Raw genomic sequence first — 115,343 nt, 5'->3', positions numbered from 1 at the left:
CCAGCGCGAGCGCTACTGGCTCGACGTTCCCCAAGCGTCCGGTGACGTCCGGGCCGCCGGCCTGGGAGCGGCGGACCATCCGCTGCTCGGTGCCGCGATTGCGACGGCCGACACCGACGGGGTCCTGCTCACCGGGCTGCTCTCCCTCGAAACCCACCCCTGGCTCGCCGACCACGCCGTGAACGGGACCGTTCTGCTGCCCGGCACCGCGTTCGTCGAGTTGGCGATCCGGGCGGGCGACGAGACGGGGTGCGGATGGATCGAAGACCTCATCCTTGAGCTTCCCCTGGTCCTGCCCGAGCGCGGTGGCGTCACCCTTCAGGTGGCTGCCGGCCCGGAGGACGAGTCAGGCCGGCGGCAGCTGAGCGTGCACTCGCGCGTCGACGACGGTTCGTGGCTGCGGCACGCGACGGGTGTGCTGTCCTCGGCAGAGGCACCGCCCGCTGCGGACCTCGGCGCGTGGCCGCCGGCTGGTGGGGAGGCCGTCGACCTCACGGCGTTCTACGACGATATGGCCGCTGCGGGCGTGGACTACGGTCCGGTCTTCCAAGGCCTGCGCTCGGTGTGGCGTGTCGGGGACGACGTCTTCGCCGAGGTCGAGCTGCCGGATGAGTCGGCTGCCGAGGCGGCGGCGTTCGCCCTGCACCCGGCGCTGCTGGACGCCGCCCTGCACGCACTGGCCGCCGGGGGGCTGGTGTCGCTGGACGACGGCCCGGCCCTGCCGTTCGCGTGGTCCGGCGTCTTCGTGCAGGCGGCCCGGGCGGCGATGGTGCGGGTGAAGCTGTCGCGGACGGCCACCGGTTCGGTGACGCTGGCCGTAGTCGATGGCGCCGGTGAGCCGGTGGCCTCGGTCGAGTCGCTGTCGTTGCGGGCTGTCTCGGCACAGCACGTGCGCGGTGCCGGTGGCGGCGATCAGCTGTTCGGGCTGGAGTGGACGCCGTTCACTCTCCCCTCCGCCACCGACGCGCTGATGATCGAGACTGTCGCGGACGTCGACGCGTTGCGGGAGTCGGAAGGGACACCGGACGTCGTCGTCGTTCCGTGCCCGGCGGGGTCCGGTACGGAGACCGCGGACCGCGTGCACGGCATCGCGAGCGAGGTTCTGGCGTTGGTGCAGTGGTGGTTGGCGGAGGAGCGTGCGGGGCGTCTGGTCTTGGTGACGCGTCCGGGCGATCTGGCTCATGCTGCGGTGTGGGGGCTTGTGCGGTCTGCGCAGTCGGAGAACCCGGACCGGATCGTGCTGGTGGAGGCCGAGGACACCGACGAGGCGGTCCGTGTGCTGCCCGCCGCGCTCGCCTCCGGTGAGCCGCAGTTCGCGGTCCGCGACGGGGAGGTGTTCGTGCCGCGCCTGGTGCAGGCCACCGGGACCGCCACCGGCACGCCGGACTTCGGCGCCGGCCCCGTCCTGCTGACCGGTGCGTCCGGTGCGCTGGGCGGGCTCATCGCCCGGCACTTGGTCGCCGAGCACGGCGTGCGCAGCCTGCTGCTGCTCAGCCGGCGCGGCGCGGAGGCCCCCGGCGCGGTCGAGTTGGAGGCCGAACTGGCCGCGTGGGGCGCCGAGGTGCGCTGGGCGGCTTGCGACGCGGCCGACCGGGACGCCCTCGCCGAGGTGCTGTCCGGCACTCCGGTGACGGCCGTGGTGCACACCGCCGGCGTCCTCGACGACGGCGTGATCGCCACGCTCACCCCGGAGCGCATGGAGAAGGTGCTGCGCCCGAAGGTCGACGCCGTGCTCAACCTCCATGAGCTGACGAGCGACCTGTCGGCGTTCGTCGTGTTCTCCTCGGTGTCCGGAATCCTGGGCAGCGCGGGACAGGGCAATTACGCGGCGGCGAACACCTTCCTCGATGCCTTCGCCGAAGCCCGCCGCGCCCAGGGTCTCACCGCCATGTCACTGGCGTGGGGCCTGTGGGAGCAGGGCAGCGGCATGGCCGACCGGCTCGCCCAGGCGGACCTCACCCGGCTCAAGCGGGTGGGCCTCGTCCCGATAGCCGTCGACGAAGGACTGCGGCTGTTCGACGCGGCGCTGGCCCTGGACCGGGCCGCCGTCGCCCCGCTGCGGCTGGACCTGGGCGGGCTGCAGGGCCCGGTGCCGCCGGTCCTGCGCGGGCTGCGCGGTCCCGTACGGGGCACCCCGCGGCGCACGGCGCGGACCGCGCCGAAGGGATCGCTGGGTCAGCGGCTGGCCGGGCTGGCGGAGGCCGAGCGCGAGCAGGTGGTGCTGGACCTGGTGCGTACCGAGGTCGCCGCTGTGCTCGGCCACGCCTCGGCCCGGGCCGTCCAGCCGGAACACGCTTTCCAGGACGCCGGTTTCGACTCGCTCACCTCGGTGGAACTCCGCAACCGGCTGAACGCGGTGACCGGGCTGCGGCTCCCCGCGACCATGGTCTTCGACCACCCCACGCCCGTCGCGCTCTCCCGCTTCCTGCTGGCCGAGACGCTGGGCGTCCAGGAACAGTCGAACGCCCCGGTCGCCGCGGTGCCCGGGACGGACGAGCCGATCGCGATCGTGGGCATGGCCTGCCGGTTCCCCGGTGACGTGCGGTCGCCCGAAGACCTGTGGCGCCTCGTCGCCTCCGGCGGCGACGCGATCTCGGGATTCCCCGAGGACCGCGGCTGGGATGTCGAGAACCTCTACGACCCGGACCCCGAACGCTCCGGCAAGTCCTACGTGCGCCACGGCGGCTTCCTCCACGAGGCTGCCGAGTTCGACCCGGCCTTCTTCGGGATCTCGCCGCGTGAGGCGCTGGCGATGGATCCGCAGCAGCGGTTGCTGCTGGAGACGTCGTGGGAGGCGTTCGAGCGGGCCGGGATCGACCCGGCGACGGTGCGGGGCAGCAGGACCGGTGTCTTCGCCGGCGTGATGTACCACGACTACGGCGGGCGCGTGAAAACGGCTCCGGAGGGCATGGACGCCTACCTGGGCAGCGGCAGCGCGGGCAGCATTGCCTCCGGCCGGGTCTCGTACACGTTCGGGCTCGAGGGGCCGGCGGTCACGGTCGACACGGCGTGTTCGTCCTCGCTGGTGGCGCTGCACCTGGCGACCCAGGCGCTGCGCAGCGGCGAGTGCTCGATGGCGCTGGTCGGCGGCGTCACCGTCATGGCGACTCCCTCGACGTTCGTGGAGTTCAGCCGTCAGCGCGGCTTGTCGGCGGACGGCCGGTGCAAGGCGTTCGCGGCCGGCGCGGATGGTACGGGCTGGGCCGAGGGCGCGGGCATGCTGCTGGTGGAGCGGCTGTCCGACGCCCGGCGCAACGGGCACACGGTGCTGGCGGTGGTCCGCGGCACCGCGGTGAACCAGGACGGCGCGTCGAACGGTCTGACGGCCCCGAACGGGCCCTCGCAGCAGCGGGTGATCCGGCAGGCGCTGGCCAACGCCGGTGTGTCCTCGGATCAGGTCGACGCGGTGGAGGCGCACGGTACGGGGACGAAGCTGGGTGACCCGATCGAGGCGCAGGCGCTGATCGCCACGTATGGTCAGGAGCGGCCTGGGGACCGGCCGTTGTGGCTGGGCTCCCTGAAGTCGAACATCGGCCACGCGCAGGCGGCTGCGGGTGTCGGTGGTGTGATCAAGATGGTCATGGCGATGCGGCACGGTGTGCTGCCGCGGACCCTGCACGTCGACGAGCCGACGCCGCACGTGGACTGGTCGGCCGGTGATGTCCGGCTGCTGACCGAGGCCATGGAGTGGCCGGAGACCGGTCACCCGCGCCGGGCCGCCGTGTCATCCTTCGGCATCAGCGGCACCAACGCCCACGTGATCGTCGAACAGGCTTCCGACACGGCGGAGCCGCCGCCCGTGCCCGACTCCGGCAAGGCCGTGCCGTGGGTGCTGTCGGGCAGGACGGAGGCGGCGCTGCGGGCACAGGCGGAGCGCCTGCTGTCCCTGGTCCCGGAGACGGACCTGCAGCCGGCCGACATCGGCTTCTCGCTCGCCACCACACGCTCGGCCATGGAGCATCGGGCCGCCGTGGTGGGGGAGAGCCGGGACGAACTCCTGGAAGGGCTCCGCGCGCTGGCCGCGGGGTCCCCGTCCACCCGGGTCGTCCTGGGTGATCCGGGCACCGGCGGCAAGTCAGGGTTCTTGTTCTCGGGTCAGGGCTCGCAGAGGATCGGCATGGGGCGCGAACTCTACGATGCTTTCCCGGTGTTCGCTGCGGCGTACGACGAGGTGTGCGCGCTTGTGGACGCGCCCGTCGACGTCGACTCCGAGGAGCTCAACCAGACGGGTTCGACGCAGCCCGCGCTCTTCGCCGTCGAGGTCGCCCTGTTCCGGCTTCTCGAATCGTGGGGCATCCGGCCGGACTACGTGGCCGGTCACTCGGTCGGCGAGATCGCGGCCGCGCACGTGGCGGGGGTGCTGTCGCTCGAGGACGCGGCGAAACTGGTGTCCGCTCGTGCCGCACTGATGCAGGCCCTGCCCGCCGGCGGGGCGATGGTCGCCGTCCAGGCGACCGAGGACGAGGTGCTGCCACATCTCACCGACGGCGTCGGTATCGCGGCGGTCAACGGCCCGCGGTCCGTCGTGGTCTCCGGTGCCGAGGACGTGGTCGTCGCCATCGGCGAGGCCTTCCGGGAGCGGGGTCGTAAGACGTCCCGGCTGAAGGTCAGCCACGCCTTCCACTCGCCGCTGATGGACCCCATGCTGGAGGAGTTCGCTGCGGCTGTTCGCGGTCTGGTCTTCAACGAGCCGCGGATTCCCGTCGTGTCGAACCTCACCGGCCGGCTGGCCGAGCCGTACACCCCCGAGTACTGGGTGCGGCACGTCCGCGAGGCGGTCCGCTTCGCCGACGGCCTGCACACCCTGCACGAGCTGGGCGTGACCACGTTCGTCGAGATCGGCCCCGGCGGCGTGCTCAGCGCCCTCGCCCAGGGCTGCCTCGAGGGCGACATCGTCACCGTCCCCGTCGTACGGACCGACCGCCCCGAGCCGCAGGCCGTCGTCACCGCGCTCGCCGAGCTGCACGCCCATGGCGTCTCCCCCGACTGGCGGGCGCTCTTCCCGGGCGCCCGGCGCGTCGACCTGCCGACCTACGCCTTCCAGTACGAGCGCCTCTGGCTGGAAGCGCCCGAGGAGTACACCGGCACAGCGGCTGCCACCGGGCTCGGACTGGGGGCGGCGGAGCACCCGTTGGCCGGTGCGGCGGTCGCGCTGCCCGGCGCCGGCGGGTACCTGGTCACCGGGCGGCTCTCCCTCAAGACGCACCCCTGGCTCGCCGACCACACGGTCATGGACAGCGTCCTGCTGCCGGGTACCGCGCTCGTGGAGCTGGCGGTGCGTGCGGGCGACGAGGCCGGCTGTGCACAGGTCGAGGACCTGACACTGGAAGAACCGCTGATCGTCCCGGACCGCGGCGGTGTGGCCGTACAGGTGTGGGTCGGGGCCGAGGAGGAGCCGGGCAGGCGCGCGCTGAGCGTGCACTCGCGACGGGAGGACGCCCCGGACGACGCGCCGTGGGTGCGGCACGCGGTCGGCTTCCTGACGGACGCGCTGCCCGAGCCGCCGCACGGCGCGGACCTCGGCGCGTGGCCGCCGGCGGGTGCGGAGGCCGTCGACCTGACCGGGTTCTACGAGGGCCTGGACGGACTCGGCCTGGGCTACGGCCCGGTCTTCCGCGGCCTGCGGTCGGTGTGGCGCAGCGGGGACGATGTCCTCGCCGAGGTGGCCCTGCCCGAGGGCACGGAGGCGGGCGCGTTCGCCGTTCATCCGGCGCTGCTGGACGCGGCGCTCCACGCGATCGGCGCGGGCGGGCTCGTCCCCGTCGTCGACGGGCCGCTGCTGCCCTTCGCCTGGTCCGAAGTGGGTGTGCGGGCCGCGGGGGCGACGGCGCTGCGGGTCAAGGTCTCTCGCACCGGTACGGACGCGGTGTCGCTGACCGTGGCCGACCCCTCGGGTGGTCTGGTGGCCACGGTCGGCTCGCTGTCGCTGCGGCCGGTGTCGCGCGAGCAACTGCTCGCGGCGGGCGGCTCCGGCAGGCGCGCCCACGACTCGCTGTTCGGCCTCGCATGGCAACCCGTGCCCCTTGCGGAGGCTGACACTGCCGCCGGACTCGACGTACGGAGGTACGCGGACCTGGCCGCTCTGTCCGCCGAGCGGGCCCTTCCCGATGTCGCGGTGGTCACGGTCGTTCCGTGCCCGGCGGGGTCCGGTACGGAGACCGCGGACCGCGTGCACGGCATCGCGAGCGAGGTTCTGGCGTTGGTGCAGTGGTGGTTGGCGGAGGAGCGTGCGGGGCGTCTGGTCTTGGTGACGCGTCCGGGCGATCTGGCTCATGCTGCGGTGTGGGGGCTTGTGCGGTCTGCGCAGTCGGAGAACCCGGACCGGATCGTGCTGGTGGAGGCCGAGGACACCGACGAGGCGGTCCGTGTGCTGCCCGCCGCGCTCGCCTCCGGTGAGCCGCAGTTCGCGGTCCGCGACGGGGAGGTGTTCGTGCCGCGCCTGGCGAAGGCCACCGGGACCGCCGACGCCGCCGCCGACCTGCCGGACCTCGCCGACGGCACCGTCCTCGTGACCGGTGCCTCCGGGTCGCTGGGCGCGCTCGTCGCACGGCACCTGGTGTCCGAGCACAAGGTGCGCCGGCTCCTGCTGGCGAGCCGCCGGGGCGCGGAGGCTCCCGGTGCGGCCGAGCTGGAGGCCGAACTGGCCGCAGGGGGAGCCGAGGTCACCTGGGCGGCCTGCGACGTCGCGGACAGGGAGGCCGTCTCCGGAATGCTGGACGGGCTCGGCGAGCATGCGCTGTCGGCCGTCGTGCACACCGCGGGTGTTCTCGACGACGGGATCGTCGCCTCGGTCACACCGGCGAGGATGAGGGAGGTCTTCCGCCCCAAGGTGGACGCCGTGCTGAACCTGCACGAGTGCACCCGGAGAATGGGCCTGGCCGCCTTCGTGATGTTCTCGTCCGTCGCCGGCATGGTCGGCAGCGCCGGTCAGGCGAGTTACGCGGCGGCGAATTCCTTCCTCGACGCCTTCTCGGCGCTCCGGCGCCGAGAAGGGCTGCCCGCCACATCGCTGGCATGGGGTGTGTGGGAGCAGTCCGGTGCGATGACGGACGGCCTCGCCGAGGCCGACCGGGCGCGGATGGCGCGCAGCGGCGTGCTGCCGCTGCCGCCGGAGGAGGGGCTGCGGCTGTTCGACGCGGCACTGGCTTCGCACGAGGCGGTACTCGCCCCGGTCCGCATCGACACCGGCGCGCTGCGCGCCAGTGAGGCACCACCGGTGCTGCGCGCCCTCGTGCCGGCCGCGGCCGCCCGGAGGACCGCGCAGGCCTCCGCCGCTCCCTCCGCGTCCTCGCTGGCCGAGCGCCTGGAGGGGCTGCCGCAGACCGAGCGGGAGAAGACCGTGCTGGACCTGGTCCGGGCCGAGGTGGCCGCGGTCCTGGGGCACGCGTCGGACCGTACGGTCCGGCCGGAACACGCCTTCCAGGACCTGGGGTTCGACTCCCTCACTGCCGTCGAACTGCGCAACCGGCTGAACAAGACCACCGGGCTGCGGTTCCCCGCGACGCTGGTCTTCGACTACCCGACACCCGCTCTCCTGGCCCGGCACGTGCACACGGAGATGGCGGGCGCGGCCGAACCGGCCCTAGTGGATTCCCTACTTGCCGACCTGGACAGGGTTGAACAAGAATTGGTCACGAAGTTGTCGGAGAGTGGAGCTCGCGACCTGATCCTGGCAAAGCTCCAGGCCGTATTGGCGATTGCCGGTGAATCCGGCAAGGCGCTCGCCCAGGAAGGCCCTGGTATGGGCGGCAGCGATCTGGAATCGGCCACGGACGACGAAGTATTCAATCTGCTCGGCAAGGAATTCGGGATTTCCTGACCGCTTCGGCGCGTCCCGGTGACCCCTTGCCGAATTCCGGTAAGTCTTCGCAGGGGTGAGGGACGATTTCGGTGGCGAACGAGGACAAGCTCCGCTATTTCCTGAAGCGAGTCACCGCAGATCTCCAGGAGACCCGGCGGCGCCTTCGTGACTACGAGGACGCCGCCGGCGAACCGGTGGCCATCATCGGCATGAGCTGCCGCTACCCGGGAGGGGTCGACTCGCCCGAGGACCTGTGGGAGTTGGTCGCGGGCGGCCGCGACGCCGTCTCGGAGTTCCCCGCCGACCGCGGCTGGGACCTGGACGCGCTCTACGATCCGGACCCGGAGTCCCGCGGCACCAGCTACGCCCGCGAGGGCGCGTTCCTGGGCGACCTGGCGCGGTTCGACGCCGGCCTCTTCGGGATCTCGCCCCGCGAGGCGCTCGCCATGGACCCCCAGCAGCGGCTGCTTCTGGAAACGTCGTGGGAGCTCTTCGAGCGGGCCGGCATCGATGCCGCCTCGCTGGCGGGGAGCAGGACCGGCGTGTTCGCCGGAGTGATGAACCACGAGTTCCTCGCCGCCCTCCAGAACTCCCCGGAGGACCTGGAGGGTTATCTGGGGACGGGTACCTCGGGCAGTGTCGCCTCGGGCCGGGTGGCCTACACCTTCGGCCTCGAAGGCCCGGCCGTCACGGTCGACACGGCCTGCTCGTCGTCCCTGGTGGCCCTGCACCTGGCCGTCCAGTCGCTGCGCAACGGCGAGTGCTCGCTGGCCGTGGCGGGCGGTGTCACCGCGATGGTCGGCCCCGCCACCTTCGTCGGCTTCAGCCGCCAGCGCGGACTGGCGCCCGACGGCCGCTGCAAGGCGTTCGCGGCCGGCGCCGACGGCACCGGCTGGGGCGAGGGCGCCGGCCTGCTGCTCGTGGAACGCCTCTCGGACGCCCGCCGCAACGGACACGAGGTCCTCGCGGTCGTCCGGGGCTCCGCCGTCAACCAGGACGGCGCGTCCAACGGCCTGACCGCCCCCAACGGCCCGTCCCAGCAGCGAGTGATCCGCCAGGCCCTGGCCGCCGCCCAGCTGACCACCGCACAGGTCGATGCGGTGGAGGCGCACGGCACGGGCACCCGGCTCGGCGACCCGATCGAGGCGCAGGCGCTCCTCGCGACGTACGGACAGGGCCGTCCCGACGACAAGCCACTGCTGCTGGGCTCGATCAAGTCCAACATCGGCCACACCCAGGCCGCGGCCGGTGTGGCGGGCATCATCAAGATGGTCATGGCCATGCGCCACGGCGAACTGCCCCGCACGCTGCACGTCGACGCGCCGTCCCCGCACGTCGACTGGTCGGCGGGCGCCGTACGGCTGCTCACCGAGCGCACGCCCTGGCCGGCGTCGGACCAGCCGCGCCGGGCCGGCATCTCCTCCTTCGGGATCAGCGGCACCAACGCGCACACGATCATCGAGGAAGCCCCGTCGGCCGAAGCGTTCGCACAGGACACCGTGGCCCCGGAAGCGCCGGAGGAAGGCGCGGAGAGCGCCGAGGCCGTCGTCCCGGAGGCCGAGCGCCCGGCCGAGGGCGGACCGGTGCCGTGGGTGCTCTCCGGCAAGACCGAGGAGGCCCTGCGCGCACAGGCCGAACGCCTGCTGTCCCGCACGGACGCCGAAGTCCCCCCGCTCGACGTGGCGTTCTCGCTCGCCACGACGCGCACGGCCTTGGAGCACCGCGCGGTGGTCCAGGGCGAGACGGCGGCAGAACTCGCCGCGGGGCTGCGGGCCGTGGCGTCCGGCTCCCCGGCCCCGGGCGTCGCGCGCGGCCTCGCCGGCGCCGGCGGGCGCGTCGGGTTCCTCTTCTCCGGCCAGGGCTCGCAGCGCCTGGGTATGGGGCGCGAGCTGTACGCGTCCTACCCGGCGTTCGCCGCCGCGTACGACGAGGTCTGCGCGCACCTCGACGCCGCGGTCGACGTCGACTCGGAGGAACTGCACCGCACGGGCGAAGCCCAGCCCGCACTCTTCGCGGTCGAGGTGGCGCTGTTCCGGCTCCTGGAATCGTGGGGCATCCGGCCGGACTACGTGGCCGGTCACTCCGTGGGCGAGATCGCGGCCGCGCACGTGGCCGGGGTGCTGTCGCTCGACGACGCCGCGAAGCTGGTGTCCGCCCGCGCTCGCCTCATGCAGGCGCTGCCCGCCGGCGGTGCAATGATCGCCGTCCAGGCCACCGAGGACGAAATCCTTCCGCACCTCACCGACGGCGTCGGGATCGCGGCGATCAACGGTCCGCGGTCCGTCGTGGTATCCGGAGCCGAGGACGCGGTCGCCGCGATCGCCGAGGTCTTCCGGCAGCAGGGCCGCAAAACCTCCCGGCTGAAGGTCAGCCACGCGTTCCACTCGCCGCTGATGGACCCCATGCTGGAGGAGTTCGCTCAGGTCGTCCGCGGGCTGACCTTCGAGAAGCCGCAGATTCCGGTGGTCTCCCATCTCACCGGCCGCCTGGCCGAGCCGTACACCCCGGAATACTGGGTCCGGCACGTCCGCGAGGCGGTCCGCTTCGCCGACGGCGTCCGGACGCTGAACGACCTGGGTGTGACCACGTTCGTGGAGATCGGCCCGGGCGGCGTGCTGAGCGCCCTCGCCCAGGGCTGCCTGGACGGCGACGTGGTCACCGTGCCCGCCCTGCGCGCCGACCGCCCCGAGCGGGCCGCACTCGTCGCCGCCGTCTCCGAACTGCACGCGCACGGCGTCTCCCCAAACTGGCACGCCTTCTTCCCCGGCGCCCGCCGCGTCGACCTGCCCACCTACGCCTTCCAGTACGCGCGCTACTGGCTCGACACCTCACCGGCCGCTCCTGGTGACGTCCGCGCCGCCGGCCTGGGCTCGGCCGGCCACCCGCTGCTGGGCGCCGCCGTCTCCCTGGCCGGCGGCGACGAGCGGCTGCTGACCGGCCGGCTGTCCCTGCGCACGCACCCGTGGCTGAGCGACCACGCCGTACTCGGAACCGTGCTGCTGCCGGGCACCGCGTTCGTCGAACTGGCCGTGCGCGCCGCCGACGAAGCCGGCTGCGAACTGCTGGAGGACCTCACCCTGGAAGCGCCCCTGGTGGTGTCCGAGCAGGGTGGCGTCGCGGTCCAGGTGTGGGTCGGCGCGGCCGACGGTACCGGCCGCAGGCCGCTGACCGTGCACTCTCGCCCTGAGGACGGTGCCGATCTGCCGTGGGTCCGCCACGCGACCGGCTTCGTCACCGAAGGGACCGAAGAGGCGGGCGCCGCGGCCGCCGACCGGGCGCTCACGGTGTGGCCGCCGACGGGCTCCGAGCCGGTTGACCTCGACGGCTTCTACGACCGGCTGGCCGCCCTCGGCCTGGCCTACGGACCGACGTTCCGTGGACTGCGGCGCGCCTGGCGCGCGGGCGAGGAAGTCTTCGCGGAGGTCGCCCTCCCCGACGGCACGGACACCGGTTCCTTCCTCCTGCACCCGGCGCTGCTGGACGCGGCGCTGCACGCGATCGGCGCGGGCGGCTCCCTCGTCGCCGAGGCGGACGCGCCGCTCCTGCCGTTCGCCTGGTCCGGGGTGTCCGTGCACGCCATGGGCGCGTCCGCCCTACGGGTCAGGGTGGCGCCGGCCGGTACGGACGCGGTGTCCCTGCTGGTGGCCGACGGCGCCGGCGAGCCGGTGGCGTTCGTCGAGTCGCTGACCCTGCGCGCGATGTCGGCCGAGCGGCTCCGCAGGCGCTCCGGTGACGCGATGTTCACCGTCGAGTGGGCGCCGCTGACCCTGCCCTCCGACGACGCGGACGGGACGGCGGTCGCGTACGTCCCGGACATCGCCGCCCTGGCTGACGTCGACGTGGCGTCGCAGCCGGACGTGGTCGTCCTCCCGTGCCCTGACGGCCCGGAAGGGGCGACCCGGGCCGAGCGGGTCCGTGCGGTCATCACCGAGGTGCTTCGGCTGGTTCAGCGCTGGTTCGCCGAGGACCGGACGTCGCGCCTCGTGCTGGTGGCGCGCTGTGACGACCTCGCGCACGCGGCGGCGGGTGGACTGGTGCGCTCGGCCCAGGCGGAGAACCCCGGCCGGATCGTGCTGCTCGAAACCGACCGCCCGGACGAGGCGGCCGCGCTCGTGCCCGGCGTCGTGCTGTCCGGCGAGCCCCACGTCGTCGTCCGCGAAGGGGAGGCCGGCGCACCGCGCCTGGCCCGCGCCGCCTCCCCGGCAAGGGAGGACGCGGCCACCAGCCCCGCGGACGAAGCCGCCTCCGCCCTGGCCGAGGGCACGGCTTCAGCCCTCGCCGAGGGCGCCGCCCCCGGCCTCGGCACCGTGCTGCTCACCGGCGCCTCCGGCGCGCTGGGTGGAACCCTCGCCCGGCACCTGGTGACCGGACACGGCGTGCGCCGGCTGCTGCTCGTCAGCCGCCGCGGCGCGGACGCCCCGGGCGCCGCGGACCTGAAGGCCGAACTCGCGGCGCTCGGCGCCGAAGCGACGTGGGCCGCCTGCGACCTCGCCGACCGTGACGCCCTCGCCCGGCTGCTGGCCGCCACCCCGGTCGACTCCGTCGTGCACACCGCCGGCGTGCTCGACGACGGCGTGGTCGCCGCGCTGACCCCAGAGCGCGTGGACGCCGTCCTCGCGCCCAAGGCCGACGCCGTGCTCAACCTGGACGAGCTCACCGGCCGGAGCACGGCGTTCGTGCTGTTCTCCTCCGCCGCGGGCGTCTTCGGCAACCCCGGTCAGGGCAACTACGCCGCGGCCAACGCCTTCCTCGACGCCTTCGCCCGGCACCGCCGCGCCCAGGGGCGGCCCACCATCTCGCTGGCGTGGGGGCCGTGGGAGCAGGAGGGCGCCATGGCCGACGCCCTCGACGAGGCGGGCAGGTCGCGAATGGCGCGTTCCGGTGTCCTGCCGCTGTCCACCGAGGACGGCCTGCGGCTGTTCGACGCGGCGCTCGCCTCGGACGAGCCGGCGCTCGTGCCGGTCCGCCTCGACACCGCCGCCCTGCGGAACCGGGCGGCAGGAACCGTACCGGCCATGCTGCGCGGACTCGTCCCCGGCTCCATGCGCGGCACCGCCCAGCGCGCCGCCACCGGATCCCTGGCCGAACGCCTCGCCGGGCTGGCCGGTGACGAGCGCGACGAGGCCCTCCTGGAACTGGTCCGGGCCGAGGTCGCCGCGGTGCTCGGGCACTCCTCGCCCCGGGCCGTCCAGCCCGCGCACGCCTTCCAGGACCTGGGCTTCGACTCACTGACGGCCGTGGAGCTGCGCAACCGGCTGTCCACCGCCGCCGGACTGCGCCTGCCCGCCACCCTCGTCTTCGACCACCCCACCCCCGCCGCCCTCGCCCGGCACCTCGGCACCGAACTCCTCGGCGACGCCCCGGCCGCCACGGACGCGACCGCGCGGCGGACCGCGGCCGCCGCCGACGAGCCGATCGCGATCGTCGGCATGAGCTGCCGCCTCCCGGGCGGGGTGCGCTCGCCGGAGGACCTGTGGCGGCTGGTGGCCTCCGGCCGGGACGGCATCTCCCGGTTCCCGGACAACCGCGGCTGGGACGTCGACGGGCTCTACGACCCCGACCCCGAGCACCTCGGCAAGACCTACGCGCGCCACGGCGGGTTCCTGCACGAGGCGGCCGAGTTCGACGCCGGCTTCTTCGGCATCAGCCCCCGCGAGGCGCTGGCGATGGACCCGCAGCAGCGGCTGCTGCTGGAGGCGTCCTGGGAGGCGTTCGAACGCGCCGGGATCGACCCGGCGACCATCCGGGGCAGCCGTACCGGCGTCTTCACCGGCCTGATGTACCACGACTACGGCCAGGGCCCGCGCGAACTGCCCGAGGGCGTCGAGGGCCTGCTCACCACCGGAGGCTCCGGCAGCGTCGCCTCCGGGCGCGTGTCCTACACCTTCGGCCTGGAGGGCCCCGCGGTCACGATCGACACGGCCTGCTCGTCTTCGCTCGTCGCCCTGCACCTGGCCGTCCAGGCACTGCGGAGCGGCGAGTGCACGATGGCGCTGGCCGGCGGCGTCACGGTCATGGCCGGCCCGACGGTCTTCGTGGAGTTCAGCCGGCAGCGCGGGCTGTCGCCCGACGGCCGGTGCAAGGCGTTCGCGGCCGGTGCCGACGGCACGGGCTGGGGCGAGGGTGTCGGTCTGCTGCTGGTGGAACGGTTGTCCGACGCCCGTCGGAACGGGCACCAGGTGCTGGCGTTGGTCCGCGGCAGTGCGGTGAACCAGGACGGTGCGTCCAACGGTCTGACCGCGCCCAACGGCCCCTCGCAGCAGCGGGTGATCCGGCAGGCGCTGGCGTCCGCCGGGCTCACGCCGGCCGACGTGGACGCCGTCGAGGCCCACGGCACGGGCACGCGGCTCGGCGACCCGATCGAGGCGCAGGCGCTCCTCGCCACGTACGGCCAGGAGCGGCCCGAAGGACAGCCGCTGTGGCTGGGCTCGCTGAAGTCCAACATCGGTCACACCCAGGCCGCCGCGGGTGTCGCCGGTGTGATCAAGATGGTCATGGCCATGCGCCACGGCGTCCTCCCGCAGACCCTGCACGTCGACGAACCCACACCGCACGTGGACTGGTCGGCCGGTGACATCCGGCTGCTGACCGAGGCCGTCGACTGGCCCGGGTCGGACCGCCCGCGCCGTGCTGCCGTGTCGTCCTTCGGCGTCAGCGGCACCAACGCCCACACCATCATCGAACAGGCCCCCGCGCCCGAGGCACCGCCGCCGGCCTCCGACTCCGGAGCGGCCGTGCCCTGGGTGCTCTCCGGCAGGACCGAAGCAGCGCTGCGGGCGCAGGCCGCCCGCCTCGCGTCCTTCCTGGACGACAACGACAGTGACAACGACGGCGAGGCCGCCCCGGCGGCCGACGCGGCGTACTCGCTGGCCACGACCAGGGCGGCCTTCGAACACCGCGCCGTGGTGGTCGCGCAGACCCCCGAGGAACTCCGGCAGGGACTGGCCGGTGTCGCCGGCGGCGCCACGCCGCCCGGCGTGCTGACCGGCACCGCACGCGCCGGCGGCAAGACGGTCTTCGTCTTCCCCGGGCAGGGGGCGCAGTGGGTGGGCATGGCCGCCGAACTGCTGGAGACCTCCCCGGCCTTCCGCGACCGGATCGACGCCTGCGAGCGCGCCCTCGCGCCGCACGTGGACTGGTCGCTGACCGCGGTGCTGCGTGGCACGGCCGATGTCGAGCAGGACCGGGTCGACGTGCTGCAGCCCGTGCTGTGGGCGATGACGGTCGCCCTGGCCGAGGTGTGGCGCTCCTTCGGAGTGACCCCCGACGCGGTCGTCGGGCACTCCCAGGGCGAGGTCTCCGCGGCCGTGATCGCCGGAGCGGTCCGTCTGGAGGACGGGGCGCGCATCGTGGCGCAGCGCAGCCTCGCGGTGCGCGAACTGCAGGGCCGCGGCGGTATGGCCTCGGTGACGCTCCCGGACGAGGAGGCGCAGGAACTGATCGGCCGGTGGGCCGGCCGCCTCGGCATCGGCGCGGTGAACGGGCCCGGGACCGTCGTGGTCTCCGGGGACACCGACGCCCTGGAGGAACTCCTCGCACACTGCGAACAGGACGGCGTCCAGGCCCGCAAGGTCGCCGTCGACTACGCCGCGCACTCGCCGCAGATCGAACGCGTCGAAGCGCAGGCGAGTGAGGGGTTCGTCGGTATCAGCCCCCTCCCCGGCTCCGTGCCCTTCTACTCCACGGTGACGGGCGGGAAGCTGGACGCGGACGAGCTCGGCTCCGGCTACTGGTACCGCAACATGCGGCAGACGGTGCGGTTCCACGACGCGATCCGGGCCGCTCTGGCCGACGGGCACGACGTGTTCGTCGAAGTCAGCCCGCACCCCGTGCAGCTGGCGGGCATCCAGGACGCCATCGAGGCCGCCGAGGCGGAGGCCGCGGTCGTACCGACGCTGCGCCGCGGCGACGGCGGACACCACCGGCTGATGCTCTCCCTGGCACAGGCCCACGTGCACGGCGTCGGCATCGACTGGGACGCCGTCCTGCCGGGTGCGCGCCGCGTCGACCTCCCGACCTACGCGTTCCAGCACGAGCGGTACTGGCTGGAGGCGGGCGCTCCGGCCGGTGACGTACGAGCGGCCGGGCTGGAGGCCGCCTGCCACCCGTTCCTGGGCGCGGCGGTGGAGGTGCCGGACGCCGGCGGTCACCTGCTGACCGGGCTGCTGTCCCTGCAGGCCCAGCCCTGGCTGGCCGACCACGCGGTGCTGGGCACGGTGCTGCTGCCGGGCACGGCCTTCGTGGAACTGGCCGCCCACGCCGCGGCCGAGACCGGCTGCGACCTGGTCGAGGAGCTCACCCTGCAGGCACCGCTGGTGCTGCCCGAGCACGGCGGCGTCGCGCTCCAGGTCCTCGTGGGCGCCCAGGACGACTCCGGCCGCCGCCCGCTGAGCGTGCATTCGCGAGCCGGGGACGGCCCCTGGATCCGCAACGCCACCGGCGCCCTCGCCACCGGCGCAGCCCCCTCCGGCACCGACCTGAGCAACTGGCCTCCGGCCGACGCCCAGCCGGTGGACCTGGACGGCTTCTACGACCGCTTGGCGGACCTCGGCCTGAGCTACGGCCCGCTCTTCCAGGGGCTGCGTGCCGCCTGGCGCGGCCACGACGCGGTCTACGCCGAACTCGCCGTCACCGGCGAGGCACGGGCGGACGCGGACGCGTTCGGCGTGCACCCGGCCCTGCTCGACTCCGCGCTGCATGCGCTGGGCGCCGGCGGCCTCGTACCGGCTGCCGACGGGCCCCTGCTGCCCTTCGCGTGGTCCCGTGTCAGGCTGCACGGAACCGGAGCAGCGGGCCTGCGGGTACGGCTCTCCCCGGCCGGCGGGGACACGGTACGGCTGGAGGCCGCCGACGACACGGGCCGTCCCGTCGTATCGGTGGAGTCGCTGACGCTGCGCCCGCTGTCGGCCGAGCAGCTGCGCACGAACTCCCGGGACTCCCTGTTCACCGTGGAGTGGGTACCGCTCACCGCCCCGGCCGACGCGAACGCCCCGGCCGTACGGGTCTACGACGACATCGCCGCTCTCTTCGCCGCCCCCGCGGCGCAGACCGGGGCGCAGGCGGACGCGGACGCCGTCGTCGTCCCCTGCCCGTCCGGGCAGGGCACCGACGCCGGACGGGTCCGGGAAGTCCTCGCCGAGGTGCTCCGGCTGGTGCAGTGGTGGCTGGCCGAGGACCGGACCGCCCGCCTGGTGCTGGTGACCCGGGGCGCGGTCGCCGTCGGGGACGATCCGGCAGAGGGCGACCCGGTGCAGGCGGCCGTGTGGGGCCTGGTCCGGTCGGCACAGTCGGAGAACCCGGACCGCATCGTTCTCCTCGACACCCACGGGCACGCCGACGGGGAGCGGGTCGCGGCGACGGCCGTCCCCCGGCTCGTCGCCTGCGCGGAGCCGCAGGCGGCGCTGCGCGGCGACGCGCTCCTGCTGCCGCGGCTCGCCAGGACCGCCGCCGACGCCCCACAGGCCACCCCGGACTTCGGGACCGGCACAGTGCTCCTGACCGGCGCGTCCGGCGCCCTGGGCGGGCTCGTCGCCCGGCACCTGGTCGCTGGGCACGGCGTGCGCAGACTGCTGCTGATGAGCCGGCGCGGCGCGGACGCCGAGGGTGCGGCGGAGCTCCGGGCGGAATTGACCGCCGCGGGTGCCGAAGTGCGCTGGGCCGCCTGCGACGTGGCCGACCGGGACGCCCTCGCCGAGGTGCTGTCCGGCACTCCGGTGACGGCCGTGGTGCACACGGCCGGCGTCCTCGACGACGGCGTGATCGGTTCGCTCACGCCGGAGCGCCTCGAGACGGTGCTGCGTCCCAAGGTCGACGCGGTGTTGAACCTGCACGAGCTGGCGGGCGACGTGTCGGCGTTCGTCCTCTTCTCCTCGCTCGCGGGTACGCTCGGCACCCCCGGCCAGGCCAACTACGCCGCGGCCAACGCCTTCCTGGACGCCTTCGCCGGGCGCCGCCGGGCCCGGGAGCTGCCCGCGGTGTCGCTGCCGTGGGGCCTGTGGCAGCGCACCGGCACCATGACCGAGGACCTCGGCGGCGCCGACCGGACCCGGCTCGCCCGCGGCGGCGTGCTCCCGCTGTCCGACGAGGACGGCCTGGAACTCCTCGACGCCGCGCTCGCACTGCAGCAGCCCGTGGTGGTGGCGGCACGGCTGGACCTCGCCGCCCTGCGGAACGCGACCGCACCTGTGCCGCCGCTGCTCAGGGCGCTCGTCGGCGGCCGGCCACGGCGTACGGACCGGGCGGCTTCCGTACCGCTGGCGCAGCGGATCGCGGGCCTGCCCGAGAGCGAACGCGAAGAGGCCGTGCTGGACCTCGTCCGGTCCGAGGTCGCCGCCGTCCTCGGACACAGCTCGGCCAAGGCCGTCCAGCCCGACCAGGCCTTCGGCGACCTGGGCTTCGACTCGCTGACCGCGGTGGAGCTCCGCAACCGCATGAACAAGGCCACCGGCCTGCGGCTGCCCGCGACGCTGGTCTTCGACTGTCCGACGCCCGCGGTGCTCGCGCAGCGGGTGCTGAAGGACCTCCCCGGTGGCACGGCCGGTACGGCGCCGGTCTTCGACGAGCTCGACCGCCTCGCCGCCGTCCTCGACGGAGCCGGAGCGGACGGCGTCGACAACGTCACCCGAACCAGGATCAACATGCGTCTCCAGGCGCTGCTCGCCCGCTGGAACGGGAACGAGCCGGCCGATCCGGGAGGCGCCGGCGGAGCCGAGGACGAAGACGACCTCAGCTCGGCGAGCGACGAGGAGCTGTACGAACTCCTCGACGACGAACTCGGCATCTCCTGAACTTGCGCAGGCCAAAGGGGGCGGGCAACACCGATGACGAACGAAGACAGGCTCCGGGAGTACCTCAAGCGGGCCACCACCGACCTGCGCCAGGCCCGGCGGCGCGTGCGCGAGCTGGAGGTCCGCGACCGGGAGCCGATCGCCATTGTGGGCATGGGCTGCCGGTTCCCCGGCGGCGTCGGCTCCCCCGAGGAACTGTGGCGGCTGCTGGCCGAGGGCAAAGACGCCATCTCACAGTTCCCCGAGGACCGTGGCTGGGACGTCGACGCGCTCTACGACCCCGACCCCGAGCAGCCCGGCAAGGTCTACACCCGGCAGGGCGGCTTCCTCCGCGGCGCGGCGGACTTCGACGCGGACTTCTTCGGGATCTCGCCGCGCGAGGCGCTGGCCATGGACCCGCAGCAGCGGCTGCTGCTGGAGACCGCCTGGGAGGCCTTCGAGCATGCGGGCATCGACCCCGCCGGTCTCAAGGGCAGCCGCACCGGCGTCTTCGCCGGCCTGATGTACCACGACTACGGCTTCACGCCCGGCGTCCTCCCCGAAGGGGTCGAGGGGCTGATGAGCACCGGCAACTCCGGCAGCGTCGCCTCCGGGCGCATCGCCTACACCTTCGGTTTCGAGGGCCCCGCGGTCACCGTCGACACCGCCTGCTCGTCCTCGCTCGTCGCCCTGCACCTCGCCGTGCAGGCGCTGCGGGGCGGCGAGTGCTCCATGGCGCTCGCCGGCGGCGTGACGGTGATGGCGGGCCCGAGCGCCTTCGTCGAGTTCAGCCGCCAGCGTGGACTCGCCCCCGACGGCCGCTGCAAGTCCTTCGCGGCGGCGGCGGACGGCGCGTCCTGGTCCGAAGGCGCCGGGCTGTTGCTCGTGGAGCGGCTGCAGGACGCCCGCCGACTCGGCCACAAGGTGCTCGCCGTAGTCCGGAGCAGCGCCGTCAACCAGGACGGCGCGTCCAACGGCCTGACCGCGCCCAACGGCCCCTCGCAGCAGCGCGTGATCCTCGAGGCGCTGGCCGGTGCCGGGCTGTCCGCCGAGGAGGTCGACGCCGTCGAAGCACACGGCACGGGCACGAACCTCGGCGACCCGATCGAGGCGCAGGCGCTGCTCGCGACCTACGGGCAAGGGCGCGAACGGCCGCTCCTGCTCGGCTCGCTGAAGTCCAACCTCGGTCACACGCAGGCCGCGGCGGGCGTTGCCGGCGTGATGAAGATGGTGCTGGCGATGCGGCACGGCGTGCTGCCGAAGACGCTTCACGTGGACCGGCCGACCCCGCAGGTCGACTGGTCGGCCGGCTCGGTCGAGCTGCTGACCGAGGCGATCACGTGGCCGGAGACGGACCACCCCCGCCGAGCCGGGATCTCGTCGTTCGGGATCAGCGGCACCAACGCGCACATCATCCTCGAGCAGGCGCCCGGACCGGAGGTGGAGGACCAGGCCGACGACACGACCGTAGGAGAGGGCGTGCCCGAGGAACTGGCGGGGACCACGGTGGTGCCGTGGGTACTCTCCGCGAAGACCGGGGAGGCGCTGCGGGAGCAGGCACACCGACTGCTGTCGTCCGTGGACCTCGCGGCCGCGTCCCCGGCCGACGTGGGGTTCTCGCTGGCGGTCACCCGCTCGGCGCTCGAGCACCGGGCGGCGGTCGTCGGCGCCGACGGGGAAGAGCTGCGCGCGGGGCTGACCGCCCTCGCAGTGGGCGAGCCCGCAGCACAGGTGGTGACGGGCCGCGCCGAGGCCGACCGGGGCAAGGTCGGGTTCCTGTTCTCGGGTCAGGGGTCGCAGCGGCTGGGAATGGGGCGTGAGCTGTACGAGGCGTACCCGGTGTTCGCTGCGGCGTATGACGAGGTGTGCGCGCTTTTGGACGTGCCGGTCGACGTCGATGCGGAAACGCTTCATCAGACGGGTTGCGCCCAGCCGGCGTTGTTCGCGGTCGAGGTGGCGCTGTTCCGGCTGCTGGAGTCGTGGGGTGTGCGGCCGGATTATGTGGCCGGTCATTCGGTGGGTGAGATTGCGGCCGCTCATGTGGCGGGTGTGTTGTCGCTCGAGGATGCGGCGAAGCTGGTGTCGGCCCGTGCCGCACTGATGCAGGCGCTGCCCGCCGGCGGGGCGATGGTCGCGGTCCAGGCGACGGAGGACGAGGTGCTGCCGCACCTGACCGACGGCGTTGGGATTGCGGCGGTCAACGGTCCTCGGTCAGTTGTGGTTTCCGGCGCTGAGGACGCGGTCACCGCGGTCGGTGAGATCTTCGCCGGTCAGGGTCGTAAGACGTCCCGGCTGAAGGTCAGTCACGCCTTCCACTCGCCGTTGATGGAGCCGATGCTGGGGGAGTTCGCAGAGGTTGTTCGCGGTCTGACGTTCAGTGAGCCGCGGATCCCGGTGGTCTCGAATCTCACCGGCCGGCCGGCCGAGTCGTACACGCCCGAGTACTGGGTGCGGCACGTCCGTGAGGCGGTGCGCTTCGCCGACGGTATCCAGACCCTGCACGGCCTGGGTGTGACCACCTTCGTGGAGATCGGACCCGGTGGCGTGCTGAGCGCTCTCGCACAGGGCTGCGTCGACGACGACGCGGACATCGTCACCGTTCCCGCTCTGCGTACCGACCGCCCCGAACCCCAGGCGCTCACTTGCGCCCTCGGGCAGTTGCACGCGCACGGTGTCTCCCCCGACTGGCAGGCGCTCTTCCCGGGCGCCCGCCGTGTCGACCTGCCCACGTACGCCTTCCAGCGTGAGCGTTACTGGCTCGAAGGCACGCCCGCGCTCGACGTCTCCTCGGCGGGCCTGGACTCCTTTGGCCACGCCCTGCTCGGCGCGGTGGTGGAGACCGCCGGGGCGCAGGACGTGCTGTTCACCGGCCGGCTGTCCCCGGCCGACATGCCCTGGATCGCGGAACACACGGTCGGCGGCGTGCCGGTGCTCCCGGTCGCCGTGTTCGTGGAGCTCGCCCTGTCCGCAGGACGGCAGGCCGGGTTCCCGCACCTGGAACAGCTGGACGTGGACGCCCCGCTGGTTCTCGTCGAACAGGGCGCCGTCCGCATCCAGGTGCAGGTCGGTGCGGGCGACGACCCTGACCGGCGCTCGGTGGGCCTCTTCAGCCGGCCCGCCGCAGGCGACGCCGGAGCGCCGTGGGTCTGCCACGCCACCGGAGAGCTGACCAGGAACGCTCCGGCGTCGGACTTCGACATGATGATCTGGCCGCCGACGGGCGCCGAACCCGTGGACGTCGAGGGCCGTCCGGGCCTGCGCGTCGCCTGGCGCGCCGGGGACGAGCTGTACGCCGAGGCCGCACTGCCTGTGACGGAGCGGGACCGGGCGGACCGCTACGGCCTGCACCCCGTACTGCTGGACGCCGCCCTCGGCATGCTGGCGTCGGACCGCGCCAAAGACCCCGGCGAGGTGCTCATGCCCTACGCCTGGAGCGGCATGTCCGTGCACACTCCGGGGTCCGGGACCGTACGCATACGCATCCGGCCCGCCGGCGACGACGCGGTGGCGGTCGAACTGTCCGACGCCGACGGCTCTCCCGTCGCCTCGGTCGCCTCCGTTCGGACGCGGACGATGTCCCCGCAGCAGGTGCTGGCCGCGCGCGTGGCGCACCAGGACTGGATGTTCGAGGTCGACTGGGTCGAGCACACCGCGGCTTCCGGTCCCGCCACTGCTCCCGAAACCGAGTGGGCGGTCCTCGGCAACGAGGGTCCCTACGCCGACATCGACGCGCTCCGCGAGGCAGTCGACGGCGGTGCGGCCACGCCTGCCCATGTCCTCCTGCCCTGCGCCCCGGGCGAGGGTGATGCCGCCGCAGCGACGCGCGGCCTGCTGGCCGGTGTGCTGTCGGCCGTCCAGGAGTGGGTCGCCGACGAGCGATTCTCCGACGCGCGGCTCGTGGTCATGACGCGCGGTGCCGTCGGCCTGACCGGCGTGGACGGCAAGGCTCCGGACCTCGCGCACGTCGCGGTCTCCGGTCTGGTGAAGTCGGCCCAGATCGAGCACCCGGACCGGCTCCTGCTCCTCGACGCGGACGACTCGGTCACGAACGGCGGCATCGACCCCGGCCTGGCCGCGGCGCTCGCCGCGCTGGACGAGCCGCAGGCCGCGGTGCGCGACGGAAAGCTGTACGTGCCGCGCCTCGCCCGGATCACCCTGCCCGAGGAGCCCACCGGTCACGCGTGGGATCCCGAGGGGACCGTGCTGCTCACCGGCGCGACCGGTGGCCTCGGACTGTCGCTCGCGAGGCACCTCGTCGCCGAACGCGGCGCACGGAGGCTGCTGCTGGCCAGTCGCCGTGGCCCCGCGGCCGAAGGCGTCGGCGAACTCGTCGCCACCCTCTCCGAGCTGGGCGCGCACGTCGACGTGGCCGCCTGTGACATCGCGGACCGGGACGCCCTCGCGGAACTGCTGGCCTCGGTCCCGGCCGAGCACCCGCTCGTGGCCGTGGTGCACGCGGCCGCGGCCCTGGACGACGGCGTGGTCACGACCCTGACCCCGGAGCGCCTGGACACCGTGCTGCGGCCGAAGACCGACGGGGCCCTGCACCTGCACGAGCTGACCCGGGACCTGGACCTCTCCGCGTTCGTGCTCTTCTCCTCCCTGGCCGGAGTCCTGGGCAGCGCCGGCGCGGCGGGCTACGCCGCTGCGAACGCCTTCCTGGACGGGCTGGCGCGGCAGCGCCGGGCCGCGGGCCTGCCCGGCACCTCGCTGGCGTGGGGCCTGTGGACGGACAACGGCGGCATGGGCGACCGGATCGCCGACACCGACCGCAACCGGATGGGGCGGGCCGGAGTGGTGCCGTTCACTCCGGCGGAGGGGCTGGCCCTGTTCGACGCCGCCCTCACCGTGGACCGGCCGGTGATCGTGCCGGTCCGGCTGGACGTTCCGGGACTGCGTGCCATGGCCCGCGCCGGGATGCTGCCCGCCGTCTTCCGCGGCCTCTTGGGCGACACCGGCGCCGCGCCGGGCGAGGCCGCGGCCGCGGGGATCCCCGCCCTGGCCCGCCGCCTCGCCGGGATGCCGGAGGCCGACCAGGAGAAGGTCCTGCTGGATCTGGTGCGCAACCAAGCGGCAGCCGCCCTCGGCCACGCCACCGCCGCCCGCATCGAGCCCACCACGGCCTTCCGGGACATCGGCTTCGACTCCCTGACCGCCGTGGAGCTCCGCAACCGGCTCAAGGCCGCGACCGGGCTCCGGCTCAAGCCCACCCTCGTCTTCGACCACCCCAACCCCGTCGCCATCGCCCGCCTCCTGCACAAGGAGCTCGTGCTCGAGCTGACCGCCGAGGCCCCGCCCGTGCTCGGCGAACTGGACCGGCTGGAGGCGCAGCTGGCCGCGCTGCCACCGCAGGACGCGGTGCGGGACAAGGTCACCGCCCGGCTCAAGGCGCTGCTCTGGAAGTGGACCGACACCCACCAGGACGCCGCGGCGAACCCCGCCGACGCCGGCCCGGGCATCGGCCGCGACGTCCACCTCGACCGGATCGACGCCGCCACCGACGACGAGATGTTCGACCTCATCGACCAAGAGCTCGGGTCTCTCTGACTCTTCTCACGCACTGCTACCGAGGACGTAAAACATGTCGAACGACGACAAGCTCAGGGATTACCTCAAGCGCGTGATGGTGGACCTGCGCCAGACCCGCAGGCAGCTGGGTGAGCTGGAGGCGAAGGACACCGAGCCCATCGCCATCGTCGCAATGGCCTGCCGCTACCCGGGAGGGGTCGACTCGCCCGAGGACCTGTGGCAACTGGTCTCCTCGGGTGGCGACGGCGTGTCCGCGTTTCCCACCGACCGAGGCTGGGACCTGGACACGATCTACGACCCCGAGCCCGGGCGGACGGGCCGCACGTACGTGCGCGAGGGTGGATTCCTCTACGACGCCGGCGGGTTCGACCCCGCGTTCTTCGGGATCTCCCCCCGCGAGGCCCTGGTCATGGACCCGCAGCAGCGGCTGCTGCTGCAGACCTCCTGGGAGGCCTTCGAACGCGCGGGCATCGACCCCGCCACCGCACGCGGCACCCGGGCCGGCGTGTTCGTCGGCACCAACGGCCAGGACCACGCCTACCTCCAGCGGCAGGGCGACAGCGACATCGAGGCCCACCTCGTCACCGCGAACACCGCCGCCGTGGTGTCCGGCCGCATCTCCTACGCCCTCGGCCTCGAGGGCCCGGCGGTCACCGTCGACACGGCCTGCTCGTCCTCGCTCGTGGCACTCCACCTGGCCGCCCAGGCGCTGCGCCGCGGAGAGTGCTCGCTCGCCCTGGCCGGCGGCGTGACCGTGATGGCCACGCCGAACACGTTCATCGCGTTCAGCACGCAGCGCGGTCTGTCGCCCGACGGCCGCTGCCGCGCGTTCTCCTCGACCGCCGACGGCACGGGCATGTCCGAAGGCGTCGGCGTGCTCCTGCTGGAGCGGCTGTCCGACGCCCGCCGGCTCGGCCACGACGTGCTCGCCGTCATCCGCGGCAGCGCCGTCAACCAGGACGGCGCCTCCAACGGCCTCACGGCCCCGAACGGCCCCTCGCAGGAGCGCGTGATCCGGCAGGCGTTGGAGAACGCGCGCCTGACCGCCTCCCAGGTCGACGCGGTCGAGGCACACGGCACGGCCACCACCCTCGGCGACCCGATCGAGGCGGAGGCGCTGCTCGCCACGTACGGCCAGGAGCACTCGGGGGACCGGCCGCTGTGGCTGGGATCCATCAAGTCCAACATCGGTCACACGCAGGCCGCCGCCGGTGTCGCCGGTGTGATCAAGATGGTGATGGCCATCCGCAACGGAGTCCTGCCGCAGACGCTGCACGTGGACGAGCCGACCGCTCAGGTCGACTGGTCGGCGGGCGGCGTCAAGCTGCTGACCGAGGCCGTCCAGTGGCCCGAGTCGGACCACCCCCGCCGCGCCGCGGTCTCGTCCTTCGGCGTCAGCGGCACCAACGCGCACACGATCATCGAGCAGGCCCCGGCCCTCGACGAGGAGCCCGCCGCCGAGCCGGCCGGGGCCCCGGCCGCAGGCGCGCTGCCGTGGGTGCTCTCGGCGAAGAGCGACGCGGCGCTGCGCGCTCAGGCGGAGCGCCTGCTCTCCTTCCTGGAGGAGGGCCGCAGCGGCGGGAGCGGCCCCGGCCGCTCGCCGGCCGACATCGGCTTCTCCCTCGCCACCACGCGCACCGCCTGGGACCGCCGGGCGGCCGTCGTCGGCGAGAGCCTGGAGGAACTCACCGAAGGCGTACGGGCGCTGGCGTCCGGAACCCCGTCCGCGGCCGTCGTCCAGAACACGGCCCGCCTCGGCGACAAGACCGGGTTTCTGTTCTCCGGCCAGGGCTCGCAGCGGGCCGGCATGGGGCGCGAACTCTACGACGCGTTCCCGGCGTTCGCCGCGGCCTATGACGAGATCCGCGCCCACCTCGACGTCACGCTCGACGCGGACGCGGAGCAGCTCAACCGGACCGGTTGCGCCCAGCCGGCGTTGTTCGCCGTCGAGGTGGCGCTGTTCCGGTTGCTGGAGTCGTGGGGTGTGCGGCCGGATTATGTGGCCGGTCATTCGGTGGGTGAGATTGCGGCCGCTCATGTGGCGGGTGTGTTGTCGCTCGAGGATGCGGCGAAGCTGGTGTCGGCCCGTGCCGCACTGATGCAGAAGCTACCCGCGGGTGGGGCGATGGTGGCGGTGCAGGCGACCGAGGACGAGGTGCTGCCGCACCTGACCGACGGCGTCGGTATCGCGGCGGTCAACGGCCCGGCGTCCGTCGTGGTCTCCGGAGCCGAGGATGCCGTGCTGGAGATCGCCGAGGTCTTCGCCCAACGGGGCCGCAAGACCTCCCGGTTGAAGGTCAGTCACGCGTTCCATTCGCCGTTGATGGACCCGATGCTGGAGGAGTTCGCAGAGGTTGTTCGCGGTCTGACGTTCAGTGAGCCGCGGATCCCGGTGGTCTCGAATCTCACCGGCCGCCCGGCCGAGGCGTACACCCCCGAGTACTGGGTGCGGCACGTCCGTGAGGCGGTGCGCTTCGCCGACGGCGTGCGGACCCTGCACGAGCTGGGCGTGACCACGTTCGTGGAGATAGGACCCGGCGGTGTCCTCAGCGGCCTGGCGCAGGGCTGTGTGGACGACATCGTCACCATCCCCGCACTCCGAGCCGACCGCCCCGAGCAGCAGGCCGTCGTCACCGCGCTCGCCCAACTGCACGTGCACGGCGTCTCCCCGGACTGGCGGGCGCTCTTCCCGGGCGCCCGGCGTATCGACCTGCCGACCTACGCCTTTCAGCAGCAGCGCTACTGGCTGGAGGCCCCCGAGGCCGGGACGGCCGCCGTGGACGCGGTCGACGCCGAGTTCTGGGCGAGCGTCGAGCGTGAGGACGCCCAGTCCCTCGCCGGCACGCTGGGGCTGAGCCCCGAGGAACTGGACGTCGTGGTCCCCAAGCTGTCCGCCTGGCGGCGCCAGCGACGCGAGCAGTCCGTCGTGGACGGCTGGCGCTACCAGCTGGCCTGGCAGCCGCTGAACGGCCTGTCCGCCGGCGACCTCTCCGGCAGCACATGGCTGTTCGCCGCACCCGAGGGCGACGAGTGGGCCGGGACGGTCCGCACGGCCCTTGCCGGACGTGGCGCGCACCTGATCCCGCTGACGGTCGGCGCCGACGCCGACCGCGCGTCCCTGGCCGGCGAGCTGACCCGGGCCGCAGCCGACGCCGGATCGCTCCACGGCGTCCTGTCGCTGCTCGCGACCGACGAGACCGCCTCGCCCGAGCACCCCGGGCTCTCTCACGGCCTCGCGCAGACCGTGACCCTGGCCCAGGCGCTGGGCGACGCGGGCGTCGACGCGCCGCTGTGGTGCGCCACCCGCGGCGCGGCCGCCACCGGCCGCTCCGACGACGCACCGCTCAGCGCGGTGCAGAACCAGGTGTGGGGCCTCGGCCGCGCCCTGGCCCTGGAGCACGCCCGGCGCTGGGGCGGCCTGATCGACCTGCCCGCGGTCGTCGACGAGCGCGCCGCGGGCCGTATCGCCGCCGTACTGAGCCAGGGAGCCGGCGCTGCGGACGGCCAGGAGGACCAGGTCGCCGTCCGCGCCTCCGGCGTGTTCACCGCCCGGCTCGCCCACGCCCGAAGCGGCGCCGGCCGGCCGTGGTCGCCGCGCGGCACGGTGCTGATCACCGGTGGTACGGGTGCGCTGGGCGGGCATGTCGCCCGCTGGCTGGCCGGTGCCGGTGCCGAACACCTGGTGCTCACCAGCCGTCGCGGCGCCGACGCGCCCGGCGCGAGCGGGCTCAAGGCCGAACTGGAGGAGCTGGGAGCGCGCGTCAGCCTCGCCGTGTGCGACGTCGCCGACCGCGACGCGGTGGCAGCGCTGCTCGCCGAGCACACCTTCACCTCCGTCTTCCACGCCGCGGGCGTGGAACAGTTCGCCCCTTTCGACGAGATGACGCCGACCGACTTCGCCCGCACGATGGCGGCGAAGGCCCGCGGCGCCGCGCACCTGGACGAACTGCTCGGCGACCGCGAGCTGGACGCCTTCGTCCTCTTCTCCTCGATCGCCGGCGTGTGGGGCAGCGGACTGCAGACCGCCTACGCGGCCGGCAACGCCTTCCTCGACGGGCTCGCCGCCCGGCGCAGGGCCCGGGGCCTGCCCGCCACCGCGATCGCCTGGGGCCCCTGGGCCGACGGCGGCATGGTCACCGACGCCGACGAGGAGCACCTGCGCCGCCGCGGCGTCGTCACCCTGCCCGCCGCACTCGCCGTGACCGCGCTCCAGCGCGCACTGGACTGCGACGACACCGCGGTCGTCGTGGCCGATATCGACTGGGAACGGTTCATCGGACCGTTCACCCTCGGCCGCCCGAGCGCCCTGCTGTCCGAACTGCCCGGGGTGCGCCGCGCCGGCACCGCCGCACCGGCCGGCGCCGCCTCTGGCGCCGCGCCCCTGGCGGCCCGGCTCGCCGGACTGCCGGAGGCCGAGCGCACTCAGACCCTGACGGACCTGGTCCGCGCGCACGTCGCGGCCGCCCTGGGCCACTCCTCGGCGGCGGAGGTCGAGCCCGACCGGGCCTTCAAGGACCTCGGCTTCGACTCCCTGACCGCGCTCGAACTCCGCAACAAGATCAACACGGCGACCGGCCTCGCGCTGCCGCCCACGCTGGTCTTCGACTACCCCAACGCCACGGTGCTCGCCCGCTTCCTGCAGAGCGAGCTGCTCGGATCGCAGGCCGCCGCGCCGCAGGAGCAACACGTTGCCGCCGACGACGAGCCCATCGCCATCGTGGCGATGAGCTGCCACCTGCCCGGCGGCGTCGACTCGCCCGACGCCCTGTGGGACCTGGTGACGTCCGGCGGCGACGCCATTTCCGAGTTCCCGTCGAACCGCGGCTGGGACGTCGAGGCCCTCTACGACCCGGACCCCGATCGCCCCGGCAAGACGTACGCGCGCGACGGCGGATTCCTCTACGGCGCCACCGACTTCGACGCCGGCTTCTTCGGGATCTCGCCGCGCGAGGCCCTGGCGATGGACCCGCAGCAGCGGCTTCTGCTGGAGACCTCGTGGGAGGCCTTCGAACGGGCGGGGATCGCCCCCGCGCAGCTGCGCGGCAGCCGGACCGGCGTCTTCGTCGGCGTGGCCTACCAGGGCTACGGAGCCGATGTGCGCCGTACGCCGGAAGGCGTCGAAGGGCACCGGCTCGTCGGCGGCGCGTCCAGCGTCGTCTCCGGCCGGGTGGCCTACACCTTCGGCCTCGAAGGCCCCGCTGTCACGATCGACACGGCCTGCTCGTCGTCCCTGGTCGCCCTGCACCTGGCCATGCAGTCGCTGCGCAACGGGGAGTGCACGATGGCCCTGGCCGGCGGCGTCACCGTCATGGCCGGCCCGAACGTCTTCGTGGAGTTCAGCCGCCAGCGCGGTCTGTCGCCCGACGGCCGCTGCAGGGCGTTCGGCGCGGACGCGGACGGCACCGGCTGGGCCGAGGGCGTGGGCGTGGTGCTCGTGGAGCGCCTCTCCGACGCCGTGCGCAACGGCCACGAGGTCCTGGCGGTGGTTCGGGGCAGCGCCGTGAACCAGGACGGCGCGTCCAACGGCCTGACCGCGCCCAACGGTCCGGCGCAGCAGCGGGTGATCCGGCAGGCGCTGGCCTCGGCCGGACTCGCTCCGGGCGACGTGGACGCCGTCGAGGCGCACGGTACGGGGACGACGCTGGGCGACCCGATCGAGGCGCAGGCGCTGATCGCCACGTACGGCCAGGAGCGGCCGGAGGACCGGCCGCTGTGGCTGGGCTCGCTGAAGTCCAACATCGGCCACACGCAGGCCGCGGCAGGCGTGGCAGGTTTGATCAAGATGGTCATGGCGATGCGCCACGGCATCCTGCCGCGGACGCTGCACGCGGACGAGCCGACGCCGCACGTGGACTGGTCGGCCGGTGACGTCCGGCTCCTGACCGAGGCTGTCGCATGGCCCGAGTCGGACCGCCCGCGCCGCGCCGCGATCTCGTCCTTCGGGGTCAGCGGCACCAACGCCCACACCATCATCGAGCAGGCCCCAGCCGCGGCGGAGCTGCCCCCCACGCCCGACTCCGGCGGACTCGTGCCGTGGGTGCTGTCGGGCAAGGGCGAGCCGGCGCTGCGCGCACAGGCGGCCCGGCTGGCCGGCCACCTCGACACGAAGGACGGCTGGACGGCTGCCGACATCGGCCTCTCCCTGGCCTCCCGCGAGACGTTCGAGGACCGCGCGGTGCTCCTGGCACAGGGCCCGGACAAGCTCCGGCAAGCCCTCACCGCCCTCGCCGCAGGCGAACCGGCGGCGAACGTGACGCTGGGACGCGCCCGCTCCGGCGGCAAGGTCGGCTTCCTGTTCTCGGGTCAGGGTTCGCAGCGGATCGGCATGGGGCGTGAGCTGTACGAGGTGTTCCCCGTCTTCGCCGATGCGTATGACGAGGTGTGTGCGCGTCTGGACGCGCCGGTCGACGTCGACGCCGAGACCCTGCACCGGACGGGGTGCACTCAGCCCGCGCTGTTCGCGGTCGAGGTGGCGTTGTTCCGGCTGCTGGAGTCGTGGGGTGTGCGGCCGGATTACGTGGCCGGTCACTCGGTGGGGGAGATCGCGGCCGCGCATGTGGCCGGGGTGCTGTCGCTGGACGACGCGGCGAAGCTGGTGTCGGCGCGTGCCGCGTTGATGGAGGCGTTGCCCGCGGGTGGGGCGATGGTCGCGATCCAGGTTACCGAGGCGGAAGTGCTGCCGCACCTGACCGACGAGGTCGGCATCGCGGCGGTCAACGGGCCTGGGTCCGTCGTGCTTTCTGGCTCCGAGGACGCCGTTCTCGACATCGCCGGGGTCTTCGCGCAACAAGGCCGCAAGACGTCCCGGTTGAAGGTCAGTCACGCGTTCCATTCGCCGTTGATGGACCCGATGCTGGAGGAGTTCGCCGAGGTCGTCAGCGGTCTGGTCTTCAACGAGCCGCGGATTCCCGTCGTGTCGAACCTCACCGGCCGGCTGGCCGAGGCGTACACGCCCGAGTACTGGGTGCGGCACGTCCGTGAGGCGGTGCGCTTCGCCGCCGGCCTGCACACCCTGCACGAGCTGGGCGTGACCACGTTCGTGGAGATCGGCCCCGGCGGCGTCCTCAGCGCCCTGGCGCAGGCCTGCGCGGACGACGCGGTTGCGGTACCCGTCCTGCGCGCAGACCGCCCAGAGCAGCAGGCCCTCGGCATGGCGCTCGCCGAACTGCACGTGCACGGCGTCACCCCGGACTGGCAGGCGCTCTTCCCCGGCGCTCACCGGGTCACCCTGCCCACCTACGCCTTCCAGCGCGAGCGCTTCTGGCTGGAAGGGGACGAGGACCTGGCCGCCGTCGGCACCCCGGCCGACGCTGCGGACTCCGGCTTCTGGGACAGCGTGGAGCGCGAGGACGCGGAGTCCCTCGCCGCGACCCTGGGCGTCAGCGCGGACGCCTCGCTCGGCGCGATCCTGCCCCGGCTGTCCGCGTGGCGCCGTCAGCGCCGTGAGCAGTCCGTGGTCGACGGCTGGCGCTACCGCGTCACGTGGAAGCCGCTCGGCGCGCTCCCACCGCCCGACGCCTCCGGGACCTGGCTGCTCGTCGTGGCCGGCGAGAGCGAGTGGACCGCCTCGGTCCGCGCCGCGCTCGGCGAGCGCGGCCTGGAACTGGTGACGCTCGTCGCCGGGCCCGGCACCGATCGTGGGACGCTGGCCCGCGAGCTGGCCGGCGTCGGCCCGGTGAGCGGCGTGCTGTCCCTGCTCGCCGAGGACGAGAGCGCCTCGGCCGGCCACCCCGGCCTGTCGCACGGCCTCGCCGCGACCCTCTGCCTGGTGCAGGCGCTCGGTGACGCGGGCGTCGACGCCCCGATGTGGTGCGCCACGCGCGGCGCGGTGGCCACCGGCCGCTCCGACCGCGTGGACCGCCCGCTGCAGTCGCAGGTGTGGGGCTTCGGCCGGGCGGCGGCACTGGAATACCCGCAGCGCTGGGGCGGACTGCTCGACCTTCCTGATCTGCTGGACGCCCGTACCGCGGCCCGCGTGGCCGCCGTCCTCGGGCAGGCGGCCGAGGACCAGGTTGCGGTCCGCGCCTCGGGTGTCTTCGGGCGCCGGCTCGTCCGGGCCGCCCGCGCCACCGGCCCCGCCCAGGGGTGGTCGCCGCGCGGCACGGTGCTGATCACCGGTGGTACGGGTGCGCTGGGCGGGCACGTCGCCCGCTGGCTCGCCGGTGCGGGTGCGGAGCACCTGGTGCTCACCAGCCGCCGCGGTCTCGACGCCCCCGGCGCCGCGGAGCTCGTCGCGGAACTGGAGGAGCTCGGCGCGGCCGCCACCGTCGTGGCCTGTGACGCGGCCGACCGTGACGCCCTGCGGGCGCTGCTGGCCGAGCACCCCGTCAACGCCGTCGTCCACGCCGCGGGCGTCGGCGACCACGTCATGATCGAGGACTCCGACCCGGCCGCGTTCGCCGGCACGGTGGCGGCCAAGGCCGCAGGTGCCACGCACCTGGACGCATTGCTGGCCGGTCAGGAGCTCGACGCGTTCGTCATGTTCTCCTCCGGCGCCGGCATATGGGGCGGTGCCGGCCAGGGCGCCTACTCGGCGGCCAACGCCTACCTGGACGCCCTCGCCGAGTACCGGCGGGCACGCGGGCGCACCGCGCTCGCCGTCTCCTGGGGCGGCTGGGCCGAGGGCGGCATGGCCGGCGTCGGCGACGGAGAGGAGATGCTGCGCCGCCGCGGCCTGCCCCCCATGCAGCCCGCCCTCGCGATCTCCGCGCTCCGGCAGGCGCTGGCCGACGACGAGACCGCCCTCACCGTCGCGGACTTCGACTGGGAGCGGTTCATCGCCCCGTTCACCGTCACTCGCCCCAGCGCCCTGCTCTCCGACGTGCCCGAGGCGCGCCGCGCCCTGGAGGCCCCGGCCTCCGGCGGCGCCGAAGCCGGCAACGCGCTCGCTGCCAAGCTGACCGCGCTGCCGGCGGGCGAGCAGGATCGCACGCTTGCGGACCTCGTCCGCACGCACGCGGCCGCCGTGCTCGGCCACGACGGTGCCGCGGCGGTGGAGCCCGGCCGGGCGTTCAACGACCTCGGCTTCGATTCGCTCACCGCCGTCGAACTGCGCAACAGGCTCACGGCCGACACCGGCCTGAAACTGCCCACCACGCTGGTCTTCGACTACCCGAACGCCACCGCCCTGGCCCGTTTCCTGCGCGCCGAACTGCTCGGTTCGCAGGGCGCCGCGCAGCAGGAGCAGCGCACGGCCGTCGCCGGCGACGAACCCATCGCGATCGTGGCCATGAGCTGCCGCCTCCCCGGCGGCGTCGGCTCGCCCGAGGACCTGTGGCAGCTCGTGACCTCCGGCGGCGACGCGGTCTCCGGCTTCCCCGAGGACCGCGGCTGGGACATCGGGGACCTCTACGACCCCGACCCGGGCACCCCGGGCAAGACGTACGCGCGCGACGGCGGCTTCCTCTACGACGCGGGCGACTTCGACGCCGCACTGTTCGGGATCTCGCCACGCGAGGCGCTCGCGATGGACCCCCAGCAGCGCCTGCTGCTGGAGGCCTCGTGGGAGGCGTTCGAGCGGGCCGGCATCGACCCGGCCTCGCTGAAGGGCAGCCCCACGGGCGTGTTCGTCGGCATGTCCTACCAGGGCTACGGCGCAGGCCTCCCGCAGGTGCCGGAAGGCGTCGAGGGCCACCTGCTCACCGGCAGCGCCGCGAGCGTCGTCTCCGGGCGCGTGGCCTACTCGTTCGGCCTGGAGGGCCCGGCCGTCACCGTCGACACGGCGTGCTCGTCGTCGCTGGTCGCCCTGCACCTGGCCATCCAGTCGCTGCGCAACGGCGAGAGCACGATGGCCGTCGCGGGCGGTGTGAACGTCATGGCCGTACCCGCCGCGTTCGTGGAGTTCAGCCGGCAGCGCGGGCTGGCCGCCGACGGCCGCTGCAAGGCGTTCGGCGCCGGGGCGGACGGCACCGGCTGGGCGGAGGGCGTGGGCGTGGTGCTCGTGGAGCGTCTCAGCGACGCCGTGCGCAATGGCCACGAGGTCCTCGCGGTCGTGCGGGGCAGTGCCGTCAACCAGGACGGCGCGTCCAACGGCCTGACCGCGCCGAACGGTCCCGCGCAGCAGCGGGTGATCCGGCAGGCGCTGGCCTCCGCCGGGCTCACCGAGGCCGATGTCGACGCGGTGGAGGCGCACGGCACGGGCACTGCTCTGGGTGACCCGATCGAGGCGCAGGCGCTGATCGCCACGTACGGTCAGGAGCGGCCGGAGGACCGGCCGCTGTGGCTGGGCTCGCTGAAGTCCAACATCGGTCACGCCCAGGCCGCGTCCGGCGTGGCAGGTGTGATCAAGATGGTGATGGCGATGCGCCACGGAGTCCTGCCGCGGACCCTGCACGCTGATGAGCCGACGCCGCACGTGGACTGGTCGGCGGGCGCGGTGCGGCTGCTGACGGAGGCCGTCGACTGGCCGGAGACGGACCACCCGCGCCGGGCCGCCGTGTCGTCCTTCGGTGTCAGCGGCACCAACGCCCACACGATCATCGAGCAGGCCCCGGTGGCCGAACCGGCCGCCGTCGCACCGGTCGAGGTCGCCTCGGCGACCGTGCCATGGGTGCTGTCCGGCAAGTCCGAGGCCGCGCTGCGCGCCCAGGCCGAGCGCCTGCTGTCCCTCACGGCCGACGGTGCCGCACCGTCCCTCATCGATGTCGGCTTCTCGCTGGCCACCACCCGGGCCGCCCTGGAGCACCGCGCCGCCGTGGTCGGTGCCGACCGCGGCCGGATCGCCGAGGGCCTGCGCGCCCTGGCCTCGGGGGCTCCCGCTCCCGGCGTCGTCCTCGGCCGCGCCGACGCCGGCCAGGTCGGGTTCCTGTTCTCCGGACAGGGCTCGCAGCGCATCGGCATGGGGCGGGAACTGTACGAGGCGTTCCCGGCCTTCGCGCAGGCGTACGACGAGGCGTGCGCCCACCTCGACCGGCACCTCGACCGGCCGCTGCGGGACGTGGCCTTCGGCGAGAACGGTCACGAGGACGGCGAGGAGCTGAACCGCACCGCCTTCACCCAGCCCGCGCTGTTCGCGCACGAGGTCGCCGTCCACCGGCTGCTGGAGTCGTGGGGCGTGCGGCCGGACTACCTGGCAGGGCACTCCGTGGGCGAGATCGCGGCCGCGCACGTGGCCGGGGCCCTGTCGCTGGAGGACGCGGCCGCACTGGTGACGGCTCGTGCCGCGCTGATGCAGGCCCTGCCCGCCGGCGGTGTCATGATCGCCGTCCAGGCCACCGAGGACGAGGTGCAGCCGCACCTCACCGACGGCGTCGGCATCGCAGCGATCAACGGCCCGGAGTCCGTCGTGGTCTCCGGGGCCGGGGACGCCGTAGCCGCCGTCGCGGACGTCTTCGCCCGGGAGGGCCGCAAGACCTCCCGGCTCACCGTGAGCCACGCGTTCCACTCGCCGTTGATGGACCCCGTGCTGGACGACTTCGCCCGCGTCGTCGGCGGTCTGCGCTTCGAGACGCCCCGGATCCCGGTCGTCTCGAACCTCACCGGTGAACTCATCGACGCGTATACGGCGGACTACTGGGTCCGGCATGTCCGCGAGGCCGTGCGCTTCGCCGACGGCATCCGCACCCTGGGCGAGCTGGGCGTGACCACGTTCGTGGAGACCGGCCCCGGCGCGGTGCTGAGCGCCATGGCCCAGGGCTGCCTGGACGGCGCGGTCGCCGTTGCCGCCGCACGGTCCGGCAGCCCCGAGCCCGAGGCGATCACCGGCGCCGTCGCGCAACTCCACGTGCACGGCGTCCCCGTCGACTGGCGGGCGTTCTTCGCCGGCCGCGGCGCCCGGCGCGCCGACCTGCCCACCTACGCCTTCCAGCACCAGCGGTACTGGCTGGAGACCACCGCGCCCACGGCCGCCGCCGTCGCGGGGACCGACGCCGTGGAGGCCGGGTTCTGGGAGACGGTGGAGCGCGAGGACGCCCAGTCCCTCGCTGCCACCCTCGACCTGCCCGCCGAGCAGCTGGACGCGGTGCTGCCCCGGCTGTCCGCGTGGCGCCGGCAGCAGCGCCGGGAGTCCGCCGTGGAAGGCTGGTCCTATCGCACGGGCTGGAAGCCGCTCAGCGGCCTGCGGGCGCAGGAACTGCCGGGCGACTGGCTGTTCCTGGTCACCGAGGACACCGAGGACACCGAGGACACCGAGGCCGGCGAGTGGACCGCCGCCGTCGCCGAGGGGCTCGCCGCCCGCGGGGCCCGGCTGGTTCGGGTGGCGGTCGACCCGGCCGCCGACCGCGGCGCACTGCTGCGGCAGCTCGGCGACGCCGTCCGCGAGAGCCCGGTCGACGGTGTGATCTCCCTGCTCGGCACCGACGAGCGGCCCCACGCCGGACACCCGGCCCTCTCCGTCGGCACCGCGCTGTCCCTCGCGCTCGTCCAGAGCCTGGGCGACGCGGGCATCGACGCCCCGCTGTGGGCGCTGACCAGGTCCGCCATGTCCACCGGCCGTGCGGACGCGGTGCCGAGCGCCGCCCAGAACGCCGTCTGGGGTCTGGGCCGGGTCGCCGCGCTGGAGCACGCGCCGCGCTGGGGCGGTCTGATCGACCTCCCGGACACGGTCGACGACCAAGTCGCCGGCCGCCTCGCCGCGGTGCTGGGCCAGTCGGCCGAGGACCAGGTCGCGATCCGCGCCCGCGGCGTGTTCGGCCGCAGGTTCTCCCACACCGCCGCCCGCCGGAACACGCGGGCCGGGCAACGGTGGTCGCCGCGCGGCACGGTGCTGATCACCGGTGGTACGGGTGCGCTGGGCGGGCATGTCGCCCGCTGGCTCGCCGGTGCCGGTGCCCAACACCTGGTACTCGCCGGCCGCCGCGGCCTCGACGCGCCGGGTGCGGCGGGTCTTGTCGCAGAGCTGGAGGCGACGGGGGTACGGGTCACCGTCGCCGCGTGCGACGTCGCCGACCGTGAGGCGCTCGCCGCGCTGCTCGCCGAGCATCCGGTGAACGCCGTCGTCCACACGGCGGGCGTGGACCACATGGAGCCGCTGGAGGCCATGACGCCGGGCACCTTCGCTGACGTGCTGTCCGCCAAGGCAGCCGGCGCCCTGCACCTCGACGCGCTCCTCGCCGGCCGGGAAATCGACGCCTTCGTCCTCTTCTCGTCCATCGCCGGCGTGTGGGGCAGCGGCTACCAGGCCGCTTACGCGGCGGCCAACGCCCTGCTCGACGGGCTCGCCGAACGCCGCCGGGCCCAAGGCCTGCCGGCGACCGCCGTGGCCTGGGGCCCGTGGGCCGGCGGCGGCATGGCCGAGGGCGACGGCGCGGACGAACGACTGCGCCGCCGCGGCCTGATCCCGATGCCCGCCGCACTCGCCGTGGCCGGCCTCCGGCAGGCGCTGGAGTCCGGCGAGGCGACCGCCACGGTGGCCGACGTCGACTGGGAGCGGTTCCTGCCCCCGTTCACGGTGGGCCGCCCGAGCGCCCTGCTCGGCGACCTTCCGGAGGCGGAGCGGATCCTCACCGCGGGCAGCACCGCCGGCGGGCCCGGCACGGCCGCCGCCTCGCCCTTGGCCGTCCGCCTCACCGGAATGCCCGAGACCGAGCAGCACGCGCTCCTGGTCGACCTCGTCCGCACGCACGCGGCGGCCGTTCTCGGCCACGGCGGCGCCGGCGAGGTCGAGGCCGACCGGGCCTTCAAGGACCTGGGCTTCGACTCCCTCACCGCCGTCGAACTGCGCAACAAGCTCAACGCCGAGACCGGCCTCGCCCTGCCTCCCACGCTGGTGTTCGACCACCCCAACGCGCAGGCACTCGCCCGGCAGCTGCGCACCGAGCTCACCGGTCTCACCACCGCGGCCGCCCCGGAAGCGGCCATCGCGCCCGCCGAGCACGACGATCCCATCGCGATCGTCGGCATGGCGTGCCGGTATCCGGGCGGGGTGCGCTCGCCCGAGGACCTGTGGCAGTTGGTGGCCGCCGGCGCTGATGCGGTCGGCGAGTTCCCGGCGGACCGGGGCTGGGACGTGGACGGCATCTACGACCCGGACCCGGACGCGTCCGGCAAGACGTACACGCGCAGCGGTGGATTCCTGTACGACGCGGGGGAGTTCGACCCGGGGTTCTTCGGGATCAGCCCGCGTGAGGCCGTGGCGATGGATCCGCAGCAGCGCCTGCTGTTGGAGACCACGTGGGAGACGTTCGAGCGGGCCGGCATCGACGCGGAGTCGGTGCGCGGCAGCCGTACCGGAGTCTTCGTCGGCTCCGGCTACCAGGACTACGCCGCCCAGGCCTTCCACGCGATCGACGACTCCGAGGGCTTCTTCGGTACGGGCAACTCCGCGAGCATCATGTCCGGCCGTATCGCCTACACCCTCGGCCTGGAAGGACCGGCCGTCACCGTCGACACGGCGTGCTCGTCGTCGCTCGTGGCCCTGCACTGGGCGGTCCAGGCCCTCCGCAACGGCGAGTGCTCCATGGCGCTGGCCGGCGGCGTGATGGTCATGTCCACCCCGCGGGCCTTCGTGGAGTTCAGCCGCCAGCGCGGGCTGGCCCCTGACGGCCGGTGCAAGGCGTTCGGCGCCGGCGCCGACGGCACCGGCTGGGCCGAGGGCGTCGGCATGCTCCTGGTGGAGCGGCTGTCCGACGCCCGCCGCAACGGGCACCGGGTGCTGGCCGTCGTCCGCGGCAGCGCCGTCAACCAGGACGGCGCGTCCAACGGCCTGACCGCGCCCAACGGCCCCGCGCAGCAACGGGTCATCCGCCAGGCACTCACCTCCGCGGGCCTCACCGCCGCCGACATCGACGCGGTGGAGGCGCACGGTACGGGGACGACGCTGGGCGACCCGATCGAGGCGCAGGCGCTGATCGCCACGTACGGCCGGGAGCGGCCGGAGGACCGGCCGCTGTGGCTGGGCTCGCTGAAGTCCAACATCGGCCACGCGCAGGCGGCCGCGGGTGTCGGCGGCATCATCAAGATGGTCATGGCCATGCGCCACGGGGTCCTTCCGCGGACCCTGCACGTGGACGAGCCGACGCCGCACGTGGACTGGTCGGCCGGTGACGTCCGCCTGCTGACCGAGGCCGTGGAGTGGCCGCAGACCGGTCACCCGCGCCGGGCCGCCGTGTCGTCCTTCGGTGTCAGCGGCACCAACGCGCACACCATCATCGAACAGGCCCCGCCGGCCCCGGCCGAAGAGGCCACCGCCGCCCCGGCCCCGGCCCTCCTGCCGTGGGTGCTCTCCGCCCGGAGCAGCGCTGCGCTGCGCGACCAGGCACGACGGCTGCTGGCCTGCGTGCAGGACGGCACGTCACCGGCCGACGTCGGCTTCTCGCTGGCCACCACCCGCAGCGCCCTGCGCCACAAGGCGGCCGTCATCGGCGAGAGCTGCGACGACTTCCGCCGCGAACTGGGCTGCCTGGCCGCCGGAACGCCGTCGCCCGGAGTCGTCCAGGGCCGGCCGGGCGGCAAGGTCGGCTTCCTGTTCTCGGGTCAGGGTTCGCAGCGGATCGGCATGGGGTGTGAGCTGTACGAGGTGTTCCCCGTCTTCGCCGATGCGTATGACGAGGTGTGTGCGCGTCTGGACGCGCCGGTCGACGTCGACGCCGAGACCCTGCACCGGACGGGGTGCACTCAGCCCGCGCTGTTCGCGGTCGAGGTGGCGTTGTTCCGGCTGCTGGAGTCGTGGGGTGTGCGGCCGGATTACGTGGCCGGTCACTCGGTGGGGGAGATCGCGGCCGCGCATGTGGCCGGGGTGCTGTCGCTGGACGACGCGGCGAAGCTGGTGTCGGCGCGTGCCGCGTTGATGGAGGCGTTGCCCGCGGGTGGGGCGATGGTCGCGATCCAGGCCACCGAGGCGGAAGTGCTGCCGCACCTGACCGACGAGGTCGGCATCGCGGCGGTCAACGGGCCTGGGTCCGTCGTGCTTTCTGGCTCCGAGGACGCCGTTCTCGACATCGCCGGGGTCTTCGCGCAACAAGGCCGCAAGACGTCCCGGTTGAAGGTCAGTCACGCGTTCCATTCGCCGTTGATGGACCCGATGCTGGAGGAGTTCGCCGAGGTCGTCAGCGGTCTGGTCTTCAACGAGCCGCGGATTCCCGTCGTGTCGAACCTCACCGGCCGGCTGGCCGAGGCGTATACGCCCGAGTACTGGGTGCGGCACGTCCGTGAGGCGGTGCGCTTCGCCGACGGCCTGCACACCCTGCACGAGCTGGGCGTGACCACGTTCGTGGAGATCGGCCCCGGCGGCGTCCTCAGCGCTCTGGCGCAGGCCTGCGCGGACGACGCGGTTGCCGTACCCGTCCTGCGCGCCGACCGCCCCGAACGGCAGGCACTCGTGACGGCCCTGGCCCATCTGCACACGCACGGCGTGTCCGTGGACTGGAATGCGTTCTTCCCCGGTGCGCGGAAGACCGACCTGCCGACCTACGCCTTCCAGCACGAGCGGTACTGGGTCGACGCCCCGGAAACGGCTGCCGCCGCCGCGGTGGCGGACCCGGTGGACGCGGAGTTCTGGGAGACCGTGGAGCGCGAGGACCTGCAGGCCCTCGCGGAGACCCTCGACATCGGGGCGGGGGACGCGTTCAGCGACGTGCTGCCGAGGCTGTCGTCATGGCGGCGGCAGCGCAAGGAGCAGTCCACCGTGGACGGCTGGCGCTACGGCGTCACCTGGAAAGGGATACCCGACCCCGCCCCGGAGGGCCCTGCGCGCAGCGGTATATGGCTGGTCCCGGTCAGCGCCGCGCAACTCGGCGACGACTGGGTCACCGCCTGCCTCCGCGGGCTGACCGAGCAGGGCCTGGCCCCGCTGCCGGTCCCGGTCGAGCCGGCCACCGGCCGTGCGGAGCTGACCGCGCAGCTCGCCCGAGCGGCCGGTGACGAAACCGTGGCGGGCGTCCTGTCGCTGCTCGCCGTCGACGGCGGGGCCGCCCCGGCAGCCGCCGCACTGACCGTCGGCGTCGCGCTGTCCGTCCTGCTCGTCCAGGCCCTCGGCGACGCGGGCATCGGCGCCCCGCTGTGGTGCGCGACCCGGAACGCGGTGGGCGTGAGCACCGCCGACGAGGCGACGGACCCGTACCAGTCCCAGGTCTGGGGTCTGGGCCGGGTGGCGGCGCTGGAGCACGCGCCGCGCTGGGGCGGTCTCGTGGACCTTCCCGGCACGGTCGACGACCGGGTCGCCGGCCGCCTCGTCGCGGTGCTCGGCCAGTCGGCCGAGGACCAGGTCGCGATCCGCGCCCGCGGGGTTTTCGCGCGGCGCCTGTCGCGTCTGCCCGCGGCCAGGAGCGACCGTTCGTGGTCGCCGCGCGGCACGGTGCTGATCACCGGTGGTACGGGTGCGCTGGGCGGGCACGTCGCCCGCTGGCTCGCCGGTGCGGGTGCGGAGCACCTGGTGCTCACCAGCCGCCGCGGTCTCGACGCCCCCGGCGCCGCCGGCCTCAAGGCCGAGCTGGAGGAGGCAGGCGTACGCGTGACCGTCGCCGCCTGTGACGTGGCCGACCGCGAGGCGCTGGCCGCGCTGCTCGCCGAGCACCCGGTGGACGCCGTCGTCCACACGGCCGGCACCGCCGAGGCGGGCATGCTCACCGGGACGAGTCTCGGCGACTTCGCGGCGACGGTCGCCGCGAAGGCCCTCGGGGCCGTACACCTCCACGAACTGCTCGGCGATCAGGAGCTGGACGCCTTCGTCCTCTTCTCCTCCATCTCCGGCGTATGGGGAGGCGGCGGGCAGGCCGCGTACTCGGCCGCGAACGCCTTCCTCGACGGCCTGGCGCAGCACCGGCGGGCCCGGGGCCTCGCCGCGACCGCGATCGCCTGGGGCCCGTGGGGCGAGGGCGGCATGGTCGCCGACGCCGGGGACGAGGAGCGGCTGCGGCAGCGCGGCCTGATCATGCTGCGGCCGGACCGGGCGATCTCCGCGCTGCACGGTGCGCTGAGCGGCAAGGACGGCACGGTCACCGTGGCGGACGTGGACTGGGAGCGGTTCGTCGTCCCGTTCACCGTCAGCAGGCCGAGCGCACTGCTGAGCGACCTGCCCGAGGTCAGGGACGCCCTCGCAGCGGAGCCCGCCGAGCAGGCCGCGGAGCCGTCCGCGCTCAACGCGAAGCTGTCCACGCTGTCCGAAGGCGAACAGCAACGCCTGCTCGTGGACACGGTGTGCGCACACGCGGCGGCCGTACTCGGCCACAGCGGCTCCGCGGCGGTGGAACCGGACCTGGCGTTCCGGGACCTCGGCTTCGACTCCCTGACCGCGGTGGAGCTGCGCAACCTGCTCGCCGCCGACACCGGCCTTACCCTGCCCGCGACGCTGGTCTTCGACCACCCCACGCCCGAGGCGATCGCCCGCTACCTGCGGAGCGAACTCGCCGGCGGGACGGGCCCGGAGGAGGTGTCGGTCTTCAGCGAGCTCGACCGGCTGGAGTCGGTGATCTCGACGGCCGCCTCGGCGGAGGAGACGGTCCGGTCGGGGGTGCGCAGGCGGCTGCAGGAACTGCTGTCCCTGGTCAACTCCGCCGGAGAGCAAGGCGTGGAATCCGCCGATGCGCAGCGACAGCTCCAGGACGCGACGATCGACGACATCTTCGATCTGATCGATCAAGATCTAGAAAATTCCTAGTTCTTGGCGCTCTACCTTTAACGACAGCCGAGGACGGATGAGGCGGATGAGCAGCAACGAAGACAGGCTTCTCGACTATCTCAAGCGCGTCACCGCAGACCTTCGTCAGGTCCGGGAGCGCCTTCGCGAGGTCGAGGAGAAGGACCAGGAACCCATCGCGATCGTCGGCATGGCGTGCCGGTATCCGGGCGGGGTGCGCTCGCCCGAGGACCTGTGGCAGTTGGTGGCCGCCGGCGCTGACGCGGTCGGCGAGTTTCCGGCGGACCGGGGCTGGGACGTGGAGGACATCTACGACGCGGACCCGGAGGCGACGGGGAAGACGTACGCGCGGCACGGCGGATTCCTGTACGACGCGGGGGAGTTCGACCCGGGGTTCTTCGGGATCAGCCCGCGTGAGGCCGTGGCGATGGATCCGCAGCAGCGCCTGCTGTTGGAGACCACGTGGGAGACGTTCGAGCGGGCCGGCATCGACGCGGAGTCGGTGCGCGGCAGCCGTACCGGAGTCTTCGTCGGCTCCGGCTACCAGGACTACGTCAACCTCCTGGTCGGGGTGGGCGGCGAGTCCGACGGTCATCTCGGGACCGGCAACTCCGCCAGTGTGATGTCCGGCCGTATCGCCTACACCTTCGGCCTGGAGGGCCCGGCGGTCACCGTCGACACGGCGTGCTCGTCGTCGCTCGTGGCCCTGCACTGGGCGGTCCAGGCCCTCCGCAACGGCGAGTGCTCCATGGCGCTGGCCGGCGGCGTGCAGGTGATGACCACGCCTACCGCGTTCGTGGAGTTCAGCCGCCAGCGCGGGCTGGCCCCTGACGGCCGGTGCAAGGCGTTCGGCGCCGGCGCCGACGGCACCGGCTGGGCCGAGGGCGTCGGCATGCTCCTGGTGGAGCGGCTGTCCGACGCCCGCCGCAACGGGCACCGGGTGCTGGCCGTCGTCCGCGGAAGCGCCGTCAACCAGGACGGCGCGTCCAACGGCCTGACCGCGCCCAACGGCCCCGCGCAGCAACGGGTCATCCGCCAGGCCCTGGCATCGGCCGGCCTGTCTCCCGCCCAGATCGACGTCGTGGAGGCGCACGGTACGGGGACGACGCTGGGCGACCCGATCGAGGCGCAGGCGCTGATCGCCACGTACGGCCGGGAGCGGCCGGAGGACCGGCCGCTGTGGCTGGGCTCGCTGAAGTCCAACATCGGCCACGCGCAGGCGGCCGCGGGTGTCGGCGGCATCATCAAGATGGTCATGGCCATGCGCCACGGGGTCCTTCCGCGGACCCTGCACGTGGACGAGCCGACGCCGCATGTGGACTGGTCGGCCGGTGACGTCCGCCTGCTGACCGAGGCCGTGGAGTGGCCGCAGACCGGTCACCCGCGCCGGGCCGCCGTGTCCTCCTTCGGTGTCAGCGGCACCAACGCGCACACCATCATCGAACAGGCCCCGCCGGTCCAGGACGAGCAGCCCGCGGGGACCGACCCCGACGGCCCCCTGGCATGGGTGCTCTCCGCCAGGAGCGACGCTGCCCTGCAGGCCCAGGCGGCCCGGCTGCTGCCCTGCGTAAGGGGCGAGGTCCGGCCGCAGGACGTGGGGCTGTCGCTGGCCACGACCCGCGCGGCCATGCGTCACCGGGCCGCGGTCGTGGGGGAGAACCGTGCGGAACTGCTCCTCGGGCTGCAGGACCTGGCCGCCGGGACCCCTTCGGCCCGTGTGCTGCTGGGGCGCCCGGCCGGCGGCAAGACCGGCTTCCTCTTCTCCGGGCAGGGATCGCAGCGCATCGGCATGGGGCGCGAGCTGTACGAGGCGTTCCCCGTCTTCGCCGCCGCCTACGACGAGGTGTGCGCGCGTCTGGACGCCCCGGTCGACGTCGACGCCGAAACGCTTCACCGGACCGGGTGCACCCAACCCGCGCTCTTCGCGGTCGAGGTGGCCCTGTTCCGGCTCCTCGAATCCCTGGGCGTCCGGCCCGACTTCGTCGTGGGCCACTCCGTGGGCGAGATCGCCGCCGCCCACGTGGCCGGTGCGCTGTCCCTCGACGACGCGGCGAAGCTGGTGTCCGCCCGCGCCGCGCTGATGCAGGCTCTGCCCGCGGGCGGCGCGATGGTCGCCGTGCAGGCCACCGAAGAGGAAGTCCTGCCCCACCTCACCGACGGGGTGAGCATCGCCGCGCTCAACGGCCCCGCGTCGGTGGTGGTTTCCGGTGACGAGACGGCGGCCCTGGCGATTGCCGCGGCCTTCGCGGAGCAGGGCCGCAAGACGTCCCGGCTGAAGGTCAGCCACGCCTTCCACTCGCCTCTGATGGACCCGATGCTGAAGGAGTTCGCACACGTCGTCCGTGGCCTGGCCTTCGAGAAGCCGCAGCTCCCCGTCGTCTCCAACCTCACGGGTCAGCTCGTCGAGTCCTACACCCCCGACTACTGGGTCCGGCACGTCCGCGATGCCGTCCGCTTCGCCGACGGCATCGAGACCCTCGGCGACCTGGGTGTGAAGACCTTCATCGAGATCGGCCCCGGTGGCGTCCTCAGCGCCCTGGCGCAGGCCTGCGCGGACGACGCGGTCGCCGTGCCCGTCCTGCGCGCCGACCGCCCCGAACGGCAGGCCCTCGTCACGGCTCTCGCGCACCTGCACACCCACGGCGTCGCGGTGGACTGGAGCGTCTTCTTCGCCGGTGCGCGGAAGACCGACCTGCCGACCTACGCCTTCCAGCACGAGCGGTACTGGGTGCAGACCCCCGAGCCCGCCGCTGCCGCCGCGGCGGTGGACCCGGTGGACGCGGAGTTCTGGGAGACCGTGGAGCGCGAGGACCTGCAGGCCCTCGCGGAGACCCTCGACATCGGGGCGGGAGACGCGTTCAGCGACGTGCTGCCGAGGCTGTCGTTATGGCGGCGGCAGCGCAAGGAGCAGCCCGCCGTGGACGACCGGCGCTACCGCGAGTCGTGGAAGCGGCTGGGCGAGCTCGCTCCGGCCGGCATCGGCGGCACCTGGCTGTGCGTCGTGCCGGAGGAGGAGAACGAGCAGACCGCCGCGGTCCGCACCGCGCTCACCGCCCGCGGCGCCACGCTGAAGACGCTGGTCGTCGGCGCGGCGAACGACCGCGCCGGCCTGGCCGCGGAGCTCGCCGGGATCGGGCCGGTCGACGGCGTGCTGTCCCTGCTCGTCACCGGCGACCCCGTGCTGCCCACCCTGCTGCTCGTCCAGGCCCTGGGCGACGCGGGCGTCGACGCACCGCTGTGGTGCCTCACCTCGGGCGCGGTGGCCGTGAGCGGCTCCGACGCCGTACGCGACGCCCGGCACGCCCAGGTCTGGGGGCTGGGCCGCACCGTGGCCCTGGAGCTGCCCCGGCGCTGGGGCGGCCTGATCGACCTGCCGGAGTCCGTCGACAACCAGGCCGCCGCACGCCTGGCCGGCGTGCTGGGACAGGCACTGACGGGCCCGTGGGAGGAGGACCAGCTCGCCGTCCGCGCCTCCGGCGTCTTCGCCCGGCGGCTCGCCCACGCACCGGCACGGGCGGCCACCCGCCGCTGGCAGCCCCGCGGCACCGTCCTCATCACCGGTGGTACGGGCGCGCTGGGCGGCCACGTCGCCCGCTGGCTGGCGCACGGCGGCGCCGAACACCTCGTCCTCGCCGGCCGCCGGGGCGCGGACGCCCCGGGCGCCGCCGCCCTGCGGGACGAGCTGGAGGCCCTCGGCGCCCACGTCACGCTCGCCGCCTGCGACGTGGCCGACCGCGACGCCGTGGCGGCCCTGCTCGCCGAGCACGCCTTCACCGCCGTCGTGCACGCCGCCGGGATCGCCGGCGCCGGCATGGTGGACGCCACCACGCCGGCCGCCTTCGCCGCCGCGCTCGCCGCCAAGGCCGGCGGCGCGGCGCACCTGGACGAGCTCCTGGGTGACCAGGAGCTCGACGCTTTCGTCCTCTTCTCCTCCATCGCCGGCGTCTGGGGCAGCGGCGGCCAGGCCGCCTACGCCGCCGGCAACGCCTTCCTCGACGGCCTCGCCCGGCAGCGCCGCGACCGCGGCCTCACCGCGACCGCCGTCTCCTGGGGCCCCTGGGCCGACGGCGGCATGGTCGAGGACGGCGACGACGAGGAGCGGCTGCGCCGCCGCGGCCTCCACGCGATGACCCCCGCATCGGCGATCACCTCCCTGCAGCGCGCGCTCGACCGCGACGAGACCCTGCTGACCGTGGCCGACGTGGACTGGTCACGCTTCATCGAGCCGTTCACCCTCGGCCGGCCCAGCCCGCTGCTCGGCGACCTCCCCGAGGTACGCGCGACGCTCGCTCAGGACGCCCCCGAGTCGGGCCACGGCTCCGGGGCGCTCGCCGAGAGCCTGGCCGGGCTGTCGCACGAAGACCGCGCACGCGCCCTCGTGGACCTCGTGCGCACGCACGCCGCCGCCGTCCTCGGCCACCGCCAAGTGGGCGCCGTCGAAGCCGACCGGCCCTTCAGGGACCTCGGCTTCGACTCCCTGACCGCGGTGGAACTCCGCAACCGGATCAACGAGGCCACCGGCCTCGCCCTGCCCACGACGCTGGTCTTCGACCACCCCACGGCCGCGGACCTCGCCGCCCACCTGCTCGCCGAACTCACCGGCGGCCAGGACGCGCAGGCCACGACCGCGGCGGCCGCCGCGGTGCTGGACGAGCCGATCGCCATCATCGGGATGGCCTGCCGCTACCCCGGCGGCGTGCGCTCGCCCGAAGACCTGTGGGAACTGGTCGCCTCCGGCCGCGACGCGATCTCCCGATTCCCCGGCAACCGCGGCTGGGACGTCGAGGCGCTCTACCACCCGGACCCCGACCACCCCGGCACCACGTACACCACCCAAGGCGGATTCCTGCACGACGCGGACGAATTCGACCCCGCCGTCTTCGGAATCAGCCCGCGCGAGGCCGTCGCCATGGACCCGCAGCAGCGCCTGCTGCTGGAGACCACCTGGGAGGCCTTCGAGCGCGCCGGGATCGCCCCCGACGCGATGCGCTCCACCGCCACGGGCGTCTTCGTCGGCTCCGGCTACCAGGACTACACCGGCCGCCCGCTCAAGGTGCCCGACGGCGTCGAGGGCTACCTCCCCAGCGGCAACGCGGCCAGCGTCATCTCCGGCCGGCTCTCCTACACCTTCGGCCTGCAGGGGCCGTCGGTCACCGTCGACACCGCGTGCTCATCGTCGCTGACCGCCCTCCACCTCGCCGTGCAGGCGCTGCGGGGCGGCGAGTGCTCCATGGCACTGGCCGGCGGCGTGATGGTGATGGCCGGGCCGTCCGCGTTCACGATGTCGAGCCGGCAGCGCGCGCTGTCCGCCGACGGCCGTTGCAAGGCGTTCTCCTCGTCCGCCGACGGCACCGGCTTCGCCGAGGGCGTGGGCCTGCTCCTGGTGGAGCGGCTCTCCGACGCCCGCCGCAACGGGCACGAGGTCCTCGCCGTCGTGCGGGGCAGCGCGGTCAACCAGGACGGCGCCTCCAACGGGCTGACCGCGCCCAGCGGCAAGGCCCAGCAGCAGGTCATCCTGCAGGCACTCGCCAACGCCCGGCTCGACCCGGATGGGATCGACGCCGTGGAGGCCCACGGCACCGGAACCCGGCTCGGCGACCCGATCGAGGCGCAGGCGCTGCTGGCCACGTACGGCAAGGAGCGTGCCGAGGGCCGGCCGCTGTGGCTGGGCTCGCTGAAGTCCAACATCGGCCACGCGCAGGCGGCCGCGGGCGTCGGCGGCGTCATCAAGATGGTGATGGCCATCCGCAACGGCATCCTGCCGCAGACGCTGCACGTCGACGAGCCGACCCCGGACGTCGACTGGGCCGGCGGGAACGTACGCCTGCTGACGGAGCCGACCGCCTGGCCCGACCACGCCAGGCCCCGGCGCGCGGCTGTCTCCTCGTTCGGGATGAGCGGCACCAACGTGCACACCATCATCGAGCAGGCCCCGCAGACCAGGGCCGACGAGGACGAGCAGATCCCCGAAACACAGGACGCCACCACCGCCCTGCCCGTGGACGTGTTCCCGTGGGCGCTGTCCGCGAAGACCGCGCGGTCCCTGCGCGAGCAGGCACACCGGCTGCTGGACCACCTCGACCGCACAGAAGGGCTCTCCCTGCCCGACGTCGGCCGCGCTCTCGTCACCACGCGGACGCGGCTGGAGCAGCGGGCCGTGGTCGTCGGCGGTGACCGGCACGAGCTGCGGGCCGGGCTCGCGGCTCTCGCCGCCGGCAAACCCGCGGACACCGTGGTCCAGGGCACCGCCGCAGCCTCCGGCAGGGTCGTCTTCGTCTTCCCCGGTCACGGCTCGCAGTGGACGGAGATGGCCCGCGAACTGCTGGACACTTCCCCGGTCTTCGCCGAGCAGGCGAAGGCCTGCGCCGAGGCGTTCGCCCCCTACGTCGGCCGGCCGCTGCTCGAGGTCCTGCGCGCCGAGCCCGGCGCACCGAGCATGGCCGAGGTGGAGGTCGCCCAACCCGCGCTGTTCACGGTGATGGTGTCGCTGGCCGCCCTGTGGCGCTCCTACGGTGTGACGCCTGCCGCCGTCGTCGGCCACTCGCAGGGCGAGGTCGCGGCCGCGTACGTCGCGGGCGCGCTGACGCTGGACGACGCGGCCCGGATCGTGGCCCTGCGCAGCCGCTCGCTGGCCAAGCTCATGGGCAAGGGCGCGATGCTCGCGGTCGCCATGCCCGCCGACCGGGCCCGCGCGAGACTGGAGAAGTACGGGGACCGGCTGTCGGTTGCCGCCGTAAACGGACCCGCCGCCCTGACCGTCTCCGGAGAGCCCGACGCGGTCGACGAACTCCTGGCGGAACTCGCGGACGAGGGCGTGCGCGTGCGCAAGGTCCGCGGCGCCACCGGCGCCGGGCACTCCGCCCAGGTCGAGAGCCTGCGCCCCGAACTGCTCGAGCTGCTGGCCCCGGTCGTGCCGGGCGCGGCGGACGTCCCCTTCTACTCCACGGTGACCGGCACGGCGCTGGACACCACCGCCCTGGATGCCGAGTACTGGTACCGCAATGCGCGGCACACGGTGGAGTTCGAGCGGACCGTACGGACGCTGCTGGCGGACGGGCACGGGGTGTTCGTCGAGTGCAGCCCGCACCCGCTGCTGGCCGGCGCCGTGCAGGAGATCGCGGAGGAGGCCGGTGCCGACGCCGTGACCGGCGCCTCGCTGCGCAGAGACCAGGGCGGCATGGACCGCTTCCTGCGCTCCGTGTCCGAACTGCACGTGAGCGGCGTACACGTGGACTTGACGGTGCCCTTCGCCGGGCGTCCGGTACGGCGCGTGGACCTGCCGACGTACGCGTTCCAGCGGCAGCGGTACTGGCTGGAGAGCGCCGACCCGGTGCCTGCGGGCGCCGATCCGGCCGAAGCCGGGTTCTGGGAGCTGGTGGAGAACACGGACCTGTCCGGGCTCGCCGCTGAACTGGGGGCGGACGACGCCGCCCTCGTCGGCCCGGCGCTGCCGGTGCTGTCCGCATGGCGTCGGCGCAGCCGCGAGAAGTCCACGGTGGACGGCTGGCGCTACCGCGTCTCCTTCCGGCGGCTGACCGACCACCCGGCCCCCCGCCTGGACGGCCTGTGGCTCGCCGTCCTCCCCGCCGGACTGGCGGACGAGCAGTGGGCGCCCTGCGTGGTCGGCGTGCTCGGTGCCCACGGTGCCAAGGTGCGGGTCGTCGAACTCCCCGTCGACTGCGACCGCGCGCAGGCCGCGAGCCGACTCGCCGAGGAACTCGGCGGCGAACAGCCCACCGGTGTCCTGTCGATGCTCGGCCTCGCCCCCGGCTGCCACCCGGCCCACCCGACGTTGTCCGCGAGCCTCGCCACGACCGTCACCCTGGTCCAGGCGCTGGGCGACGTGGACGTCCAGGCACCGCTGTGGTGCGCCACCCGCGGAGCCGTGTCCACCGGAGCCACCGACCCGCTGCGCGACGCCGGCCAGGCACAGCTCTGGGGCCTGGGCATCGTCGCCGCACTGGAACTGCCCCGGCGCTGGGGCGGTCTCGTCGACCTGCCCGAGAAGCTGGACGAGCACGCACTGCGCCGCCTGGCAGGAGTGCTGGCCCAGCACGACGAGGATCAGCTCGCCGTACGTGTCGACGGCGTGTACGGCCGACGCATGGTCCGGGCGCGGCCCGCCGACGCGGAGCCCGCGACACCGTGGCAGCCTCGTGGCACCGTCCTGGTCACCGGCGGAACCGGCGGCGTGGGCCGGCACCTCGCCCGTTGGCTGGCCGGCGCGGGCGCGCAGCACGTGGTGCTCACCAGCAGGAGCGGGCCCGACGCCCCCGGTGCCCAGGAACTGCACGCGGAGCTGACCGCCCTGGGCGCCGAAGTCACCATCGCCGCCTGCGACATCGCCGACCGCGATGCGGTCGCGCGGCTACTCGCCGGCATCGAGTCCCGGCACCCGCTCACCGCGGTGCTGCACGCCGCGGGCACGGCACGGTCGTCCATGCTGGCCGACGCCGGTCTCGACGAGTTCGCCGAAGCCGCGGCCTCCAAGGTCACCGGCGCCCTTCACCTCGACGAGTTGCTCGACGGCCGTGAGCTGGACGCGTTCGTCCTCTTCGCCTCCGGTGCCGGCGTCTGGGGCAGCGGTGGGCAGGCCTCCTACGCCTCCGCCAACGCCTTCCTCGACGCCCTGGCACTGCGGCGGCGGGCCCGCGGCCTGACCGCGACCTCGATCGCCTGGGGCGGCTGGGCGGGCGGCGGCATGGTCGACGACGCGGTCCAGGAGCGCGGCGAGAGGCGGGGCCTGGGCGCCATGGCTCCCGAGCTCGCGATCTGCGCCCTGCGCCGGGCCGTCGAGCACCACGAGGCGGCCCTCACCGTCGCCCCGATCGACTGGGAGAAATTCCTGCCCGCCTTCACCGTGGGACGGCCCAGCCCGCTGCTGGCCGACCTGCCTGACGTGCAGCGGCTCCTGGAGGCCGAACAGGCCGTCGGCGAGGAGACCGGCGCGGGGACGGAGCTGGCGACCGAGCTCGCCGGACTCGCCCCGGCCGAGCGGGAGGAACGGCTGCTGGAGCACGTCCGCTCCCACAGCGCCGTGGTCCTCGGTCACGCGTCGGCCGAGGACGTGCTGCCCACCGCGCACTTCCTGGAGCTCGGCTTCGACTCGCTCACCGCGATCGACCTGCGCCGGCGCCTGTCGGCGGCGACCGGTCTCCACCTGCCCGCCGGACTGGCCTTCGACCATCCCACGCCCGCCAGGCTCGCCAAGCACCTGTTGACCCGCCTCCAGGATTCCGGCCGCGGCGCGGCGCAGGAGCGGCCCGCCGACATGCTGGTGCAGCTCTACCGGCACGCGAGCGAGAACGGGACGGCCGCCGAGGCCATGGGGATGCTGATGGAGGCGGCCCGCTTCCGGCCTTCGTTCGAGCGGCCCGAGGAACTGGCCCAGCGGCCCGCCCCGGTACGGTTGTCGCAAGGCGACCGTCCCCTCGCGCTGATGTGCTTCTCGCCGTACGTCGTACCGGCCGGGGCGCACCAGTACGCGCGGTTCGCCACACCCTTCCGCGACCGGCTGGACATGTGGGCGCTGGTCCACCCCGGTTACGAGGAGGGGGAGCCGGTCCCGTCCGATCTGGACGTCGTGCTCCGGCTGCACGCGCAGACCGTACGGGAGTGCGCCGGCGGAAAGCGGGTCGTCCTGCTCGGCTACTCCTCGGGCGGCTGGATCGCCCACGGCGTGGCGGCACAGCTGGAGGCCATGGGCGAGCAGCCGGCGGCCGTGGTGATGGTCGACAGCTTCAGCCGAGAGGTCCCCTTCGACCACCAGGTGCTCAACGCGATGGCCCAGGCGCAGTCGCAGCGCCTGGACTTCATGAGGTCCGGCGGCGAACAGCTCACCGCGATGGGCCGCTACATGCGCCTGTTCGACGACTGGGCCGCGCCGCAGATCGCCGCGCCGACCCTGCTCGTACGGGCGAGCGAGCCCGTGCCGGCCGGCGGATCGGACGGCGACGGGCGGGCGGCACCCCCCGAGCACGTGGACACGATCCTCGAAGTGGCCGGAAACCACTACTCGATGTTGGAGGACCACGCCGGCACCACCGCGGCGGCAGTGGCTTCCTGGCTGGGGGATGTCGTCACCGATGCGCCCGGCCCCGCCGCACCTTGAGGACGCAACGACCGCATGACCGGCCCGCGACCACCCCGGACCGGACAGAGCAGATAGAGGAGAGAAATCATGACGAAGGCTCTCTACGAGATCGGCGAGACCCCGCCGCTCGGTGAGGTCCCGCGGCGGATGTACGCCTCGGTGATCCGCCAGAACCGCTTCGGAGAGCCGAAGCAGGCGTTCCGCACCGAGGTCGTCGACACACCCGCGGTGGGCCGGGGCCAGGTGCTGGTCTACGTGATGGCCGCCGGCATCAACTACAACAACGTGTGGTCCTCGCTGGGCAAGCCGGTCGACGTCATCGGGATGCGGCAACGCCAGGGCATGCCCGAGGACTTCCACATCGGAGGCTCGGAGGCCTCCGGCGTGGTGTGGGCCGTCGGCGAAGGCGTCCACAGCGTCAAGGTGGGTGACCACGTGCTGCTCACCAGCGGCCAGTGGGACGAGGCCGCCGAGGACATCCGGATGGGCACGGACCCTCTGGTCTCGGAGAGCATCAAGGCCTGGGGGTACGAGACCAACTACGGCTCGTTCGCTCAGTTCTGCCGCGTCGACGAGTACCAGTGCCACCCCAAGCCCGCCCATCTGTCGTGGGAGGAGTCGGCGGCCTTCCTGCTCACCGGGCCCACCGCCTACCGGCAGCTGTTCGGCTGGCAGGGCAACACGGTCCGCCCCGGCGACCCCGTCCTGATCTGGGGTGGCGCGGGCGGCCTCGGCTCGATGGCCATCCAACTCGTCAGGCTGGTCGGCGGCATCCCGATCGCCGTGGTCTCCAGCGAGGACCGCTCCGAGTACTGTCGCCGCCTCGGGGCGGAGGGCACCATCAATCGCCGCGACTTCGACCATTGGGGCCGGCTGCCCGATGTCGGGGACGCCGAGGCGTCGGCACGGTTCCTGCGCGGGGCTCGCGGGGTCGGCAAGAAGATCTGGGAGATCCTCGGTGAGCGCAAGTCCCCGCGGATCGTGCTGGAGCACAGCGGCCAGGACACGCTGCCGACCTCGATGTACCTGTGCGACAACGCCGGCATGGTGGTCATCTGCGGTGGCACCTCCGGCTACAACGGAGACGTCGACCTGCGCCACCTGTGGATGCGCTCCAAGCGACTCCAGGGCTCGCACTACGCCGACACCCGCGAGTGCCGCGAGGTCATCAACCTCGTCGGTGCCGGCATGCTCGACCCCTGCCTGTCCGCCTGCGACGGCTTCCAGGACATCGGGCGCATGCACCAGATGATGCACGACAACGTGCACCCGGCCGGGAACATGGCCGTCCTCGTGAACGCGCCTCGGCGCGGCGAGACCGCGCTCGAACTCGCCGCCGCCTGACCGTCACCGGCGTACGAACCCTTCCCCTCCCACAAGCACAAGGAGAGTCATGCCCGAGCCCACCGCCGACGCGCCCGCCGTCCCCAAGGCCCGCAGCTGCCCGTTCCTGCCGCCGGACGGCATCGCCGACATCCGGGCGGCCGCCCCGGTGACCCGTGCCACCTTCACCAGCGGCCACGAGGCGTGGCTGGTGACCGGCTACGAGGAGGTGCGCGCCCTGCTGCGCGACCCCTCGTTCAGCGTCCAGGTGCCCCACGCGCTGCACACCCAGGACGGCGTCGTCACCCAGAAGCCCGGCCGCGGCAGCCTGCTGTGGCAGGACGAGCCGGAGCACACGTCGGACCGCAAGCTGCTCGCCAAGGAGTTCACCGTCCGGCGCATGCAGGCGCTCCGGCCGAACATCCAGCGCATCGTCGACGAGCACCTCGACGCCATCGAGGCGCTGGGCGGCCCGGTCGACCTGGTGAAGACCTTCGCGAACCCGGTGCCTTCCATGGTGATTTCCGACCTGTTCGGTGTCCCGGTCGAGCGCCGGGCGGAGTTCCAGGAAATCGCCGAGGCGATGATGCGGGTCGACCAGGACGCCGCCGCCACCGAGGCCGCCGGCATGCGCCTGGGCGGGCTGCTCTACCAGCTCGTCCAGGAGCGCCGGGCCAACCCCGGGGACGACCTGATCTCGGCGTTGATCACCACCGAGGACCCCGATGGCGTCGTCGACGACATGTTCCTCATGAACGCGGCCGGCACCCTGCTGATAGCGGCCCACGACACCACCGCCTGCATGATCGGCCTCGGTGCGGCGCTGCTCCTCGACCGCCCCGACCAGTTGGCCCTGCTCCGCGAGGACCCGTCACTGGTCGGCAACGCGGTCGAGGAGCTGCTGCGGTACCTCACCATCGGCCAGTTCGGCGGCGAGCGCGTCGCCACCCGGGACGTGGAGCTCGGTGGCGTGCGCATCGCCAAGGGCGAGCAGGTCGTCGCGCACGTCCTCGCCGCCGACTTCGACCCCGCCTTCGTGGCGGAACCGGAGCGCTTCGACATCACCCGCCGCCCCGCCCCGCATCTGGCCTTCGGCTTCGGTGCACACCAGTGCATAGGCCAGCAACTCGCCCGGATCGAGCTGCAAATCGTCTTCGAGACCCTGTTCCGCCGCTTCCCGACCCTGCGCCTGGCCAAGCCCGTCGAGGAGCTCCGCTTCCGCCACGACATGGTCTTCTACGGCGTGCACGAGCTGCCCGTCACCTGGTGACCTCCGCACCACGGCCCACTCCTCAGGAGATCGGCGCAGGCTGACCGCGTGGGCCGATCGCGCCTTCCGTCGCCCGTCGCGCCGGGGCGGCGGCCACGGCCGCCGTGAACATCAGGGGTTGCCCTGCTTCGGGGCGCACAGCCGCCGGTCGTGGAGATTCCGCATGACGGTCTTCGTGCCGCCGCGACTCTCCAGCCGCTGCCGCTGCCGCTGCCCTGGCGCTGACCGCTCCTGCGGCGCTTGCCGCACCGCCACAGCCCGACGCGACGGCGGTTGCGTCCCCGAGCGGCCCGGCGCGCAGTCCTGACCGGACCGGCCAAGGCACTGCTGACGGACAGAAACCTGTTTCCCGTGGCCGAACACGTATCGATGAACGACCGCACTGCCGATTGTTTGAAAGGCACGACATGACCGAGACCGAAATCCGCCGCACCGGGTCGTCGGCTCCGTCCTTCCCCCAGGACAGGACCTGCCCGTACCAGCCGCCGAAGGCCTACGCGCAATGGCGGGGCGAGAGCCCGCTGACGCAGGTCACGCTGTTCGACGGCCGACCGGCGTGGCTGATCACCGGGCACGCCGAGGGTCGGGCGCTGCTCGTCGATCCCCGGCTGTCCTCCGACTGGGGTCACCCGGTCTTCCCCGTCGTCGTCCAGCGCACCGAGGGCCGCGGCGGGCTCGCGTTCCCGCTGATCGGCGTCGACGACCCCCTGCACGCCCGGCAGCGTCGCATGCTGATCCCCAGCTTCGGCGTCAAGCGCATGAACGCCATCCGCCCCAGGCTGCAGAGTCTCGTCGACCGGCTCTTGGACGACATGCTGGCGAAGGGGCCGGTCGCAGACCTGGTGTCGGCCTTCGCCCTGCCCGTGCCCTCCATGGCGATCTGCGAGCTCCTCGGCGTCCCGTACGGCGACCACGACTTCTTCGAGGAGTGCTCCCGCAACTTCGTGGGCGCCGCGACGTCGGCGGAGGCCGACGCGGCCTTCGCCGAACTGTACGCGTACCTCCACGGCCTGGTCGGGAAGAAGCAGGCCGAGCCTGAGGACGGCCTGCTGGACGAGCTGATCGCACGTCAGTTGGAGGAGGGCGAGCTGGACCACAACGAGGTGGTCATGATCGCGCTGGTCCTGCTGGTGGCCGGCCACGAGACCACCGTCAACGCGATCGCCCTCGGAGCCCTCACGCTCATCCAGCACCCCGAGCAGATCGACGTGCTGCTGCGCGACCCCGGTGCGGTCTCGACAGTGGTCGAGGAGCTGCTGCGGTTCACCTCGGTCTCCGACTACCTGGTCCGGATGGCCAAGGAGGACATCGAGGTCGGCGGCGAGACCATCAAGGCCGGGGACGCGGTGCTGGTTTCCATCACGCTGATGAACCGCGACGCCAAGGCGTACGAGAACCCCGACGTCTTCGACGCCCGGCGCAACACGCGTCACCACGTCGGTTTCGGCCACGGCATCCATCAGTGCCTGGGCCAGAATCTCGCCCGCGCCGAGCTCGAGATCGCCCTGGGTACCCTCTTCGCCCGGATCCCGGGCCTGCGGCTGGCCGTACCCCTGGACGAGGTGCCCATCAAGGCCGGGCACGACGCCCAGGGCCCGATCGAGCTCCCCGTCACCTGGTGAGGACCCGGGCGGAGTGAACCGGAAGGAAGGAAGGCGGGTCACGCCATGCGCATCACCATCGACCGCGACCGGTGCATCGGCTCCGGTCAGTGCGTCATGACCGCACCCGGTGTTTTCACGCAGGACGACGACGCGCTGGTCGCCCTGGTCCCGGGACATGAGGACGGCGCGGGGGACCCGCGCGTGCACGACGTCCCCACGGCCTGTCCGGTACAGGCGGTCGCGGTCTTCGAGGACTGAGCGGCATCGGCCGCAAGGCGTGGGGTCCGCAACCGTGCGAGCGGTGGCTCTCCGGGAGCCGGGCGGCCAGAGCCACCGCGTGCCGGGATCCCGCAGCGGCGCATTACGGGGACGGGGGACGGCCCAGCAGTTCGTGGAGCAGCGGCGTCGCGGGCAGTGCCGGGTGGAGGTACACGCGCTCGCGGCGCTGTTCGACGGCGGCCAGGAGCATCCGGAAGGTGGACCTCGCCTCCTCGATCCGCCCGCCGTGATGTTGTGCCTGGCCCAGCAGGCCCAGATGGAGCGGGTGGCGTAAGTACGTCCTGGACTGGCCCAGCTCGGCGAGCGAGGTGTGCATGAGGGCGAGGCCGTCGTCGTGATCTCCTGCGTGCGCCAGACCCCACCCTTTGACGACGCCCAGCATTGCCTTCCAGTAGACAAGCCCGTGCTCGCCCGCAACGCGGACGCCCTCGTCGCTCGAGGCGAGTGCGGTGCGGGTGTCGCCCTCCCAAGCCGCCACGACCCCGTCCACGTAGAGCGCGAAGGAGCGGTCGGACGGCCTGCTGTCGTACTCGGTGAGGCTCAACAGCTCACGTCGGCGCGAGCCGGCGGTCTGCCGGTGTCCAAGGAGCCAGTGGGTGAAGGTGTCGTAGGAGCGGCAGGAGACGCGTGGGTCGTGCTGGAAGGTACGCGCCAGCGAGTGACCCTCGTTGGCGAAACGATCCGCCATGCCGACGCCGCGCTCCAGTTCGGCGAGCGCCTGCGGCAGCATTCCGCGCACATGCAGCACGATGCCTTCGCCGTACGCCGCACCGAGCGCCGCCACGGGCTCCCGGGTCTGCCGCGAGATGTCCCGGAGCAGGCCGGAGAACTGCCGCGAGGCGTCGTAGCGGCCGGTGACCAGGTTTGCCGTGCACAGCGCCCAGAGCACCGACGGGTCCTCGGGGGCATGAGTGACCGTGCTGAGGGTGCGACCGCGCGTCAGTGCCGTCTCGGCCTCGGGGTGGCCGTAGCCGCGAGTGGTGGCGAGTACCTGGCCGAGTTGGATGTGCAGCTTCTGTTCCAACCTCACCGTGGCGGAATCGTCGGGCGGTAGGAAGCCGACCAGGTGCACTGCGCGGCGCAGCCAGATCTCCACCTGCTCGTACGCCATGGACTGCTCGGCGTGTTCCGCGGCGAGCAGCAGCCGGGGCAGCACCTCGGCGGCGGGCAGTGCACTCTTGGCGTGCCAGCTGTGATGTGCCACCCGCTCGATCTCCTCGTCCCCCACTTGCCCGCGCCTGCGCGCGCGCAGCGCGTCGGCGGTCCTGGCGTGCAGGCGGTGGCGGTCCTCACGGGGGAGTTCGTCAACGAGCGTCTCCTGGACCAGGGCGTGCGCGAAGTGCAGCCGCCCCGGATGGTGCGGATCCTCCGCGAGCAGGCCGGCACGGATGGCCGACTCAAGACCCGGGATGACCGGTTCGTCGCGCGTGGCGGTCCGCTGCAACAGGTCGGTGTCCACCTCGGCGCCGATGACGGCGCACAGTCGAAGCACCCGCAGGACCGGCTCGGGCAGCGCGGCGAACCGCTGGTGCAGCGCCTCGCGTACGCCGGTGGGAATGTGGGCCAGGAGCGCGTCAACCGCATCCGGGCGATGGAGTTTACGCGCATCGCCCACGAGGGAGAGAAGCTGCATCACGAAATACGGGTTGCCTTCGCTGCGCCGGTGCAGCACCTCGACAACCTTTGGGTCCACGCCGGACCCTGCATGTGCCTCGACGAGGGCGCCGACGGCCCGCAGGGAGAGCCCGCAGAGCCGCAGCGTGTCGGTCCTGGGGCCGCGTAGCACGTCGGAGACCATCCGGCGCAGCGTTGCGTCCGACTCGGCCTCGAACTCCCGGGCCGTGAGCACGATGCCGAGCGGATGGCCCTGGCAGCGGGTGCTCAGTAGCCTGAGCAGGTCGAGGGAGGCGGTGTCCGCCCATTGCAGATCTTCGAGGAGCAGCACGAGCGGGTGTTGCCCGGCGAGGGCGAGTAACACCTCGCAGACCGCGTCGTGGGCGAGGAAGCGGGCCTGGCACCAGTCGGAGGCCCATCTCGGGCCTGCGGCCCGGGCCGCCGACCGCTCGGGCATCAGTGGGGCGAGCAGGGCGCCGTACGGTTCCGTCGCCTCGCGAAAGGCATCCGGCCGGGTGGCGGACAGCCGCCGCAGGATCTGGGTCCACAGCCAGTAGGCGGGGACGCCTTCGCCGCGAAAGCAGTGGCTCCAGACCACCTCCACCCTGGAGCCCTTCTCCTGCGCGTCCATGCTCTCCAGACGTGCCGCAAGTTCGAGCAGCAGGCGGGTCTTTCCGACTCCTGGGGGGCCGAGGACGCCGGCCACATGGCCGTGGCCCACGACCGCGCTCGCGGCGGCGGTCGTCAGGCGGTCGAGCTCCTGGCTGCGGCCGGTGAACGGAGAAGGGGCAGCCGTCCAACCCGGCGCGAAATCCGTGGATCCGCCGGCCCCCGGGGCGGTTGCCGGCTCGCGCTCCGGCCCGGGTACAGGCTGCCACTGGGCTGTCCCGGCTTGCGTGCCGGCGGCATCCGCCCGCGCACCCGGCGGCACATTGGCCGGCGCCTCCGGGCGCGCGTCGGTCCCCGTGATCCCCTCGCGCTCGACGGCCGCGACGGAGTCGTCTGTCCCATGGGCGTCGCCGGTTGCCCTCGGCCGGCCGTGCCCCAGGGTCGTGACGGCCGTCCTACCGTCCCCGGAGCCCTCGAAGCCCTCGAAGCCCTCGAAGCCCTCGGAGCCCTCGAAGGCCTCGAAGGCCGCGGAGTCCGGTGCTCTGTCGTCACCGATCTCGTTCCGCACCAGCGGGATGTGTGACGCTCCGGTGGACTTGAGGGGTACGGGATACGGCTTCTTCGAGGGGGCGCTCGCTCCCGGCTCCTGGCGCAGGATCGCGTTTCTGACCCGGCGCAGTTCGGCCGCGGTGTCCACACCGAACTCCTCGACCAGATGGCTGCGCGTCCGCTCGTACACCTCAAGCGCCTCGGCCTGCCGCCCGAGCCGGGACAGTGCCGTCATGAGGTGGCCGACCAGCCGCTCCCGCGTGGGATGACGGCGCGCCTCTCCGTCCAGATCGGCGGCGACCTCTTCGGCCGCGCCGAGAGCCAGCCGCGCCTCCGCGCAGGACTCCACGGCGGTGAGCCGGATCTGTTCGAGTCGGGTGCACTCGTCGCTGAGCGGCGGATGGCTGTCGAACTCCGCGTATGGTGAGCCGCGCCACAGTTCCAAGGCCTCGGTGAGCCGGGCGTGCGCGGTGCGCGGATCGCGCTGCTCCAGCAGCCGCCGTCCGTCGGTGACCAGACGCTCGAAGCGGCAGGCATCGACCTGTTCGGGATCGAGATCGAGGACATAACCGCGCGTCCGATGACGCAGCACCGAAAGTTGGCCCGTTCCCGCCCCTGCGTGCAGGGCCCTGCGCAGATGAGAGATGTGGCTTTGGAGTGTGGCGATGGCGTGACGGGGCGCTGCGTCACCCCACAGTTCCTCGACGAGCAGTTCGGTGGGCACCACGCGGCCAAGGCGGATGAGCAGCAGGGCGAGCAGTGTTCGCCGGCGTGGCGGTCCGAGCGGCAGGTCATGCCCGTCGCGTCGCGCCGACATGGGCCCCAGAACGCTCACTAACAGCTCAGCCTGGCCGGTTGTGGTGGGTGACACGTTTGCGGTCGGAGGTGCGGGCATGACGGTCCCCATCGTTCTCGCGGTACGGCTGGCTGACGGACGGTTTCGAGCCGGCTGGTCTCACACCGTCTCCTGCGGATCCTGGCATAGGGAAAGCGCCTTCCAAGCCGGAGGTCCATCGATTGGCAAGAAAGCGGCAGGTATCCGGCAAGGATTTCGACAGGGGGTCCGGAAAACGATGGCGGGTGACGGAAAGGGACCGCCAGCGGCTCGACCCGGACGCCGCAAGCGCGGTGACGCACGATGTTCGGCATCTGGTGATACCGCTGGTAGCAGGGTCGACGGCGCCCCTGCGACGGCCTTCGCGGCCGCTCCCGGTTTCCCATTGATTTCGCCCTCATTAAGTACTGTGACAGGGAGCACCCTCTTGCTGAGTCCAGCACCTGCAACCCCAGGCCTGTGCATGGCGAGCCTCGATAAAACCCTGACCATCCAGCAGGCGAACCAGGAGTTCTTCCGGCAGTTCAACGGCTCGTCCGAAGACATATGCGGTCGCAATTTCCGTGACGTGGTGCACCCGAGCGTGCAGCAGCCGCTGGTGCGTCAATTCTCCAATTTGCTGGAAGGGAGGCACCAGCGATTCGTCACGCCGGTCATTGCCGTGGGGCCTGGCGAGGAGTCCGCCTTCACCGTTCCCCTCACCGCGGTCGCGGTGCGCGGTGGCCTGCCCGACACGACCGCGATCCTGGTCATGATGCCCACGGCCGGGGACGCCGAGGGGACACGGGTGGTGCCCAAACGCAAGAAGATCCTCTCCGCGATGGACGCGCGCATCCTCGAAGGCATCGCCGCCGGCGTCTCCACCGTCCCCTTGGCGGCAAGCCTCTACCTCAGCCGGCAGGGCGTCGAATACCACGTGACCTGCCTGCTGCGGAAGCTGAAGGTGCCCAACCGCGCCGCGCTGGTCTCCCGCGCCTACTCCATGGGCGTGCTCAAGGTCGGCACCTGGCCACCCGAGGTCGTGGACGACTTCGTGAAGTGAGCGGGCACGGGGCCCACGCCGGGCGCCCCCTCGCGCCGGTGGCTGTGGCAGCGTTCACCCTGGCCGACCGCAGGGGCGCCGCACGCGCCGCTCACCAAGTGACCGCAAGCACATGGCGGAAACGGCTCGAGTGGGTTCGCGCGCCGTGGCGAAGCACCTCACCAGCGCCTGCCGCAAGCTCCCGGTTGCCGGAGGGTCCCAACCGGCCGCGTCCTGCCCTTGGCTGCCCTGCCCGGCGGACACCTGAAGGCACGCGTGAGCGCTGTCCGCGCCCGGGAGCGGGCCGTACGTAATCCCTCTTCCGTACCCGGGGTGACCGAACCTCCGGGCCCGGCCTCCACGGGGTCAGCCCGCCCGATCCGGATGTCGTCGGCGGTCTTTGCGCGGTCTCCCCACGGTCCGGTCCGCCCCAGGCCGCGCAGCTTCGGCCGGCCTTCCGATTCATCTTCCTTCTCCCCCCAAGCTCAGGAGACACAGCGTGATTGCACACCAGCCTCTGTCGCGCCGCCGCCTGCTCGGCCTGACGGCCTTGGGCGCCGCCGCACTCGCGGGGCAGACCACGATCACCGCCGCCCCTCGGGCGGCCGCTGCCACCGCAACCAGTGGTTCCGGCGGCACGTTCGTCCCTGCCGTCGTGGTCGGCACCGGTTACGGCGCGGCCGTCTCCGCCCTGCGTCTCGGCGAGGCAGGGGTCCCCACTCTGATGCTGGAGATGGGCCGGCTGTGGAACCAGCCCGGCCCGGACGGCAACGTGTTCTGCGGGATGCTCACACCCGACAAGCGCTCCAGCTGGTTCAAGACCCGCACCGAGGCCCCGCTCGGCTCGTTCCTGTGGCTCGACCTCGCCAACCGGGACATCGAGCCCTACGCGGGTGTCCTGGACCGGGTCAACTTCGACCAGATGTCCGTGTACGTGGGACGCGGTGTCGGCGGCGGTTCGCTCGTCAACGGCGGCATGGCGGTCACGCCCCGGCGCTCGTACTTCGAGGAGGTGCTGCCCCAGGTCGACGCCGACGAGATGTACACCAAGTACTTTCCGCGCGCGAACTCGACCCTCCGGGTCAACAACATCGACAAGAGCTGGTTCGAGCAGACCGAGTGGTACACGTTCGCGCGGGTCTCGCGCCGACAGGCCTCGAATGCGGGCCTGACCACCACCTTCGTGCCCAACGTCTACGACTGGGACCACATGCGCCGTGAGGCGGACGGCACGGTACCCAAGTCCGCGCTGGCCGCCGAGGTCATCTACGGCAACAATCACGGCAAGGTCTCACTCGACAAGAGCTACCTGGCGGCCGCCCTGGGCACCGGCAAGGTCACCATCGAGACCTTGCACCAGGTCAAGACGATCCGTCAGCAGAACGACGGCACATACCTGCTGACCGTCGAGCAGCGGGACACCGACGGCAAGCTGCTCGCGACCAAGGAGGTCTCCTGCCGCCACCTCTTCCTCGGCGCCGGCAGCCTGGGCTCGACCGAACTGCTGCTGCGTGCCCGCGAGACCGGCACTCTCCCGAACCTCAGCTCCGAGGTCGGCGGAGGCTGGGGGCCCAACGGCAACGTCATGACCGCCCGCGCCAACCACATGTGGAACCCCACGGGCACTAAGCAGTCGTCGATCCCCGCCCTCGGCATCGACGACTGGGACAACCCGAACACTCCCGTCTTCGCCGAGATCGCCCCGCTGCCGGCGGGTGTCGAGACCTGGGCCAGCCTCTACCTGGCCATCACCAAGAACCCGGAGCGCGGCACCTTCGTCTACGACGCCGCCAAGGACCGGGCGGACCTGCGCTGGACCCGGGACCAGAACGCGCCCGCGGTCGCGGCAGCGAAGTCGCTGTTCGACCGCATCAACAAGGTCAACGCCACCATCTACCGGTACGACCTCTTCGGCAAGCAGATCAAGGCCTTCGCCGACGACTTCTGTTACCACCCGCTCGGCGGCTGCGTCCTCGGCAAGGCCACCGACGGCTACGGCCGCGTCGGCGGATACAAGAACCTCTACGTCACCGACGGCTCGCTCATCCCCGGCAGCATCGGCGTCAACCCGTTCGTGACCATCACGGCGCTGGCGGAGCGGAATGTCGAGCGCATCATCAAGGAGGACGTCACGGCTTCCTGACGAGCGGTGGGCGGGCCCCGCCCCGCCCCTTCTCCTCCCGGCGAACGCCCCGCCACGGTGGGCGGTCCAACCGAAACCGAAGAGGAACGATTCCGTGAACTCCCCGCTCACCGAGGACAACGGCCTGTGGATCCGCAGGTTCCACCCGCGCCCCGACAGCCGCGTCCGGCTGGTCTGCCTGCCCCACGCGGGCGGCTCCGCCAGCTTCTACTTCCCCGTGTCCCGGTCCATGCCCGACAGCGTCGACGTGCTGTGCGTGCAGTACCCCGGCCGTCAGGACCGCCGCGGCGAACCGCTCCTGGACTCCGTGCCGGCGCTCGCCGACAAGGTCTACGAGGCCCTCCTGCCCTGGACCGACCGGCCCATCGCCCTGTTCGGCCACAGCATGGGCGCCTCCCTCGCCTACGAGGTCGCCCGACGGCTGGAGCAGGAGCGGGGCATCGTACCCGCCGCCCTCATCGCCTCCGGCCGCCGCTCCCCGTCCACGCACCGCGACGAGACCGTCCACCTGCGCGACGACGACGGCCTCGTCGCCGAGATGCGCGGCCTCAGCGGCACCAACCCCCAACTGCTGGGCGACGAGGAAGTCCTGCGCATGATCCTGCCGGCCATCCGGGCGGACTACCGCGCAGCCGAAACCTATACCTGGGAACCCGGGCCGCCCCTGCGCTGCCCCGTGACCTGCCTCGTCGGTGACGACGACCCGAAGGTCACCGTGGAGGAGGCCGCCGCCTGGTCCGGGCACACCGACGGCCCCTTCATGCTGAAGGTCTTCCCCGGCGGCCACTTCTTCCTGGCCCAGCACCAGACGGCAATCGTCCGCCTCATGGCCACCCAGCTGGAGGTGCCCGACCGGGCATGAGGACCGGCCCGCCCGTCGCACCGTGAGGCCCCGCACAGCGCGCGGATCCGGCCGCCGGACGTTGCCTGCCGGCGGCAGGTCGTCCCGTGCTGCGTAGCACTCTGCCGCTGGGACAGGGGGCGTCCGGGGGGTGAGCCGCGTCGCATCGGAGCGGTCGAGGCTTGCTATGCAACGAGTTGCATAGAAGGATCGGTGTCATGGCGCTCGAACACGCGATTTTGGTGTCGCTTTTGGAGAAGCCCGGATCCGGCTATGAGCTGGCGCGGCGTTTCGAACGGTCCATCGGCTACTTCTGGACCGCGACCCACCAACAGATCTATCGCGTGCTCAAGCGTATGGAGAACGACGGTTGGATCGACGTCCGGGACGTCCCGCAGCAGGGCCGGCCGGACAAGAAGGAGTACAGCGTCGCCGACCTCGGCCGGGCCGCGCTGTCCTCCTGGTTGCACGATCCGATCGAGCCGGAGAGCGTCCGCCACGACCTGGCCGTCAAGATCCGGGGCGCCGCCTTCGACGACCCGACCGCCCTGATCCGCGAGGTGGAGCGGCACCGGCAGGCGCACCGGGACCGGCTGGCGCACTATCTCGCAGGACAGGCGCGGGACTTCACGGGGCCCGAGGCGAACGCGGCCGGTCCGCAGGCACCGCTCGACGCGGAGCGGGAGCTCCAGCACGTCGTGCTGCGCGGCGGCATCGCGTACGAGCGGATGATGATCGGCTGGCTTGACGACGTGCTCGCCACGCTGGTCCGGCTCGGTGGGGGCTGCTGATCGCCGCCGCATCCTCCGCCGTTCCTCCCGATCCGGCCAGTCCAGTCGTCACACCTCTCGATTGCCACCCGTCCACCAGCGAAAAGGCGTCCTCACCATGGCTGACCAGCTGCTGTTCAACCCGCGCACTTACGATCCCGCACACTTCGACCCCGAAACGCGGCGCTTGCTGCGTGCCACCGTCGACTGGTTCGAGGAGCGCGGGAAGAGGCGGCTGATCGAGGACTACCGGACCCGCGCGTGGCTCGGCGACTTCCTCGCCTTCGCCGCGAAGGAGAACCTGTTCGCCACCTTCCTGACGCCGTCGTCCGCCGCCGGGGAGGGGGAAGCGCACAAGCGGTGGGACACCGCCCGGATCGCAGCGCTCAACGAGATCCTGGGCTTCTACGGCCTGGACTACTGGTACATCTGGCAGGTCACGATCCTCGGCCTCGGCCCGGTCTGGCAGAGCGACAACGCCGCCGCCCGCTCCCGCGCCGCGGAACTCCTCACCCAGGGCGAGGTGTTCGCGTTCGGCCTGTCCGAGAAGGCCCACGGCGCCGACATCTACTCCACCGACATGTTGCTCGAGCCCGACGGCGACGGTGGCTTCCGGGCCACCGGCTCCAAGTACTACATCGGCAACGGCAACGCCGCCGGACTCGTCTCCGTCTTCGGCCGTCGTAGCGACGTCGAGGGCCCCGACGGCTACGTGTTCTTCGCGGCCGACAGCCGTCACTCGGCCTACCACCTGGTCAAGAACGTCGTCGACTCCTCGAAGTTCGTCAGCGAGTTCCGCCTGGAGGACTACCCCGTAGCAGCCGAGGACGTCCTGCACACCGGCCGCGCCGCCTTCGACGCCGCCCTCAACACCGTGAACGTCGGCAAGTTCAACCTGTGCACCGCCTCGATAGGCATCTGCGAGCACGCGATGTACGAGGCCGTCACCCATGCCCACAACCGCATCCTCTACGGCCGTCCGGTCACCGGCTTCCCGCACGTGCGGCGCGAGTTGACCGACGCCTACGTCAGGCTCGTCGGCATGAAGTTGTTCAGCGACCGCGCTGTCGACTACTTCCGCTCCGCCGGCCCGGACGACCGCCGCTACCTGCTCTTCAACCCGATGACGAAGATGAAGGTGACCACGGAGGGCGAGAAGGTCATCGACCTGATGTGGGACGTCATCGCAGCCAAGGGCTTCGAGAAGGACAACTACTTCGGCCAGGCGGCCGTGGAGATCCGCGGTCTGCCCAAGCTGGAGGGGACGGTCCACGTCAACCTGGCGCTGATCCTGAAGTTCATGCGCAGCCACCTCCTCGACCCGGTCGACTACCCCGGGGTGCCGACCCGCCTCGACGCGGCCGACGACGACTTCCTGTTCCGGCAGGGACCGGCCCGCGGCCTCGGCTCGGTGCGCTTCCACGACTGGCGGCCCGCTTTCGACGCGTACGCGCACCTGCCCAACGTGACCCGCTTGCGCGAACAGGCCGACGCGCTCTGCGCGTTCGTCGCCACGGCCGGCCCCGACGCGGAGAAGAGCCGCGACCTCGATCTCCTCCTCGCCGTCGGTCAGCTCTTCGCCCTCGTCGTGCACGGGCAGCTCGTCCTGGAACAGGCCGCCCTGACCCGACTCGACGAGGACGTGCTCGACGAACTCTTCGCCGTTCTCGTGCGGGACTTCTCCGCGCACGCCGTCGAACTGCACGGCAAGGACTCGGCGACCGAACAGCAGCAGGACTGGGCGCTGGATTCGGTCCGGCGGCCGGTCGTCGACGAGGCACGTACGAAGCGGGTCTGGCAGCGGGTCGAGGCGTTGTCCGGAGCGTACGAGATGGCCCCGTAGACGCGCCGTACGCGTCACCGCTGGCTGGGGCACGCGGTGCCCCGCCACCGGTCGGTCAGGGTTCAGCTCCGAGTGCCGTGCGTGCCGTGCGTGCCGTGACGGCAACCAGAAGGCCCCCGCCATCTGGTACCGGGCGCCGACCGCCTGCATGACCGCCATCACGGACCACAGGGGCGTCCGCACCGCGACTCCGAACGCGGCCAAGGACCTGCTGCGCGCCATCAACCCCGAGTACGCCAACCCGAGTGCGCCACCGTGGCCGCGGCCCGGAGCGCGGCCAACGTCCGCTGACGCGCCGACGCGCTGCCTGGTCCGCGGGAGCATGGCCGCCACGGGGACCGCCGCCTCCCAGGAGGCGGCGGTCCTGATGGTGTTTCACCGCCGCGGGTCGGCTTTGTGTGAAGCCCGCCCCGCGGTCAGTTCCAGATGCCGGTGATGTCGGAGGCACCGGCCGCGGCCCCGGCGTGGGTCGTCAGCCCGGCCAGGTCCTCAAGGGTGCGCAGCGTGTCGTAGTGGCTGTAGTGCGTCGAGGTGGTGCTGCCCGGCGCGACGTGCGCACCGTAGAACACCGTGGCGACGTGGTTGCTGTGCGCGCTGTCGTCCTCGTCGAAGGTCACGGCCAGGATGCTGTTGTGCGTCTGGGCCCAGGCGGCGTAGGCACTGAGGTTGTTCTTCAGCCACGTGTCGCCGGTCGTGATGGAGCAGTCGTGCATGTCGTTGCACAGGTTCGGGATGACGAACGAGACCCTCGGCAGGGTCGTGTAGTCCGTCGGGAACTGCGCGAACGTGTGCGCCGTGTTCAGCGGAACGTTGCTGAAGGCGAACCACGGGTTGTGCTTCCGGGCGTACTTGGTGGCGGAGTTGGTGCACACAGTGGAGCCCTCGGAGGGCAGACCCTCGTTGTAGCTGCCCCAGGTCTTGCTGGCGGTGATGAGCTCGGAGCCGAGGTTCGCGGCGCTGCTGAACTGCGGGGTGTAGCAGTTGTCGTTGGTGATGCCCTGGTTGTTGCCGGAGAACAGGTCCAGGTAGTTCGGCTGGCTGGGGTGGGTGAGGGCGAACGAGTTGGTGAGATTGCCGCCGCCGGCCTTCAGCGTGTTGTTCAGGTACGGGGCGCTCGTGCTGCCGATGACCTGCTCGTAGGAGTGGTTCTCGAACACCACCACGACCACGTGGTCGGGAGCGGGAAGAGCGGCGGCCTGCGCAGCCGGGGCGGCGACCCACACCCCGACCAGGGCGGCGGGGAGGGCGGTGACAACGGCGAGCGCCCGGCGCGAGCGCTTGATGCGGGACAGCAAGGACACGGTGGACCTCCTGTGTGAGCGGAGAGCGGGGAGGTTGTCCACTGATCAGGTCCTTTCTGATCAGGCGGTAGGAGAGTAGAGCGGCGCAGCCAGGGCCTTCAGGTCATGTGCGATGAAAACCCGTCAAACAGCCGTTGGCTGCCGGGGGCTCATCCATCTCCTGTATTCACCTTCCGGAGGGTTGCCCCGGACAGCCATGGCTCCCATCGGAGCCGATCCCCGAGCGCGGATGGCGCAGCAGGTTGGTGTGTTCCGTAGGCGGTCCAGGCGAGGCGTGTCCGCCGCTCCATGCCCAACGCCGTGGCCCCAATGCCGAGTTCAGGGGCCGAGGGCGCAGCAGCGCAGCACGTCGAGATCGGCGGTTCCGGACGTCGGACCGACGTGTGGCTGGGTGCGAAGTCGATGCCGGTGGTGCGGTAACCGAGCTGGTGGAGGCGACGGGTGAGGGCGCCGTCGCCGGTGCCGATGTCGAGAGCCGGGCGCCCGTGGCCGGGCCCGGAACAGGGCGGTGAGCAGCGCCGGACGCGAGGTGCCGGTCGGCACTGGTGGTCACACGGGTGTGCCCGCCTCTCCGCCGGTGCGCTGTTGCACCAGCGGCGGCAGCCGCCGCGCCATCGTGCCGGTCGTCATCCGCGCGTGCCGGGCGAGGTGTCGGACGCAGCGCAGCTGCGGCGGAGACCCCCGTCAGGCTGCCGACCTGTGGTGTGGAGACGTTACGTCAAGGTCGGCACGGGATGGCGGTCATGCGGGGTCCGCCATGGTGGGCGGGGTCGGGTGCGGGATGGCGGGCGCCGGCGCGTACTGGGCGGCCTGGGCGTCGAACATCGCGGCGTAGCGGCCCTGGGCAGCCATCAGCTCTTCATGAGTGCCCTGTTCGGCCAGTCGGCCCTGGTGCAGGACATAGATGCGGTCGGCGTGCCGGACGCCGGACATGCGATGGGTGACCAGGACGACGGCCCGGTTCGGGGCGGCGAGCCGGCGGATGCGGTCGAAGGCGGCGATCTCCGCTTCTGGGTCGAGGGCGGACGTGGGCTCGTCCACGATGAGGACGCCGTCGGCCGCTGAGGTGGAGCTGCGCCAGTGGGTGCGGGCCAGGCCGATCTTCTGCCACTCGCCGCCGCACAGTTCGCTTGCGCCGCGGAACATCCGGGCCAGCAGGCTCTGCAGGCCGTCGGGGAGTTTAGCGATGACGGGTCTGGCCCCGGCGTGGTCGACGGACGGCTGCAGATCCTCGGGGCCGGCTTCATGGGCGGGCCGGCCGATCCGGATGTTCATCGCTGCCGTGACGGGCCGGCGTTGAAAGTCCTGGGTGAGCAGTGCGACGCGGTCGAAGAGGTGGGAGCGGTCCAGGGACGCCACGTCGGCATCACCCCATCGAACGGTCCCGCTCTGCGGCAGCAGGAGGCCCGACAGCACCTTCATCAGAGTGCTCTTGCCGGAACCGTTCTCGCCGACCACCGCGGTGACCGAGCCCATGGGCAGCGTGAGCGACACGCCGTCCAGGGCAGGGGTCCGGCGGTCCGGGTAGTGGTAGGTGACCTGGTCGAGGACCGCGTGCTTCACCCGTGTGGGAACGGGGTGGCCTCCGCGAGGGATGGCCCGGTGTGTGGCCTCCTTCAGGAAGCGGGAGTGATCGCGGACGTAGAGGGATTCCTCGTGCAGCTGGTTCACGTTCATCACCAGTGCGCCCAGGCTCGCCGAGCCGGAGCGGACGGCGATGACCGCGGTCCCGGCCACGGCCGGACTCATGTGCCCGCTCATGATCAGCAAGAACATGGTCCCGTATGTCGCCGCCATGGCCAGACCGGACATGGCGGCAGCGAGCCACTCCGTGGCTGCCTTGCTGGAGGCCAGCCGCTCCTGTTCGGCCTCGGCGCTCTCGGCCATGCGCTGGTATCGGCTGAGTGAGCCCAGCGGAAGGCGCCTGACAAGCAAAAGCCCAGGTCAGGCGCCTTTTCTCGTGGGTGTTAGAAGAAGCCGAGCTTCTTCGGCGAGTACGAGACCAGCAGGTTCTTCGTCTGCTGGTAGTGCTCCAGCATCATCTTGTGTGTCTCACGGCCGATTCCGGACTGCTTGTAGCCGCCGAACGCCGCGTGCGCGGGGTAGGCGTGGTAGCAGTTCGTCCAGACGCGGCCCGCCTGGATCGCGCGACCCGCACGGTAGGCGGTGTTGATGTCCCGGGTCCACACGCCTGCTCCGAGGCCGTACAGCGTGTCGTTCGCGATCTTGATGGCGTCGTCGAAGTCGTCGAAGGACGCCACCGACACGACCGGGCCGAAGATCTCCTCCTGGAAGACGCGCATGCGGTTGTCGCCCTCGAAGATGGTCGGCTGGACGTAGTAACCGCCCTTCAGCTCGCCGTCGTACTCGACGCGTTCGCCGCCGGTGAGGACCTTGGCGCCTTCCTGCCGGCCGATGTCCAGGTAGGAGAGGATCTTCTCCAGCTGGTCGTTGGAGGCCTGGGCGCCGATCATCGTGTCGGTGTCGAGGGGGTGCCCCGGCGTGATCAGTCGGGTGCGGGCCACGGCCGCCTCGAGGAACTCCGCGTAGTTGCCGCGCTGGACGAGCGCCCGGGAGGGGCACGTGCACACCTCGCCCTGGTTGAGAGCGAACATCGTGAAGCCCTCGAGCGCCTTGTCCCGGAAGTCGTCGTCGTGTGCCCAGACGTCGTCGAAGAAGATGTTCGGCGACTTGCCGCCCAGTTCCAGCGTGACCGGCTTGATGTTCTCCGAGGCGTACTGCATGATCAGCCGCCCGGTCGTGGTCTCTCCGGTGAACGCGACCTTCGCCACACGCGGGCTGGAGGCCAGCGGCTTGCCGGCCTCCACGCCGAAGCCGTTGACGACGTTGATCACGCCCGGCGGCAGCAGGTCCGCGATCAGGCTCATCCAGTAGTGGATGGACGCGGGCGTCTGCTCCGCCGGCTTGAGGACGACCGCGTTGCCCGCGGCGATCGCCGGCGCGAGCTTCCAGGCGGCCATCAGGATCGGGAAGTTCCACGGGATGATCTGCGCGACCACGCCGAGCGGCTCGTGGAAGTGGTACGCCACCGTGTCGTCGTCGATCTCGCCGAGCGAGCCCTCCTGCGCACGGATCGCGCCCGCGAAGTAGCGGAAGTGGTCTATGGCGAGCGGAATGTCGGCCGCTAGCGTCTCGCGCACCGGCTTGCCGTTCTCCCAGCTCTCGGCCACCGCGAGGGGTTCGAGGTGGGCCTCCATGCGGTCGGCGATCTTCAGCAGGATGTCGGAGCGCTCCGCCACCGACGTACGTCCCCAGCCGGGCGCGGCCTCGTGCGCCGCGTCCAGCGCCCGCTCGACGTCCTCCGCGGTACCGCGCGCGATCTCGGTGAACGGCTGCCCGTTGACCGGCGAAGGATTCTCGAAGTACTGCCCCCGCGACGGCGGCACGTACGCACCGCCGATGAAGTGGTCGTAGCGCGCCTGGTAGGAGACGATCGCGCCCTCGGTGCCGGGCGCCGCGTAACGGGTCATGCTGCTCTGCCTCCCGGTGAAGCGCTGCCCGCCGTTGGGCAGCTCTCGGCGCGAGGCTAGGCGGGCGGACGTTGCAAGTACGTTGCGCCGCGGGTCGGCACGGGGGCCCGGCAGGCCGGCACGGCCAGCTCGGCCTCCAGCGCCGCGAGCCGCGCCCGTACCGGCGCCGTGGGCCGTACTGCCGCGAGGGCCCGCCACACGTCGAGATCGTCCTCACCCCATGGCGCGTGCGCCCAGTCGGCGAGCAGATCGGGGTCGCGGTGGGCGATCAGCGCCGTTCGCAGAGCGTCGGCCAGACGCCGCCGGAGCCGTACGACCGCCGGGGCGTGAGAAGCCGGCAGCAGCGGGCCGGAGTACGCCTCCACCGCCGACGTGAGCGCGCCCGCCTCCAGCCGCCGCTCCACGACGGTGGCATCGGACTCGACCGCCGCTGTCAGCCGGTACGGCCGGGAGGCGAGCAGCCCCGGCCCCACCAGCCGCCTCAGCCGGGTCAGTTCCGCACGCAGGGTCACCGGCGTCACCGACTCGTCCGCGTACAGCGCGCACAGCAGCTCGTCGCCGGTCAGCCCCTCGGGATGGCGCGTGAGCAGGACGAGGATCTCGCTGTGCCGGCGGCTGAGCCTGATCCGGTGGCCGTCCAGGCGGAGTTCTGCCTCGTCGCGGCCGAGCGCGCTCAGCAAGGCGCCGTCCCCGGCAGGCCGGGGCGGTGCGAGCAGCGCGAGCTGCGACTCGGCGGCCCGCGCCACCGCCTGGACGAAGCCGAGACTGTGCGGATGCGCCAGTCCGTTGCCCCCGGTGATGTCGACGGCGCCGAGCACCCGGCCGGTGTGCGGATCGTGCACCGGAGCGGCCGCGCACGTCCACGGCTGCACCCGCCGTATGAAGTGCTCCGCCGCGAACACCTGCACGGGCCGGTCCAGGGCGACCGCGGTACCCGGCGCGTTGGTGCCCACCGCCGTCTCCGACCAGCGTGCCCCCGGCACGAAGTTCATCCGGTCCGCCCGGCGCCGGGTCGCCGGATGCCCCTCGACCCACAACAGCCTGCCGTTCGCGTCGCACACCGCGAGCAGATGCTCGCCGTCGGCGGCGAACGTGCCCATCAGTTCCCGGAACAACGGCATCACCCGGGCCAGCGGATGCTCGGTTCGGTAGACGCCGAGGTCGCCGTCGGTCAGCTCCACGCTCGCGGTGCCGTCCGGCCCCACACCGGCCCGTGCGCTGCGCCGCCACGACTCGGCCACCACCGAACGCACCGGGCGCGGCACCGTGCCCGCCGTGGTGAACGTCTCGTGCGCGCGGCGCAGCACCCGGACGCGCTCGGCGGGGTCGGCCCCCGGCTCCAGGGCCACCCACGGATCGGTCAACTCACCCTCCCGGACGGTGAAACGGCTGGGACCATCGTCACGCGCCGTGTTCGCGTGGACAACCGGTTCGACGTCCGCCTAGGCGAAATTGACCAGTCTGAGATAGCGGACCCAGTCCCAGCCCGGTCCCGGATCGATGTGGTCCGTGCCCGGCACCTGGTAGTGGCCGATGATGTGCTCCCTGTCCTTGGGGATGCCGTACTGGGTACAGATCGCCGCGGTCAGCAAAGCGGACTGCTCGTAGAGGGAATCGGTGAAGTAACCGGGCTGGTCCTCCCAGCCCTCGTGCTCGATGCCGATGCTGCGGGTGTTGTAGTCCCAGTTGCCCGCGTGCCAGGCGATGTCGGCCTCCCGCACGCACTGGGCCACGTGCCCGTCCGCCGACCGGACCAGATAGTGCGCGGACACCTTCTTCTCCGGGTTCTGGAAGATGGCCAGGGTGTCCGGGTAGGTCTCCTCTGTGACATGGATGATCACCCGGTCGACATCGTAGGATCCGGGGCGGTCTGACGAGGTGTAGTTGCCGGCGCTCGCCGGCTGCCATTCGGCCCGCGGATAGTCGACGGCTTTCCGCGCACCCGCCTGAGCGTCGGGAAGCAGTGCGTAGGGGACGGCGGCGAGGGCCGCGCCCTTCAGGATCCGTCGCCTGCTGAGCTGTCGTCCGGGCCGGTTGGTGTCCATCGTCGGCTGCCTTTCAGGAGCGGGTGTGGGGCTCACGTGCGTGTGCGGCTGATGCGGTGTCAGATGCGAAGTGTCCGGGCCGTCTCCCGCAGCCACGCGTGCAGGCCGCGGTAGGTCTCCCGCGCGGGCAACCACTCCTTGCGGAGCTTGGCCACGCACGTGTAGTCGGTGTCGCACACGATGGCCGACGGCGATTCGACCGCCTGGGTCGCGAACTGGTATGCGTCCAGTTCGCTGAACCCGTAGCCGCGCACCAGCCACTGCACCAGGTCAAGCTGCGATATCCGGAACGCGTCCTCCAGTGGGCGCGCCGATCCGGTCGAAATGAGATGTGCGTCCGACTCCATTCGGCGCCAGGGAGTGACGACGTCCTTGAGCAGGTCGACGATCACCACGGTGTTCATCGCGCACTCCACGGCCACGCCGCGGGTCTCACCCTCGCCCTGCCGCGCGTGCCCGTCACCGAGGCTGAGCAGGGCGCCCTCGACATTGACCCCAGATAGCAAGTGACCCCGGCTCACATTTCAGGCGTGTCCATGTTCCCGCCGTGCGCGTCCGGCACCAGGGCCGAGCGCACCTCCAGTTGGCGGGGGCCACGCCCACCGTGCCGTGCATGGGGTCGAGGGACAGCTCCAGCTCGATGTCGCTGTCCCGAGCCCGGAGAGGGCGGTGCGCCGGGTGCGGTCGAGCTGCCAGATCCGGACCCGCTCCGGGAGCGGGGGCTGCAGCGCGGCCATAGAGGGGGTCGGGGTGAGCGCCCCGAAGAGGGGACGGTGGTTGACGCCGAACAGCGGGAACAGCAGATGTCGCACCGGCTTGAGCGACTGACGGCCGCCTCGCAGGAAGTAACCCGCGCGGGCCGGGTTCACGACGATGTAGACGCCGACTACGACCGTGACGATCACCCTGGCCAGGAGCAGGAACGCGGTCACCGGGTCGTAGGCGAAACCGAGCCCGAGCACCGCGTCGATCGCGACGACGGTCTGGACCGCGATGCCCGCCCCGGGGGAGCGGGGCCGGGGATGCAGGGTGGCGAGCAGGCGGGGCAGGACCCGGATGCGGGCCAGGGCGAAGACCGTGCGGGTCGAGACGTTGGCGAACCCGCGGCGGGTAACTCGCGGGCCAGGTCGCCCACGCAGGCCGCGGTGAACATGCACGCCACCAGGGCGATCAGCAAGGCCAGTGGCGGGCTGCCGCCGGCGAATGCGGCTCCCGACGGAATCGAGGCGGCCACCGCGGCGGCCGGCGCCATCGCCGTGATGCTGTGGAACAGAACCTCGCGCAGCCCGATGGCGTCCCGCCGCAGCGCCCCGGCCTTCTCCCCGTGCATGTGTCCCCCGATGTGTGTCAGCCGACTCTGACTCGACGCGTCGTTCCCTCGTCCTGCGAGCGCTCCGCCGCGAAGCCCCGGCGGCCGCGCCTCGTGTGAATCACGGTACGGCGCGGGCGAGTTGGGCAGAAGAGTGCGCCGCGGTTCCGTGGACAACCCGCGAACTGTGGACAATTCGGCCACCCGATCGAGTGAGGCCAGGCAGTGAGGGTCGAGCAGGCAGTCAGGACCGAGACCAGGCAGTCAGGGCCGTTCCGCCACCGCCGCCGGATCGTCGAGCACGGCCCGGACGACCGAGTGGGCGGCGCCGAGCAGCGGACCCTCGGGACCCAGCCCGGACACCGACACCGGGCAGGCCGGTCCCGCAGTACGGCCTGTCAGCTCCTCCTCGAGCGACGGCAGCAGCCAGGGGGAGAGGCCGGCGAGGGCGCCGCCCAGAACGACCGTCTCGGGGTCGAGCAGATTGACCGCACCGGTCAGGGCGATGCCGAGCGCCGTGCCGGCGTCCCGCAGGGCCCGCCGTACGGCCTCGTCGCCCGCCTCGGCACGTCCCGCGAGTAGACCGACCAGGTCCTCGTGCGGCTCCAGCCCGGCCGCGCGCAGCACCGCCTCCTCACCGGCGTACTGCTCCAGGCACCCGCGCCCGCCGCATGGGCAGGGAGGTCCGTCGGGGTGGACGGGCACGTGTCCCAGCTCGCCCGCGAAACCCCTCGTGCCGCGCAGCAACAGCCCGTCCACGACGACCGCGGCACCGATGCCGATCTCGGCCGACACGTGCAGGAAGTCGCGCGGGGTGCCGGCACCGAGCCACAGCTCGGCCAGTGCGCCGAAGTTGGCCTCGTTGTCCACGGTCACGGGCAGGCCGCCGGGCAGCAGGCGGCCGAGGTCCGTGCCGTTCCAGTCGAGGTTCGGTGCGCGCACGACCGTACGGCCGTCCCGCGCCACCAGTCCCGGCACGGCGACCGCGAGACCGGCGGGCCACAGCCCCTCGCGGTCCGCCTCGGCCACGACCCGGCGGACCAGAGCCGTCAGCTCCTCGATGACCGGCTCCGGGGCACGGCCCCGGTTCGCCCTGTGCCGCACGGCCCTGGCGCGGACCGTGCCGCGCAGGTCCACCGCGCACACCGCGAGGTGGTCGACACCGACCTCCGCCCCGATGCCGGCGGGACCGCGCGCGCTCACCGCGAGCGCCGATCCGGGGCGGCCCACCCGGCCCGGCCGTTCGGGACCCAGTTCCTCCAGCAGCCCCGAGCGGATCAGCTCGTCGACGAGGGTCGACACCGCGGCACGTGTCAGGCCGATGTGCGAGGCGACCGCGGCCCGTGACAGCGGGCCTTCCGCGCTGACGGCGTGCATCACCCGGGCCAGGTTGCGTCGGCGCATGCCCTGTTGGGTGTCGGGAAGGGCGCGCCCGGTACCGGGCGGGCGGCCCTCGTGCAGCGGTGCGGTCATGCCTCCGTCGATTCTCGTTCTGCGAGCGGGCTCAGCTGCTGCGGCTGGGCTCAGTGCGCTTGCGTCCCCCGCCCCAGAAGCGGGGCCGCGTCGGAGAGTACCCCGCTGATCCGGGCCAGCGTCGCCTCGTCCCGCTCCACGGCCTCCAGCACCGGGCCTGCGGCCGTTCTCCAGCGGCGAGCCACTGCGGCCGGGTCCTCGCCGGTCAGCAGGCCCGCGGCCTGCGCCGCGGCCCCGAGGGCGACCAGTTCCCTGGCCTCCGGGACCTGGACCGGCCGCCCCGACAGCCGCCGTACCGTCTGCTGCCAGGCGGTGCCCCGGGCTCCGCCGCCGATCAGCAGGAGCGGGGCGGTTCGGTCCGCGTCCTCATCGAGTACCAGATCGAGTGCGCCGAGCAGCGCGTGCACCGCGCCGTCGTAGGCCGCCTGCAGCAGCTGGCCCGGGGTCGTGTCGTGCCGCAGCCCGTGCAGCAGGCCGGAGGCGTTCGGCAGGTTCGGAGTCCGCTCGCCGTCCAGGTACGGCAACAGGGTGACGGTGGTGCCCGCCTCGACGGCCTCTCGGTCCAGGCCCAGCAGGGCCGCGACACGGTCCACCGCCAGCGTGCAGTTCAGGGTGCAGGCCAGCGGCAGCCAGTCCCCGTGGGCGTCGGCGAAGCCGGCCACCGTGCCCGTGGGATCGGCGGGGCGGTGCTTGGAGACGGCGTACACGGTGCCCGAGGTGCCGAGACTCAGCACCGGTGTGCCCGGCCGCAGGCCGAGGCCCAGCGCGGCGGCCGCGTTGTCGCCGGTGCCGGGCGCCACCAGGGTCCCTTTGGAGAACGGCAGGTCGTGGCTGTCGCGCACGGTGCCGGCCACCTCACCGGGCCGTACCACCCGGGGCAGCAGCGCCGGGTCGAGCCCCACGTGCGCCAGCGTCTCCTCGTCGTACGCCTCCGTCCCGGACGCCCACCAGCCGGTGCCGGAGGCGTCGCCGCGGTCCGTGGTGCCCTGCCCGGTCAGACGCTCGGTGAGGTAGTCGTGGGGGAGCCGCACCCCCCGCGTGGCACGGACCGCCGCCGGCTCGTGCTCGGCCAGCCACGCCCACTTCGTGACCGTGAACGACGCCCCGGGCACGCTGCCGGTGCGCTCCGCCCAGGCCTTCGGGCCGCCCAGCTCCTCGACGAGCCGGCGGGCCTGCGGCGCCGAGCGGACGTCGTTCCACAACAGCGCCGGGCGTACCGGCTCGCCCCGCTCGTCCAGGGTGACCAGGCCGTGCTGCTGCCCGCCGATCGACACCGCTGCCGCCTCGTGCGCGGCCTCACCGCACTGCTGCAGCGCCTCGCACAGGGCGTCCCACCACTGGCGCGGATCACTCTCCCGGCCCCCGCCCGGGGAAACGGTGTGCGGCGCCTGGCCGCTCGCCACGATCTCCCCGGTGGCCGCGTCGACGACCAGCGCCTTCGTGGACTGGGTGGACGTGTCCACACCGACGACGAGCGGACCCTCGGCTGCTGACATCGGGCTCTCCCTCTTCCGCGGCTCAGCGGGATGTGCTGTGAGCTGGCTAAGACATCTGCCGACGGCATCTGTCGACATTGTCGAAGACACCGTGTCGTCAAAGACACCCTGTGTCTTCCCAGAGGTGCGCCCGCATACTAATTTGTAAACGGCCATGACGAAATAGTCGTACCCAGCAAGGAGCCGCTCATGAGCTACCAGCCCACCCCCGAGGACAGGTTCACCTTCGGCCTGTGGACCGTCGGCTGGCAGGGGAGGGACCCGTTCGGCGACGCCACCCGCCGCGCCCTCGACCCGGTCGAGACGGTGCGGCGCCTGGCCGAGCTCGGCGCCCACGGGGTGACCTTCCACGACGACGACCTGATCCCCTTCGGGGCCTCCGACACCGAGCGCGAGTCGCACATCAAGCGGTTCCGTCAGGCCCTGGACGCGACCGGCATGACCGTCCCGATGGCCACCACGAACCTCTTCACGCACCCCGTCTTCAAGGACGGCGCGTTCACCGCGAACGACCGCGACATCCGCCGCTACGCGCTGCGCAAGACGATCCGGAACATCGATCTCGCCGTCGAACTGGGCGCGAAGACGTACGTCGCCTGGGGCGGCCGTGAGGGCGCCGAGTCCGGCGCCGCCAAGGACGTGCGCGCCGCCCTCGACCGCATGAAGGAGGCCTTCGACCTCCTCGGCGAGTACGTCACCTCCCAGGGCTACGACATCCGCTTCGCCATCGAGCCCAAGCCGAACGAGCCACGCGGCGACATCCTGCTGCCCACCGTCGGCCACGCGCTGGCCTTCATCGAGCGCCTGGAGCGCCCGGAGCTGTACGGCGTCAATCCCGAGGTGGGCCACGAGCAGATGGCCGGGCTCAACTTCCCGCACGGCATCGCGCAGGCGCTGTGGGCGGGCAAGCTCTTCCACATCGACCTCAACGGGCAGTCCGGCATCAAGTACGACCAGGACCTGCGGTTCGGCGCGGGCGACCTGCGGGCCGCCTTCTGGCTCGTCGACCTTCTGGAGAGCGCCGGTTACGAAGGGCCCCGCCACTTCGACTTCAAGCCGCCGCGGACCGAGGACCTCGACGGCGTGTGGGCGTCGGCGGCCGGCTGCATGCGCAACTACCTCATCCTGAAGGAGCGTGCGGCAGCCTTCCGTGCCGACCCGGAGGTTCAGGACGCGCTGCGTGCCTCGCGCCTGGACCAGCTGGCGCAGCCGACCGCGGCGGACGGCCTGCAGGCCCTGCTCGGCGACCGCACGGCTTTCGAGGCCTTCGACGTGGAGGCGGCCGCCGCGCGCGGGATGGCCTTCGAACGGCTCGACCAGCTGGCAATGGACCACCTGCTGGGTGCGCGGGGCTGAGTGCGCACGCGCGCGCGGGCGGCACTTTCCGAGCCGCACGCACGCGCGCGCGTGCCTGCCCCTTTCGGACGCTTCGCCGGGGTGGCCGTCCTGCTGATCGCTCACCGCGCGGGTACCGCGGAACCGTGCGCTCCACGGTGTGAGCCGGTATCAGCTTCCGCGCGCGGGTGGTCCCGTCACCGGGCGGCGGGGACTCTGGACGGTATGTCCCTGCCGCCCGTACCTCCTCCGCCCCCCGAACCGCCGGGCGGCGGTGTCCCGCCACCGCCTGATGGCTTCGGCCCACCGCACACTGGCTACAGCCCGCCCCCGCCTGCCGAGCCGCCCCGGTCACTGCCTTCGGAGCGGGCGCGACCAAGCCGTGGCCCTTGGTTGGCCGTGGCGGCCGTCCTGGTGGCCGCCACGGCCGTCCTGACCGTGGTCCTGAGGGCCTCCGGACATCACGGCTCGGGGGACGAGAAGGGTCCGCACGGGAGCGGCACGAGCACGAACCGCTCGCCCCGGCCCTCCTTCAGTCTCCCCACCGAGCTGCCCAGCCGGCTGCCGTCGCGGCTGCCGAGCGGGCTGCCCTCAGGGTTTCCGAGCACACTCCCGAGCGACCTCAAGACCCTTCTTCCCTCGCTCCCGGACGAAGTCCCCTGAAGCCGCCTCACCGGCCCTCGGGCAGTCGGACGTACGTCACGGTCGTCTTGATGCCGCTGTCGATCAGGCGGCCCCGCGCGTCGAACGCGCCCGCGCCGTCGGTCATCCCGAAGTCGTTGTCGTTGACGAGGGCGAGCGTGTCGTCGTCCACGCGCGCGACGCCCTCGACCTTCCCCGGCACACCGCTCACCTTTCCGAGGTCGACCACGAGCCGCTTGGCCGGCACCGGGACGCCCTCGGCGGCCGGGTCGTCCAGCTGCTCGAGCGACGGAGACGTCGTGTCGTCGTCCCAGGGACCGCCGAGGATGTCGGCCTGGTGCCCCAGCCTGACCAGCTGCAGCCGGGCCGCCTTGTCCGTGCGCTCCTCCACCAGCAGCCGGTCACCGCCGACGGCCACCACGGAGGAGATCTTCAGCTCGGAGGTGTCGTCCTCGCCGGGGTCGACGACGCCGACCGGGTCGAAGCGGTAGGCGTACTCGGCGGTGACGGCCTTCTTGCGCGGCGAGAAGCGCAGCAGACGGGTCGTCCGCGAGGCCTCTCCGGCCTCCGTGTCCGGCAGCGAGAGCGGGCTCTGCAGAGCCATCACCAGGTCGCCACCGGGAAGCTGCGCCAGCCCCTCGAAGCCGCGGTTGACCTTCCGGTGCAACAGGATGGACGGCAGGGCCTCGACCACCGGGTAGTCGGCACCGGTGAGGCCCAGCCCCTTGGGCACATAGCGGGTGAGCACCTTTCCGTGCGCGGAGACGTGGACGAGCGAGGGGCCGTACTCGTCCACGAGCCAGAAGCTCTTGTCCCGGGCCCGGACGATGCCCTCGGTGTCCAGACCGCTCGGGTTGTACGACAGTGCGGTCATGGCGTCGTAGGTGTACGGAGCCTCGTCGCGGCTCTTCTGGTTCGGCAACCCGGTGACGGCCTTCCCGGAGGACGTGGTGAGCGGGATCGCGTCGATCACCTCGGCCGTGTCCCCGCAGACCCGGATCTTCACGATCGCCGGGTCGAATCCCGGCACCGGGAACGTCCGGCGCTTCTTGCCGTCCACCTTGATCTGGCCGTTGGGGCCGCGGTCGGTCACCGTCCAGTACTCGCCCCTGCGGCCCGCCGGGTAGATGTCGCTGCCGATGCCGCCGAGATGCACTCCGTGGTCGTCGTCCACGCTGCCGGGCAGCAGTGCGTTGCTGAACGCGCCGAGAGGGGTCTCCCCGAGGGTCGCCGTGCGGATGACACGGGCGTCCCCGGACGGCGTCGCCATGGCCGTTCCAGCGGCCACGAGAGCGGCGGCCAGGGTCAGGGGCAGGCCCATGACGGCGGAACGGCGGACACGGCGCCGGCCGGTGGAGTGCGGGGACATCGGGCCTCCTGGGAGCAAGTTCGTTGACCTGGGCCACATTTGGTCCCCAGGGGGAACACCGCACGACCCAGGAGTGAACATGTGGCGTCCACCGCTCGGCGGGTCGTTCCCACCGCCAGCCAGGTGTCCTTGCCGACCGGTCCAGGGAGTGTGGCCGCTGCCGCTGCCGCTGCCGCTGCCGCTGCCGCTGCCGCTGCCGTGGCCGGCGCCGTCGCCGGCACGGGCTGGCGACGCCCGTCCGCGCGGCGGCGCGGACGGGCACCTCCGATTCGCCAGGCGGGTCCGCCCATGCTCCTCGAATGTGGCTACTCATCTCGCGGTCTCCGTCGGCAAGCACACCGCAGGCTCACCCCGAGGGCTTACGCTGTGACCTGGACCACTAGGGGGCGCGTCTCAGGGATGTCTCAGGGGCGGGGTTCGGAACCGCCGGGAGCGCGGGGCCGTTTTCAGAGCAGAGAGCGGCAGTGGCCGCGAAGGAGGCGACGCTCATGTCCAAGAACGCGAAGATCGCCGCAGGGGGTGTGGCGGTCGGTCTCATCCTGCTGATATGGCTGCCCTGGTGGGTGGCGTTCCTCATCGTGGTGGGTGTTCCTGCCGCCGCGTACCTGACGCTGGACCCCTCGCAGCGGCGCAGGCTCCGCCGGGTGGCGCGCAAGGAAGTCGGCCGTTGAGGTACGGGCCGGTGAGCCAGGCCGGTTCGCGGGGGCCGCAGGTGTGCTCCGGGCCGTCGGGGACCGCGCTGGTGTGGACGACGCGGCCCCCGCGGGTTCAACTCGGCCGCACGGCCATCTTGTCGAGCGCTTCCAGGAGGCTGGGCAGTTCGGGGCCCCGGCCCACCGGCAGGACCTCCCCGGGCTCCTCGTCGAGCAGGACGAACGCGATGTCGTCGGTGCGGGCCACCATCGACCAACCGGGACCGTCGGCGCGCAGCGTACGGGCGTCGCCCGGGGCGAACGACGAGCGCACGCGGCCGAGCGGCGGTGGTGAGTCGAGGTAGGCACGCGCCTCCGCCATCACGCGCCGGATGCCCTGGTGCCCGGCCTTCCGCGTGTTCTCCTTGCCGTCCCCGGCGGCCTGCGCCGTCTTCGCCTGCTCACCGGTCGTGGGGAAGTAGTCGTCGCCGATCTGCTCCCGCCAGGCCGCCCACTGCAGCGCGATCTCGTCGGCGCCCAAGCGCCGCTGCGCCGGCCCCCAGGAACTGGTGTCCGGCGGAGTCAAGGCGGGCCCGTCCGCGATCTCGGGTGCCGGGTCGTGCGGCGCGGGCACACCGGGCGCGGCGACGGCGACCGCCAGTGGCCAGCCCGGCAGGGCGGCCACGACGGTGCGCTCGTCCGGTGACAGGTCGTACTCCATCCCGCAGTCCCAGGACGCGATCGCTACCGCGACCAGCGAGACGTCGTCGATGACGACCGTCCAGCGGGCGCCACCACCGTCCTGGCCGAGCACCAGGCCGTACCCGTCGGCGCGCGGCGCGAGGCCCAGCGCCGCACAAGCCTCCGGGTAGTCGTCGCCCAGCACGCTCGGAAACTGTGCCGGCGTCAGCAGCACCGCCGTGAGCACATACAGCGCCTCGTCCGTGGCGGTGACGGCCTCATCGCCCGTTCCGGCCATCCCTGCCTCCCAGTGGTTCGTCCATCGGCGCGCACCCTAGTGCGAGCGGAAGGCGCTTGTCACGACTCCGCACACCACGCGGAGCTGCAGGTTTCCACCTGGACGGGGGCGAAACGACCGCCGGTCACAAGGTTTCGTCTCAGGCCGCCGGCAGCCCGAGGAGGTCGCGGGCCACCGCTCGGGGCGACTCGTCGCGCTCCCGGGCGAGCGCGATGACGGCCCGGCACGCCAGCTCACTCACTCCGAACGACAGCGCCTCCGGCGACACCCAGTCCGCCGCCTCCTCCATCCGGTCCTGATCGTCCTCGGCGCAGGCCGCCACATAGGCGGCAGCGGCTTCGAACAAATTGTGTGGGCGCCGGTCCCGGGTGCCCTCGGCCTCGGCGTGCGAGGCGGTACGGAATCTGGCGGTGTACTTGCGTATCGCGTCGAACACGTGCCCCACCTTCCCTTGAACGAGGTCGCCAGTGATCGTTCATCTGCTGCAGTCAAACGTAGAGTTGTCGCTCCGGCGACAGAAGGGGGGCGGTGCGATGAAGAGCTTCGAGCGACTCGATGGGATCCGTCGGCGGCACCCGGTGGGGACGCTGCGGAGGGCCACGGGCTCAGCGCGGCGTTCGAATTCCGTCGGGCTGACCACGGAGAATTTTCGAGTCCTCGGGCGACTGAGCCGCACCGGAGGAGCGCGCCGGGGCAGTGTGTCGTCGGCGACCGGGCGCCCCACTGGATGACCGGACCGTCCTGAAGGGCGTCACCCACGCCGTATCGCCACCCGGCACTACAAGACAGCCGGTGGGCGGCTGTCCGGTACCGCACCTGAACACTTCAGCGGCCGGCGCCCTCGAGTGAAGCGAGGGTGTCACGGAGCCAGGCGAGTTCGGCCCGGCTCGTGGCACGCGCGATGGCGAGGACACCGCTTCGGAACGGGTCGTCCAGATCCTCGGCGGCCAGCGGCCGGTCGCCGTCGTAGAAGAAGCTCGCCGGCTCCTGCAGGAAGGCCAGCCGGCGCCGCAGCACGGCCGCCTGGGCCGCGGGGTCGTCCAGGTGCCGCAGGAACGCGAGCAGGGTGAACCACTGGTTCTCGTCGGTGACCTCGCGCTGCCCCGGGTCGGCGAGGCGACGCAGCAGTTCCTGTCTCCCCTCCTCGGTGAGCGTCAGGACGTGACGCGGCGCGGCCACGGCACCGGGTTCGGTGGCCCGTGCCAGCAGCCCCGCCTTCTCCAGCCGCTTGATCGCCGGGTACAGCGTGCTCTCGGCGACGGGACGCACGTGCCCGGTGAGCGCGGCGATGTGCCGACGCAGGACGTAGCCGTGCAGCGGGGCCTCGTACAGGAAGCCGAGGATGGCGAGTTCCAGCATGGGCACATTCTCTCCCAGACCCGCTGTACAACGGTGACGGAGTATTTCGGCAGCGCTATACATCGAATCCGATGTATTGTGCGTGCCCATCGTCGCAGTCATCGGGGAGGGGCACGGTGAAGCAGGCCGCATTCGACAGCAAGGGGAACCGGATCCGTTGGACGGAGGTGCCCGGAGAGGAGCCCGCGCGCGTGTACCTGCACGGACTCGGATCGGTCTCCGCCGTGTATCACGCGCACATCGCGGCCCACCCCGAACTCTCGGGCAGGCGCAGTCTGTTCGTGGACCTGCCCGGAAACGGCATCAGCGACCGGCCCGAGCACTTCGGCTACACCCTGGAGGAGAACGCCGACGCCGTGGCGGCCGCACTGGACCAGGCCGGCGTCACAGGCGCCGAACTGATCGCGCACAGCATGGGTGGCGCCGTCGCCATCGTGCTCGCCCACCGACGGCCCGGCCTCGTCTCCCGGCTGGTCCTCACCGAGGCCAATCTGGACGCCTTCCCGCCTCGGACGGCCGCCAGCAGTGAAATCGCCGCCTACGGAGAGGACGAGTTCGTCGAAGAGCAGTACGCGCGCGTGCTGGAGGCCGTCGGCCCGCTGTGGGCGGCCACCATGCGGCTCGCCGATCCCCGTGCGCTGCACCGCAGTGCCGTCGGTCTCCGGCGCGGCTCGGATCCCGTGATGCGCACGCTCCTGGAAGGCCTGGCCGTCGACCGTGTCTACCTCCAGGGCGAACACAGCGGTGAACTCCCGGGCAGGCAGGACCTGGAGGCCGCCGGGGTCCGCGTGGTGACGGTGCCGGGCGCGGGGCACAACATCATGTTCGACAACCCCGACGCCTTCGTGGCGACCGTGGCGGGACGGAACTGACCCGTCCCGGCCTCAGCTCTCGCGCCCTTCCGCCCTCAGCCCTCGCGCACCGCCAGCGCGAGGAAGCGGGCGTCCTCGTCGACGTACGAGGTCATGCGCCATCCCGAACGGATCAGGAGAGGGCCCAGATTCGTCTCGGCCCTGAGGTCGTCGGGGGTGATGCGCCGCCCCTGACGCGCTGCCAGGGCCGCCCGGCCGATGGGGTGGAACAACGCGAGCCTGCCGCCCGACCGCACCACACGGGCCAGTTCCCGCAGGTTCTCGGCGGGGTGCGGCAGGTGCGCGATCAGGCCCGCCGCGAACACGGCGTCCAAGGACCCCGACCGCAACGGCAGCGCGGCGGCATCCGCCAGCATCAGCCGCCCGTCCCGGTCCCTGCCTGCCCGTACGGCGGCCTGGAGCATCGCCGGGGTCAGATCGGCCCCGGCCACCACCCCGGAGGGGCCCACGGCGGCACGCAAGGGCGACAGAGCCCGGCCGGTGCCGCAGCCCGCGTCGAGCACCCGGTCGCCCGGGCGCAGGCCCACGCTCGCGACGGCGGCCGCGTAGGCGGGGCCGTCGTCGGGGAACCTGGTGTCCCAGTCGGCCGCGCGGGCGGTGAAGAACTCCTGGACATGTGTGTGGACGTCGCTCATGTTCGGCATGATCCCTCACCAACACGAGGGACACTCCTGTGCGCATGTTCGAGCGGGACGCGATCGTTCCATCGCCTTGCTGTGTCATATTCCAGCACCTTTCGAAATGCGCCCCCTGTGTGCGCCCGTGCCCCGGCTAGCGTCCCGGGGCCATGGGACACCTGGACCACGCAGCCTTCGGCTGGCTGACCCCCGCGCTGTCTTACGTGATGGCCTGCATAGGCGCTGCACTGGGGCTGCGCTGCACCGTGCGCGCGCTCGCCACCACCGGCCGGTCGCGCCGCAACTGGCTCCTCACCGCCGCCTCCGCGATCGGGACGGGCATCTGGACCATGCACTTCGTGGCCATGCTCGGCTTCCGGGTCAGCGGCACCGACATCCGATACGACGTGCCACTGACCATCCTCAGCCTCGTCGTCGCCATGGTCGTCGTCTGCGGCGGCGTCTTCGCCGTCGGCTACAGCCGGGACCGCAACCGGGCCCTCCTCATCGGAGGGCTCACCACCGGGCTGGGCGTCGCCAGCATGCACTACCTGGGCATGGCGGCGGTTCGGCTGCACGGCGACGTGATCTACGACCCCGTGCTCGTCGGGCTCTCGGTCCTGATCGCCGTCGTGGCGGCCACCGCGGCCCTGTGGGCGGGGCTCAACATCAAGTCGCCGCTTGCGGTCACCCTCGCCTCCCTCGTCATGGGGGCGGCCGTCAGCAGCATGCACTACACCGGGATGTTCGCGGTGAGCGTGCGTGTCACCCCCTCCGGCGAGGCCCTGCCCGGGGCCACGGCGATGCAGTTCATCTTCCCCCTCGCCGTCGGCCTCGGGTCCTATCTGTTCCTCACCTCGGCCTTCGTCGCCCTCTCGCCCACGGCCGACGAGCGGGAGGCGTCCGCCTCGGCCCAGCGGCCCGTCCGGAGCACCGCCCGCTAGCGGAGCCCGCCCCCGGAGCCCCCGACCCCAAGTTCCGAGCGAGGAGGCCATGCGCCCACCCCGTAGCACACCCGAAGCCGGAACCCCGGCGCAGTCCCCACCCGCGCCGCGCGGCCGCCGCGCGCACGCCGGACCCCCGGCCGACGAGGGCGCGGACCGGCCCCTCGACACGTTGCCTGACAACGCCCCTCCTCGCGCGGGCCGTTGGCGCATGCGCCCCCGTACGGTGCGCGCCAAGGTGATCTGCCTGCTGATGGTGCCCGTCGTCTCCCTGCTCGCCCTGTGGGCGTACGCCACCGTCAGCACCGCCCAGGACGTCGCCCGGCTGCGCCAGTCGCAGCAGGTCGAGGCCGACCTGCGTGCCCCGGTGGCCGCCGCCGTCACCGCACTGCAGACCGAACGGGCCGCCGCCGTGCGCTACGCCGCCGTCCCGGGTGCGGGAAGCGGTGACGACCTCGAAGGCCTCGCCGCCCGCACCGACCGCGCGGTGGCCCAGCTGCGACTCGGCGACGACAACACCGTCGCCGACAGCCAGGAACTGCCGGCAGGGGTTGCCGGACGCCTGGAGGCCTTCGTCACCGGTGCCGAGCACCTGCGCGCGGTGCGGACCGCCGTACGCCACCACAAGGCCGGCTGGGGCGAGGTGTACGCGCAGTACACGAAGACCATCGGTACGGCCCTCACCGTTGACGGTGCACTCACCGGCATCCAGCAGGCCGACGTCGGCGCCGACGCGCGCGTGCTGCTCGAGTTCTCCCGTGCCGCCGAGGCGCTCGCCCAGGAGGACGCCGTCCTCGGCAGCGCGCGCCCGGCCGTCGCCCTCCAGAGCGACCGGCTGCGGTTGTTCGGTGCAGCCGTTGCCACGCGACGCACCTTCACAGAGGCAGCCGTCGCCGACCTGCCCGGCACCCAGCGCGCCGCCTGGCGTGACCTGGCGGGCGGCGGCGCCTACGCTTCGCTCGCCTCCACCGAGGACAAGATCCTCGCCGCCGGTCCCGGCGCGAAGGCGGTCGACACGGCGCCGGCGAGTGCCTGGGACACCGCCCACGCGCGCGTGCAGGACGGCATGCGGGCCATTGCGACGGACACGGGCCGTGCCGTCGCGGGCCGCGCCGACCCGTTCGCCCGCGGCCTGCTGAGCCCGGCGGGCGCCGCTGTGCTCTTCGGTCTCGCCGCCGTCGCCGCCTCGCTCGTCATCTCCGTCCGCATCGGGCGGGCCCTCGTGGTCGAGCTGGTGAGCCTGCGCAATGACGCGCTGGAGATCGCGCGCCGCAAACTCCCCTCGGCGATGCGGAAACTGCGCGTCGGCGAGGAGATCGACATCCAGGCCGAGGCGCCTGCCGGACCGCCCGCGGAGGACGAGGCAGGCCAGGTCGCCGAAGCCCTGACCACCGTGCACCGCGCCGCTCTGCGCGCAGCGGTGGAGCGCGCCGAACTCGCCAGCGGCATCTCCGGGGTGTTCGTCAACCTGGCCCGCCGCAGCCAGGTGCTGGTCCACCGCCAGCTCAGCCTCCTGGACAGCATGGAACGACGCTCCGACGACCCCAACGAGCTGAGCGACCTGTTCCGTCTCGACCACCTCACCACCCGGATGCGTCGCCACGCCGAGAGCCTGATCATTCTCTCCGGAGCCGCACCCGGCCGAGCCTGGCGCATGCCCGTGTCGCTGACGAACGTCGTACGCGCGGCCGTCTCCGAAGTCGAGGACTACGCGCGCGTGGAGGTGCGCCAGCTCCCGGGGGCGTCCGTCATCGGCGCGGCGGTGGCCGACCTCACCCACCTGCTCGCCGAACTCGTCGAGAACGCCGCCCAGTTCTCTCCGCCCCACACGCGCGTGCGCGTCACCGGCGAACCCGTCGGCAACGGCTACGCCCTCGAAGTCGAGGACCGGGGCCTCGGCATGGGCGCAGACACCCTCGCTGACGCCAACCGGCGCATCGAGCAGTCCGAGGCGCTGGACCTGTTCGACAGCGACCGCCTCGGACTGTTCGTGGTCAGCAGGCTCGCCTCCCGGCACGGCATCAAGGTGCACCTGCGCACCTCACCCTACGGAGGCACCACCGCGGTCGTGTTGCTGCCCACCGCCCTGCTGCACACCAACTCCGCGGAACGCCCGGACCACGCAGAGACAGCGGCCCGGCCGGAGCAGCCGCGCGAGTACGCGCGCGTGCCCGACGCGCCCCCACCCCCCACCGCCGTCACCGCACAGAACGGCCGGCCGGCCCTCGCAGCCACCGCCTCGGCCCCCTCGGCCCCCGCGCACGAACCCCCGCCCCCCGGAGTCACCGCCTTGAGGCTGCACCGCCCACCGAACGACTCCGGACCCTCCGACGACCTCCCGCGCCGCGTGCGGCAGGCGAGCCTCGCCCCCCAACTCCGCCATCAGCGCCGTGAAGAGCCGGCGTCGGAAGCCGCGCCGCGCGGCGACGACCGGCGCACCCCCGAACTCGTGCGGGACCGCATGGCGGCCTATCGCGACGGCTGGGCCCGCGGTGGCGGCAGGCAGCCCGGCCGCGGCGCCGCCAGGGAATTCGGAACGGGCAGTGACACCACTGAAGGAGATCCGGCATGATCCAGGACCCGAACATGAGGGCCGCCCAGCGATCCGGCGAACTCGACTGGCTGCTGGACGACCTGGTGATGCGGGTGAGCGAGGTACGGCACGCCGTCGTGCTGTCCAACGACGGCCTGGCCGTCGGTGCCTCCACCGGCCTCGCGCGCGAGGACGCGGAACATCTGGCCGCAGTCGCCTCGGGCTTCAACAGCCTCGCCAAGGGCGCGGGACGGCACTTCGGAGCGGGCGGCGTACGCCAGACCATGGTGGAGATGGATGACGCCTTCCTCTTCGTGGCGGCCGCCGGCGAAGGCTCCTGCCTAGCCGTGCTCACCGCCGTCACCGCCGACATCGGCCTCGTCGCCTACGAGATGGCACGACTGGTCAAGCGCGTGGGCGAGCACCTCTACACAGCGCCGCGCGTTGCCGCTCAGCCGCCCGCCGCCGGATGAGCCGGAAAGACGGCACCCATGACCGAGAACCCGACCGGCGGCCCGCGCGAGCAGGGCAGCCAGTGGTACGACGGCGAGGCCGGGCCCCTGGTCCGCCCCTACGCCATGACCGGCGGGCGCACCCAGTCCGGCCCCACCGGCGTGCGTTTCGACCTGATCGCCCTCGTCACCCTCGACCCCGCCGCACCGGCGGTGGACGACGACACCCCGCTCGGCCCCGAACACCGGTCCCTGATCGACCTGTGCCGTAGCGAGACACAGTCCGTCGCGGAACTCGCGGCCGACGCGGACCTCCCCGTTGGCGTGATCAGAGTGCTTCTCGGTGACCTTCTGGAACTGGGCTGGGTCACCATCAGCCGCCCGGTGCCCCCGGCCCACCTGCCGGACGAACGCATTCTGCGAGAGGTGATCGAAGGGCTGCGGGCGCTGTAAATGAACGCTCCCCACCCGACGGGCGCCTCGCCGCATCCCGTTTCGTGCGCGCTCCGGAACCAACCGGTCGCGAGCCGTTCACATCAGGCGCATTTCGGTCCGATCCCCCGGAGAGGCGCCGGAGTTGTCATGATGCTGACTTCCTGTTCCGAGTACCTCGACATCGACCGCAGCCGGCCCACCCGAGAGAAGTGATCATGGTCTCCGAGCACCCCGACGCCGCCGGCGACATCTCCGCCCTGGCACTGAAGATACTGGTCGCCGGCGGCTTCGGTGTCGGCAAGACGACCCTGGTCGGGGCCGTCAGCGAGATCCGCCCGCTGCGCACCGAGGAACTGCTCAGCGAAGCCGGCCAGTTGGTGGACGACACCGACGGCGTGGACCACAAGGTCACCACGACCGTCGCCATGGATTTCGGGCGCATCACCATCCGCACCGGGCTCTCCCTGTACCTCTTCGGTACGCCGGGGCAGGACCGCTTCTGGTTCCTGTGGGACGAACTCTCCCAGGGGGCGCTCGGTGCCGTGGTCCTCGCCGACACCCGCCGCCTGGAGGACTGTTTTCCGGCGGTCGACTACTTCGAGCACCGGCGCATCCCGTTCGTGGTGGCCGTCAACTGCTTCGGCGGAGCGCGCAGTTACGGCGCCACCGACGTCTCCCGGGCGCTTGACCTCGACCGGGGCACCCCGGTGGTCCTGTGTGACGCGCGCGACCGCGACTCGGGCAAGGAGGTGCTGATCCGCCTCGTCGAGTACGCCGGGCGGATGCACACCGCCCGGCTCCTCGACTCGGTGGGCTGAGCCTCAGGCGGCCAGGTCCTTCACTGCCACCACCCTGTCCACGGCGATCCGGACCAGCAGCTCGCCCGGGACACCGTTGCGGGCGCCGTACTCCTGCGCGCGCTCCTGGCCCATGTACCGGCCGGCGATGCGGGTGGCCCAAAGACGCACCTCGTCCAGCTCTTCCGACAGCCGGGCGCGCCCGCTCAGGACCACGAAGTGGAACGGGGGCCGGTCGTCGTCCACGCACAGGGCGACACGTCCGTCACGGGCGAGATTGCGCCCTTTCACGGTCTTCTTGCCGGTGTTGAAGACCAGTTCGTCCCTGTCCAGCAGGAACCAGATCGGGGCCACATGCGGGCTCCCATCGGCGCTGACGGTGGACAGCTTGCCGGTTCGGGTGCCGTCCGAGACGAACGCCCGCCATTCCTCATCGGTCATCTTCTGTGCCATACGCCCATCCTGCTTGCCCGGACGCCGGTGGTGGGGAAGGCTGGCGGACATATCCTCCAGCCAGGGGGAGACGTCACACGGGGAGACGGAACATGGCGCAGAACCAGGGACTCGGCTGGCTCCTGGACGATCTGACCGAGCGCGTGGACCATGTGCGACACGCGCTGGTCCTTTCCAACGACGGACTGGTCACGGGAGCGAGTACAGGTCTTCGCCGCGAGGACGCCGAGCATCTGGCCGCCGTCGCGTCGGGGCTGCACAGCCTGGCCAAGGGTTCGGGACGCCACTTCGGTGCGGGCACGGTACGCCAGACGATGATCGAGTACGACGACGCCGTGCTGTTCGTGACGGCCGCCGGTACCGGCAGCTGCCTGTGCGTGCTCAGCGGGGCGGAGGCCGACATCGGCCAGATCGCGTACGAGATGACCCTGCTCGTCAACCGTGTCGGCGAACACCTCGGCGTGGATGCCCGACGGCCGGAGGGTGCACCCCTGTCCGACCTCTGACCTGCGCATGTGCCGCAACCGTCAGAGTTATCCACAGGCTCGCCACGAGCTGCGGCGGACCCGCTACGGTGTGTGCACGGCGAACGCACAGGGCGTGAGCCACCCGCTCCACGGGGGAGTACGACCATGTCGGGCAGCACCTTCGTCCCATCCCGCTCCGTCACTTGCGCGCCGAGCCGCGCCGCTCGTGAACTGGGCCTCAAGCGAGGCGAGTTCGACCTCGCCGTCCATCTCGGCCGCATCCGGACGGTGCCCGACGACGGCGGGGGCGGTGGCCGCCGGGTCGAGTGGGCCGAGATCGACCGGCTCCGCTCCCAGCCCGGCTTCCCCGAAGCCCTCCGCGAGCGTGTGCAGGTCTTGGGTACGGCCGAGGGCGCCGCGCTCATGGGGATTCCGGCGGGCCGGTTCACCCGGCTCGCCCGCCTGGGCCTGCTGGTGCCGGTGCGCTTCTACCTGAACCGCTACCGAGCCGTGGTATGGCTCTATCTGGCAGAGGAACTGCGGCAGTTCGCGGCCGACAGCGTGAACGCGCGCCTGCTCAAGGGCCGTACACCCGAGAACCTGCGAAGCCAACTGTCGGCCGGCGTGGATCTGCGGGCCCGCAACTGGCGGGGACGGCACCTCGGATTTCTGCTGCGGGACGCCGAGGACCCGTGGGCGCGGGCCGGCATCCTGGCGGCCTTCCTCACGCTCGTCGACGTCGCGGACGTCGTCAAGGATCCCTACGACCGTGCCTACCTGAACCGCTTCCGGCCCGCTCCGCCGGACCATGGAGCGCCGGGATCACCCTTCGCGCACCTCGCCGAGGAGCTCATGACGGCGCAGAACACCGACGAGATCGACTGGTTGCGCAGCGAGCTGGCGCGCGCGGTGGAGCAGGCACGCGCCCACGCACCGGGCCCACGCCCGGCCGCACGGCACGCCGAGCCCGCGGCGCGACCGCCCGTACAACACAACCGGCCCGCGGTGCGCACTGCCGTACGGCACCCCAAAAGCGCCGATGGCCAGGCGGCACGGCACACCCCGCCCACCGCACCGCCCGCCACGGTCCGGGACCACTTGTGCGGACCGACGGCATCGCAGCCCACCCGCGGACTGCGATCCTGGCTGCGACGCAGAAGCCCCCGGCCCGCAGGGGTCTGAGCGCCGTACTACAGGGTCCGGAACAGCCCCTCCTGGACGACCGACACGAGCAACCGCCCCTGCAGGTCGTAGATGCGGCCGCGGGCCAGACCGCGCCCGCCGGTGGCGATCGGGGACTCCTGGTCGTACAGGAACCACTCGTCCGCGCGAAAGGGCCGGTGAAACCACATGGCGTGGTCCAGGGAGGCCATGTCGAAGTTCCGCGCACCCCATAGGGGTTCGATCGGGATGCGGACCGCGTCCAGGAGAGTCATGTCACTGGCATAGGTCAGTGCGCAGGTGTGCACCAGCGGGTCGTCACCGAGCGGCCCGACCGCGCGCATCCACACGGCGCTGCGCGGCTCGGCGCCATCGATCTCCTCGGCGTTCCAGCGCAGCCGGTCGACGTAACGGATGTCGAACGGCTGGCGGCGTGCCATGCGCTCCAACTCCTCCGGCAGCACGCCCAGATGCTTGCGGATCTCCTCGGTCACTGTCGGCAGGGACTCGGGATCCGGCACCTCGCGGGCCGGCGGCAGCTGGTGCTCGAAAGGTCCTTCCTCAGGCTTGTGAAAGGAGGCGGTCAGATTGAAGATCGTGCGGCCCTGCTGCACGGCCGTGACCCGGCGCGTCGTGAACGACCGCCCGTCGCGCACCCTCTCCACCTGGTACACGATCGGTACGCCCGGCCGGCCCGGGCGCAGGAAGTACGCGTGCAGCGAGTGCACCGGGCGTTCGCCGTCCGTGGTGCGCCCGGCGGCGACCAGTGCCTGGCCCGCCACCTGGCCGCCGAAGACTCGCTGCAGGGACTCCTGCGGGCTTCGGCCACGGAAGATGTTGACCTCTATCTGCTCCAGGTCGAGCAGGTCGACCAGTCTCTCGGCCGGGTTCGTCATCGGTGGGATTCTCCTGTGCTCAGAGCTGCCCGACATCGGTGACGCGTACGACCGCACGGCCCTCGGTGTCGGAGGCCGCGAGGTCGATCTCCGCGCTGATGCCCCAGTCGTGGTCGCCGTTCGGGTCGTCGAAGATCTGGCGGACGCGCCAAAGGCCGTTCTCCGGCTCCTCCTTGATGACCAGCAGCTTGGGGCCGCGGGCGTCGGGGCCGGTGCCGAGGTCGTCGTACTCGTCCCAGTACGTGTCCATCGCCTCGCCCCACGCCTCGGCGTCCCAGCCGGACTCGGCGTCCAGCTCGCCCAGTTCCCCGACCTGGTCGAGGGCGGCCAGCTCCACGCGGCGGAACATGGCGTTGCGGACGAGGACGCGGAAGGCCCGCGCATTGGCGGTGACCGGCTTGACCTCGTCGGCCTTCTCCTGGGCCTCCTCGGCGGTCATCTCCTCCGGGTTGGCCAGCTGCTCCCATTCGTCCAGCAGGCTGGAGTCGACCTGGCGCACCATCTCGCCGAGCCACTCGATCAGGTCCTGCAGGTCCTCGGACTTCAGATCGTCCGGGATGGTGTGGTCGAGGGTCTTGTAGGCGCTGGCGAGGTAGCGCAGCACGATGCCCTCGGTGCGGGCCAGCTCGTAGTAGGACACCAGCTCCGTGAAGGACAGCGCCCGTTCGTACATGTCCCGGATCACCGACTTCGGCGACAACGGGTGATCGCCCACCCAGGGGTGGCTCTTGCGGTAGGTGTTGTACGCATGGAAGAGCAGCTCTTCCAGCGGCTTGGGGTACGTGACGTCCTGGAGGCGCTCCATGCGCTCCTCGTACTCGACACCGTCGGCCTTCATCGCGGCCACGGCCTCACCGCGCGCCTTGTTCTGCTGGGCGGCGAGGATCTGCCGCGGATCGTCCAGGGTGGACTCGACCACGGACACCATGTCGAGGGCGTAGGAGGGCGATTCCGGGTCGAGCAGTTCGAACGCGGCGAGCGCGAAGGTGGACAGCGGCTGGTTGAGGGCGAAGTCCTGCTGCAGATCGACCGTGAGCCGGACGATGCGGCCTTCGGCGTCCGGCTTGTCGAGTTTCTCCACGATCCCGCCGTCCAGCAGCGAGCGGTAGATCGCGATCGCCCGCCGGATGTGCCGGAGCTGCTGCTTGCGCGGTTCGTGGTTGTCCTCGAGGAGATGGCGCATCGCGTTGAAGGCGTTGCCGGGGCGGGCGATCACCGACAGCAGCATCGTGTGCGTCACCCGGAACCGCGAGGTGAGCGGCTCGGGTTCGGACGCGATCAGCTTCTCGAAGGTGTTCTCCGTCCAGCCGACGAAGCCCTCCGGCGCCTTCTTTCGCACTACCTTGCGGCGCTTCTTCGGGTCGTCGCCCGCTTTGGCGAGGGCCTTCTCGTTCTCGATGACGTGCTCGGGCGCCTGGGCCACGACAAGTCCCGCCGTGTCGAAGCCGGCCCGGCCCGCCCGGCCCGCGATCTGGTGGAACTCGCGGGCGCGCAGCGTGCGCACCCGGCTGCCGTCGTACTTGGTCAGCGCGGTGAACAGGACGGTCCGGATGGGCACGTTGACGCCTACGCCGAGCGTGTCCGTACCGCAGATGACCTTCAGCAGGCCGGCCTGGGCCAGCTTCTCCACCAGGCGCCGGTACTTGGGCAGCATGCCGGCGTGGTGGACGCCGATGCCGTGGCGGACGTAACGGGAGAGATTGCGGCCGAACTTGGTGGTGAACCGGAAGTTCCCGATCAGCTCGGCGATCTGTTCCTTCTCGTCGCGCGAGCACATGTTGATGCTCATCAGCGCCTGGGCGCGCTCCACGGCCTGTGCCTGGGTGAAGTGCACGATGTACACCGGGGCCTGCTTGCTCTCCAGCAGGTCGGTGAGCGTCTCGGTGAGCGGGGTGAGCTGGTACTCGTAGGACAGCGGCACCGGGCGCGTGGCCGAGCGGACCACCGCGGTGGAGCGGCCGGTGCGACGGGCGAGGTCCTTCTCGAAGAAGGACATATCGCCCAAAGTGGCCGACATCAGGATGAACTGCGCCTGTGGGAGTTCCAGCAGCGGGATCTGCCAGGCCCAGCCGCGGTCACCCTCCGCGTAGAAGTGGAACTCGTCCATCACGACCTGGCCGACGTCCGCGCCCTTGCCGTCGCGCAGCGCGATCGACGCCAGCACCTCGGCGGTGCAGCAGATCACTGGCGCGTCGGCGTTCACGGAGGCGTCGCCGGTGAGCATGCCGACGTTCTCGGTGCCGAAGAGTTTGCACAGTTCGAAGAACTTCTCCGACACCAGCGCCTTGATCGGAGCCGTGTAGAAGGTGACCTCGTCCCGGGCCAGCGCGGCGAAGTGCGCGCCCGCGGCGATCATGCTCTTGCCGGACCCGGTGGGCGTCGAGACGATCACGTTCGCCCCGGAAACCACCTCGATCAGCGCCTCTTCCTGGTGGGGGTAGAGGGTGAGGCCGCGCTCCTGCGCCCACGACTCGAAGGCTTCGTACAGGGCGTCGGGGTCGGCGGTCGGCGGCAGCTGATCGATGAGGGTCACGCCCCCATCTTGCCTGGCCTTCTCCTCGAGGGGGGAATCGGCTGCGGATACGAAGATCATGACCGCTACGCTGTGTCGCCGGCGGAGGGTCGGCACACCAGGTCAACTGGACAGCGGCACATGAGGAACGGGGCGGGAAGCGACCATGATGGGACCAGCACACTCACTGTCGGGGGCCGCGGCCTGGCTCGGCGTCGGAGCGGCGGCCGTCGCGGCCGGGCACCCGATGCCCTGGCCGGTCCTGCTCGTCGGCGCGCTGATCTGCGCCGGTGCCGCGCTCGCCCCGGACCTCGACCACAAGGCGGCCACCATCTCGCGGGCCTTCGGGCCGATCTCGCGGTGGATCTGCGAGATCGTGGACAAGCTGTCGTACGCCGTCTACAAGGCGACCAGGAAGACGGGCGACGCGCGCCGCTCGGGTGGCCACCGCACGCTGACGCACACCTGGCTGTGGGCGGCCCTCATCGGCGCGGGCAGCTCGGCGGCGGCGATCGCCGGAGGCCGTTGGGCGGTGCTGGCGATCCTCTTCGTGCACATGGTGCTGGCGATCGAGGGCCTGCTGTGGCGGGCGGCCCGGGGTTCGAGCAGCGACGTCCTGGTGTGGCTGTTGGCGGCCACGAGCGCCTGGATCCTCGCCGGGATCCTGGACAAACCGGGCAACGGCTCCGACTGGCTGTTCACCGCGCCGGGTCAGAAGTATCTGTGGCTGGGCCTGCCGATCGTGCTGGGCGCGCTGGTGCACGACATCGGGGACGCGCTGACGGTGTCCGGCTGCCCGATCCTGTGGCCGATTCCGCTGGGCCGCAAGCGCTGGTATCCGGTGGGGCCACCGAAGGTGATGCGGTTCCGGGCGGGCAGCTGGGTGGAGCTGAAGGTGCTGATGCCCGTGTTCATGCTGCTCGGGGGAGTGGGCTGCGCGGCGGCCCTCAACGTGATCTGACGCCCCCGGCCCCGTCAGGTCGCCTCGTCCGACCCCGCCCCGCCGTACCGGCGCTCGAACCGGGCGATGCGGCCTTCGGTGTCCACCGTGCGGGCCTTGCCCGTGTAGAAGGGGTGGCTCTCGGAGGAGATCTCCACATCGATCACCGGGTAGGTCTCGCCGTCGTCCCACTCGATGGTCTGCTCGCTGGTCGCGGTCGACCGGGTGAGGAAGGCGTAGCCGGCGGCGCGGTCGCGGAAGACCACGGGGCGGTACTCGGGGTGCTTGTCCTGCTGCATGGCGGCTCCTCGCGTGGGGCGGTCGGGCAGGGGGCGTCGGTGCCGTCCGCGTCAGCCGGAGTCCTCGTCGACGATGTGCATCGCCGCCTCCTCGGCGGAGGCGGCCGCTCCGTCGACGCCGACGTCGGTGGCGACGAGGGCGCTCTCGTCGTCCTCGTGCGCACCCTCGTCGGGGGCTACCAGGCGGCCGGAGCGCAGATGGCCCACCTCGTTGTCCAGGAGTTCCCCGTCGGTGCCGTCACAGTCGCCGATGCCGTCGCCGTCGGGCGCCTCGGCATCGGGCAGCTCTTCCGCGAGTCGCTGATCCAGCGTCTCCCCGGTCAGGCGTTCGCGCGCCGTCACCCCGGTGTGCTCCACCGCCCACGGCCGCTCGGGAGGGGACCAGCCGCGGTCCAGGGGGTCCTCGACGCCGTCGAAGTCCAGTGTGTCCTCGACGTCGAGCACACCCGAGTCCTCCCGGATCTCCGAGGGATCGGGCTGGTAGACGTCGTCCCCCCATCCGTCGGCGCTGTCCACGGGTACCTCCAGGTGGTGAGGACGGCCTCGTGCCCCCGCGAGGGGCAGCGCGCCGCCGGCACGCTCGGAACGGGTTCCACGCGCTGGGAACCTACGGGTTCCCGGCCTTTCCCCGAGCCGGTGCCGCTATCCAGCCTTCCACCCCTGTTCGGCAGTGCGCAACGGCACGGGGCGTGGTCCGGTGCTTCGCGCCTCCGCCAGACCCTGTCTGCGTGCCCCTGCCCGGGCCCGCCCCGGCAGGCCGAGCGGCTCACTGCCGCAGGGACGCATCCCCGTACGGGCCCGGAGCGACCGGCACGGCCGGCCGGGACCGTGCGCGGCACGGCGCGGGCATGCCCTCGCAACCCGCCGCCCGGCCCCACCGGTGATTCCTCATCCGTGCCAGGAACGCCACAGCGCCGCGTACGCCCCCTCCGCCGTGACCAGCTCCTCGTGGCTGCCCAGCTCGCTGATGCGACCGTCCTCCACGACGGCGATCACATCCGCGTCGTGCGCGGTGTGCAGGCGGTGGGCGATGGCGACCACCGTACGGCCGTCGAGGACCCGGGCCAGGGAACGTTCGAGGTGGCGCGCCGCGCGCGGGTCGAGCAGCGAGGTCGCCTCGTCCAGGACGAGGGTGTGCGGGTCGGCCAGCACCAGTCGGGCCAGCGCGATCTGCTGGGCCTGCGCCGGGGTCAGCGCCAGGCCGCCGGAGCCCACCTCGGCGTCCAGCCCGTCGTCCAGTGCCCGCGCCCAGCCGTCCGCGTCGACCGCGCCCAGCGCCGCCCACAGCTCGGCGTCGGTGGCGCCGGTGCGGGCCAGCAGGAGATTGTCGCGCAGGGAGCCGACGAAGACGTGATGCTCCTGGTTGACGAGGGCCACGTGCGAGCGGACGCGTTCGGCCGGCATCAGGGACAGTTCCGCGCCGCCCAGGGTGATGCGACCGTCCCGCGGTGCGTAGATGCCGGCGAGCAGTCTGCCCAGCGTGGACTTGCCCGCGCCGGAGGGACCGACCAGGGCCAGCCGGGTACCCGGGGCGACCTTCAGGGAGACCTTGCGCAGCACGTCGACGCCCTCGCGGTAGCCGAAGTGCACCCGGTCGGCGTGCACGTCCCGTCCGCCGGGTGCCACCGAGGCGTCCCCGGCATCCGGCTCGATGTCCCGGACACCGACCAGACGGGCCAGCGACACCTGGGCGACCTGCACCTCGTCGTACCAGCGCAGAATCAGGTTCACCGGGTCGACGAGCATCTGCGCGATCAGCGCCCCCGTCGTCAGCTGGCCGACCCCGATCCAGCCCCGCAGCACGAAGGCACCGCCGACCATGAGGACCGAGCCCAGCACGATGAGGTGGACGGCGTTGATGACCGGGAAGAGCACGGACCGCAGCCAGAGGGTGTACCGCTCCCAGGCGGTCCACTCCTTGATCCGCCGCTCCGACAGGGCGATGCGCCGGGCGCCCAGGCGGTGCGCCTCGATGGTGTGGCCCGCGTCCACCGTCTCGGCGAGGGCGGCGGCGACGGCGGCGTACCCGGCGGCCTCGGAGCGGTAGCCGGAGGGTGCACGCCTGAAGTACCAGCGGCACCCCGCGACCAGTACCGGCACCGCGAGGAGCACGGCGGCCGCGAGTGGCGGGGCCGTCACGACGAGCCCGCCGAGCAGCAGCAGGGCCCACACGACACCGATCGCCAGCTGCGGCACGGCCTCGCGCATGGCGTTGGCGAGGCGGTCGATGTCGGTGGTGATGCGGGAGAGCAGGTCGCCCGTGCCCGCCCGCTCCAGCACGCCCGGCGGCAGCCCCACGGAGCGAACGAGGAAGTCCTCGCGCAGGTCGGCCAGCATCCGCTCGCCGAGCATCGCACCCCGCAACCGCACCTGCTGCACGAATCCGGCCTGCACCACGAGCGCGAACAGGAACAGCCCGGCGGTCGGGCCCAGATGAAGCTCCCGCGCCCCGTTCGACACCCGGTCGACGAGGCCGCCGAGCAGGTACGGGCCCACCATGGAGGCGATCACGGCCACGGTGTTGACGGCGATGAGGTGCAGGAAGGCCACCCGGTGCCGGCGGAACAGCTCGGTCACATAGGCGCGCACGGTCGCGGCGGCACCGACGGGCAGGGTGGTGGCGGTCGTCGGGGCCGCCGGGTCGTACGCCGGTGGCGCAACGCCGATCATGCGCTCTCCTCGATCTCTTCCAGCTTCTCGAAGGCACCCAGGAGGGCGCCCTTCTCGGCCGGCTCCACATCCGCGCCGGCCGCGGCTGCCTCGTCGTCGGTCTCCCGTGTCACCACGGCCCGGTACCGCGGCTCGGTGTCGACCAGTTCGCGGTGCACACCCACTGCCACGACGGCGCCCTCGTGGACGAGGACGACCCGGTCCGCGCGGTCCAGCAGCAGCGGCGAGGAGGTGAACACCACCGTCGTGCGCCCCGAGCGCAGCCGCCGCAGCCCGTCGGCGATCCGGGCCTCGGTGTGCGAGTCGACCGCGGAGGTCGGCTCGTCCAGCACGAGCACCTCGGGATCGGTGACGAGCGACCGGGCCAGCGCGAGCCGCTGGCGCTGGCCGCCCGACAGGGAGCGGCCGCGCTCGGTGATGCGGGCGTCCATGGGGTCGGCGGTGTCCAGCGAGCCCTGCACCAGCGCGTCCAGCACGTCCCCGCACTCCGCGGCCAGCAGCGCGTCCGCGGCCGCCACGGCACCGGACGAGGGCACGTCGAGCAGATCGCGCAGAGAGCCGGAGAGCAGCACCGGGTCCTTGTCCTGGACGAGGACGGCGGTGCGGGCGCTGTCGAGCGGGAGTTCGTCCAGGGGGACTTTGCCGAGCAGCACCGAGGGACCCGGCTCGGCGGGGTGGCCGCCCAGCCGTTCCGCGAGCCGTCCGGCCGCGTCCGGGTCGCCGCACACCACCGCGGTGAGTCGGCCGGTGGGTGCGAGCAGCCCGGTTGCCGGGTCGTACAGGTCGCCGCCGGGCACCGCGGCCTCGCGGGAGCCGTCGGCATCCGTGGACCGCTCGAGGGACAGCACGCGCGCCGCCCGTTTGGCCGAGGGCCGCGAGAAGGAGTACGCCATGGCGATCTCCTCGAAGTGCCGCAGCGGGTAGTTGAGGACCATGACCGCGCTGTAGACGGTGACGAGTTCGCCGACCGTGATCCGGCCCTGGCGGGCGAGGTGGATGCCGTGCCAGACGACCGCGATCAGCAGCAGCCCGGGCAGCAGCACCTGGATCGCGGAGATCAGCGACCACATCCGGGCGCTGCGCACGGCCGCGTGCCGTACCTCCTGCGAGGCGCGGCGGTAGCGGTCGAGGAACAGTTCCTCGCCGCCGATCCCGCGCAGCACCCGCAGCCCGGCGACCGTGTCCGAGGCCAGCTCGGTGGCCCGGCCCGCCTTCTCGCGCTGGACATCGGCGCGGCGCGTGGCCCGGGGCAGCAGGGGCAGCACGGCGAGCGCCACGACCGGCAGACCCACGGCGACGACCACGCCCAGGTCGGGTTGGTAGAAGGCCAGGCCCACGCAGACCACGGCGACTGTCAGCGCGGCGGCGGTGAAACGGGAGACGGCCTCGACGAACCAGCCGATCTTCTCCACATCGCCGGTGGAGACGGCCACCACCTCGCCGGCCGCGACCCGCCGGGTCAGCGCGGAGCCCAGCTGGGCCGCCTTGCGCGCCAGCAACTGCTGGACACGGGCTGCGGCAGTGATCCAGTTGGTGACGGCGGCCCGGTGCAGGAAGGTGTCGCCGACGGCGATACCCGTGCCGCACAGCGCCATCAGACCACCGGTCAGGGCGAGCCGGGTGCCGGAGTGGTCGATGACCGCCTGGACGGCGAGACCGACGCAGAAGGGCAGGACGGAGACGGAGACGAAGTGCAGCAGGCCCCAGGCCAGTGCCTTGAGCTGTCCGTCCAGCTGATTGCGCCAGAGCCACCACAGGAAGCGAGGACCCGAACGTGCGTCTGGTACGCCCGGGTTGGAATACGGAAGGTCTTGAATCTGCATGACGTCCCAGTGGCTCGTGTCAGGGAGGGCGGGGGCGGCAACAAGCCGTGACAGGGTCGCGTCGCAGCGTGGTGAATTTCAAACGGTTTTCCCGGACGGCCTGGGAAATCCGCCGGCTTCCGGCCAGGTGCAGTCGCCTGATCGGGCCATGCCACCATGGGGGCGTGCAGATCGACGGCGTGCGGCGTGTGACGGTCGCGGTGGCGGCTCTTGGAACCTTCCTCGCGGCCCTGTCCGCGTGCGGCGGGGCGGGGCGCGGTACCGGCGGCCCCCAACCCGGCGGCCAGGCCGGGCACTCCCGTGGGGGCAGCCGCGGCCCGCACGGCATCCCGGGCGTCGGCGCCCGCCTGCAGGGGCGGATTCCCAGCGACTCCGGGCAGGTGGTCGCCGTCTACGGCGACGGCAAGGACTCGGCGGACTCCACGGTCGTGCTCTACGCCAAGCACGGCGCGGCATGGCAGCGTATCCGCAGTTGGACGGCGCACAACGGCAAGAAGGGCTGGACCACCGATCACCACTCCGGCGACCGGCGCAGTCCCGTAGGCGTGTTCACCCTCACCGACGCGGGTGGCGTACTCAAGGACCCGGGCGCCGGACTGCCGTACACGCAGGACGCTTCCTTCGCCGCCCCGCCCTGGTGGGCCAAGTCGCACTGGCACGACTTCGACTACGTGATCGCCATCGACTACAACCGCGTCAAGGGCACCCCGCCGAACGATCCGACGCGCCCCGAGGGTGAGGACAAGGGCGGGAGCATCTGGCTGCACATGGACCACGGCAGCGGTACGTCGGGCTGCGTCAGCATGTCCAAGCCGGCCATGGAGTACCTGCTGCGCCGACTCGACCCGGATCAGCATCCCGTGGTGGTCATGGGAGACAAAGCGGACCTGATGCGCTGAGCCCTGGCGCCGAACTCAGGCGGACGGCGGGGGTCCGACCACAGTCCCTGGCACGGATGGCGGGACGCGTCATTGCGGGGCGGGCCGACTCCCCGTAGAACACCGGCCATGAGAAGACGGATGGTCATGTCCATGCTCGCCGGAGCGACCCTTCTGGTGAGCACGCTCTTAGGCACCGGGGCCACGGTCGCTCGGGCCGTGGCCCAGCCGCCCGGTCGAACCGCCGACGTGCCGGCCGAGTTCGGCACCGACTGGCACGACCCGGTGACGGCCGCCCCGACCGTCGACCGGCCGCACACCAAGTCCTGCCAGGTCACCCTGGCCGAGGCCCGGTTCCGTGACTTCACTCCCTACCGGGGCGCGTACACACCGCCTCAGGACTGCGGCGACCGCTGGAGCAAGGTCGTCCTGCGTCTCGACGGCAACGTGAAGGGCCGTCAGTACGACCGCCTCGGTTATCTGCACGTCGGCGGGGCCGAAATCCTGCGCACCTCGACGCCCGAGCCGTCGCCGGACGGTATCGAGTGGCACGTGGAAAAGGACGTCACCCGGTACAGCGACACCTTCCGTGGCCCGCAGGGCGTCGAGATGCTCATCGGAAACGTGGTGGACGACACCTACACGGGCGTCATCGACGTCAAGGTGACGCTCACCTTCTACGCGGGCCGCCCCGAGGCCCCCGACCGCGTCCTCACCCTCGCCGGCACGCCCGACGGCACGACCCTCACCACCCCGCGCAACAGCGAGCGGATCGTCACCGAGGTGTACGCCACCGGATCCGGCGGCGGTTGCGAGGAGTTCTGGTACCTGACCGTTGCCGACCCGGCGTCGTACTCCTGCAAGGCCGACCACGGGCCCTACCGCGAGGTGCAGATCAAGGTCGACGGCCGACTCGCCGGAATCGCGGCGCCGTTCCCGAACGTGTGGACCGGTGGCTGGTCCAACCCCTTCCTCTGGTACGTCGTCCCGGGGCCGCGCGCCTTCGACGTCCGGCCCATCGAGTACGACCTCACGCCCTTCGCCGGGCTCCTGAACGACGGCCGCCCGCACCGCGTCGAGGTCTCCGTCGTGGGCGTCCCCGCGGGGCAGGCCGGGTGGAACGCGCCCGTCAACGTCCTGGTCTGGCAGGACGCGCACCGCGCCCGGGTCACCGGCGCGCTCACCGCGGACGAGGCGACCGGCATCGCCAACTCCTCGACCTGCACGCCCGGTTCCGAGAACCGCGTGGACACGCGGGCCGGACACCGGCTCACCGTCTCGGGATACCTGAACACCTCCCACGGCCGGGTGACCACCACCGTCACCCGCACGCTCGCGAACACCTCCGCGCACCGCTGGACCGACGGGGAGAACATGGACGGGCTGGACGCGACCTGGACGGACGACGAGACCGTCGCGGTGCGGGGGCAGCGCCCCGCGTGGACCACGCACACACGCCGGACGTACACGATGAACGGCGCCACGACCCTCGGCGCCGACGACCGGCTGCGCACGGTGCTGACCCTCGGCGACCGGGCGGCGGTCGTGGAGCGGCAGGGCGGCCGGCGCACCGCCTGGTCGCGGTTCGACGACACCTACAGCGGGGACGCCGTGTACACGATCAACGTCCCGCGCGACCAGCGGCATGCGGTCGGCACGTCGAGCGAGCGCTACCGCGTCCACGGCTCGAACGGCTGCTACGACCGTTCGCTGACCACGGTTCAAGGGGTACTGACGGAGGACCGCAGCCGCTGCTGAGGCCGGCGGCCGGTGCCGCCCTCGCGCCGGTGGCGGTCGTCATGAACCCCGCCCCGGCGCCGGTGACTCGCACCCTTACCGCACGCCGCCTCCGCTGCGATCTCCTGGAGCGGGGGCCGCGGCCGGTCAGCAGCGGTTGGCGGTCTCTCCGTCGATCAGGGTGTCCAGCAGCACGCCGAGCACCTCGCGCTCCTTCTCCGTCAGCGGAGCGAGGATCTCCTCGGCGGCCGACCGGCGTGCCCCGCGCAGCTCGCTCAGGGTCGCCCGGCCCTCGTCCGTCAGCTCGATACGGGTCACCCGCCGGTTCGCCGGGTCCGCCACCCGCCGCACCTTGCCGTGGGCCTCCAGTCCGTCGACCAGCGTCGTCACCGCGCGCGGCACCACCTCCAGGCGCTCGGCGAGGTCGGCCATGCGCGGGGGCGAGCCGTAGTGCGCGAGAGTGCGCAGCAGCCGGGACTGGGCCGGGGTGACGCCCAGGTCGCGCCGCTCCAGGTGGCGCTTCTGGATGCGGTGCACCCGGCGGGTGAGCCGCAGCAACTGCTCGGCGAGCAGGCCGTCGGAATCGGGGCTGGTCATGCGGGAACAATATCAGGATGCCGTTCATTGTGAGTATAGGTAACAATGAGCTACGATCCGATCCGTCATCGTCGGCCGCTCCCGGGGCCGACGACCGCTCACCTCCCGTAGGAGCCCATGCACCCCGACCGTGAGCCCTCCTGGACCCCACCCGCCGACGCCAGGGAACAGCCCCGGCAGGTGCGCCGCATCGTGAAGCTCTTCCGCCCCTACCGCGGGCGGCTCGCGATCGTCGGCGTGCTGGTCGGTGCCTCCTCGCTGGTCTCGGTGGCCACGCCGTTCCTCCTCAAGGAGACCCTCGACGTCGCGATCCCGGACGGCCGCACCGGCCTGCTGAGCCTGCTCGCGCTCGGCATGATCCTGAGCGCGGTCCTCTCCAGTGTCTTCGGTGTGCTGCAGACGCTGATCTCGACCACCGTCGGCCAGCGCGTCATGCACGACCTGCGCACCGCCGTCTACGGCCGCCTGCAGCGCATGTCACTCGCCTTCTTCACCCGCACCCGCACCGGCGAGGTGCAGTCCCGCATCGCCAACGACATCGGCGGCATGCAGGCCACCGTCACCTCCACGGCCACCTCCCTGGTCTCCAACGCCACCAGCGTGGTCGCCACGATCGTCGCGATGGTCGCCCTCGACTGGCGCCTCACGGTCGTCTCGCTGCTCCTGCTGCCGGCCTTCGTGTGGATCAGCCGCCGCGTCGGCAACGAGCGCAAGAAGATCACCACCCAGCGGCAGAAGCAGATGGCCGCGATGGCGGCCACGGTCACCGAGTCGCTCTCGGTCAGCGGCATCCTGCTCGGCCGCACGATGGGCCGCTCCGACTCGCTCACCGCGTCCTTCGCGGAGGAGTCGGAACGACTGGTGGACCTCGAGGTGAAGTCGAACATGGCCGGCCGCTGGCGCATGGCCGTGATCACGATCGTCATGGCCGCGATGCCCGCCGTCATCTACTGGACCGCGGGCCTCGCCCTCCAGCTCGGCGGCCCGAAGGTCTCCCTCGGCACGATCGTCGCCTTCGTCTCGCTCCAGCAGGGCCTGTTCCGCCCCGCCGTGAGCCTGCTGGCGACCGGGGTCCAGATCCAGACCTCCCTCGCGCTCTTCCAGCGCATCTTCGAGTACCTGGACCTCCCCATCGACATCACCGAGCGCGCACAGCCGGTCCACCTCGACCAGATCAAGGGCGAGGTGCGCTTCGAAAAGGTCGAGTTCCGGTATGACGACAAGGGCGGCCCCGTCCTCGACGGCATCGACGTCACCGTCCCGGCCGGCGGCAGCCTGGCCGTGGTCGGCCCGACCGGCGCCGGCAAGTCCACCCTCGGCTACCTGGTGCCCCGGCTCTACGACGTCACCGGCGGCCGCGTCACCATCGACGGGGTCGACGTGCGCGACCTCGACTTCGACACCCTCGCCCGCGCGGTCGGCGTCGTCTCGCAGGAGACGTACCTCTTCCACGCCTCCGTCGCGGACAACCTCCGCTTCGCCAAGCCGGACGCCACCGACGAGGAACTGCACGCGGCGGCCCGGGCCGCCCAGATCCACGCGCACATAGCCGCGCTGCCCGACGGCTACGACACCGTGGTCGGCGAACGCGGCCACCGCTTCTCCGGCGGTGAGAAGCAGCGCCTGGCGATAGCCCGCACCATCCTGCGCGACCCGCCGGTGCTCATACTCGACGAGGCGACCAGCGCCCTGGACAACCGCACCGAAGCCGCGGTGCAGGACGCCATCGACGCCCTGTCGGCCGACCGGACGACCCTCACCATCGCCCACCGTCTGTCCACCGTCCGCGCTGCCGACCAGATCGTGGTCCTGGACTCCGGCCGGGTCGCGGAGCGGGGCACACACGAGGAACTGCTGGAGCTGGCCGGACGGTATGCGGCCCTGGTGCGGCGGGACGCCCAGCTGCAACGGGCGGGCTGATACGCGACCACGACGACAAGTTGACGATATGTCGGGTTTATGACCATATGCGTATTACCGTGCCCGCATGCAGATGAACACTCCGCCACGCAGCACGATGCGACTGACGCGCCGGGGCAGGCTCCTCCTCCTCGTGACCGGCGCCGTCCTGGCCGGCACCGCCGTGGCGGTGCCGCTGCTGAGCCTGAAGAGCGGTCACAAGGAGGCGAAGCCCCACCCGCTGGTCATCCCCGAGGGCTGGCGCGCGAGCCAGGTCTACGACGCCGTCGACAAGGCCCTGGGGCTGCCGCCCGGCAGCACCCGGAAGTCCCTCGGCAAGGCAGCCCTGAAGCTGCCGAACGAGGCCGAGGGCAACCCGGAGGGCTACCTCTTCCCGGCGACCTATTCCGTCCGGAAGGGCGCGACCCCCGAATCGCTGCTGCGGTCCATGGTCGACACCGCCAACAAGAGGTACAACGGGGCACCCATCGCGGCCGGCGCACAGCGCGACGCGATGAACGTGTACCAAGCCGTCACCGTCGCCAGCATCGTCCAGGCCGAGGCCGCCACCAGCGCCGACATGGGCAAGGTCGCCCGGGTCATCTTCAACCGGCTGCAGCGGGGCATGCCGCTGCAGATGGACTCCACGATCAACTACGCGCTCAACCGCAACACCGTCCACACCAGCGTGGCCGACACCCGAATGGAGAGCCCGTACAACTCCTACCAGCGCATGGGTCTGCCGCCCACCCCGATCGACAACCCCGGCGAGAAGGCGATGCATGCCGCGCTCAACCCGCCGCCCGGCGACTGGCTGTACTTCGTCACCGTCAAGCCCGGCGACACCCGCTTCACCGCCGACTACTCCGAGCACCTGCGCAACGTGGCCGAGTTCAACACACGCCACCAGGCGACGACGGCGCAGCCCCAGGAGCCCAGCCGCAGCCCGCAGCTCCCTGCCACCCAGCCACCCGGTTGAGCCGGCCGGACGTCAAGCGCAGGCCGGCTCGACCGGCTCCTCGGCCGGCAGCCGTCCGATGTCCCGCACCGCAGCGCGCCCCGCCCGGTTGGCGCCGACGGTGCTGGCCGAGGGGCCGTACCCGACGAGGTGGATGCGCGGATCGGTGACCGCGCGGGTGCCTTCGACCCGGATCCCGCCACCCCGCTCGCGCAGCCGCAGCGGCGTCAGGTGGTCGAGTGCGGCCCTGAAGCCGGTGGCCCAGAGGATGACGTCGGCGGCAAAGCGTCGACCGTGTGGCCCGTCGTTCCACTCCACCCCGTCCGGGGTGATCCGGTCGAACATCGGCTGCCGGTCCAGGACCCCGTCGGCCAGCCCCTGTCCGATGGCGTCGTTGAGCGGAAGTCCGGTGACCGAGACCACATTCCTCGGCGGCAGACCCTGTCGTACCCGCTCCTCCACCAGCGCGACCGCGGCCCGTCCCACCTCCTCGTCGAACGGCCCCTGACGGAAGACCGGGGGCCGCCGGGTGACCCAGGTGGTGGCGGCCGCACAGGGGGCGATCTCCAGCAGATGCTGGGTTCCGGACGCCCCGCCGCCGACGACCACGACCCGCTGCCCGGCGAACTCCTCGGGCCCGGCGTACTGCGCGGTGTGCAACTGCCGTCCCCGGAAGGTCTCCTGACCGGGATACCGCGGCCAGAACGGCCGGTCCCAGGTGCCGGTCGCGTTGATCAGCGCCCGCGTGGACCAGCTGCCGTCCGACGTCTCCACGAGCAGCCGCCCGTTTTCCCCCTCCCGCACGGCCCGTACGTCGACGGGTCGCCGTACCCGCAGGTCGAAGGTGCGCTCGTACCGGTCGAAGTACTCGCGGACGACCTCCGCCGAGGGCCGTGACGGATCCGCGTCCGTCAGCTCCATGCCGGGCAGGGAGTGCATCCCGTGCACCTTGCCGTAGGTCAGCGACGGCCAGCGGAACTGCCAGGCGCCGCCCGGCCCGGGGGAGTGGTCCAGGACCACGAAGTCACGGTCCGGCTCGAAACCGGTGCGCCGCAAGTGATAGGCGCTGGACAGTCCCGCCTGTCCAGCGCCTATGACCGCCACGTCGACCTCGCGCATATCGTTCACGTTTCCACGAACAGCGAGTCGGTCATGGATCTTCCCGTCCCGCGCCCAGCGACCGTACGGCAGATCACCGTTTGAACCGCGTGTTCACGACGTCGCCGAAGCTTCTCCGGGATGCTTCACGTCGACGAAGGCGGCGGCGATCTGCCTCGGCCGTGCCGTGATGTGTGAAACCTGGCGCATGGGTCAGGATGGGGGCATGTCAGATGCCTTCACGACTCGGATGCTCAATATCACCACCGGTTCCCGGGAGCGGGTCGTCGACCTGACCGACGACTGTGAGGATTTCCTGCGTGAGGCGGCCGCCGGCCGCGACGGCCTGCTGAACATCTTCGTGCCCCACGCGACCGCCGGTATCGCCATCATCGAGACGGGTGCCGGCAGCGACGACGATCTCCTGGCCACCCTGCACACCCTGTTGCCCGCCGACGACCGCTGGCAGCACCGGCACGGCAGCCAGGGGCACGGCCGCGACCACGTGCTCCCCGCGATCGTCCCGCCGCACGCGACCCTTCCGGTCATCGGCGGCCGGCTGGAGCTGGGCACCTGGCAGTCCGTGTGCCTCGTGGACACGAACACAGACAACCCGGACCGGCGGGTCCGGTTGAGCTTCCTGGGGTGACACTCCTGCCTCCAGGAGACCACCTTTTGCCGGTCGGTCGCTGGTCAGGGAGGTCGAACGTCGTCTACGCGTCACGGAATCGGCGTGACGAAGGGGGCGTCGTCCCGGTACATGCGTCAACCGGGGAATGATCAACGTCAACCACAGCAGTACGCCCATCCTGGCTGCCGACGGCCCGGCGAGGTGAGCACGGCCCCGCCGGCCGCGACCTTCCCTCACGGTCCGTGTCTGCCGGGCGATCCGCTGGTGTGGGCGAAGCGACCCCCGGTGTTATTCAATGAGGTGTGCGGTCAGGGATCTCGGGGCCCCGTCGCACGGGTTCGAGTACGGCCCCGGCGCTGCGCCGGGGATTGCTGAGAGAGCCGCATGGACTCCACACCCTCCCCCTCGTCCTCTTCAGCGTTCGACCTGGTCAGCAGCGCCCTGGAGCGATACATCCCGCGCAGTGGAGCGGCAGCGGCCGCCGGTTCCGCCGACGCGGAGCGCGACCGCTCCACCCGCCGACGCGTACCCGACCCGCCGGCAGCCGGCCGTCAGGAGCAGATACTCGGCGCGGTCAACCTGGACAGCGATCTGAGGATCACCCGCTGCAATCTGGACGCCCCCGTATTCGCGGGTCTGGACGCCGTGGCCGGGAGTCCGTTCGTCGATCTCCTGCCCTCCGGGGACGTACCCACGGTCACACGGCGGTTGCGGCAGGTCCTGGAGACCGGTGAGGCGCACGTCGCGCGCATCCAGCGCCTGCGGCGCCGCGACGGGTCGGAGCTGGTGGTCTCGATGAGCATCCTGCCCGCCGCGGTGCCTCAGGAGGGCCTGACCGTCTCCCTGATCGCCATGGCCAGGAGGCTGCACCTGTACGCCGCCGAGACCGCGATCGGCACCTCGCTGGACATCGGCGAGACGGCGCAGTCACTGGCGGAGTCCCTGCTGGCCTGGGGAGACGTGGCCGCCGTCGACCTCGACTTCGCCGTGTGGACGGGCGAGCGAGTCACCGGGCAGGCGCAGGGGCGCATCCGGCTACGGCGGGCGGCCCTGGTGCCGGACCGGGCGTGGCCCGACGGCTACGTCACTCCGGGCGACGATCTTCCCAGCGACGCGAGTCGCCTGCTGGCGCAGGCGGTGCTGCGCGACGACGCCCCGCAGGCCATCGTCATACCCGACCGGGATGCGGTGGAGCGGGTCCTCGGCAGTCCGCGAGTGATGCGTGCCCTGGTGCCCGGTGACCGGTCGGCGGGTGTGGCGTGCATACCGCTGGTCCTGGACGGCGCGCCGCCCGTCGTGCTGGGTGTGGCGGAGGTCTGGCGGCGGGCGGACCGCCCCTTCCGTGACAGCGATCTTTTCGAGCTGCAGGAACTCGTTGCCAGGACCGCCCATCACGTCGACCTGGCCCGTCAGCACCAGCGCGAGCACACGCAGGTGCTGGCGTTGCAGCGTCGGCTGCTGCCCCGGACCGGCGGCGACACCATCGAGATCGCCAGCGTCTACCAGCCCGCCACACCCGACAGCGCGGGCGTCGGCGGCGACTGGGTGAACAGCTTTCCGCTGCCGGACGGCCGTACCGCGCTGGTGGTCGGTGACGTCGTCGGACACGGCCTGGGGGCCGCGGCAACCATGGGCCAGCTGAGCATGGAGGCCCGCGCGCTGCTGTCCGCGGGGCTCGCGCCCGACGAGGTACTGGAGCACCTGGACGCGACCGTGACGCTGCTGGACGACTCGGAGGCCGGGCTGGCGGCCGGCTACAGCGCCCTCGGCTCGACCTGCTGCATCGCCCTCTACGACCCGGTCAGCCACCATGTGGCGCTGTCCAGCGCCGGCCACCTCCCCCCGGTCCTGGTCTCCCCGGACGGGCAGGCGAGCCCGCTCGCCGTCCGCCCTCACCCCGGCCTGGGCGCCGAGTTCGCGCTGCGGGAGCCGTTCGACGTGCACACGTTCGCCGCACCCCCGGGTTCCCTGCTCGCCCTCTACACCGATGGCCTGGTGGAGGATCCGGCCGTGTCGATCGACGAGGGCATCGGCAGGCTTGCGGACGCCGTGTCCACCGTGCATCCCTGGGACGCCCTGCAGAAGGCCGCCCGGCACGCCGTCTCCGCGGTGGCACCCGTGCGCCAGCGCGACGACGTGACCCTGCTGCTCGCGCGGATGATCGGCTACCGCAAGGGGGACACCGCGACCTGGCGGCTGCCCGCCCGCGACGACGCCCCCGCCCGTGCCCGCGAGCAGGTCTCCGCGCTGCTGCGGCAATGGCGCACCAGGGACGACACCCGGGACGACGTGATGCTGCTGGTCAGTGAGCTGGTCACGAACGCGGTGCGCTTCGCCGCCGGTCCCATCACGGTACGGGTGATCAGGGCCGGTCACGGCCTGCTGTGCGAGGTGGGCGACACCGGCAACGGCAGGCCGCGTCTGAGCCGCGGCGGCCCTTTCGACGACGACGGTCGTGGCCTGCACATCGTGCACAGGCTCACCACCCGCTGGGGGGTGCGGTGGACGGACACCGGCAAGGTGGTGTGGGCGAAAGTAGTGAGGTGACGCGGCCGCGGGGCGGGGGCGCGGCCGGCGCACGGGAGCGGCGGCGAGGTGACGGGCGGCATACGTGTCACCCGGCCGCCACCGCCGGTACGGATGGTGCCCTCCGCGGTGGCGGTGGCGTGACCGGTGATAAGGACGGCCCGTTTGCTGGTACCGGTGGTGCGGCCGGCGCTACAGCCACTCCCCTTCCAGGGCGGTGGCGGTGAGGCCCGGTGCCGCCGCGTACAGGACGGCGCGACTGCCCGCCTTCTGCCCGGCATCGTGCGCCCGCCGCAGGATGTCGAACACGGCGGCGCCTCCGCGGTTGCCGCTGGTGTAGCTGTCCCGGCTGTAGTCGAGCAGCCCCGACGGCCACGCGTCGGGCATCGTCTGCTCCATGTACTCCAGCACCCGGGTCCCGCCGGGGTGCGCCAGCAGCACGTCGGGGTGCCAGGAGTCGGGGTCGTCCTGGTAACGGACGCGCAGCCACTCCCACATCGCGGTGACCGTCTCCTGTACGGCACGCGGCCCACGCCGGTCCATCACGAAGTGGGTGCCGTCCGCCCGTGTCTCCAGGCGGTGCAGGTCCTGGGTGCCGGGCAGGGTGTGGTGCCAGGCGGCGTCCAGCCGCAGCACCGACTCGCTCCGCTGGCGGCCCGTGACCACCGCGGCGACCGCGGTGTCCGCGAACAGCAACCGGACGATCAGGGACTCGAGAGTGTCGTCCGCGGGCTGGTAGGTCGTGCTCAGCGCCTCCGCGATGACGACCAGGACCACCCGGTCGGGGTCCGCGGCCACGAGATCCGCCGCCAGCGCCAGGGAGCGGGTCCCCGCGACACAGGCCCACTGGGTGGCCGGCAGCAGCATCACGTCGTTGCGGAGCGGAAGCTTGTTGGCCAGGGCGATGTCCAGACCCGGCAGTGCCGGGGTGGTGGAGTGACTGGTGATCAGGCAGTCGATGTCTGCTGCGTCCAGCCCGGCGATCTGCAGGGCCCCACGCGCCGCACGCTCCCCGTAGGACTGCACGGCTTCCCAGGCCGGCGCCGTGCGCTCCTGGACGGTCTGCGGCCCCGGTATCGCCTCAAGTGCGGCGACCACGCGCTCCACGTCCTGCTGGGTGAACCCGTCGCGCGCCAACGCCTCTTGGGCCGATCCGTTGCCGACAGCCCGCAGGCCGCCGCCGTTGCCGGGCGCTACGGCGGCCTCCAGCGGCAGCATCCACCCGCGGGTCTCGATGCCCGTGCTCGCCGCGATGCCGTCGATCCGCGGCGCCCACGCCGCATGCGGATGCCGATCGCGCACCTCCGCCACGATCTGGCTGGTCTCCACGGAGTGCTCGCCGTGTATCACGGCAGGAGGACAGACGTAAGCGGCCATAAGGGTGCACCTTTCCAGGGGAACAAGCAGGAATGTCACGCATGCTGTGTCCTGGGTCACTTTGGAACTTCGTGCCCAAGAGGTTGCCGATCGGCTCCACTTCGGGAGTCGTTGTCCGTTTCGAGCATGGACGTCAAACAGACATTTCCGCTGTGATGCAGACAACTTAGGCTGTCTCGGCATGCGTGACACGGCGCACACCGCTCAAGCAGCGGCCCTCACGGCGCGGTTACGCGAGCCTTACCTGACTTACCGTCAGCCAGGACGGCTACCTGGTCACTGCGCCGGGGCGCCGCACGCGTGCCGGAGGCGGGCCCCTGTACCTCCTCGCGCAGGAAGGTTTCGTCTTCCCTGACGTCCGGGGCTTGGGAGGTCGATGCCGACCACCCGGCCGAGGCCGTACCCGTCGTATGTGACCTTGCCGCCCACGGCGACCTGCTTGGGAGCGGGCGTGGGGGCCCGGGAGGGGGCTGGCGGGCAGATGACGTTTCGGTGCGGCAGGCCTTGTCGTTGCCCCCCAGTGCGCCTACGAACTGCTCTGGTGGTTGACTCTCAGGGGCAAGGCATAGTTGATCGTTGGACTCCACTCCGGCATGCGCTGAGTCTGCCAACCGGTCGGCAGACGGACGCGAGTCGGGCGGTTCGGCCTCATGGGCGACCGAACCGCCCGTACCCTTCGTGGTGTCCACGGCGTCACATAACGGGCGCCAAACACTGGAGGCAATACCTCGTGCTGATTGCTCAGCGTCCGTCACTGACCGAAGAGGTCGTCGACGAGTTCCGCTCCCGCTTCGTGATCGAGCCGCTGGAGCCGGGCTTCGGCTACACCCTCGGCAACTCCCTGCGCCGTACCCTCCTGTCCTCGATCCCGGGTGCCGCTGTCACCAGCATCCGCATCGACGGCGTGCTGCACGAGTTCACCACCGTGCCGGGCGTCAA

General features: G+C 72.4%; 54 protein-coding genes and 3 pseudogenes (1 of these 57 running past the window's edge). 32 read left to right on the top strand and 25 right to left on the bottom strand.

Annotation, left to right across the window (positions count from 1 at the left end; translation table 11 throughout):
* From ACFZDC_RS35330 to ACFZDC_RS35290, 9 genes and pseudogenes are all read left to right on the top strand, one after another.
* Positions 1-7,819 carry part of the coding region annotated (locus tag ACFZDC_RS35330; protein ID WP_391330293.1) for an SDR family NAD(P)-dependent oxidoreductase on the top strand (this coding region is incomplete at its 5' end). The annotated region extends 800 nt beyond the left edge of the window, so 7,819 of the 8,619 annotated nt are shown.
* A gap of 71 nt (positions 7,820-7,890) precedes the next feature.
* Positions 7,891-18,588, top strand: a complete 10,698-nt coding sequence (locus ACFZDC_RS35325; protein ID WP_391330292.1) for an SDR family NAD(P)-dependent oxidoreductase — start codon at positions 7,891-7,893, stop codon at positions 18,586-18,588.
* Between the two features lie 72 nt (positions 18,589-18,660).
* A pseudogene (locus ACFZDC_RS35320) lies at positions 18,661-24,114 on the top strand (SDR family NAD(P)-dependent oxidoreductase); the annotation flags it as partial.
* A gap of 34 nt (positions 24,115-24,148) precedes the next feature.
* Entirely contained in the window at positions 24,149-42,628 is an 18,480-nt protein-coding gene (locus tag ACFZDC_RS35315) for a type I polyketide synthase (RefSeq protein WP_391330291.1), read from the top strand.
* Positions 42,621-52,718, top strand: a complete 10,098-nt coding sequence (locus tag ACFZDC_RS35310) for a type I polyketide synthase (RefSeq protein ID WP_391330295.1) — start codon at positions 42,621-42,623, stop codon at positions 52,716-52,718. The genes ACFZDC_RS35315 and ACFZDC_RS35310 overlap by 8 nt, the downstream gene beginning before the upstream one ends.
* 69 nt (positions 52,719-52,787) lie before the next feature.
* Entirely contained in the window at positions 52,788-54,044 is a 1,257-nt protein-coding gene (gene ccrA / locus ACFZDC_RS35305) for a crotonyl-CoA carboxylase/reductase (protein ID WP_391330289.1), read from the top strand.
* A gap of 49 nt (positions 54,045-54,093) precedes the next feature.
* Entirely contained in the window at positions 54,094-55,293 is a 1,200-nt protein-coding gene (locus ACFZDC_RS35300; RefSeq protein WP_391330287.1) for a cytochrome P450, read from the top strand.
* Positions 55,294-55,700: 407 nt separating this feature from the next.
* A complete protein-coding gene (locus ACFZDC_RS35295; protein WP_391330286.1) occupies positions 55,701-56,915 on the top strand; it encodes a cytochrome P450 in 1,215 nt (404 codons plus the stop codon).
* A gap of 45 nt (positions 56,916-56,960) precedes the next feature.
* Positions 56,961-57,155, top strand: coding sequence for a ferredoxin (locus ACFZDC_RS35290; RefSeq protein ID WP_391330284.1), 195 nt, complete (start codon positions 56,961-56,963; stop codon positions 57,153-57,155).
* 103 nt (positions 57,156-57,258) lie between these two features.
* On the opposite strand, the gene ACFZDC_RS35285 is transcribed toward ACFZDC_RS35290, so the two are convergent.
* The gene (locus ACFZDC_RS35285; RefSeq protein ID WP_391330282.1) at positions 57,259-60,765 is read right to left on the bottom strand and encodes a BTAD domain-containing putative transcriptional regulator; all 3,507 of its coding nucleotides are present in this window, start codon (positions 60,763-60,765) and stop codon (positions 57,259-57,261) included.
* Between the two features lie 481 nt (positions 60,766-61,246).
* Between ACFZDC_RS35285 and ACFZDC_RS35280 the strand changes: the two genes are divergently transcribed.
* The 5 genes from ACFZDC_RS35280 to ACFZDC_RS35260 all read left to right on the top strand — a co-directional run bounded on the left by ACFZDC_RS35280 (position 61,247) and on the right by ACFZDC_RS35260 (position 67,401).
* Entirely contained in the window at positions 61,247-61,825 is a 579-nt protein-coding gene (locus ACFZDC_RS35280; protein WP_391330280.1) for a LuxR C-terminal-related transcriptional regulator, read from the top strand.
* Positions 61,826-62,303: 478 nt separating this feature from the next.
* Positions 62,304-63,947 (top strand): GMC oxidoreductase, encoded by a 1,644-nt coding sequence (locus tag ACFZDC_RS35275; RefSeq protein ID WP_391330279.1) that lies wholly within the window; start codon positions 62,304-62,306, stop codon positions 63,945-63,947.
* 94 nt (positions 63,948-64,041) lie between these two features.
* A complete protein-coding gene (locus tag ACFZDC_RS35270) occupies positions 64,042-64,809 on the top strand; it encodes an alpha/beta fold hydrolase (protein ID WP_391330277.1) in 768 nt (255 codons plus the stop codon).
* Positions 64,810-65,006: 197 nt separating this feature from the next.
* A complete protein-coding gene (locus ACFZDC_RS35265; RefSeq protein WP_391330275.1) occupies positions 65,007-65,579 on the top strand; it encodes a helix-turn-helix transcriptional regulator in 573 nt (190 codons plus the stop codon).
* A 97-nt stretch (positions 65,580-65,676) separates the two neighbouring features.
* Positions 65,677-67,401: an acyl-CoA dehydrogenase family protein gene (locus ACFZDC_RS35260; protein WP_391330273.1), complete on the top strand. Its 1,725-nt coding sequence runs from the start codon at positions 65,677-65,679 to the stop codon at positions 67,399-67,401.
* 416 nt (positions 67,402-67,817) lie between these two features.
* On the opposite strand, the gene ACFZDC_RS35255 is transcribed toward ACFZDC_RS35260, so the two are convergent.
* From ACFZDC_RS35255 to xylB, 9 genes and pseudogenes are all read right to left on the bottom strand, one after another.
* The gene (locus tag ACFZDC_RS35255; protein ID WP_391330272.1) at positions 67,818-68,702 is read right to left on the bottom strand and encodes an alkaline phosphatase family protein; all 885 of its coding nucleotides are present in this window, start codon (positions 68,700-68,702) and stop codon (positions 67,818-67,820) included.
* A gap of 741 nt (positions 68,703-69,443) precedes the next feature.
* A pseudogene (locus ACFZDC_RS35250) lies at positions 69,444-70,607 on the bottom strand (ATP-binding cassette domain-containing protein); the annotation flags it as partial.
* Between the two features lie 62 nt (positions 70,608-70,669).
* Complete coding sequence (locus tag ACFZDC_RS35245) at positions 70,670-72,193, bottom strand: aldehyde dehydrogenase family protein (protein ID WP_391330270.1); 1,524 nt, start codon at positions 72,191-72,193, stop codon at positions 70,670-70,672.
* 56 nt (positions 72,194-72,249) lie between these two features.
* Positions 72,250-73,557: a GAF domain-containing protein gene (locus tag ACFZDC_RS35240; protein ID WP_391330269.1), complete on the bottom strand. Its 1,308-nt coding sequence runs from the start codon at positions 73,555-73,557 to the stop codon at positions 72,250-72,252.
* 78 nt (positions 73,558-73,635) lie between these two features.
* A complete protein-coding gene (locus ACFZDC_RS35235) occupies positions 73,636-74,238 on the bottom strand; it encodes an N-acetylmuramoyl-L-alanine amidase (protein ID WP_391330267.1) in 603 nt (200 codons plus the stop codon).
* A gap of 59 nt (positions 74,239-74,297) precedes the next feature.
* The gene (locus ACFZDC_RS35230; RefSeq protein ID WP_391330265.1) at positions 74,298-74,744 is read right to left on the bottom strand and encodes an acetamidase/formamidase family protein; all 447 of its coding nucleotides are present in this window, start codon (positions 74,742-74,744) and stop codon (positions 74,298-74,300) included.
* Positions 74,745-74,762: 18 nt separating this feature from the next.
* Positions 74,763-75,395 (bottom strand): hypothetical protein, encoded by a 633-nt coding sequence (locus ACFZDC_RS35225; RefSeq protein WP_391330263.1) that lies wholly within the window; start codon positions 75,393-75,395, stop codon positions 74,763-74,765.
* A 416-nt stretch (positions 75,396-75,811) separates the two neighbouring features.
* Positions 75,812-77,020: an ROK family protein gene (locus ACFZDC_RS35220; protein WP_391330261.1), complete on the bottom strand. Its 1,209-nt coding sequence runs from the start codon at positions 77,018-77,020 to the stop codon at positions 75,812-75,814.
* 50 nt (positions 77,021-77,070) lie between these two features.
* Positions 77,071-78,516, bottom strand: a complete 1,446-nt coding sequence (gene xylB, locus ACFZDC_RS35215; protein ID WP_391330259.1) for a xylulokinase — start codon at positions 78,514-78,516, stop codon at positions 77,071-77,073.
* Positions 78,517-78,705: 189 nt separating this feature from the next.
* Here xylB and xylA point away from each other — a divergent pair, with 189 nt between their 5' ends.
* Entirely contained in the window at positions 78,706-79,872 is a 1,167-nt protein-coding gene (gene xylA, locus ACFZDC_RS35210; protein WP_391330257.1) for a xylose isomerase, read from the top strand.
* A gap of 649 nt (positions 79,873-80,521) precedes the next feature.
* Here the strand turns inward: xylA and ACFZDC_RS35205 are convergent.
* The gene (locus ACFZDC_RS35205; protein WP_391330255.1) at positions 80,522-81,862 is read right to left on the bottom strand and encodes an esterase-like activity of phytase family protein; all 1,341 of its coding nucleotides are present in this window, start codon (positions 81,860-81,862) and stop codon (positions 80,522-80,524) included.
* A 488-nt stretch (positions 81,863-82,350) separates the two neighbouring features.
* On the opposite strand from ACFZDC_RS35205, the gene ACFZDC_RS35200 reads away from it, so the two are divergent.
* On the top strand, positions 82,351-82,533 hold the full coding sequence (locus ACFZDC_RS35200; protein WP_301975350.1) for a hypothetical protein: 183 nt from the start codon (positions 82,351-82,353) through the stop codon (positions 82,531-82,533).
* A gap of 97 nt (positions 82,534-82,630) precedes the next feature.
* On the opposite strand, the gene ACFZDC_RS35195 is transcribed toward ACFZDC_RS35200, so the two are convergent.
* From ACFZDC_RS35195 to ACFZDC_RS35185, 3 genes are all read right to left on the bottom strand, one after another.
* Positions 82,631-83,473 (bottom strand): hypothetical protein, encoded by an 843-nt coding sequence (locus ACFZDC_RS35195; protein WP_391330252.1) that lies wholly within the window; start codon positions 83,471-83,473, stop codon positions 82,631-82,633.
* Positions 83,474-83,612: 139 nt separating this feature from the next.
* On the bottom strand, positions 83,613-83,909 hold the full coding sequence (locus ACFZDC_RS35190; protein WP_391330250.1) for a hypothetical protein: 297 nt from the start codon (positions 83,907-83,909) through the stop codon (positions 83,613-83,615).
* Between the two features lie 389 nt (positions 83,910-84,298).
* Positions 84,299-84,832 (bottom strand): helix-turn-helix transcriptional regulator, encoded by a 534-nt coding sequence (locus ACFZDC_RS35185; RefSeq protein ID WP_391330248.1) that lies wholly within the window; start codon positions 84,830-84,832, stop codon positions 84,299-84,301.
* Between the two features lie 116 nt (positions 84,833-84,948).
* Between ACFZDC_RS35185 and ACFZDC_RS35180 the strand changes: the two genes are divergently transcribed.
* Positions 84,949-85,704, top strand: a complete 756-nt coding sequence (locus ACFZDC_RS35180) for an alpha/beta fold hydrolase (protein WP_391330246.1) — start codon at positions 84,949-84,951, stop codon at positions 85,702-85,704.
* Between the two features lie 35 nt (positions 85,705-85,739).
* On the opposite strand, the gene ACFZDC_RS35175 is transcribed toward ACFZDC_RS35180, so the two are convergent.
* Positions 85,740-86,339, bottom strand: a complete 600-nt coding sequence (locus tag ACFZDC_RS35175; RefSeq protein WP_391330244.1) for a methyltransferase domain-containing protein — start codon at positions 86,337-86,339, stop codon at positions 85,740-85,742.
* Between the two features lie 152 nt (positions 86,340-86,491).
* On the opposite strand from ACFZDC_RS35175, the gene ACFZDC_RS35170 reads away from it, so the two are divergent.
* The 5 genes from ACFZDC_RS35170 (at position 86,492) to ACFZDC_RS35150 (ending at position 91,503) form a co-directional block, all read left to right on the top strand.
* Entirely contained in the window at positions 86,492-87,265 is a 774-nt protein-coding gene (locus ACFZDC_RS35170; protein WP_391330242.1) for an MHYT domain-containing protein, read from the top strand.
* A gap of 49 nt (positions 87,266-87,314) precedes the next feature.
* A complete protein-coding gene (locus ACFZDC_RS35165; RefSeq protein ID WP_391330240.1) occupies positions 87,315-89,837 on the top strand; it encodes a nitrate- and nitrite sensing domain-containing protein in 2,523 nt (840 codons plus the stop codon).
* Positions 89,834-90,271: a roadblock/LC7 domain-containing protein gene (locus tag ACFZDC_RS35160; RefSeq protein ID WP_391330238.1), complete on the top strand. Its 438-nt coding sequence runs from the start codon at positions 89,834-89,836 to the stop codon at positions 90,269-90,271. The genes ACFZDC_RS35165 and ACFZDC_RS35160 overlap by 4 nt, the downstream gene beginning before the upstream one ends.
* Before the next feature lie 18 nt (positions 90,272-90,289).
* A complete protein-coding gene (locus tag ACFZDC_RS35155; protein WP_391330236.1) occupies positions 90,290-90,703 on the top strand; it encodes a DUF742 domain-containing protein in 414 nt (137 codons plus the stop codon).
* A gap of 197 nt (positions 90,704-90,900) precedes the next feature.
* Positions 90,901-91,503, top strand: coding sequence for an ATP/GTP-binding protein (locus ACFZDC_RS35150; RefSeq protein ID WP_391330234.1), 603 nt, complete (start codon positions 90,901-90,903; stop codon positions 91,501-91,503).
* Positions 91,504-91,506: 3 nt separating this feature from the next.
* Here the strand turns inward: ACFZDC_RS35150 and ACFZDC_RS35145 are convergent, their stop codons facing one another.
* On the bottom strand, positions 91,507-91,935 hold the full coding sequence (locus ACFZDC_RS35145) for a TIGR03618 family F420-dependent PPOX class oxidoreductase (protein ID WP_391330233.1): 429 nt from the start codon (positions 91,933-91,935) through the stop codon (positions 91,507-91,509).
* A 92-nt stretch (positions 91,936-92,027) separates the two neighbouring features.
* Here ACFZDC_RS35145 and ACFZDC_RS35140 point away from each other — a divergent pair, with 92 nt between their 5' ends.
* Positions 92,028-92,441: a roadblock/LC7 domain-containing protein gene (locus tag ACFZDC_RS35140; protein WP_391330232.1), complete on the top strand. Its 414-nt coding sequence runs from the start codon at positions 92,028-92,030 to the stop codon at positions 92,439-92,441.
* A gap of 126 nt (positions 92,442-92,567) precedes the next feature.
* Positions 92,568-93,584, top strand: a complete 1,017-nt coding sequence (locus ACFZDC_RS35135) for a DUF6397 family protein (RefSeq protein WP_391330230.1) — start codon at positions 92,568-92,570, stop codon at positions 93,582-93,584.
* An 8-nt stretch (positions 93,585-93,592) separates the two neighbouring features.
* On the opposite strand, the gene ACFZDC_RS35130 is transcribed toward ACFZDC_RS35135, so the two are convergent.
* Both ACFZDC_RS35130 and ACFZDC_RS35125 read right to left on the bottom strand, forming a co-directional pair.
* Positions 93,593-94,459 (bottom strand): acyl-CoA thioesterase domain-containing protein, encoded by an 867-nt coding sequence (locus ACFZDC_RS35130; RefSeq protein WP_391330228.1) that lies wholly within the window; start codon positions 94,457-94,459, stop codon positions 93,593-93,595.
* 19 nt (positions 94,460-94,478) lie between these two features.
* Positions 94,479-96,992, bottom strand: a complete 2,514-nt coding sequence (locus tag ACFZDC_RS35125) for a DUF3516 domain-containing protein (protein WP_391330227.1) — start codon at positions 96,990-96,992, stop codon at positions 94,479-94,481.
* 145 nt (positions 96,993-97,137) lie between these two features.
* Here ACFZDC_RS35125 and ACFZDC_RS35120 point away from each other — a divergent pair, with 145 nt between their 5' ends.
* Positions 97,138-97,932, top strand: coding sequence for a metal-dependent hydrolase (locus ACFZDC_RS35120; protein ID WP_391330225.1), 795 nt, complete (start codon positions 97,138-97,140; stop codon positions 97,930-97,932).
* A gap of 14 nt (positions 97,933-97,946) precedes the next feature.
* On the opposite strand, the gene ACFZDC_RS35115 is transcribed toward ACFZDC_RS35120, so the two are convergent.
* The 4 genes from ACFZDC_RS35115 to ACFZDC_RS35100 all read right to left on the bottom strand — a co-directional run bounded on the left by ACFZDC_RS35115 (position 97,947) and on the right by ACFZDC_RS35100 (position 102,703).
* On the bottom strand, positions 97,947-98,210 hold the full coding sequence (locus ACFZDC_RS35115) for a type B 50S ribosomal protein L31 (RefSeq protein ID WP_391330224.1): 264 nt from the start codon (positions 98,208-98,210) through the stop codon (positions 97,947-97,949).
* 51 nt (positions 98,211-98,261) lie between these two features.
* Complete coding sequence (locus tag ACFZDC_RS35110; protein WP_391330223.1) at positions 98,262-98,726, bottom strand: DUF5709 domain-containing protein; 465 nt, start codon at positions 98,724-98,726, stop codon at positions 98,262-98,264.
* A 372-nt stretch (positions 98,727-99,098) separates the two neighbouring features.
* Positions 99,099-100,880 carry an ATP-binding cassette domain-containing protein gene (locus ACFZDC_RS35105; RefSeq protein WP_391330221.1) on the bottom strand — a complete coding sequence of 594 codons (1,782 nt, stop codon included), beginning with the start codon at positions 100,878-100,880 and terminating at the stop codon, positions 99,099-99,101.
* Positions 100,877-102,703, bottom strand: a complete 1,827-nt coding sequence (locus ACFZDC_RS35100) for an ABC transporter transmembrane domain-containing protein (protein ID WP_391330219.1) — start codon at positions 102,701-102,703, stop codon at positions 100,877-100,879. The genes ACFZDC_RS35105 and ACFZDC_RS35100 overlap by 4 nt, the downstream gene beginning before the upstream one ends.
* A 164-nt stretch (positions 102,704-102,867) precedes the next feature.
* Between ACFZDC_RS35100 and ACFZDC_RS35095 the strand changes: the two genes are divergently transcribed.
* Both ACFZDC_RS35095 and ACFZDC_RS35090 read left to right on the top strand, forming a co-directional pair.
* On the top strand, positions 102,868-103,602 hold the full coding sequence (locus ACFZDC_RS35095; RefSeq protein WP_391330217.1) for a L,D-transpeptidase family protein: 735 nt from the start codon (positions 102,868-102,870) through the stop codon (positions 103,600-103,602).
* A gap of 108 nt (positions 103,603-103,710) precedes the next feature.
* Complete coding sequence (locus tag ACFZDC_RS35090) at positions 103,711-105,339, top strand: peptide-N4-asparagine amidase (RefSeq protein WP_391330216.1); 1,629 nt, start codon at positions 103,711-103,713, stop codon at positions 105,337-105,339.
* A gap of 126 nt (positions 105,340-105,465) precedes the next feature.
* Here the strand turns inward: ACFZDC_RS35090 and ACFZDC_RS35085 are convergent, their stop codons facing one another.
* Positions 105,466-105,915, bottom strand: a complete 450-nt coding sequence (locus ACFZDC_RS35085; RefSeq protein ID WP_391330215.1) for a MarR family transcriptional regulator — start codon at positions 105,913-105,915, stop codon at positions 105,466-105,468.
* Between the two features lie 117 nt (positions 105,916-106,032).
* Here ACFZDC_RS35085 and ACFZDC_RS35080 point away from each other — a divergent pair, with 117 nt between their 5' ends.
* On the top strand, positions 106,033-107,835 hold the full coding sequence (locus tag ACFZDC_RS35080) for an ABC transporter transmembrane domain-containing protein (protein WP_391330213.1): 1,803 nt from the start codon (positions 106,033-106,035) through the stop codon (positions 107,833-107,835).
* A 67-nt stretch (positions 107,836-107,902) separates the two neighbouring features.
* Entirely contained in the window at positions 107,903-108,793 is an 891-nt protein-coding gene (gene mltG, locus ACFZDC_RS35075; RefSeq protein ID WP_391330212.1) for an endolytic transglycosylase MltG, read from the top strand.
* 12 nt (positions 108,794-108,805) lie between these two features.
* On the opposite strand, the gene ACFZDC_RS35070 is transcribed toward mltG, so the two are convergent.
* A complete protein-coding gene (locus ACFZDC_RS35070) occupies positions 108,806-109,900 on the bottom strand; it encodes an NAD(P)-binding domain-containing protein (protein WP_391330210.1) in 1,095 nt (364 codons plus the stop codon).
* Between the two features lie 196 nt (positions 109,901-110,096).
* Between ACFZDC_RS35070 and ACFZDC_RS35065 the strand changes: the two genes are divergently transcribed.
* Positions 110,097-110,519: a secondary thiamine-phosphate synthase enzyme YjbQ gene (locus ACFZDC_RS35065; protein ID WP_391330208.1), complete on the top strand. Its 423-nt coding sequence runs from the start codon at positions 110,097-110,099 to the stop codon at positions 110,517-110,519.
* A 366-nt stretch (positions 110,520-110,885) separates the two neighbouring features.
* Positions 110,886-113,048 (top strand): SpoIIE family protein phosphatase, encoded by a 2,163-nt coding sequence (locus tag ACFZDC_RS35060; RefSeq protein WP_391330206.1) that lies wholly within the window; start codon positions 110,886-110,888, stop codon positions 113,046-113,048.
* 171 nt (positions 113,049-113,219) lie between these two features.
* Here ACFZDC_RS35060 and ACFZDC_RS35055 read toward each other — a convergent pair whose 3' ends face one another.
* Entirely contained in the window at positions 113,220-114,404 is a 1,185-nt protein-coding gene (locus ACFZDC_RS35055) for a type III polyketide synthase (RefSeq protein WP_391330204.1), read from the bottom strand.
* A gap of 730 nt (positions 114,405-115,134) precedes the next feature.
* Here ACFZDC_RS35055 and ACFZDC_RS35050 point away from each other — a divergent pair.
* Positions 115,135-115,343: pseudogene (locus ACFZDC_RS35050) on the top strand (DNA-directed RNA polymerase subunit alpha); the annotation flags it as partial.

It is taken from the genome of Streptomyces sp. NPDC007905 (assembly GCF_042959345.1).
Lineage (GTDB): Bacteria > Actinomycetota > Actinomycetes > Streptomycetales > Streptomycetaceae > Streptomyces.
The sequence above is the reverse complement of the archived record's forward strand: the minus strand, read 5'-3'. Positions and strand labels throughout refer to the sequence as shown.

What these genes read in the sequence shown, in the direction of transcription:
- ACFZDC_RS35130 (WP_391330228.1), bottom strand. Translation starts at nt 94,459, where the DNA reads ATGACGAACCCGGCCGAGAGACTGGTCGACCTGCTCGACCTGGAGCAG.
- ACFZDC_RS35315 (WP_391330291.1), top strand. Translation starts at nt 24,149, where the DNA reads ATGTCGAACGACGACAAGCTCAGGGATTACCTCAAGCGCGTGATGGTG.
- ACFZDC_RS35145 (WP_391330233.1), bottom strand. Translation starts at nt 91,935, where the DNA reads ATGGCACAGAAGATGACCGATGAGGAATGGCGGGCGTTCGTCTCGGAC.
- ACFZDC_RS35290 (WP_391330284.1), top strand. Translation starts at nt 56,961, where the DNA reads ATGCGCATCACCATCGACCGCGACCGGTGCATCGGCTCCGGTCAGTGC.
- ACFZDC_RS35060 (WP_391330206.1), top strand. Translation starts at nt 110,886, where the DNA reads ATGGACTCCACACCCTCCCCCTCGTCCTCTTCAGCGTTCGACCTGGTC.
- ACFZDC_RS35165 (WP_391330240.1), top strand. Translation starts at nt 87,315, where the DNA reads ATGCGCCCACCCCGTAGCACACCCGAAGCCGGAACCCCGGCGCAGTCC.
- ACFZDC_RS35200 (WP_301975350.1), top strand. Translation starts at nt 82,351, where the DNA reads ATGTCCAAGAACGCGAAGATCGCCGCAGGGGGTGTGGCGGTCGGTCTC.
- ACFZDC_RS35205 (WP_391330255.1), bottom strand. Translation starts at nt 81,862, where the DNA reads ATGTCCCCGCACTCCACCGGCCGGCGCCGTGTCCGCCGTTCCGCCGTC.
- ACFZDC_RS35155 (WP_391330236.1), top strand. Translation starts at nt 90,290, where the DNA reads ATGACCGAGAACCCGACCGGCGGCCCGCGCGAGCAGGGCAGCCAGTGG.
- ACFZDC_RS35280 (WP_391330280.1), top strand. Translation starts at nt 61,247, where the DNA reads ATGGCGAGCCTCGATAAAACCCTGACCATCCAGCAGGCGAACCAGGAG.
- ACFZDC_RS35170 (WP_391330242.1), top strand. Translation starts at nt 86,492, where the DNA reads ATGGGACACCTGGACCACGCAGCCTTCGGCTGGCTGACCCCCGCGCTG.
- ACFZDC_RS35265 (WP_391330275.1), top strand. Translation starts at nt 65,007, where the DNA reads ATGGCGCTCGAACACGCGATTTTGGTGTCGCTTTTGGAGAAGCCCGGA.
- ACFZDC_RS35135 (WP_391330230.1), top strand. Translation starts at nt 92,568, where the DNA reads ATGTCGGGCAGCACCTTCGTCCCATCCCGCTCCGTCACTTGCGCGCCG.
- ACFZDC_RS35115 (WP_391330224.1), bottom strand. Translation starts at nt 98,210, where the DNA reads ATGCAGCAGGACAAGCACCCCGAGTACCGCCCCGTGGTCTTCCGCGAC.
- ACFZDC_RS35150 (WP_391330234.1), top strand. Translation starts at nt 90,901, where the DNA reads ATGGTCTCCGAGCACCCCGACGCCGCCGGCGACATCTCCGCCCTGGCA.
- mltG (WP_391330212.1), top strand. Translation starts at nt 107,903, where the DNA reads ATGCAGATGAACACTCCGCCACGCAGCACGATGCGACTGACGCGCCGG.
- ACFZDC_RS35090 (WP_391330216.1), top strand. Translation starts at nt 103,711, where the DNA reads ATGAGAAGACGGATGGTCATGTCCATGCTCGCCGGAGCGACCCTTCTG.
- ACFZDC_RS35080 (WP_391330213.1), top strand. Translation starts at nt 106,033, where the DNA reads ATGCACCCCGACCGTGAGCCCTCCTGGACCCCACCCGCCGACGCCAGG.
- ACFZDC_RS35100 (WP_391330219.1), bottom strand. Translation starts at nt 102,703, where the DNA reads ATGCAGATTCAAGACCTTCCGTATTCCAACCCGGGCGTACCAGACGCA.
- ACFZDC_RS35065 (WP_391330208.1), top strand. Translation starts at nt 110,097, where the DNA reads ATGTCAGATGCCTTCACGACTCGGATGCTCAATATCACCACCGGTTCC.
- ACFZDC_RS35105 (WP_391330221.1), bottom strand. Translation starts at nt 100,880, where the DNA reads ATGATCGGCGTTGCGCCACCGGCGTACGACCCGGCGGCCCCGACGACC.
- xylA (WP_391330257.1), top strand. Translation starts at nt 78,706, where the DNA reads ATGAGCTACCAGCCCACCCCCGAGGACAGGTTCACCTTCGGCCTGTGG.
- ACFZDC_RS35160 (WP_391330238.1), top strand. Translation starts at nt 89,834, where the DNA reads ATGATCCAGGACCCGAACATGAGGGCCGCCCAGCGATCCGGCGAACTC.
- xylB (WP_391330259.1), bottom strand. Translation starts at nt 78,516, where the DNA reads ATGTCAGCAGCCGAGGGTCCGCTCGTCGTCGGTGTGGACACGTCCACC.
- ACFZDC_RS35140 (WP_391330232.1), top strand. Translation starts at nt 92,028, where the DNA reads ATGGCGCAGAACCAGGGACTCGGCTGGCTCCTGGACGATCTGACCGAG.
- ACFZDC_RS35195 (WP_391330252.1), bottom strand. Translation starts at nt 83,473, where the DNA reads ATGGCCGGAACGGGCGATGAGGCCGTCACCGCCACGGACGAGGCGCTG.
- ACFZDC_RS35175 (WP_391330244.1), bottom strand. Translation starts at nt 86,339, where the DNA reads ATGAGCGACGTCCACACACATGTCCAGGAGTTCTTCACCGCCCGCGCG.
- ACFZDC_RS35085 (WP_391330215.1), bottom strand. Translation starts at nt 105,915, where the DNA reads ATGACCAGCCCCGATTCCGACGGCCTGCTCGCCGAGCAGTTGCTGCGG.
- ccrA (WP_391330289.1), top strand. Translation starts at nt 52,788, where the DNA reads ATGACGAAGGCTCTCTACGAGATCGGCGAGACCCCGCCGCTCGGTGAG.
- ACFZDC_RS35120 (WP_391330225.1), top strand. Translation starts at nt 97,138, where the DNA reads ATGATGGGACCAGCACACTCACTGTCGGGGGCCGCGGCCTGGCTCGGC.
- ACFZDC_RS35235 (WP_391330267.1), bottom strand. Translation starts at nt 74,238, where the DNA reads ATGGACACCAACCGGCCCGGACGACAGCTCAGCAGGCGACGGATCCTG.
- ACFZDC_RS35295 (WP_391330286.1), top strand. Translation starts at nt 55,701, where the DNA reads ATGACCGAGACCGAAATCCGCCGCACCGGGTCGTCGGCTCCGTCCTTC.
- ACFZDC_RS35055 (WP_391330204.1), bottom strand. Translation starts at nt 114,404, where the DNA reads ATGGCCGCTTACGTCTGTCCTCCTGCCGTGATACACGGCGAGCACTCC.
- ACFZDC_RS35185 (WP_391330248.1), bottom strand. Translation starts at nt 84,832, where the DNA reads ATGCTGGAACTCGCCATCCTCGGCTTCCTGTACGAGGCCCCGCTGCAC.
- ACFZDC_RS35245 (WP_391330270.1), bottom strand. Translation starts at nt 72,193, where the DNA reads ATGACCCGTTACGCGGCGCCCGGCACCGAGGGCGCGATCGTCTCCTAC.
- ACFZDC_RS35220 (WP_391330261.1), bottom strand. Translation starts at nt 77,020, where the DNA reads ATGACCGCACCGCTGCACGAGGGCCGCCCGCCCGGTACCGGGCGCGCC.
- ACFZDC_RS35300 (WP_391330287.1), top strand. Translation starts at nt 54,094, where the DNA reads ATGCCCGAGCCCACCGCCGACGCGCCCGCCGTCCCCAAGGCCCGCAGC.
- ACFZDC_RS35260 (WP_391330273.1), top strand. Translation starts at nt 65,677, where the DNA reads ATGGCTGACCAGCTGCTGTTCAACCCGCGCACTTACGATCCCGCACAC.
- ACFZDC_RS35285 (WP_391330282.1), bottom strand. Translation starts at nt 60,765, where the DNA reads ATGTCGGCGCGACGCGACGGGCATGACCTGCCGCTCGGACCGCCACGC.